This window comes from Ruegeria sp. HKCCA0370 (assembly GCF_013033705.1).
Classification (GTDB): domain Bacteria; phylum Pseudomonadota; class Alphaproteobacteria; order Rhodobacterales; family Rhodobacteraceae; genus Ruegeria.
Map to the genome: position 1 here is coordinate 224,867 of NZ_WQEP01000002.1, position 110,537 is coordinate 335,403.

General features: G+C 57.7%; 125 protein-coding genes, 1 tRNA gene and 1 pseudogene (2 of these 127 running past the window's edge). 64 read left to right on the plus strand and 63 right to left on the minus strand.

Features of this window, described 5'->3' with window-relative positions; genetic code table 11:
• Positions 1-112, plus strand: partial view of a copper resistance D family protein gene (locus GOW31_RS07340; RefSeq protein ID WP_254441656.1) — the end only. Its footprint begins 770 nt before the window's first position; only the last 112 of its 882 coding nucleotides appear in the window; the start codon falls outside the window, past its left edge; it ends in the stop codon at positions 110-112.
• 265 nt (positions 113-377) lie between these two features.
• Here GOW31_RS07340 and GOW31_RS07345 read toward each other — a convergent pair whose 3' ends face one another.
• The 4 genes from GOW31_RS07345 to GOW31_RS07360 are packed head-to-tail and all read right to left on the minus strand — an operon-like array spanning position 378 to position 4,602.
• Entirely contained in the window at positions 378-1,160 is a 783-nt protein-coding gene (locus GOW31_RS07345) for a dimethylarginine dimethylaminohydrolase family protein (RefSeq protein ID WP_171168999.1), read from the minus strand.
• 3 nt (positions 1,161-1,163) lie between these two features.
• A complete protein-coding gene (locus GOW31_RS07350) occupies positions 1,164-2,768 on the minus strand; it encodes a 5-guanidino-2-oxopentanoate decarboxylase (protein WP_171169000.1) in 1,605 nt (534 codons plus the stop codon).
• Positions 2,765-3,949: a pyridoxal phosphate-dependent aminotransferase gene (locus GOW31_RS07355; protein ID WP_171169001.1), complete on the minus strand. Its 1,185-nt coding sequence runs from the start codon at positions 3,947-3,949 to the stop codon at positions 2,765-2,767. Before GOW31_RS07355 ends, GOW31_RS07350 begins: the two co-directional genes overlap by 4 nt.
• On the minus strand, positions 3,946-4,602 hold the full coding sequence (locus tag GOW31_RS07360; RefSeq protein WP_217356636.1) for a TetR/AcrR family transcriptional regulator: 657 nt from the start codon (positions 4,600-4,602) through the stop codon (positions 3,946-3,948). The genes GOW31_RS07355 and GOW31_RS07360 overlap by 4 nt, the downstream gene beginning before the upstream one ends.
• Positions 4,603-4,679: 77 nt before the next feature.
• Between GOW31_RS07360 and GOW31_RS07365 the strand changes: the two genes are divergently transcribed.
• The 4 genes from GOW31_RS07365 to GOW31_RS07380 are packed head-to-tail and all read left to right on the plus strand — an operon-like array spanning position 4,680 to position 7,840.
• The gene (locus tag GOW31_RS07365) at positions 4,680-5,477 is read left to right on the plus strand and encodes an ABC transporter ATP-binding protein (RefSeq protein ID WP_171169002.1); all 798 of its coding nucleotides are present in this window, start codon (positions 4,680-4,682) and stop codon (positions 5,475-5,477) included.
• Positions 5,478-5,519: 42 nt separating this feature from the next.
• Positions 5,520-6,284 carry a transporter substrate-binding domain-containing protein gene (locus GOW31_RS07370; RefSeq protein WP_171169003.1) on the plus strand — a complete coding sequence of 255 codons (765 nt, stop codon included), beginning with the start codon at positions 5,520-5,522 and terminating at the stop codon, positions 6,282-6,284.
• A 9-nt stretch (positions 6,285-6,293) separates the two neighbouring features.
• Positions 6,294-7,046, plus strand: coding sequence for an ABC transporter permease (locus GOW31_RS07375; RefSeq protein ID WP_152459071.1), 753 nt, complete (start codon positions 6,294-6,296; stop codon positions 7,044-7,046).
• The gene (locus GOW31_RS07380; protein WP_171169005.1) at positions 7,043-7,840 is read left to right on the plus strand and encodes an ABC transporter permease; all 798 of its coding nucleotides are present in this window, start codon (positions 7,043-7,045) and stop codon (positions 7,838-7,840) included. The genes GOW31_RS07375 and GOW31_RS07380 overlap by 4 nt, the downstream gene beginning before the upstream one ends.
• 309 nt (positions 7,841-8,149) lie before the next feature.
• Here GOW31_RS07380 and GOW31_RS07385 read toward each other — a convergent pair whose 3' ends face one another.
• From GOW31_RS07385 to GOW31_RS07430, 10 genes are all read right to left on the minus strand, one after another.
• Positions 8,150-8,320 (minus strand): hypothetical protein, encoded by a 171-nt coding sequence (locus GOW31_RS07385; RefSeq protein WP_171169007.1) that lies wholly within the window; start codon positions 8,318-8,320, stop codon positions 8,150-8,152.
• 12 nt (positions 8,321-8,332) lie between these two features.
• Positions 8,333-9,088, minus strand: coding sequence for an ABC transporter ATP-binding protein (locus GOW31_RS07390; RefSeq protein WP_171118887.1), 756 nt, complete (start codon positions 9,086-9,088; stop codon positions 8,333-8,335).
• A gap of 9 nt (positions 9,089-9,097) precedes the next feature.
• The gene (locus GOW31_RS07395) at positions 9,098-9,853 is read right to left on the minus strand and encodes an ABC transporter ATP-binding protein (RefSeq protein WP_152459074.1); all 756 of its coding nucleotides are present in this window, start codon (positions 9,851-9,853) and stop codon (positions 9,098-9,100) included.
• Between the two features lie 10 nt (positions 9,854-9,863).
• The gene (locus tag GOW31_RS07400; RefSeq protein ID WP_171118889.1) at positions 9,864-11,069 is read right to left on the minus strand and encodes a branched-chain amino acid ABC transporter permease; all 1,206 of its coding nucleotides are present in this window, start codon (positions 11,067-11,069) and stop codon (positions 9,864-9,866) included.
• A 3-nt stretch (positions 11,070-11,072) separates the two neighbouring features.
• The gene (locus GOW31_RS07405; RefSeq protein ID WP_171118891.1) at positions 11,073-12,104 is read right to left on the minus strand and encodes a branched-chain amino acid ABC transporter permease; all 1,032 of its coding nucleotides are present in this window, start codon (positions 12,102-12,104) and stop codon (positions 11,073-11,075) included.
• A gap of 105 nt (positions 12,105-12,209) precedes the next feature.
• Positions 12,210-13,556, minus strand: coding sequence for a substrate-binding protein (locus tag GOW31_RS07410; RefSeq protein ID WP_152459077.1), 1,347 nt, complete (start codon positions 13,554-13,556; stop codon positions 12,210-12,212).
• A 569-nt stretch (positions 13,557-14,125) separates the two neighbouring features.
• Positions 14,126-15,112 (minus strand): zinc-dependent alcohol dehydrogenase family protein, encoded by a 987-nt coding sequence (locus GOW31_RS07415; RefSeq protein ID WP_171169009.1) that lies wholly within the window; start codon positions 15,110-15,112, stop codon positions 14,126-14,128.
• A 273-nt stretch (positions 15,113-15,385) separates the two neighbouring features.
• A complete protein-coding gene (locus GOW31_RS07420; RefSeq protein ID WP_171169011.1) occupies positions 15,386-17,179 on the minus strand; it encodes an alpha/beta hydrolase in 1,794 nt (597 codons plus the stop codon).
• Between the two features lie 186 nt (positions 17,180-17,365).
• Positions 17,366-17,743 (minus strand): nuclear transport factor 2 family protein, encoded by a 378-nt coding sequence (locus GOW31_RS07425; protein WP_171118898.1) that lies wholly within the window; start codon positions 17,741-17,743, stop codon positions 17,366-17,368.
• Positions 17,744-18,090: 347 nt separating this feature from the next.
• Entirely contained in the window at positions 18,091-19,260 is a 1,170-nt protein-coding gene (locus tag GOW31_RS07430) for a helix-turn-helix domain-containing protein (protein WP_171169013.1), read from the minus strand.
• Between the two features lie 78 nt (positions 19,261-19,338).
• Here GOW31_RS07430 and GOW31_RS07435 point away from each other — a divergent pair, with 78 nt between their 5' ends.
• The 4 genes from GOW31_RS07435 (at position 19,339) to GOW31_RS07450 (ending at position 21,827) form a co-directional block, all read left to right on the plus strand.
• Positions 19,339-20,997, plus strand: coding sequence for a sulfatase-like hydrolase/transferase (locus tag GOW31_RS07435; protein ID WP_171169016.1), 1,659 nt, complete (start codon positions 19,339-19,341; stop codon positions 20,995-20,997).
• 81 nt (positions 20,998-21,078) lie between these two features.
• Positions 21,079-21,309, plus strand: a complete 231-nt coding sequence (locus tag GOW31_RS07440) for a hypothetical protein (protein WP_171169018.1) — start codon at positions 21,079-21,081, stop codon at positions 21,307-21,309.
• Positions 21,222-21,446 carry a twin-arginine translocation signal domain-containing protein gene (locus GOW31_RS22240; RefSeq protein ID WP_371813725.1) on the plus strand — a complete coding sequence of 75 codons (225 nt, stop codon included), beginning with the start codon at positions 21,222-21,224 and terminating at the stop codon, positions 21,444-21,446. Before GOW31_RS07440 ends, GOW31_RS22240 begins: the two co-directional genes overlap by 88 nt.
• A gap of 3 nt (positions 21,447-21,449) precedes the next feature.
• Complete coding sequence (locus GOW31_RS07450) at positions 21,450-21,827, plus strand: hypothetical protein (RefSeq protein WP_171169020.1); 378 nt, start codon at positions 21,450-21,452, stop codon at positions 21,825-21,827.
• A 319-nt stretch (positions 21,828-22,146) separates the two neighbouring features.
• Here GOW31_RS07450 and GOW31_RS07455 read toward each other — a convergent pair whose 3' ends face one another.
• From GOW31_RS07455 to GOW31_RS07470, 4 genes are read right to left on the minus strand one after another with little or no spacing between them, the layout of a single operon-like run.
• Positions 22,147-22,995: an ABC transporter six-transmembrane domain-containing protein gene (locus GOW31_RS07455; protein ID WP_171169021.1), complete on the minus strand. Its 849-nt coding sequence runs from the start codon at positions 22,993-22,995 to the stop codon at positions 22,147-22,149.
• A gap of 6 nt (positions 22,996-23,001) precedes the next feature.
• The gene (locus tag GOW31_RS07460; RefSeq protein ID WP_171169022.1) at positions 23,002-23,421 is read right to left on the minus strand and encodes a DUF2141 domain-containing protein; all 420 of its coding nucleotides are present in this window, start codon (positions 23,419-23,421) and stop codon (positions 23,002-23,004) included.
• On the minus strand, positions 23,418-26,546 hold the full coding sequence (locus tag GOW31_RS07465) for an efflux RND transporter permease subunit (RefSeq protein WP_171169023.1): 3,129 nt from the start codon (positions 26,544-26,546) through the stop codon (positions 23,418-23,420). The genes GOW31_RS07460 and GOW31_RS07465 overlap by 4 nt, the downstream gene beginning before the upstream one ends.
• A gap of 3 nt (positions 26,547-26,549) precedes the next feature.
• Positions 26,550-27,698, minus strand: a complete 1,149-nt coding sequence (locus tag GOW31_RS07470) for an efflux RND transporter periplasmic adaptor subunit (RefSeq protein ID WP_171169024.1) — start codon at positions 27,696-27,698, stop codon at positions 26,550-26,552.
• A gap of 101 nt (positions 27,699-27,799) precedes the next feature.
• On the opposite strand from GOW31_RS07470, the gene GOW31_RS07475 reads away from it, so the two are divergent.
• The 10 genes from GOW31_RS07475 to ureG all read left to right on the plus strand — a co-directional run bounded on the left by GOW31_RS07475 (position 27,800) and on the right by ureG (position 34,200).
• Positions 27,800-28,417 (plus strand): TetR/AcrR family transcriptional regulator, encoded by a 618-nt coding sequence (locus GOW31_RS07475; RefSeq protein WP_171118914.1) that lies wholly within the window; start codon positions 27,800-27,802, stop codon positions 28,415-28,417.
• Positions 28,418-28,824: 407 nt separating this feature from the next.
• Complete coding sequence (locus tag GOW31_RS07480; RefSeq protein ID WP_371813732.1) at positions 28,825-29,562, plus strand: urease accessory protein UreD; 738 nt, start codon at positions 28,825-28,827, stop codon at positions 29,560-29,562.
• Between the two features lies 1 nt (position 29,563).
• Positions 29,564-29,866 (plus strand): urease subunit gamma, encoded by a 303-nt coding sequence (locus GOW31_RS07485; protein WP_058276342.1) that lies wholly within the window; start codon positions 29,564-29,566, stop codon positions 29,864-29,866.
• A gap of 18 nt (positions 29,867-29,884) precedes the next feature.
• Positions 29,885-30,046 (plus strand): hypothetical protein, encoded by a 162-nt coding sequence (locus GOW31_RS07490; RefSeq protein WP_171169025.1) that lies wholly within the window; start codon positions 29,885-29,887, stop codon positions 30,044-30,046.
• Positions 30,043-30,375 (plus strand): urease subunit beta, encoded by a 333-nt coding sequence (locus tag GOW31_RS07495; protein ID WP_171169026.1) that lies wholly within the window; start codon positions 30,043-30,045, stop codon positions 30,373-30,375. The genes GOW31_RS07490 and GOW31_RS07495 overlap by 4 nt, the downstream gene beginning before the upstream one ends.
• The gene (gene ureC / locus GOW31_RS07500) at positions 30,350-32,110 is read left to right on the plus strand and encodes an urease subunit alpha (RefSeq protein ID WP_171169027.1); all 1,761 of its coding nucleotides are present in this window, start codon (positions 30,350-30,352) and stop codon (positions 32,108-32,110) included. Before GOW31_RS07495 ends, ureC begins: the two co-directional genes overlap by 26 nt.
• Positions 32,111-32,231: 121 nt before the next feature.
• Positions 32,232-32,456: a DUF1127 domain-containing protein gene (locus GOW31_RS07505; protein WP_171169029.1), complete on the plus strand. Its 225-nt coding sequence runs from the start codon at positions 32,232-32,234 to the stop codon at positions 32,454-32,456.
• 28 nt (positions 32,457-32,484) lie between these two features.
• Positions 32,485-32,937: an urease accessory protein UreE gene (gene ureE / locus GOW31_RS07510; RefSeq protein ID WP_171169030.1), complete on the plus strand. Its 453-nt coding sequence runs from the start codon at positions 32,485-32,487 to the stop codon at positions 32,935-32,937.
• On the plus strand, positions 32,921-33,574 hold the full coding sequence (locus tag GOW31_RS07515; RefSeq protein ID WP_171169031.1) for an urease accessory protein UreF: 654 nt from the start codon (positions 32,921-32,923) through the stop codon (positions 33,572-33,574). The genes ureE and GOW31_RS07515 overlap by 17 nt, the downstream gene beginning before the upstream one ends.
• Positions 33,571-34,200, plus strand: a complete 630-nt coding sequence (ureG, locus tag GOW31_RS07520; RefSeq protein ID WP_171169032.1) for an urease accessory protein UreG — start codon at positions 33,571-33,573, stop codon at positions 34,198-34,200. The genes GOW31_RS07515 and ureG overlap by 4 nt, the downstream gene beginning before the upstream one ends.
• Before the next feature lie 284 nt (positions 34,201-34,484).
• On the opposite strand, the gene tcuB is transcribed toward ureG, so the two are convergent.
• The 3 genes from tcuB to GOW31_RS07535 are packed head-to-tail and all read right to left on the minus strand — an operon-like array spanning position 34,485 to position 37,640.
• Entirely contained in the window at positions 34,485-35,564 is a 1,080-nt protein-coding gene (gene tcuB, locus GOW31_RS07525) for a tricarballylate utilization 4Fe-4S protein TcuB (RefSeq protein WP_171169033.1), read from the minus strand.
• On the minus strand, positions 35,554-36,948 hold the full coding sequence (tcuA, locus tag GOW31_RS07530) for an FAD-dependent tricarballylate dehydrogenase TcuA (RefSeq protein WP_171169034.1): 1,395 nt from the start codon (positions 36,946-36,948) through the stop codon (positions 35,554-35,556). Before tcuA ends, tcuB begins: the two co-directional genes overlap by 11 nt.
• 11 nt (positions 36,949-36,959) lie before the next feature.
• On the minus strand, positions 36,960-37,640 hold the full coding sequence (locus GOW31_RS07535; RefSeq protein ID WP_152459099.1) for a GntR family transcriptional regulator: 681 nt from the start codon (positions 37,638-37,640) through the stop codon (positions 36,960-36,962).
• Positions 37,641-37,808: 168 nt separating this feature from the next.
• On the opposite strand from GOW31_RS07535, the gene GOW31_RS07540 reads away from it, so the two are divergent.
• Positions 37,809-38,783, plus strand: coding sequence for an AbrB family transcriptional regulator (locus tag GOW31_RS07540; RefSeq protein ID WP_254441657.1), 975 nt, complete (start codon positions 37,809-37,811; stop codon positions 38,781-38,783).
• On the opposite strand, the gene GOW31_RS07545 is transcribed toward GOW31_RS07540, so the two are convergent.
• From GOW31_RS07545 to GOW31_RS07565, 5 genes are all read right to left on the minus strand, one after another.
• Positions 38,752-39,732, minus strand: coding sequence for a D-2-hydroxyacid dehydrogenase family protein (locus tag GOW31_RS07545; RefSeq protein WP_171169036.1), 981 nt, complete (start codon positions 39,730-39,732; stop codon positions 38,752-38,754). The genes GOW31_RS07540 and GOW31_RS07545 overlap by 32 nt on opposite strands.
• A complete protein-coding gene (locus GOW31_RS07550) occupies positions 39,729-39,965 on the minus strand; it encodes a hypothetical protein (protein ID WP_171169037.1) in 237 nt (78 codons plus the stop codon). The genes GOW31_RS07545 and GOW31_RS07550 overlap by 4 nt, the downstream gene beginning before the upstream one ends.
• 51 nt (positions 39,966-40,016) lie before the next feature.
• The gene (locus tag GOW31_RS07555) at positions 40,017-41,105 is read right to left on the minus strand and encodes a 4-oxalomesaconate tautomerase (protein ID WP_171169039.1); all 1,089 of its coding nucleotides are present in this window, start codon (positions 41,103-41,105) and stop codon (positions 40,017-40,019) included.
• Positions 41,106-41,184: 79 nt separating this feature from the next.
• Positions 41,185-43,215, minus strand: a complete 2,031-nt coding sequence (locus GOW31_RS07560) for a tripartite tricarboxylate transporter permease (RefSeq protein WP_171169041.1) — start codon at positions 43,213-43,215, stop codon at positions 41,185-41,187.
• Between the two features lie 76 nt (positions 43,216-43,291).
• Entirely contained in the window at positions 43,292-44,380 is a 1,089-nt protein-coding gene (locus GOW31_RS07565) for a tricarboxylate transporter (RefSeq protein ID WP_171118945.1), read from the minus strand.
• Positions 44,381-44,519: 139 nt separating this feature from the next.
• Between GOW31_RS07565 and GOW31_RS07570 the strand changes: the two genes are divergently transcribed.
• The 6 genes from GOW31_RS07570 (at position 44,520) to GOW31_RS07595 (ending at position 50,296) form a co-directional block, all read left to right on the plus strand.
• Complete coding sequence (locus tag GOW31_RS07570) at positions 44,520-45,188, plus strand: response regulator transcription factor (protein WP_171118947.1); 669 nt, start codon at positions 44,520-44,522, stop codon at positions 45,186-45,188.
• Between the two features lie 53 nt (positions 45,189-45,241).
• Positions 45,242-46,552: a sensor histidine kinase gene (locus GOW31_RS07575; protein WP_371813726.1), complete on the plus strand. Its 1,311-nt coding sequence runs from the start codon at positions 45,242-45,244 to the stop codon at positions 46,550-46,552.
• 519 nt (positions 46,553-47,071) lie between these two features.
• Positions 47,072-47,953, plus strand: a complete 882-nt coding sequence (locus GOW31_RS07580; RefSeq protein WP_254441658.1) for an AraC family transcriptional regulator — start codon at positions 47,072-47,074, stop codon at positions 47,951-47,953.
• 113 nt (positions 47,954-48,066) lie between these two features.
• Complete coding sequence (locus GOW31_RS07585) at positions 48,067-49,020, plus strand: alpha/beta hydrolase (protein ID WP_171169045.1); 954 nt, start codon at positions 48,067-48,069, stop codon at positions 49,018-49,020.
• Between the two features lie 60 nt (positions 49,021-49,080).
• Positions 49,081-49,590 (plus strand): nuclear transport factor 2 family protein, encoded by a 510-nt coding sequence (locus tag GOW31_RS07590; RefSeq protein WP_171169048.1) that lies wholly within the window; start codon positions 49,081-49,083, stop codon positions 49,588-49,590.
• A 10-nt stretch (positions 49,591-49,600) separates the two neighbouring features.
• A complete protein-coding gene (locus tag GOW31_RS07595) occupies positions 49,601-50,296 on the plus strand; it encodes an SDR family oxidoreductase (RefSeq protein ID WP_171169050.1) in 696 nt (231 codons plus the stop codon).
• Between the two features lie 2 nt (positions 50,297-50,298).
• Here GOW31_RS07595 and GOW31_RS07600 read toward each other — a convergent pair whose 3' ends face one another.
• Positions 50,299-51,135 carry a LysR family transcriptional regulator gene (locus GOW31_RS07600; RefSeq protein WP_171169052.1) on the minus strand — a complete coding sequence of 279 codons (837 nt, stop codon included), beginning with the start codon at positions 51,133-51,135 and terminating at the stop codon, positions 50,299-50,301.
• A 91-nt stretch (positions 51,136-51,226) separates the two neighbouring features.
• Between GOW31_RS07600 and GOW31_RS07605 the strand changes: the two genes are divergently transcribed.
• The gene (locus GOW31_RS07605) at positions 51,227-52,222 is read left to right on the plus strand and encodes a zinc-binding dehydrogenase (RefSeq protein WP_171169054.1); all 996 of its coding nucleotides are present in this window, start codon (positions 51,227-51,229) and stop codon (positions 52,220-52,222) included.
• Positions 52,223-52,250: 28 nt separating this feature from the next.
• A complete protein-coding gene (locus GOW31_RS07610; protein WP_171169056.1) occupies positions 52,251-52,991 on the plus strand; it encodes an SDR family oxidoreductase in 741 nt (246 codons plus the stop codon).
• A 158-nt stretch (positions 52,992-53,149) separates the two neighbouring features.
• On the opposite strand, the pseudogene GOW31_RS07615 reads toward GOW31_RS07610, so the two are convergent.
• The 5 genes and pseudogenes from GOW31_RS07615 to GOW31_RS07635 all read right to left on the minus strand — a co-directional run bounded on the left by GOW31_RS07615 (position 53,150) and on the right by GOW31_RS07635 (position 58,807).
• Positions 53,150-53,941 (minus strand): annotated as a pseudogene (locus tag GOW31_RS07615) (IS5 family transposase).
• Positions 53,942-54,152: 211 nt separating this feature from the next.
• Positions 54,153-55,394, minus strand: coding sequence for a dipeptidase (locus tag GOW31_RS07620; protein WP_171169059.1), 1,242 nt, complete (start codon positions 55,392-55,394; stop codon positions 54,153-54,155).
• Positions 55,395-55,444: 50 nt separating this feature from the next.
• Entirely contained in the window at positions 55,445-56,623 is a 1,179-nt protein-coding gene (locus GOW31_RS07625; protein WP_171169061.1) for a carbohydrate porin, read from the minus strand.
• Positions 56,620-57,384: a DUF3299 domain-containing protein gene (locus tag GOW31_RS07630; RefSeq protein WP_171169063.1), complete on the minus strand. Its 765-nt coding sequence runs from the start codon at positions 57,382-57,384 to the stop codon at positions 56,620-56,622. The genes GOW31_RS07625 and GOW31_RS07630 overlap by 4 nt, the downstream gene beginning before the upstream one ends.
• A gap of 25 nt (positions 57,385-57,409) precedes the next feature.
• Positions 57,410-58,807 carry an amidohydrolase family protein gene (locus GOW31_RS07635; RefSeq protein ID WP_171169065.1) on the minus strand — a complete coding sequence of 466 codons (1,398 nt, stop codon included), beginning with the start codon at positions 58,805-58,807 and terminating at the stop codon, positions 57,410-57,412.
• 142 nt (positions 58,808-58,949) lie between these two features.
• Between GOW31_RS07635 and GOW31_RS07640 the strand changes: the two genes are divergently transcribed.
• Together GOW31_RS07640 and GOW31_RS07645 are read left to right on the plus strand one after the other, a co-directional pair.
• Positions 58,950-59,951 (plus strand): AraC family transcriptional regulator, encoded by a 1,002-nt coding sequence (locus GOW31_RS07640; protein ID WP_171169067.1) that lies wholly within the window; start codon positions 58,950-58,952, stop codon positions 59,949-59,951.
• Positions 59,952-60,486: 535 nt separating this feature from the next.
• Positions 60,487-61,485, plus strand: a complete 999-nt coding sequence (locus tag GOW31_RS07645) for a LacI family DNA-binding transcriptional regulator (RefSeq protein WP_171169069.1) — start codon at positions 60,487-60,489, stop codon at positions 61,483-61,485.
• Here the strand turns inward: GOW31_RS07645 and GOW31_RS07650 are convergent, their stop codons facing one another.
• Both GOW31_RS07650 and GOW31_RS07655 read right to left on the minus strand, forming a co-directional pair.
• Positions 61,486-62,619: a Gfo/Idh/MocA family protein gene (locus GOW31_RS07650; RefSeq protein ID WP_171118970.1), complete on the minus strand. Its 1,134-nt coding sequence runs from the start codon at positions 62,617-62,619 to the stop codon at positions 61,486-61,488.
• 37 nt (positions 62,620-62,656) lie between these two features.
• Entirely contained in the window at positions 62,657-63,760 is a 1,104-nt protein-coding gene (locus tag GOW31_RS07655) for a Gfo/Idh/MocA family protein (RefSeq protein WP_171169071.1), read from the minus strand.
• A gap of 123 nt (positions 63,761-63,883) precedes the next feature.
• Between GOW31_RS07655 and iolC the strand changes: the two genes are divergently transcribed.
• The 3 genes from iolC to GOW31_RS07670 are packed head-to-tail and all read left to right on the plus strand — an operon-like array spanning position 63,884 to position 66,534.
• Complete coding sequence (gene iolC, locus GOW31_RS07660) at positions 63,884-64,852, plus strand: 5-dehydro-2-deoxygluconokinase (protein WP_171169311.1); 969 nt, start codon at positions 63,884-63,886, stop codon at positions 64,850-64,852.
• Between the two features lie 9 nt (positions 64,853-64,861).
• Positions 64,862-65,698, plus strand: a complete 837-nt coding sequence (locus tag GOW31_RS07665) for a 5-deoxy-glucuronate isomerase (RefSeq protein WP_171118976.1) — start codon at positions 64,862-64,864, stop codon at positions 65,696-65,698.
• Positions 65,695-66,534 carry a class II fructose-bisphosphate aldolase gene (locus GOW31_RS07670; protein WP_171169073.1) on the plus strand — a complete coding sequence of 280 codons (840 nt, stop codon included), beginning with the start codon at positions 65,695-65,697 and terminating at the stop codon, positions 66,532-66,534. The genes GOW31_RS07665 and GOW31_RS07670 overlap by 4 nt, the downstream gene beginning before the upstream one ends.
• Positions 66,535-66,576: 42 nt before the next feature.
• Here GOW31_RS07670 and GOW31_RS07675 read toward each other — a convergent pair whose 3' ends face one another.
• The 13 genes from GOW31_RS07675 to GOW31_RS07735 form a co-directional block, all read right to left on the minus strand.
• Positions 66,577-66,993: a VOC family protein gene (locus tag GOW31_RS07675; RefSeq protein ID WP_171169313.1), complete on the minus strand. Its 417-nt coding sequence runs from the start codon at positions 66,991-66,993 to the stop codon at positions 66,577-66,579.
• 90 nt (positions 66,994-67,083) lie between these two features.
• Positions 67,084-67,842 carry an SDR family NAD(P)-dependent oxidoreductase gene (locus GOW31_RS07680; protein ID WP_171169075.1) on the minus strand — a complete coding sequence of 253 codons (759 nt, stop codon included), beginning with the start codon at positions 67,840-67,842 and terminating at the stop codon, positions 67,084-67,086.
• On the minus strand, positions 67,839-68,645 hold the full coding sequence (gene iolB / locus GOW31_RS07685; protein ID WP_171169076.1) for a 5-deoxy-glucuronate isomerase: 807 nt from the start codon (positions 68,643-68,645) through the stop codon (positions 67,839-67,841). The genes GOW31_RS07680 and iolB overlap by 4 nt, the downstream gene beginning before the upstream one ends.
• Before the next feature lie 48 nt (positions 68,646-68,693).
• A complete protein-coding gene (locus GOW31_RS07690) occupies positions 68,694-69,875 on the minus strand; it encodes a phytanoyl-CoA dioxygenase family protein (protein ID WP_171169077.1) in 1,182 nt (393 codons plus the stop codon).
• A gap of 49 nt (positions 69,876-69,924) precedes the next feature.
• Positions 69,925-70,824, minus strand: a complete 900-nt coding sequence (iolE, locus tag GOW31_RS07695; RefSeq protein WP_171169078.1) for a myo-inosose-2 dehydratase — start codon at positions 70,822-70,824, stop codon at positions 69,925-69,927.
• Positions 70,821-72,653, minus strand: coding sequence for a 3D-(3,5/4)-trihydroxycyclohexane-1,2-dione acylhydrolase (decyclizing) (iolD, locus tag GOW31_RS07700; protein WP_171169079.1), 1,833 nt, complete (start codon positions 72,651-72,653; stop codon positions 70,821-70,823). Before iolD ends, iolE begins: the two co-directional genes overlap by 4 nt.
• 152 nt (positions 72,654-72,805) lie before the next feature.
• Positions 72,806-73,627, minus strand: coding sequence for an ATP-binding cassette domain-containing protein (locus tag GOW31_RS07705; protein ID WP_152459131.1), 822 nt, complete (start codon positions 73,625-73,627; stop codon positions 72,806-72,808).
• A 1-nt stretch (position 73,628) separates the two neighbouring features.
• On the minus strand, positions 73,629-74,735 hold the full coding sequence (locus GOW31_RS07710; protein ID WP_171118992.1) for an ABC transporter permease: 1,107 nt from the start codon (positions 74,733-74,735) through the stop codon (positions 73,629-73,631).
• 69 nt (positions 74,736-74,804) lie between these two features.
• Entirely contained in the window at positions 74,805-75,725 is a 921-nt protein-coding gene (locus GOW31_RS07715; RefSeq protein WP_170347329.1) for a sugar ABC transporter substrate-binding protein, read from the minus strand.
• Between the two features lie 124 nt (positions 75,726-75,849).
• A complete protein-coding gene (gene iolG, locus GOW31_RS07720) occupies positions 75,850-76,863 on the minus strand; it encodes an inositol 2-dehydrogenase (RefSeq protein WP_171169080.1) in 1,014 nt (337 codons plus the stop codon).
• Between the two features lie 381 nt (positions 76,864-77,244).
• Positions 77,245-77,321 (minus strand) — tRNA-Arg (locus GOW31_RS07725).
• A 21-nt stretch (positions 77,322-77,342) separates the two neighbouring features.
• The gene (locus GOW31_RS07730) at positions 77,343-77,819 is read right to left on the minus strand and encodes a GNAT family N-acetyltransferase (protein WP_171169081.1); all 477 of its coding nucleotides are present in this window, start codon (positions 77,817-77,819) and stop codon (positions 77,343-77,345) included.
• Positions 77,820-78,131, minus strand: coding sequence for an ETC complex I subunit (locus GOW31_RS07735; protein ID WP_171169082.1), 312 nt, complete (start codon positions 78,129-78,131; stop codon positions 77,820-77,822).
• 157 nt (positions 78,132-78,288) lie between these two features.
• Between GOW31_RS07735 and GOW31_RS07740 the strand changes: the two genes are divergently transcribed.
• From GOW31_RS07740 to GOW31_RS07760, 5 genes are all read left to right on the plus strand, one after another.
• The gene (locus GOW31_RS07740) at positions 78,289-78,546 is read left to right on the plus strand and encodes a hypothetical protein (protein WP_171119001.1); all 258 of its coding nucleotides are present in this window, start codon (positions 78,289-78,291) and stop codon (positions 78,544-78,546) included.
• Between the two features lie 14 nt (positions 78,547-78,560).
• Positions 78,561-80,747 (plus strand): excinuclease ABC subunit UvrB, encoded by a 2,187-nt coding sequence (gene uvrB / locus GOW31_RS07745; RefSeq protein WP_254441659.1) that lies wholly within the window; start codon positions 78,561-78,563, stop codon positions 80,745-80,747.
• Between the two features lie 287 nt (positions 80,748-81,034).
• Positions 81,035-81,496, plus strand: a complete 462-nt coding sequence (locus GOW31_RS07750; RefSeq protein WP_171169085.1) for a hypothetical protein — start codon at positions 81,035-81,037, stop codon at positions 81,494-81,496.
• Between the two features lie 113 nt (positions 81,497-81,609).
• Positions 81,610-82,311, plus strand: a complete 702-nt coding sequence (locus tag GOW31_RS07755) for an ORF6N domain-containing protein (protein ID WP_171169087.1) — start codon at positions 81,610-81,612, stop codon at positions 82,309-82,311.
• 43 nt (positions 82,312-82,354) lie between these two features.
• The gene (locus tag GOW31_RS07760; protein WP_171169089.1) at positions 82,355-82,783 is read left to right on the plus strand and encodes a hypothetical protein; all 429 of its coding nucleotides are present in this window, start codon (positions 82,355-82,357) and stop codon (positions 82,781-82,783) included.
• A 5-nt stretch (positions 82,784-82,788) separates the two neighbouring features.
• Here the strand turns inward: GOW31_RS07760 and GOW31_RS07765 are convergent, their stop codons facing one another.
• Together GOW31_RS07765 and GOW31_RS07770 are read right to left on the minus strand one after the other, a co-directional pair.
• Positions 82,789-83,022 (minus strand): zf-TFIIB domain-containing protein, encoded by a 234-nt coding sequence (locus tag GOW31_RS07765; protein WP_171169092.1) that lies wholly within the window; start codon positions 83,020-83,022, stop codon positions 82,789-82,791.
• Positions 83,023-83,184: 162 nt separating this feature from the next.
• The gene (locus GOW31_RS07770) at positions 83,185-83,607 is read right to left on the minus strand and encodes an excalibur calcium-binding domain-containing protein (protein ID WP_171169094.1); all 423 of its coding nucleotides are present in this window, start codon (positions 83,605-83,607) and stop codon (positions 83,185-83,187) included.
• Positions 83,608-83,749: 142 nt separating this feature from the next.
• On the opposite strand from GOW31_RS07770, the gene GOW31_RS07775 reads away from it, so the two are divergent.
• Entirely contained in the window at positions 83,750-84,232 is a 483-nt protein-coding gene (locus GOW31_RS07775) for a pyridoxamine 5-phosphate oxidase (protein WP_171169096.1), read from the plus strand.
• A 3-nt stretch (positions 84,233-84,235) separates the two neighbouring features.
• Here the strand turns inward: GOW31_RS07775 and GOW31_RS07780 are convergent, their stop codons facing one another.
• From GOW31_RS07780 to GOW31_RS07800, 5 genes are all read right to left on the minus strand, one after another.
• Positions 84,236-84,643: a universal stress protein gene (locus tag GOW31_RS07780; RefSeq protein WP_170347318.1), complete on the minus strand. Its 408-nt coding sequence runs from the start codon at positions 84,641-84,643 to the stop codon at positions 84,236-84,238.
• A gap of 65 nt (positions 84,644-84,708) precedes the next feature.
• Positions 84,709-85,035 (minus strand): antibiotic biosynthesis monooxygenase, encoded by a 327-nt coding sequence (locus tag GOW31_RS07785; protein WP_152459145.1) that lies wholly within the window; start codon positions 85,033-85,035, stop codon positions 84,709-84,711.
• Between the two features lie 143 nt (positions 85,036-85,178).
• A complete protein-coding gene (locus GOW31_RS07790; protein WP_171169098.1) occupies positions 85,179-87,467 on the minus strand; it encodes a glycosyl hydrolase family 28-related protein in 2,289 nt (762 codons plus the stop codon).
• A gap of 138 nt (positions 87,468-87,605) precedes the next feature.
• Entirely contained in the window at positions 87,606-88,007 is a 402-nt protein-coding gene (locus tag GOW31_RS07795; protein WP_171169100.1) for a DUF4864 domain-containing protein, read from the minus strand.
• Positions 88,008-88,056: 49 nt separating this feature from the next.
• Positions 88,057-89,631 carry a lysine--tRNA ligase gene (locus GOW31_RS07800; protein WP_171169317.1) on the minus strand — a complete coding sequence of 525 codons (1,575 nt, stop codon included), beginning with the start codon at positions 89,629-89,631 and terminating at the stop codon, positions 88,057-88,059.
• A gap of 364 nt (positions 89,632-89,995) precedes the next feature.
• On the opposite strand from GOW31_RS07800, the gene GOW31_RS07805 reads away from it, so the two are divergent.
• The 3 genes from GOW31_RS07805 to GOW31_RS07815 all read left to right on the plus strand — a co-directional run bounded on the left by GOW31_RS07805 (position 89,996) and on the right by GOW31_RS07815 (position 91,603).
• Positions 89,996-90,721: a bifunctional 2-polyprenyl-6-hydroxyphenol methylase/3-demethylubiquinol 3-O-methyltransferase UbiG gene (locus tag GOW31_RS07805; RefSeq protein WP_171169109.1), complete on the plus strand. Its 726-nt coding sequence runs from the start codon at positions 89,996-89,998 to the stop codon at positions 90,719-90,721.
• A complete protein-coding gene (locus tag GOW31_RS07810; RefSeq protein ID WP_217356639.1) occupies positions 90,718-91,092 on the plus strand; it encodes an EamA family transporter in 375 nt (124 codons plus the stop codon). The genes GOW31_RS07805 and GOW31_RS07810 overlap by 4 nt, the downstream gene beginning before the upstream one ends.
• Positions 91,093-91,180: 88 nt before the next feature.
• Positions 91,181-91,603 (plus strand): tellurite resistance TerB family protein, encoded by a 423-nt coding sequence (locus GOW31_RS07815; RefSeq protein WP_171169321.1) that lies wholly within the window; start codon positions 91,181-91,183, stop codon positions 91,601-91,603.
• 19 nt (positions 91,604-91,622) lie between these two features.
• On the opposite strand, the gene dacB is transcribed toward GOW31_RS07815, so the two are convergent.
• The 3 genes from dacB to GOW31_RS07830 all read right to left on the minus strand — a co-directional run bounded on the left by dacB (position 91,623) and on the right by GOW31_RS07830 (position 94,291).
• Entirely contained in the window at positions 91,623-93,101 is a 1,479-nt protein-coding gene (dacB, locus tag GOW31_RS07820) for a D-alanyl-D-alanine carboxypeptidase/D-alanyl-D-alanine-endopeptidase (RefSeq protein ID WP_171169112.1), read from the minus strand.
• A gap of 66 nt (positions 93,102-93,167) precedes the next feature.
• Positions 93,168-93,788, minus strand: coding sequence for a nicotinate-nucleotide adenylyltransferase (locus GOW31_RS07825; protein ID WP_152459921.1), 621 nt, complete (start codon positions 93,786-93,788; stop codon positions 93,168-93,170).
• Between the two features lie 32 nt (positions 93,789-93,820).
• Entirely contained in the window at positions 93,821-94,291 is a 471-nt protein-coding gene (locus GOW31_RS07830) for an MOSC domain-containing protein (RefSeq protein WP_171169114.1), read from the minus strand.
• 136 nt (positions 94,292-94,427) lie between these two features.
• On the opposite strand from GOW31_RS07830, the gene ettA reads away from it, so the two are divergent.
• The 8 genes from ettA to GOW31_RS07870 all read left to right on the plus strand — a co-directional run bounded on the left by ettA (position 94,428) and on the right by GOW31_RS07870 (position 101,038).
• Positions 94,428-96,095 (plus strand): energy-dependent translational throttle protein EttA, encoded by a 1,668-nt coding sequence (gene ettA / locus GOW31_RS07835; protein ID WP_171169117.1) that lies wholly within the window; start codon positions 94,428-94,430, stop codon positions 96,093-96,095.
• A 133-nt stretch (positions 96,096-96,228) separates the two neighbouring features.
• Entirely contained in the window at positions 96,229-97,158 is a 930-nt protein-coding gene (locus GOW31_RS07840; RefSeq protein ID WP_171169119.1) for a hypothetical protein, read from the plus strand.
• A 380-nt stretch (positions 97,159-97,538) separates the two neighbouring features.
• Positions 97,539-98,381, plus strand: coding sequence for a 50S ribosomal protein L2 (gene rplB / locus GOW31_RS07845; RefSeq protein ID WP_008757664.1), 843 nt, complete (start codon positions 97,539-97,541; stop codon positions 98,379-98,381).
• Positions 98,382-98,384: 3 nt separating this feature from the next.
• On the plus strand, positions 98,385-98,663 hold the full coding sequence (gene rpsS / locus GOW31_RS07850) for a 30S ribosomal protein S19 (RefSeq protein ID WP_068348022.1): 279 nt from the start codon (positions 98,385-98,387) through the stop codon (positions 98,661-98,663).
• 3 nt (positions 98,664-98,666) lie between these two features.
• Complete coding sequence (gene rplV, locus GOW31_RS07855; RefSeq protein WP_039538267.1) at positions 98,667-99,047, plus strand: 50S ribosomal protein L22; 381 nt, start codon at positions 98,667-98,669, stop codon at positions 99,045-99,047.
• Positions 99,047-99,757, plus strand: a complete 711-nt coding sequence (rpsC, locus tag GOW31_RS07860; RefSeq protein ID WP_117872244.1) for a 30S ribosomal protein S3 — start codon at positions 99,047-99,049, stop codon at positions 99,755-99,757. Before rplV ends, rpsC begins: the two co-directional genes overlap by 1 nt.
• A gap of 12 nt (positions 99,758-99,769) precedes the next feature.
• On the plus strand, positions 99,770-100,183 hold the full coding sequence (gene rplP, locus GOW31_RS07865; protein ID WP_117872242.1) for a 50S ribosomal protein L16: 414 nt from the start codon (positions 99,770-99,772) through the stop codon (positions 100,181-100,183).
• A gap of 234 nt (positions 100,184-100,417) precedes the next feature.
• Positions 100,418-101,038, plus strand: coding sequence for a 2OG-Fe(II) oxygenase family protein (locus GOW31_RS07870; RefSeq protein WP_171169121.1), 621 nt, complete (start codon positions 100,418-100,420; stop codon positions 101,036-101,038).
• 77 nt (positions 101,039-101,115) lie between these two features.
• On the opposite strand, the gene GOW31_RS07875 is transcribed toward GOW31_RS07870, so the two are convergent.
• On the minus strand, positions 101,116-101,559 hold the full coding sequence (locus GOW31_RS07875) for a GFA family protein (protein ID WP_171169123.1): 444 nt from the start codon (positions 101,557-101,559) through the stop codon (positions 101,116-101,118).
• Positions 101,560-101,900: 341 nt separating this feature from the next.
• Here GOW31_RS07875 and rpmC point away from each other — a divergent pair, with 341 nt between their 5' ends.
• From rpmC to GOW31_RS07940, 13 genes are all read left to right on the plus strand, one after another.
• Positions 101,901-102,107 carry a 50S ribosomal protein L29 gene (rpmC, locus tag GOW31_RS07880; protein WP_093965352.1) on the plus strand — a complete coding sequence of 69 codons (207 nt, stop codon included), beginning with the start codon at positions 101,901-101,903 and terminating at the stop codon, positions 102,105-102,107.
• Between the two features lie 4 nt (positions 102,108-102,111).
• Complete coding sequence (gene rpsQ / locus GOW31_RS07885; protein WP_152459158.1) at positions 102,112-102,342, plus strand: 30S ribosomal protein S17; 231 nt, start codon at positions 102,112-102,114, stop codon at positions 102,340-102,342.
• Positions 102,343-102,417: 75 nt separating this feature from the next.
• Positions 102,418-102,786 carry a 50S ribosomal protein L14 gene (gene rplN, locus GOW31_RS07890; RefSeq protein WP_039523372.1) on the plus strand — a complete coding sequence of 123 codons (369 nt, stop codon included), beginning with the start codon at positions 102,418-102,420 and terminating at the stop codon, positions 102,784-102,786.
• A gap of 2 nt (positions 102,787-102,788) precedes the next feature.
• The gene (gene rplX / locus GOW31_RS07895; protein WP_152459159.1) at positions 102,789-103,100 is read left to right on the plus strand and encodes a 50S ribosomal protein L24; all 312 of its coding nucleotides are present in this window, start codon (positions 102,789-102,791) and stop codon (positions 103,098-103,100) included.
• On the plus strand, positions 103,093-103,653 hold the full coding sequence (gene rplE, locus GOW31_RS07900; protein ID WP_152459160.1) for a 50S ribosomal protein L5: 561 nt from the start codon (positions 103,093-103,095) through the stop codon (positions 103,651-103,653). Before rplX ends, rplE begins: the two co-directional genes overlap by 8 nt.
• 19 nt (positions 103,654-103,672) lie before the next feature.
• Positions 103,673-103,978 carry a 30S ribosomal protein S14 gene (gene rpsN, locus GOW31_RS07905; protein ID WP_010437098.1) on the plus strand — a complete coding sequence of 102 codons (306 nt, stop codon included), beginning with the start codon at positions 103,673-103,675 and terminating at the stop codon, positions 103,976-103,978.
• Positions 103,979-103,991: 13 nt separating this feature from the next.
• The gene (gene rpsH, locus GOW31_RS07910) at positions 103,992-104,384 is read left to right on the plus strand and encodes a 30S ribosomal protein S8 (RefSeq protein ID WP_068340741.1); all 393 of its coding nucleotides are present in this window, start codon (positions 103,992-103,994) and stop codon (positions 104,382-104,384) included.
• A gap of 11 nt (positions 104,385-104,395) precedes the next feature.
• Complete coding sequence (rplF, locus tag GOW31_RS07915) at positions 104,396-104,929, plus strand: 50S ribosomal protein L6 (RefSeq protein WP_152459161.1); 534 nt, start codon at positions 104,396-104,398, stop codon at positions 104,927-104,929.
• 11 nt (positions 104,930-104,940) lie between these two features.
• Positions 104,941-105,300 carry a 50S ribosomal protein L18 gene (gene rplR / locus GOW31_RS07920; RefSeq protein ID WP_152459162.1) on the plus strand — a complete coding sequence of 120 codons (360 nt, stop codon included), beginning with the start codon at positions 104,941-104,943 and terminating at the stop codon, positions 105,298-105,300.
• A 115-nt stretch (positions 105,301-105,415) separates the two neighbouring features.
• Complete coding sequence (rpsE, locus tag GOW31_RS07925) at positions 105,416-105,985, plus strand: 30S ribosomal protein S5 (protein WP_170419378.1); 570 nt, start codon at positions 105,416-105,418, stop codon at positions 105,983-105,985.
• A gap of 12 nt (positions 105,986-105,997) precedes the next feature.
• Positions 105,998-106,186: a 50S ribosomal protein L30 gene (rpmD, locus tag GOW31_RS07930; RefSeq protein ID WP_008757946.1), complete on the plus strand. Its 189-nt coding sequence runs from the start codon at positions 105,998-106,000 to the stop codon at positions 106,184-106,186.
• A 117-nt stretch (positions 106,187-106,303) separates the two neighbouring features.
• A complete protein-coding gene (locus GOW31_RS07935) occupies positions 106,304-106,687 on the plus strand; it encodes a hypothetical protein (protein ID WP_152459163.1) in 384 nt (127 codons plus the stop codon).
• Positions 106,688-107,047: 360 nt separating this feature from the next.
• Positions 107,048-107,209 carry a DUF1127 domain-containing protein gene (locus GOW31_RS07940; protein ID WP_224859333.1) on the plus strand — a complete coding sequence of 54 codons (162 nt, stop codon included), beginning with the start codon at positions 107,048-107,050 and terminating at the stop codon, positions 107,207-107,209.
• 215 nt (positions 107,210-107,424) lie between these two features.
• Here the strand turns inward: GOW31_RS07940 and GOW31_RS07945 are convergent, their stop codons facing one another.
• Both GOW31_RS07945 and GOW31_RS07950 read right to left on the minus strand, forming a co-directional pair.
• Positions 107,425-108,105 carry a hypothetical protein gene (locus tag GOW31_RS07945; RefSeq protein ID WP_171169125.1) on the minus strand — a complete coding sequence of 227 codons (681 nt, stop codon included), beginning with the start codon at positions 108,103-108,105 and terminating at the stop codon, positions 107,425-107,427.
• 38 nt (positions 108,106-108,143) lie between these two features.
• Entirely contained in the window at positions 108,144-108,725 is a 582-nt protein-coding gene (locus GOW31_RS07950) for a YceI family protein (protein ID WP_171169127.1), read from the minus strand.
• 101 nt (positions 108,726-108,826) lie between these two features.
• Here GOW31_RS07950 and GOW31_RS07955 point away from each other — a divergent pair, with 101 nt between their 5' ends.
• Positions 108,827-109,264, plus strand: a complete 438-nt coding sequence (locus GOW31_RS07955; protein WP_371813728.1) for a MarR family winged helix-turn-helix transcriptional regulator — start codon at positions 108,827-108,829, stop codon at positions 109,262-109,264.
• Between the two features lie 92 nt (positions 109,265-109,356).
• Here GOW31_RS07955 and GOW31_RS07960 read toward each other — a convergent pair whose 3' ends face one another.
• The 3 genes in view from GOW31_RS07960 to rplC are tightly spaced (each overlapping or abutting the next) and all read right to left on the minus strand, a layout consistent with a single transcriptional unit that may run on beyond the window.
• Positions 109,357-109,653: a 50S ribosomal protein L23 gene (locus GOW31_RS07960; protein ID WP_068348029.1), complete on the minus strand. Its 297-nt coding sequence runs from the start codon at positions 109,651-109,653 to the stop codon at positions 109,357-109,359.
• A complete protein-coding gene (gene rplD, locus GOW31_RS07965) occupies positions 109,650-110,267 on the minus strand; it encodes a 50S ribosomal protein L4 (RefSeq protein WP_152459169.1) in 618 nt (205 codons plus the stop codon). The genes GOW31_RS07960 and rplD overlap by 4 nt, the downstream gene beginning before the upstream one ends.
• Positions 110,264-110,537, minus strand: the end of a protein-coding gene (gene rplC / locus GOW31_RS07970) for a 50S ribosomal protein L3 (protein ID WP_152459170.1). It continues 452 nt past the right edge of the window; 274 of the gene's 726 nt are visible here — the last part of the coding sequence; its start codon lies beyond the right edge, outside the window; it ends in the stop codon at positions 110,264-110,266. Before rplC ends, rplD begins: the two co-directional genes overlap by 4 nt.

Sequence of the window (110,537 nt, forward strand, 5' to 3'; positions counted from 1 at the left end):
AGCGCAACGCCTCGCCCGCTCTATCGAGGTTGAGGCATTGATGGTGTTGGTGGTGCTGGCAACAACGGCAACACTCACGAGTGTTCTGACGCTTCCGAATTCGGGCCATTAGAGCGGGCCAGACACCGGTGCGCGCGCAGTGTGCAGCAATGGCAACAGCGGTGCACGATCCGATGCGAACAAGAAAGACAATCCCACTCAGGGCCCGCCGACCCTTGCCGCGGGGCCTAGCCATTGGGCTTTGGCAAACAGGGTTCAAACAGTGCCACCTGCGCGCCGGTCAACCGTAAGAAATCAAGCTTGTTCACCGCCTGTCTTTCGAACCATCAACACGCGACCTGCCGAATTCACTGGGGTCTGAACCCTGCAGCTGCCCCTCAAAACCTTAATGAAAGACAGGACATGCCACCATCAAGCTTTGCACAATCGGTATTGTCAATTTCAACGACCTCATAGCCTTCGCGGTCCAGCATCTCTGCGGTGCGTGGGAAACCAGCGGCCATCAGCACCAGATTGTTGAACCGGATCGCGTTTGCCGCCGCCTCCTCTCCGTCAGCAACATGCAGCACCCGGTAGCCTTCAAAGCAGCCCGAAGCGTCCAATCGCCGGGTCGCAAGAATTGTCTCGGCATCCATCAGAGAACAATCCGTTTTGAAGTGCAAAACGCCCTCGGGCGTGAACACTTCCCGCAGTTTGTGACCCCATTCCGAGGTGATTTTTGCCAGTTCCTCAACACCTTCCGCGTCAGTGCGGTCTGACCGGCCCACAAGAATTTCGCGGCCGGTTACAAGGATGTCTCCACCCTCGATGTGGCCGGGACCATTGATCTGTGTGACCGTTTCATAGCAGGCCCCCAGTGCCGGGGCGATCTCGGCCACTTCCCCCATTCGCGAAGGCGCGCCCGGCCGCATCAGCACAGCACCCTGCGGCAGGCACAGGGCCGTATCTTCCACAAACTGCGCGTCAGGGAACGCATCCAGGGGATCAAGCTCGATCACCTCGGCCCCGGTGCTTTTCAGCGCTGCCACGTATGCCCCATGCGCGGCCGTCATCCCATCGAAATCCGGGTTTCCGATATCTTCTGCGCGCAATCCGTCAGCGATGGTCGGTGCCGGGCGGCGAGTGATGGCGCGGGAAAACTCAAAAGTTGGGTCTGACATGCTTCAATCTCTCTGAGGTTCGAATTTTCGGGCGGTGACTTCGATCATCGCGGGCCCGCCCAGGGCGGCAGTTTCGCCTAACGCTTGCGCAATGGCCTGCGGCATATCGGGAACCCTGGTGTGTGGAATGCCAAAGGATCTGGCCGTTGCTGCAAAATCGGGGGGTGTGGGGTCACATCCAATGACCGTCACGCCTGCATCCTGCATCGATGTGGCGATTTCCCGGTACCCGTGATTGTTCCAGATCACGAACGTGACCGGCAGGTTTTCGTCTACTGCGGCCATTGCTTCCGGCATTGAAAACTGCGCCCCGCCATCGCCGACGATGCATATTACCCGCGCCGTTGGATCGGCAATCGACGCGCCGATGGCGGCGGGTATGCCATAGCCAAGCGCACCATACCCCGTTGCCGCATTGAACCAGCCGCCAGCCCGGTCGTGATCATAGTAAAGATTGCCGGCATAAATGGGCTGGGTGGAATCCCCGACCATCAGAGCATTCGGAGACGCCGAGCGCATCGCATTCAGTATCTCCACCTGTTGGCGATATTCCGGACCAATCTCCTGCCAGGCTGCATCGCGCGTTTTTTTGGCACGGTCCGCACCGTCGCTTTGCCGTGCCCTCTGCGGCAGGACCTTACACAGCGCTGGCAAAACCAAGCCGACGTCACCTTGAATGGCAATCGCTGCCTCATGCCGTGAAAGCTGATCGCTGCACCGATCAACCCGTATCAGGTTTGGCAGTTTCGCAAACTGACCGGTGGCATACATGTCATAATCGGTTGGCCCCAGCTCGGTTCCCAAGGCCAGAACGCAATCGGCGCTTTCCAACAATGCGCGCACCGCGTTCAGGCTGGGGCTGGCCGGTACGGTCAGAGCATGTCCGTGCATCAGGCCGCGCGCGTTGACGGTTTGCACAACCGGAGCATCCAGAGCTTCGGCCAGTGCCTGCAATCCCGCCTCGGCACGTTTCGCGCCGCCGCCCGCCAAAATGACGACTTTCTTTGCCTCAGCCAGTTGCCCTGAAGCCTGCCTGATCAATGCCGGGCTGACCGGAGGATCAGGGTCAGGCGTCTCGACTGCTGTTTCCTGATATTCCGCCGCTGCGACATCCAACGGAACCTCGATATGCGCCGGCCCGCGGCGACCATTGCTGAGGCCGTGAAAAACGCGGTCCAAAACCGGGGCCAGAGCACTGGGGCCGGTGACCTGTTCGGATACCAACGCAACCGTTTTCGCCAGCCCGATTTGGTCTGGCAATTCGTGCAGATGCCCCAAGCCCTTGCCAAGCGATCCGGTTTTGTTGACGCCGGACACCACCAGCATCGGTATTGAATCGGCCCGCGCCTGCGCCATCGGCGTCAGCGTATTGGTCAATCCGGGGCCGGTGATCACAAAGGCAACACCCGGTTTACCCGACACACGGGCATAGCCATCGGCCATGAAACCCGCCCCCTGTTCGTGTCTGGGCGTCACATGTCGTATGCCCGAAGCGGCAAGCCCTCGATACAGTTCCACCGTGTGAACGCCCGGAATTCCGAAGACGCAGGTCACATCCCGCTGGCGCAGCCCGGCAACCAGAGCTTCGCCAATTGTCATACCGCTCATGCGACCTCGCGTGATTTGCTGTTGGCGTGTTCGATGATACGGGAAACTGCGGTACCAAAATCCGTGTCATTGATCGTCAAAGCAACCCGCACCCAGTCCTTCAGGCTGTCACCAAAGGCAGATCCCGGCATGACGGCCACCCCGGCCTGAAGCAGATCCCAGGCATAGGCTTCGCCATCCAGCCCGGTGGCAGAGACATTGATGAGTGCGAACATTCCCGCCTCGGGCCGGTGAACTTTCAGATCCGTTTCGGCTTCAAGACGATCGGCCAACAGGGTCGCGCGACCAGAGAATCGGGCGGCCATACCGGGGGCAACCTCGGATCCGTCACGGATCGCCTTTTCGGTCATGTCCGCGATGAACGGTTGATTGCCAAAAAGCATGGTCTCGGAATAGGGCAGCAGCGCTTCGCAGAACGCGGCGGGCCCGACGCACCAGCCACTGCGGAATCCCGGAGCGGCATGAGACTTCGAGATGGATGATACGCCAATGACACGATCCGCCAGTTCCGGATCTGCCAATGGTGAAACAAATCGGGCACCGTCAAAGATCAGTTCTTCATAGACCTCGTCCGAGATGATCCACAAATCACGCGCAATCGCCAGCTGCCCGATCTCGGCAATGTCCGCGGCGGTCAGAATCGCGCCCGTCGGGTTATGCGGCGTTGTCAGAAGAATGGCGCGGCTGCGCGGAGTGATGCGGGCCGCGATATCTGCTGCCTGCATGCGAAACCCTTTCTCGGGCCGCAGCGGTACAGGTACCATCTCGGCCCCGGATGCACAAACAACACCTTCATAGGTCGCGTACATCGGATCGCCGACCAGAACTTCGTCGCCCGCCTCGGCGACCCCGGCCATGGCTGCGAACAGGGCGGTTTGCGTGCCGGGAAAGCACAGGAAATTCCCGGGCTCGAAAGCCCGCCCGCGAGAGGCAGAATAGCGCGCAGCCAGTGCGTCAAGCAGCCCTGCTTCACCGCGCCCGTTGGAGTACCCTGTCCGCTGCGCCCGCAATGATGCAACGGTGGCTTCGACCAGCGCGTCCGGCACCGGCACGTCCGGTTCTCCTATCGTCATTTCGACGATGTCCGCCCCGGCCTTGATCAGGTCGCGGGCTTTCAGATGTACGCCCCATTTGGCGCCACCCAAGCCCGCCAACCGTTCTGTCACCGATGTGGTCTTCATGACTGCTCCACCTCTTTGGTCAATGGAAACCCGACGATGGCGCTGACGGAATCCAAACCGATCCGCGCCAGCTGGCCTTCGCAAAACGCATCCGGAAGCGCGCCTCCTTCGAGCCACAGGCCGTCGATCACCGCGTTGCATGCGATGGCCAGTTGCATTGCCTCTGACGCATCAACCGAACGCCCGGTTTCCTGCAATGCCGCGACGATCAGCTTCTCGAGGTGATCCCGGAAATAGTCATAGGTTCGCTGGTGAATGCGCTGCATTTTCGGGTCATGCTGCACTTTGTTCAGGAAACCCGCCCACAACGCCACGGCACTTGGATCGACGATCGGCGGTCGTAGTGACGCGTCGACGAAGTTGGTCAACTTAGAAACCGCGCTTCCGGTTCCTGATGACGCCGCGGTCTGGTCCGTCAGCGTATTCATGTGGTGCTCATACGCCGCCTGAACCAGTTCGTCCTTGGATGAGAAATAGTGCCGGATCAAACCTTGGGTCACATTCGCGCGGGCTGCGATCTCGCGCACCGTGGCACCCCGAACGCCCATCTCGGCGATCAGGTCCAAAGTCGCCAGAATCAGCGCCTCGCGGCGAAACTCGGCAGACTCACGTTTGAATTTGCGGCTGTCGTCCTGCACGTCAGTGTCATCCATGGCATGGAGTTATTATACACTTGCATAATTGCGAGATTCGGGGCTTACTGCAAGCTGAAATCAGAAGATTCTTGGATATGGACACAGCCAAAGCAGTTGCACCCGCACCCGAAACAACCACGCCCGACGAAGCGATCAAGGTTGAAGATCTGCACAAATCCTTTGGCACGCTGGAGGTTTTGAAAGGCGTATCCCTGACCGCAAACAAGGGGGATGTTGTTGCCATTATCGGGGGGTCAGGCTCTGGAAAATCCACCATGCTGCGCTGCATCAATTTTCTGGAAACGCCGAGTTCCGGAAAGATAACCATCGGCGGTGAACTGGTTGAAATGCACACCGATGGCAGCCCTTCCAACCGCCGCCAGATCGAACGTATCCGCACGCGTCTGGCCATGGTTTTCCAGCAGTTCAATCTGTGGACACACCGCACGCTTCTGGAGAACGTGATCGAAGTGCCGGTGCATGTGCTCAAGGTGCCGAAGGCCCAGGCGATCGCACGGGCGCATGAATTGCTGACACGGGTGGGCCTTGGCGACAAGGCTGACACCTATCCAGCCTATCTTTCGGGTGGTCAGCAACAGCGCGCCGCCATTGCCCGGGCGCTTGCAGTCGATCCTTCGGTGATGCTTTTCGATGAACCCACATCAGCGCTTGATCCCGAGCTTGTTGGCGAAGTTCTGACCGTGATCCGCGATCTTGCCGCCGAAGGGCGCACAATGCTGCTTGTCACCCATGAAATGAAATTCGCACGCGAAGTCGCAGACCACGTTGTCTATCTCTTCGAGGGCCGCATCGAAGAGCAGGGCCCACCTGCCGAGGTCTTCGGAAACCCAAAATCAGAGCGCCTGAAGCAGTTCCTCAGCTCGGTCGCCTGAACCTAAAAAACAAAACAAAATGAACCAAAAGGGAGTATCAAAATGAACGTCAAGAAACTGCTCGTGTCCGGCCTTGCCGCCGCTGTCCTTTCGGCTGGTATCGCCAGTGCAGAAGAGGTCAAGATCGGCATCGCAGCCGAACCTTACCCGCCATTCGCGTCGCTGGACAGTTCAGGTAATTGGGTCGGCTGGGAAATCGATGTCATCAATGCGGTCTGCGCCGCTGCGGAACTTGACTGTGTCATCACGCCGGTCGCCTGGGATGGTATCATCCCGTCGCTGACCGGACAGCAGATCGACGCCATAATGGCGTCTATGTCGATCACCGAGGAGCGGCTGAAAACCATTGATTTCAGCGATCCTTACTACAACACACCTGCCGTCATCGTCGCGGACAAATCGATGGATATCGAAGCGACCCCCGAGTCGCTGGCCGGTAAGGTTGTCGGCGTTCAGGCGTCGACCATCCACCAGGCTTATGCGCAGGAATATTTCAAGGATTCCGAACTGAAGGTTTATCAAACTCAGGATGAGGCCAACCAGGACCTGTTCGCAGGTCGTATTGACGCCACTCAGGCCGACAGTATCGCCATGGCGGACTTCGTGAATTCGGATGCCGGGGCATGCTGTGAAATCAAAGGCGCCGTCGCAGATGATCCGGCCATCCTGGGCCGGGGCGTTGGTGCCGGTGTTCGCAAGGGCGACGATGACCTGCTTGCAGCGCTGAACAAAGGCATCGCGGCAATTCTTGCCGATGGAACGCACGAGAAGATCACTTCGAACTATTTCTCGGCCAGCATCTACTAAGCGGCTGCCGTGACCGGACTGTTGGAATCGCTTGGATTGGCGCAGAGCGCAGAGCTTCTGTCGCTGTCGCCACCGGGTTGGGGGGGCAATCTGCTGCGCGGATTGTCCCACTCATTGCAGATCGCTTTTGGTGCATATGCGCTCGGCCTCGTGATCGGATTGTTCGGAGCCTATGGCAAGCTTTACGGCGGGAAGGTCACGCGCGATCTTCTTGCCATCTACACGACCGTGATCCGGGCCGTGCCGGAACTGGTCCTGATCCTGATCCTGTATTACGTGGGATCTGACATCATCAACAAAATCTCTGCTGCAATGGGCGGAGGACGGGTAGAGGTCAATGGCGTCGCTGCGGGCATCTGGGTTCTGGGCGTCGTTCAGGGCGCATATGCAACCGAGATTCTACGCGGAGCCATACAGGCGGTTCCACCCGGACAGATCGAGGCCGCCAAATCCTACGGGATGCCCGCCTTCATGACCATGCGCCGCGTGACGATCCCTGCCATGATGAGCTTTGCCGTACCCGGTCTGGCCAACTTGTGGCTGATCGCCACCAAGGACACCGCCCTGCTCGCGGTCGTGGGATTCAACGAACTGACACTGGAAACCCGGCAGGCCGCCAGCAGCACACGCGCCTATTTCACCTTCTTTCTGGCGGCGGGTTTTCTCTATCTCATGGTCACCCTGTTTTCGGGCGCCATCTTCGCGCGGATCGAAAAATGGGCGCGTCGCGGTCAACCTTCTCTGAAAGGAGGTGGCAGATGATCGATCTCAGGTCCTTGATGCAACCCCATCGTATCGTGATGATGCTGATCTTTGCCGGGATCGTGATCTGGTGTGCCATGTCTTTGCGATGGGACTGGTTGCCAAAATACGCACCGCTTGCGTTGCACGGAATCTGGACCACGCTCTGGCTGCTTGTTGTCACCGTCGTTCTCGGATTTCTGCTGGCCGTACCACTCGGGTTGGCCCAGGCCGTTGGGCCCTGGTACCTTGCGGCTCCCGCCAAGGCGTTTTGCACCATCATTCGGGGCACACCCCTGCTTTTGCAGCTTTGGTTGCTGTATTATGGCCTCGGCTCATTGTTCCCTCAATTCCCCTGGATACGATCATCCGAGCTTTGGCCGTATCTGCGTCAGGCCTGGCCTTATGCGGTGCTGGCTTTGACGCTTTCTTATGCCGGCTATGAAGGTGAGGTCATGCGCGGAGCCTTCAAAGGCGTCGCAAAAGGTCAGCTGGAGGCCGCCAAATCGTTCGGCATGCCCAGGCTGACGATGTTCCGCCGCATCTGGTTGCCGCAGGCAATCCGCAACGTTCTGCCGACCCTGGGTGGTGAAACCATCCTCCAGTTAAAGGCTACGCCCTTGGTTGCCACGATTACGGTGGTGGATATCTATGCCGTGTCATCCCGGGTGCGGTCCGACACGTTCATCATCTACGAACCGCTCATCCTGTTGGCCGTATTCTACATTCTCGTTGCCGGTATTATTGCCCTGATGTTCCACTGGCTGGAAGTGAAGGTGCTGGGAACCGGACGCCGAAATGGGCCAGCCGGATAGTACAAGCCGGAAGTAAAGCGAGATCCACGGCCCCACTCCGGGCACAGATTTCGTCGGCGCGTTTTCAGGCCGATTGAAACCATGGGGCCACGATCAAGACGGTTGCCCGAAATGATTTAGGGAAGGTTCGGCTTGCAGGCCCCTGCGGCGAGGCACTGGCAGCCTAGGGCCAGAGCCTGACTTTCTTATCCATTGCACAACGACCTGGAACACCGTGCCGCAATCGTCTGGTCGGCGCAGTGGCGGATGTGGCGAAGCATTGCAAACTTGCCCCCTCGTCCTTTGGGGCGCGTTCCACGAGGCGCGCATTCAGCGCAGGCCCGACAGAACCTGTTGCCGCAAACCCGCATTCGGGTTTGAGCCAACGACCATCATTTTTTGGGGTGAAACACCTTTGATCGCGCGAATGGGCAGTATCTGCCCTGAACGCGGGTCATGGTGAGCCACGAACTGGTCATACCCATCGGGTCTGTTTGCCAATCAGAATAACGCTTAGATCGCCAGATACTCCTCACGAAGACCGGTGTCCTCAAGCACTTCTTTTGCCGTTCCGTCGAACACGATGGTACCGGTGTCAAGAATGATCGCGCGATCCGCCAGTTCCAAAGCGCGCACAGCGTTCTGTTCAACGATGATCGTGGTCATACCCTGCTGTTTGACATGTATGAGGGTTTTTTCGATTTCGTCGACGATAACAGGCGCCAAACCTTCATACGGCTCATCCAAAAGCAGCACCTTGATGTCCCTGGCAAGCGCTCTGGCGATTGACAGCATCTGCTGTTCGCCACCCGACAGTGTAATCCCTTCCTGCTTCCTGCGCTCACCGAGACGCGGAAACAGCTCGTAAAGCCGTTCAAGGGACCATCCGATCGGAGGCGCAATCTGTGCGAGTTGCAGGTTTTCTTCGACTGTCAGGCCGGGAATGATGCGTCTGTCTTCCGGTACAAGACCAAGGCCCACTGCCGCCGCTTCATAGCTTGTCATGTTGTGCAGCGGCTTGTGGTCCAACCAGATTTCGCCATGTCTAACTTCTGGATCTCCAACTCTCGCAATCGAACGCAGCGTCGAGGTTTTGCCCGCGCCGTTGCGTCCAAGAAGGGCAAGAATCTCGCCTTCATGTACGTTGAAGCTGACGCCCTGCACGATGTAGCTTTCTCCATAGTAGGAGTGCATATCCCAAACGGAAAGAAACGCAGGAGCGGTGCTGGCCAGATTGGCGTTTTTCGAAAAGTCAGGTTTCTCGTTCATAGCTTTTCCTTACGCAGCCTCGCCCAGATAGGCTTCGCGAACCTTGGGGTTTCCGCGGATGTTTTCAGGAGTATCTTCAACCAGGGGTGTCCCCTGGGCCAGAACAGTGATGCGTTCGGCAAGGCTGAAGACAACATGCATGTCATGCTCGATGATCGCGATGGTGATGTCGCGTTCTTCCTTGATCTGTTTCAGCAGGTCGATCGTGTTGTTGGTATCCGCCCGCGCCATCCCCGCCGTCGGTTCGTCCAGCAGCAACAGCCTCGGATTCTGGCTGAGGCACATGCCGATCTCGAGCCGGCGCTTGTCGCCGCGCGACAGCGAGGCCGCGTGCATCTCGCGCTTGTCGGCCATGTTCATCTCTTCCAGCATGGCTTCGGCCTGTTCAACAACAGCCTTTTCGTTGGCGATGGTCTCGTATGCATGCATCCGGAACGCGCCATCCCGCATGGCAAAGATCGGAATCAACATGTTCTCCATCACCGTCAATTCACCAAAAATCTCTGGTGTTTGAAACACTCGGCTTATGCCCATCTGGTTGATCTGGAAGGGTTCAAGCCCCAAGACCGATGCGTTGTCGAACAATACGGACCCGGTATCTGGCATGAGCTTGCCGACCAGACAATTCAGCAAGGTCGACTTGCCCGCACCATTAGGCCCGATGATTGCGTGAACCGAATTCTCCTCGACGCTGAGATTCACATCCGTGAGCGCCTTGAGGCCGCCGAAGCGCTTGCTGACGTCTTTGACTCTTAGAATTGCCATGGCTCGCCCCTTATTCCGCCGGTTCCGTTTTGCCCGACGTCGCGTCGTCGGATTTTGATTTCTTGCGCTTGAGCCGGTTCAGCAAACGCTGACCACCTTCGACAAGACCACCCGGCAAGTAGATAACGACAAGCATGAAAAGAATGCCCAGCGTCAGATGCCAGCCCTTGCCGATGAACGGATGGATCAAGAAAACCACCGCGTCCTCCAGCCCGTCAGGCAGGAATGCAAACCAGCTGTGCAACACGTTGTCGTTGATCTTCGAGAAGATGTTTTCGAAGTACTTGATGAAGCCCGCACCCAGCACCGGCCCGATCAGTGTGCCGGTGCCGCCCAGGATCGTCATCAGAACGACCTCGCCCGATGCGGTCCACTGCATACGTTCGGCACCTGCCAGCGGGTCCATTGCGGCCATCAGCCCACCAGCTAGGCCGGCATACATGCCAGAGATGACAAAAGCTGCCAGCGTGTAGGGTTTCGAGTTCAGGCCGGTATAGTTCATCCGCTGCTGGTTTGATTTGACGGCCCGCAGCATCATCCCGAAAGGTGAACGGAAAATTCGGATGGACAGATAGAATACCACCATCATGATCACCGCACACAGATAGTATCCCGCGTTGAAATCAAAGCTCCATGCGCCCACGTCCAGCGTGTAGGTTGCGCGCATCGGCAACCCGAACAGATGCGGCAGGTCCGGCGAGTTCGCCCCTTGCAGAATCTGCGGATCATCTGCGTAAACCTGCAATCCCGTTTCCCCGTTCGTCAGGTTGAATTTGGGGTTGGACAACACCGAATAAGCCAACGCAAAGCTCATCTGGGCGAAAGCCAGCGTGAGGATCGAAAAATAGATGCCCGACCGGCGCAGGCTGACGAACCCGATCAGCAATGAGAATACCCCGGCGACCACAACGCTGAGTGCGATGGCCGGGATGATGTTGTAACTCAGCAGCTTGAACATCCATACGGCGGAATAGGATCCAACGCCCAGAAAGGCCGCGTGTCCGAATGACAGGTATCCGGTAAGGCCGAACAGGATGTTGAAGCCGATGGCAAAGATGCCAAAGATGACAAAGCGCTGCATCAGATCCGGATAGCCCGCGTTGAACTGCGCCATGGCGCTGCCTTCCGGGAACGGATTCAGGATGAAGGGTGCCAGCATCGTAAGGATGCCGACGATGATCAGCAGGCTGGTATCTTTTTTGTTCAGTCCCAACATCGATTATTCCTCCATCACGCCTTTGCGTCCCATCAAACCGCGCGGGCGTGTGAGCAGCACAATAATGGCAACAAGGTAGATGATGATTTGGTTGATGCCCGGGATCGTCGTTGTGGCCCAGGTCGTAGAGGCGAAGCTTTCGAGAATGCCCAGCAGAAAGCCAGCCAGCACCGCGCCGGGAAGAGACCCCATGCCACCAACAACAACCACAACGAAGCTGAGGACCAGAAAATCCATCCCCATGTGATAGTTTGGTGGGTTGAGCGGCCCGTACATGACGCCCGCCAAACCGGCCACCGCGGCAGCGATCCCGAACATGATCGTAAAGCGCCGGTCGATGTTGATCCCCAGCAAGCCCACAGTTTCGCGATCCGCCATGCCGGCGCGCACAACCATGCCGAAGGTGGTGAATTGCAGGAATGAGAAGACAGCACCGATAATGGCAACTGCAAAGCCAAAATAGACGAGGCGCCAGATCGGGTAGATGATCGCGTTGGGATCAAACCCGATCATGGTGCCAAGATCGATAGAGCCACTCAGCGCGTCGGGCGGCGGGGTCTGGATGGGGTTGGCACCAAAGAAATACTTTACGATTTCCTGCAACACGATCGCCAGGCCGAACGTGACAAGGATCTGGTCCGCGTGGGGGCGTTTGTAGAAATGCTTGATAAGCCCGCGTTCCATCACATAGCCAACCGCCAGCATGATCGGGATCGCAAACAGGATTGCCAATGGAACGGACCAGTCGATGATCGTCGCCCCGAACTCCGGGCCGAACCATGCCTCGACATAAGGTGTTTCCACCTTCAGCGGGTTGCCAAGAAAGTCGGTTTGGCTCTCGTCGATGGTTACAAAGCTCAGGTTCATGAGCTTTTGCAAAGTGACGGCACAGAACGCACCGATCATGAACAGGGCCCCATGGGCAAAGTTCACAACGCCGAGCGTCCCAAAAATAAGCGTCAGCCCCAGCGCAATCAGCGCATAAGCCGACCCTTTGTCCAGACCGTTCAGAATTTGCAATAGGATGGCGTCCATTGGCCCACCTCAGGGTTGGTCAGTGTGAATTGAGTGGCACAACAGGATCAACCCTGCTGTAGATGTCTGGCCACCATTTTGGCGGCCAGACTTTGATACGCGGTCTTATGCGCCCGGGTTACACTCACCCAGTGCGCCACCGGCAAACATCGGATGCTCCGGATCGTATTCGACCTGCGCGCGTGGGGTGATCTCGACGATCTCCAGCGTGTCATAGGCGTTGGTCGGGTTCATGTTGCCACGCACGACCAGCACGTCCTTGAAGCACTGGTGATCCGCGCCGCGATACCAGGTCGGGCCGTTGCCCAGGCCGTCGAACTCGAAGTCTTCCAGCGCTTCAACAACACCACATGGGTTGAACGTACCGGCACGCTCGCAAGCATCAGCATATAGCAGAACCTGTGCATAGCAGGTTTGCGCCGAGTTGGACGGCGGCTTGCCGTATTTTTCGCCGAAGGATTTCACGAAGGCTTTGGTGCCTTCATCCTGCAACTGCCAGTTCCAGTTCATCGAACCCAGCACGCCCTTGATGTTCTCGCCAGCACCGGCGGCCATCAGTTCCGAATACAGCGGCACGACGATCTTGAAGTCCTTGCCGTTGGCGACTTTGTCGAGCAGGCCGAACTGAATCGCGTTGGTCAGCGAGTTCACCATGTTGCCGCCATAGTGGTTCAGAACCAGAACGTCCGCGCCCGAGTTCAGAACCGGAGTGATGTAGGACGAGAAGTCTGTTGACGCGAGTGGCGTCTTGACGGTGTTGACCGTTTCCCATCCCAGGGCTTCGGTCGAGGCGACGATCGACTCTTCCTGGGTCCAGCCCCAGTTGTAGTCCGCCGTCAGGTGATAGGCGCGGCGGTCATTGCCCATCTCGGCAGCCAGCACCGGCGCAAGCGCGGCGCCCGACATGTAGGCGTTGAAGAAATGGCGGAAACCATTGGCCTTCTTGTCCTTGCCGGTCGTGTCGTTGGCGTGGGTCAGACCCGCCATAAAGATCACACCCGCTTCCTGACACAGGCCCTGAACCGCAACGGCCACGCCTGAGGACGACCCGCCGTTGATCATGATCGCACCGTCTTTTTCGATCATCGACTTTGCGGACGCACGTGCGGCGTCTGACTTGGTCTGGGTGTCACCTGTGACGAACTCGACCTTCTTGCCGAGGATGCCATTGCCCTTCAGCGCCTTGGACGTGAAGGTGTTCAGGCAACCGCCGTCACCCTCTCCGTTCAGGTGTTCCACCGCCAGCTGTTGCGCCAGCAGCTCGTCATTACCCTCTTCCGCATACGGCCCGGTCTGGGGAACATTGAAGCCCAGGGTCACGGACCCTCCGGTTGGTTCGTTGGTGTAAGCGGCAGCCGACGAAGCCGTGAAGATCGTAGGCAGGGCCAGACCGGTACCTGCAACGGCACCAGACTTCAACACGCCGCGGCGTGTGACAGATTTGTTGGTCATTAATTCCTCCCATTTCCCTTTCTCTCGTCGTCTGGCTCCTCTTCCAGCAGACGAAAGCGCACTTATGTGCATTTCAATAATGGAAAGGCGGTGGAAAATTTCACAACAAATTACTGGATTTGAAACAAAATTTTGTAAACGTCTTGACGAAAATCAAGATCGGTTGAAAAGATTTTTCGTTTGCTTACATTTAAAAATATATTTTTCATATATTTAAATGTAAATATCGGTGACACATTTGTCAGGCATGACACCAATATTCGTTATCTGCGGCACCAAAAGCAGATTTGCAATACAAAGCCAGCATTTTCAGCACGCTGAATGGAAACAAGCTCTTCGCTCATCTGACGGTCCAGTTTGATTGTTGGCGCATGATCGCCCACTGGTTTGCCGGTATGATCGTGCCCGGCACGGGTGGGCGGCATCCCAGTGCGCCGAGCGGTCTTTCGTGCTCCGGTGTTCCGTCCGTTCCTCGATCAGGATCCGTTTGCCTAAGCCACCACCCTAATTTCGGATGCTGACGTCCGCTGTGACTTGTCAAGCCGGTGCGGGGCGAGACAGACCATTGGTCAGGGAACCAAAACCGCTGCCCCTTGCAATCGTCCGGCGCCCAGATCCGCGAGGGCTGTGTTGCCGTCTTTCAGTGAATATCTTTGGGTCCGTGTCTGGATGCCTGCGGCTTGAGCCATTGCAAAAAACTCCTCACCATCCTGACGCGTCAGGTTTGCGACAGACAGGATTTGACGTTCCCCCCAAAGATCGCTGTAGGGAAAGGAAGGAATATCGCTCATGTGAATTCCGCCGCAAACCACGCGGCCGCCCTTGCGGACAGATTGCAGCGCTTTGGGCACAAGGGCTCCGACAGGTGCGAATATGATTGCAGCATCCAGTTCCGCCGGTGGTCGTTCGTCGGACCCACCAGACCATACCGCGCCAAGGTCACGCGCAAAATCCTGCGCCTCGATATCGCCGGGCCGGGTCAGCGCATATACATTCCGGTCCTGCCAGACGGCCAGTTGTGCAAGGATATGCGCGGCAGCTCCGAAGCCATAAAAGCCGATATTCTTGGCATCCTGGGCCATTCGCAGACAGCGAAACCCGATAAGCCCGGCACATAACAACGGCGCCAGTGCAACCGGATCGGCAATCTCTGGCAGGGCAAAGACATACCGTGCATCCGCAAGGCAAGCTTCGGCAAATCCTCCGTTTCGCGTGTATCCCGTGAACACCGGCGCGTCACACAGGTTTTCCTGTGCGCGATGGCAATACGGACATTTCCCACAAGTGGACCCAAGCCAAGGCACGCCCACGCGCTGACCGGTTTCCAGCCCTGTTACGGCATCCCCCTTTCGAACGATCCGCCCAACGATTTCGTGGCCCGGAACCAGTGGAAGTTCAGGATGTTCGAGGTCACCATCGACGATGTGAAGATCCGTGCGGCAGACACCACAAGCCTCGATCTGGATCTCGATATCATGAGCGCCCGGCGCCGGAAGTTCGATGTCTTCCAGTTTCAGCGCGCGGCCGGCCTCGTTCAAAACCATTGCGCGGGTCATGGTCCAACTCTCCAGATACATCCGCCCGAAATCATCTGTTTATTGCCTCTTTTCGTTGCAAATTTCGGGCTCGGCCTTCGACAAAACCGTAAATGTGGCACTGGGTTCCGACGACCTGAACGATAGCACACCTGCGCCGCAGCAAGGCTTGATCCATCGCAAAGTCCCAGATCTGACCGAGCGACCAAAACCTCAACTGCACCTGAAGAGATTACGCAGGATGTCCAAAGGAGATCGACCGGGCACTGACGGGTCTGACCCTCGCCACCGGTTTCAGGTCTGATGAATGTAGCTGCCCGGCGCTTTGAGCAGGTTTTCAGCCCCCCTTCGTTTTCCGCCCATCGGCGGCGGCGCAGTTTCGCCCGATGAACGGTCTTTGATCCAATCCACCATCGCAGGCCACCAGGAACCTTGCTTTTCTTCGGCCGACTCAAACCACTCATCCGGCGAGGTATACAGCGCGTCCGCCGGCCTGTGGCCCAACCGATAGTGGCGGTGCTTGTGCCCCGGCTCGCTGAGGATACCGCCATTGTGACCACCGTTGGTCAGCACGAAGGTGAGATCTCCGTCGGTAAACAGCCGAATTTTATACACTGATCGCCACGGGGCAATGTGGTCGGATTCCGTTCCGACCACAAACATGGGTACGCGTATGTCCTTGAGCGCAACAACCCGACCTTCGACAGAAAAGCGCCCGGCGCTCAGCCGGTTTTCCAAGAACAGACCGCGCAAATATTCGGAATGCATTCGCGCCGGCATCCGGGTCGTGTCATTGTTCCAGACGGTCAGATCCGTAGGCAGGTCGTCTTCACCCAAAAAATAGCGGCGCACAGCCCGGGCATAGATCAGATCTTCGGCGCGGATTGTCGTGAAAGTTCGCGTCATCTGAGGGCGGTCAAGATAGCCCTGCAACCACATCAGATCTTCGACAAAAGCGACCTGGCTGTCATCGATAAACAGCAAAAGCTCACCGGCTTCGGCAAAATCAACCTGCGCCGCCATCAGCGTAACGCTTGCAAGCCGTTCATCGCCATCGCGTTGCATCACCGCCGCTGCAATCGCCAGAAGTGTGCCGCCGAGGCAATACCCATTGGCGTGAATCTTTTGACCCGGAACGATTTTCTCGATGGCCTCGATCGCGGCCATGACACCGTTCAGGCGATAATCCTCGAGGCTGAGATCCGCCTGATCAGCGGTGGGATTGACCCAGGAGATCATGAAAACGGTAAAGCCCTGCTCGACCAGATAACGCACCATGGAGTTTTCCGGAGAAAGGTCGAGCACATAGTATTTCATGATCCAGGCGGGCACGAAAAGGATCGGTTCCGCCTGTACGCGCTTGGTGTGTGGAGTGTATTGAATCAGCTCGAACAGCGCGTTGCGATAAACGACCCTGCCGGGGGTCGCGGCAATGTCTTTACCGATTTCATACCCCTGAGGGGCAGGTTCGTGCTGTTGCGTTATGGTATGGGCAACATCCTCAAGAAAGTGGGCGGCGCCCTCTATCAAATTGCGACCGCCGGTCTGGAACGTGCGATTGATGATTTCCGGGTTTGACCACGGAAAGTTCGAAGGAGAGACAAGATCAAGTGCTTGGCGAATCTGAAATTGCGCGCGTTCGGCGTCGCGGGGGGCGATGCCGGGCATTTCGTCCGTTGCGGCCTGCCACCAATCCTGTGCGCTCAGAAAAGCCTGCTGCCAAAGGGAAAACGGCGCCTTCTGCCAGCCGGGCGCATTGAAACGGTGATCCTGCTTACGTGGCTGAAAAGGCGGAGTGGCCTTCGCGCCGGTCGCCATCTCGCTGGCATAGACCCAGAGTTTGGCCGCATCGCGTGCCGCGCGTTCTGTCAGTTCAAGCTGGCGTCCGGGTGAACGACCCAGGTGCAGGGCCCAATCCATCCAGGTGGCCATTATCGAATGCGGGGAAACACCGGCGGTGGCACGGGCAAGGGCCGCGCGCGTTGCGCGGTCAAGTTTCTCATAGGGGTGTGGCGGGGCATTCTCGTCGGTATCTGCCGCACAAACCCCGGCCTCGGCAGACAGCTTGTCAGGTGAGAGTTCGGTCATCTGGGTTCTCCGATCCGGGCAGAGTGCTAAAATGCTGCAAGCTTTAATCCATCTGTCCACCAAGCCCCGGACCGACCAGTCAACCGCCCATTTTGATTGGACGTACTTGATTGCAGCGCCGGACCTGGCGAGGCTTCCTGAAATGGACGCAAGCGCTTGGGAACCCGTGTTGCCGGGCGCCGTTCGCTATTTTGGCAACATAAAGAACTCTTCGAGTACAATCTTGCCATCCTCAACGGAATAAATGGCAATCTCGCTAAGGTTCATTCTTTGTCCGGTGTCTTTCTGCACGACCTCGGCATTGAAACGCACGCCAAAGCGATTGGGCGGATGAACAAAAGGACCATCTGCCGTAAGCGTTTGGATTTCATGCGTTTTCAGCCAATCTTCCCGCTTTGCTTTGATGGCGTCGCGACCCTTTGTAATCCGAAATTGCCGCACCGGAGGCACAACCGCCTCTATGGACTGAGCGTTTTCCGCGTACATCTCGTCAACACTTGCCAAGCCATTGCGATCACGCATCGCCTGAACAAATGTCCGCCCAATTTCGACCAGTCTTTCCATGCAAGACCTCCTGATACACTCGTGACTGTATCTCGTCGGGCCGCATCCAACCTTGACAAAGATCAAAATGAGACGGTCCTGCAAAGATTGGCCACCGGGCTTGCTTCGGAACAGGTAGAACTGCACCTTGTAAATTTGGACGCAGCAAGTAGCCGCCATTCGTTGGGCAAGATGTGATCCTGCGGGTCTTGGCGCATCTCAACTCTGTACCGGACGACACCATACTGCTCGAAACTGGCAACAACCCTCCTGCCGATATGCGCTTGACGCCAGCTCAGGGCAGGAAGGTGCTGGCCCCTACCCCTGATAATTCCGGGTGTTGAAGAGCGCGAATTGGTACGGGAAACCTATTTCTGCACGCCCCTTGTTTCAGACGGCAGCTCTCGGAAAAACAGCCTGTAGTCGCGCGCGAACTGGCCCATATGCCAAAATCCGAGCCGGTTTGCAGCATCGGTTATCGTTCCGCTGAAAGACCCTGAAAGAAGGTCCTCGCGAACACGGTTCAACCTGAGACGCATATAATACGACTTGGGGCTTTGTCCGAACTGTTCCTTGAAAGCGCGATCCAGAGTTCGCCAAGACGCCCCGCTTTCTTTACAAATCTCTTCAATTGAAATCGGGTCTTCCAGATTGGCAACCATAAGATCGGTTGCGCGATCCAAGGCACGCCGCCTGGTGCCCGCCTGACTTCTGTCAAAATGCGCTTCGTCGTCGGTCAGGATAACCAGGGCTTCCAGCATCAGGGCTTGCTCAGCCGCCTCATACCACTGCGCATCAACACTGTTAAGAAGCCCGGCTACGCGACCCTCCAGGTTCGCCATGCTGGCCAAACCTGCTTTGGACCTCAGTCTGTGGGCGTCCGGGTTGTCGCGCGCCAGGTGAAATCCGCAGGACTCTGCAAAATTCTCCAATCTTTGGGTTTGGAAGGAAATGACATTTCCCGTGAAACCGGCCGTCGAAATACCGTCAAACCCATCACTGTCACCGAAGGACAGGAATGCGTTATCGGTTACGTCCTTTGCCTGCCATTTGTCGACCGCACCATTTGACGGAATCCCGAATGTCATCCAGCCCTTGGGCGAAACACCACGTTGATGAACGCGTTGGTTCATCGCGATGCTGAGAGCGGAGACCGATCGCCCTGAGCGCACCCTTATGGACGTCGACAATCGACCGGGATCGAGCTGTCGGAAGTCTATCTCCCACGGCGTGATTTCCCCGATTTTGTTGGGATGTTCGAAATTCAGCACGGCTGCGGGCGTCACCCCGCCCGATACGGAAAGGACACCCTTTTGCGAATTTGGCGAATTCTTGATGCGGTCCATTCCCAGAGCCTGACACTTTACCGGTAATGTAGCGAATTCGAACCGCAGGGAGTCAAGTGTCAGCAAAAACTCCAAACCTCGCCACCATGGGCCGACCACGGCTTCCTGAGGCTGATGCCCGATCAGAGCGCGTGGTGACGTTTCTAACGCCACCAGAACACCAGCGGTTATCTGAGCTGGCGCATCAGTCAAACCAATCTCTTTCAGCAAAATGTCGCGACCTGATTGTTCAGGCGATGAACTTCAGGAGCACCAAAGGGGGAACGAAGAATGACTAATGTTGTCCAAAGGACTGGCATCGCAGCCTGTTTGCTAGCAGCGCTGAGCACCACACAATCGGCCGCACAACAAGACGCGATTGTGCATGACGGTGAATTTGCGTTCCTGCGCGCCCAATTTGGCGAGCAATGGGATGCGCAGGACGTCGAGATTGAAGCGAGGCTGGCTGAACTTCGGGAAGCCAACGGCGGCAAACCCCCGAATTTCCTGTACATCCTCATCGATGACATCAGCTTTGGCCAGATGGGCGAACGCAAACTCAACTATGTGATGGGCATTGAAACCCCGAATATCAATGACTTTGCCAGCGAAGGCATGTCGTTGATGCGGATGTACACCGAGCCCTCATGCACGCCCACTCGTACGGCCATGCTGACTGGGCGCCACCCGATCCGGGCCGGCGTGGAAGAGGTGAAAGTGGCTTTGGTGGGGGAAGGGCTTCCTGCCAGCGAAGTGACGCTGCCGGAAATCCTGAAACAGGCGGGCTACAACACCTCGCATGTCGGCAAATGGCATCAAGGCGATATCGAAGAGGCCTATCCGCACAATCAGGGCTTTGACTGGGCGGCCTTCCCGCTGCATCAGCAGGTTCAGCTGAGCCTGATGACCCGCGAGGCGATGCAGGCGAACAACATGTTGGGGTACCACGCGTCGGGACAGAACAATGCCCTTCTGCTGGATGAGCGTTTCAAGCCCTATGGTTTGGTGACAGGTGTCGAAGCCGAGGCCGGAGGGCAAGCCCGCGAAGTCGAAATGGCCGCAGGTGAAGAATGGACCCAAGCCAAATACGAAGAGATGAACGAGCGCTACCAGATGCAGGCAATTGAACAGCTCGAGCGTGTCGCAGCCTTGGATGAGCCGTTTTTTCTGCAATACTGGCCGCTTTATCCGCTGAACTTTGTCTATCCCGATCAGGCGCTGTCACGTAACGGAGGCTTCCACGCGGACAAGTTGCAGCTTCTGGACGGTTGGATCGGCGACGTTCTCGACGCGCTGGAGAAGACCGGCGAGGCGGGCAACACCATCGTCATGATTATGGCCGACAACGGGTTGATGTACCATTACGAAGGAACATCCGGGCTGAACCAACTGATCTATCGCGGCGGCAAGACCCAACATCTCGAAGGGGGTGTGCGCACTGATGCATTCATTCGCTGGCCCGGTGTGATCGAGGCTGACAGCGCCGCCGGTGACATTTTTCATGTGTCGGATATCTACACGACGATGGCGCGTATCGCTGGCGCCACCGACTATATCCCGCGTGATCGGGTGATCGATGGGATCGATCAGACGGCCCTGCTGCTGGAAGGCGAAGGCAATGGGCGACGCGACTACGTTTATGTGTACGAGGGCCCGGTTCTTCGCTCGGTCGTGAAACAGGAGTTCAAGATGCACCTGCCTGCGCCGGGCGCGCCCGGAGCCGCCGCGCCAACGTACAACATCTATCGCGACCCGCGTGAACTGCATCCGCTGGTCGGGTATTCCCTCTGGGCCGGCGCATCGTTCCAGGACATGATCAAGCGACATCAGAAGATGATCGCCAAGTATCCGAACTCGGAAATCGGTAAAGACGTCCCCTACGGCGGCATCGAGAACCTGCGCCCCGAAAGCGAAAAAGCGCGGCAGGTCTTCATGAGCTGGCAAGAGTGAAGCCTTGATGGCGCGCGGAACCTGCCCGCGCGCCAACGACAACCTATGCAGTCAAGACAACACTGGGCCACTCCCCAATGCTTGGACAAGATCCCGCGTGGCACAAGCCAATGGAATGCCGAGGAAGGTGATGTTCTAAGGCAATCTTTGAACGCATCGGCGCCAGTGTTTGCCCCGATATTGTTCAACCCGGTAGCAACTGGCTTTTTAGGCTTTGACCCGATGTGGTTTTTTGCGGATCGTTTGACCGATGTGCCAACCGCATTCCAACCCAGCTGGACAAATCACCGTGCCCAAAAAACTCTGCTTTGATTACTGACTACCTTAGCCGCCGCGGCTTTTTGAAAGCCTCCATGAGCGTGGCCGCATCGCCTGCGATGCTGGGCGCTGCCTGGAACAACGTCACAACCAAGGTTGAGGCCCGACAGTCCGAACCGGGGCTTGAATGACCTTTGATCGGGTACTCCTCACAGTTCCGCTGCCGTCGAGGAGACGGGATCGAAATCAAGGTCAGCGCTTTCAACAAAGATATAGATCCGAACGCGGCCCGTATCACATCGCCCAGCATCGGCGCCACGGTGGCCGAGCAATACATCGTATCGCGTTATGACACGGTTTCGCAAACTGGTTGGGCGCAGCTGATCGAAGGCACAGATGACGAGTATACGGTCAAGGAATACCGCTACAGCTCGTCCCACATCGTTGTTGCCCCGAAAGGCAAGGGCGAGGCCTTCTGCGCGGGCACCATCTATTGGTTCCTATGTCTCAAGTGGAAGGACCGCACCCCTCAGCAAATCACGCATAACGTTCTCAGCCGTTTTACAGCCTGAACCTAAGCAATTGCAAATGGGCTGGCTTGGCTGATCCTTCCCTACCGGAAAGATCCCGCCGACGCTGTCTTGGCAAAGCTACAGCCTGTACGACATTCCATTCAACACTCTGACCTGCGCAGAGACACTGCCATTGTTTCGAAACCTGCTTTTCCCGCGATACAGGTCTCTGACAGTTTTGCCGCAAAGCAATCGCACAGGGTATTTGCCACAAAGAGCTGCCCTGCCGCATGCCGGAGGGTGGTTCAACGGCGGTCACTAGAAGACCAACACCTGATTGCAACACCTGTTCCACGCAACTTGCAGTTTGAAAATCTGATCATCCTCTCTGCAATCGGACCGTGATTTCGGACAGCCGGGACCAGGATTGGAACGTGATCGGCAAAGCAAGCGCGGCTTCAGCAAATTCCCATGAGTAGCTGACAATCGAAAAGATCATTCCGGGTGTCGCCTCCAGGTTTTGCGTCGCAAACCACAGGTTGAACAGGATCAGACCTATCAGCAGAACGAAGATCACACCGTACAGGTAAGCTTCGGTATCCGAGAGCTTCACTTCGAAACGACGCAGTTTCGTCAGGTGGACAAGCACCGGGCGGACGCGGCGTTGCTCCAGAATGCTGACCTGATGTTCCATCTGCTCATTCAGGGCCCGGTTCCATTGCCAGAACGTCGAATGAAACAGGGCGTAGATGCATATCATTCCCACAAGCACCCCGCAGGCTGACAGAGCCAGCACCGGCGAGAAGTAAAACAGCAATATTGCTGAGACGACGAACTGCATGATTCCTGAAATGGCCGAAGGCAGGATCTCTTCCAGAAAGTCGGCCAGTTCGCGCCCCATTCCGATCCGGGCGTTCAACGAAGAAATCGGCAGGTTTGAAAAACGCGCAGCAAGCGCCTTGCCCAGTTCGACGCGGATCGTTCCGTAGACGCGCGTATCGTATATCCGCCGGATCACGCCGATCAGCGTGAGGGCGACCATAAGAGCGCCCAGATGCACAAAGGGCTGAAACTGTCCGCTCAGCAATCCATCGATGGCAAAGCCGATAAACAGCGGGATTAGCACAGTCAGTGCTGTTTCCGACAGGATCAGAAACCATGTGATCCCGACACGCCACCGAAACACGCTCAGCAACGTGCCGATAGTCAGTTTTCTATTCCTCAGCATGCGGCATCACTGATCATAGTGGACACGAACGCGGACATAGCCCGGCCAGACCGAGGCGGCCTTGAAATCAGGCATGTCCTGAGGGTTCGGGGCGCCGGTTGAACCCAGCCCCTCCAAAAGCTTCGTCTCGGTCATGTTCAGGTCTTCGTCCTTGTTTTCGTCGTGAAACAGCAGCACCGCATAGGGGCCGGCGGTCAGGTCGGGAAACTCATGGCTGACGCTGCCTTTGCGGGACGGAACCTGGGCGTAGTCAATCGCGCTCTGGACATCCAAACCGTCAAAGGCGCGCGCGTCGTCGAACACAAGGATCACAATGTTTCCCTTGGCGTTGCGGATACCCTCCACAATCACGTTCAGACCATCAGAGGCGGCAGGCGTTGCAAGCGCCATCAGGGCGAATGCGGGGGCCAGAATGCTACGTGTCATAACTGTGTCCTTTCTCCGGAAGGGTGCGGCGGGACTGGCTTGAAGACGACAAGGACATCTTCGGCAATGGCGATCAGCACGGGCACCAGCAGCAGCATAAGGGCGGTGCCGAACAGTTCGCCAAAAGCCAGAGAAATGGCGGCAGGGATCAGATACTGCGCCTGTTCCGAGGTTTCCGTCAGCAAGGGCAGCAGGCCGATCACCGTCGTTGCGGTGGTCAGAAAGATCGCCTTGAAACGTCCGATGCCGGCGCTTTTCAGCGCCAGGTTCACGGGCTGACCTTCCTCGCGCGCCTGATTGTATCGGGTGATCATGACCAGACTGTCGTTCACGATCACGCCGGTCAGCGCCAGCATGCCGAAGAACGAAAACAGCGACAGCGACACATCCATGATCAGGTGCCCGACCGCAGCCGCGATAAAACCAAAGGGCACGATGGCCAGAATGACGAAAGGTTGCCAATAGCTTTTCAACGGCACGGCCATCAACACATAGATCAAAACGGCGGCCAGCAGCAGCGCACGTTTCAAGCCACCGCTGATATCGGCCATCTCTTCCAGTTCACCGGCGGGCAGAACTTTGACGCTCGGGTACTTTTCGCGGAGTTTCGGAACCAGCTGTTCGAACACCGCCTGACCAACCTCTTCGGGGGCAACACGGTCACGGTCGATGGACGCGGCCACGATGTTCATGCGCTTGCCATCGCGGCGATCGACGGTGCCAGAGGTGTAGGTGCCCTGGATTTCGGCAACCGTCTCAAGCGGCACCCAGGCACCGGATGCGCTGCGCAACTGGGTCTGCATCAGATCGGCGAGCGTATCGCGGTTTTCCCGCGCGTTCTGCACGACCACGCGGATTTCGGACCCGTCGCGCCGAACCTTGGTCACCTCGGCCCCGCCAAACCCATAACCAATCTGTCTGGCCAAAGCCTCGGCATTGAAGCCAAGGTGCCGCGCGTCCGGTCGCAGGCGGAGCTTCAGTTCGGGCTGGCCGCCCGCCAGCCCATCCCGAACATTCGCCACGCCCTCGATGTTCGACAAAAAGTCTTTCATCTCGGCGCTGGCCTGTTGCAGCAGGTCTTCGTCTTTGGACGCCAACCGGATGCGGAATCCTCCGGCGAGTGTTTCCGAACCGGTGAACTCCAGTTCGGTGGCGCCTTCGACCGCTCCGACCCGGTCGCGCCATTCGCGAACCACGGAAAGGATCGGAACATCCGGTCGTTCGGCCACCGGGATCATTTCAGCGTATATTTGCGCGTTTCCTGCGCCGTTGATGATGCTGAACACCGTCTGAACGGGCGGCGTGGCCATGCCCGCGCCCTCGGCAAGCTCGGCGTTCAGATCGTTCAACACAGTTTCGATCCGGTCCACGTTCGCGCGGGTCAGCGCAAAGGGCGCGCGGGCGTCCATTTCCAGGTTCATCGTGATGATCTGACCGGGCACTTCGGGAAAGAACACCGTTCTGACCTTGCCCTTGTACATCAGGCCAAGCCCCAGCGTCGCGGCGGCGACGAACAGGATCAGCACTGCATAGCGCTGCCGCACCGCGGCGACAAGCAAGGGCTGATAGATGCGATCCCGTACCCAGTCCAGGCCGCCCTGCGCAGTATCCTGTACGCGGCCCCAGAGGCGGGACAGCAGGTACCGGCGCTCTTGCCCCATCGAAACCTGCGCCAGATGGGCGGGCAGGATGAACTTGCTTTCGATGAGCGAAAAGACCAGCGTTAGGATCACGATCCCCGCGAACCCGGCCAGCACCTTGCCCAGCGGGTTGTCGATCAACAGCATCGGGAAAAACGCCGCGATTGTCGTCAGCACGCCGAAGACTGTTGCGACCGCCACGCGGTGCACGCCGCGTTCGGTGTCCTGGACCGGGTCCTTGCCCTTTCGACGTTCCTCGAAAACGCTTTCTCCGACCACAACGGCATCATCGACCAGAATGCCCAGGGCGATGATCAGACCGAAGGTAGTGACATCATTGAGCGAATAGTCCACCCATTTTGAACCCGAAACGGCTATGGCCCCCATGACCGAAACCGGAATGCCCATGGCGACCCAGAAGGCCAGGCGCACGTTCAGAAACACCGACAGCATCAAGTTCACAAGGATCAGCCCCTGCACCCCGTTGGACCGCAACAGCGCCAGCCGGTCCGAGATATAGCCGGCGCTGTCGCCCCAGACATCGACCTGAACCTGCGACGGCAACTGGCGGCTGAACTCATCCACCGTGCGGCGCACAACGTCACTGATCGTCAGCAGGTTCTCTTTCTGTCCGACCAGAACCTCCATCCCGACGGTTGGTTTGCCGTTCAGCCGAAACAGGTACTCGCCGTCCTGAAACCCGTCTTCGATCTTGGCGATATCACCCAAGGGCACAAAAGACCCGTCGTCACGTTCAATGATCGGCAGGGCCGCGTATTCAGGAGCGTATTTTGCGCGATCATCGGCCCGCAGATAGATCGTGCCGCCCTCGGTCCGCAAACGGCCTGCCTGAAATGTCACCGAGTTTTCCTCGATTGCGCGGGTCACATCCGCGACGGTCAGGCCATAGTGGCGCAGCAGCGCAGGGTCGATTTCGATGCGCAGTTCCCGCGGGATCAGACCCCAGATTTGAAGCCGGGACAATTCCGGTTGCGCCAGCAGCTCTTCCTTCAGGCGCTGCGCCAGGCTCTGCAATGTGGCCGGGTCCGTTTCGCCGTAAAGGTTCAGATACAGCGCCGGAAAATCGAAACCCGACGCTTCGATCACAGGGCGGCGCGCGGTATCGGGCAGATCGGTCAACCCATCGATGCGAATGCGGACCCGATCCAGAACGGCTTGCAGTTTCTGGCCACCCGCGCGGCGGACGGTCACGACACTCAGATCGTTTTGGGATTGCGAAGTCACACTGCGCACGCCCTCCAACCCTTCCAGCGCCTGCTCAACTTTGCGGGTCACCAATTCATCGACCTGTTCGGCAGTGGCGTCCGGGAACTCGATCGAAATCGTAACGCTTTCCGCAGGGATGCGAGGGAAGCCCTCGATCCGAATATTCAGCAGCGTCTGCACCCCAAGAAAGAGGATCAGCGCCATCATCAGATTGGCGGCGACAGGGTTGCGGATAAACCAGGATGTCAGCGTGTGCATGGCTCAACCCCCATCCGACAGCGGCGCGACGCGCTGACCCGGCAGAAACGAGGCCAAAGGTGTCTTGGCCACGCGCCATGGGCCGTTCCCGTCGGGGGCCTGTATCGTGACAGCACCTTCGCTGCGGAACAGGATGTTCGGGCTGAACCTCTGAAGGTGGTCGTTTTCATCCACAAGCCAAATGTATCCCGCACGCGTCAGGGCGCTTTCCGGCAGGGTCACGGTGTCAGCAATTCGTCGTCCGGGAATGTGCACCTTCAGAAAGTCTCCGGCGAGTATGCCGTCACCGGGGTTTGCGACATCCAAAAAGACGCGCACCTGTCGTGTGTCCTGATCCAGAAACCCGCCTCCACGCCGGACCCGAGCCTGCCCAAGGCTTTCGCCCGAGCGGTGCGTCAGGTCAGCAGCAACGCCAGAGATCGGATGATCAAACAGCGTCCAATCCGCTTGGCTGAACGCGGCAACCAGCTCGAATTGCCGGTTGTCCGACAGGTGTATCAGGGGATCGCCCGGGTTGACCGTCTGGCCAAGGCTGGCAAAGCGACGGGTGACAAAGCCTGAAAACGGGGCAACAACTTCTGCGTCCTTCAGGTCATTTCTCGCTGCATTCAGGCGAGCCTGCGCCGCTGCAACGGTTTTTTCGGCGACGCGCAATTGCGGCAGGTTCACGGCCAGTTCGTTTGGCGGTTCCACCCCATCCCGTTCGAACTGCCGTTTCGCGACGGTTACGTTGTTCTGCGCGCGCAACAGTGCAAGCTCTGCTCGCTCAAGCTCCATCTCGGCGGCTGCAACGGCGCTTTGATAAGGGGCATTTTCGATTGAAAACAAAGGGTCGCCCCCTTCCACCTGTGTCCCGGCCAAAGCACCGGCATGGACTGCGGTGATGCGCCCGGACACAGCAGATCGCAGCTCGGCATCCCAACGAGGCCGAACTTCGGCAAATGCAGAAACACGCGCCTGCACGGTTTCCGGAACAACAGTTACGACAGAGACGGTCGGTGGCGGAGGTGAGGTGTTTGCTGCCTGAACATCAACCGTATCTTCCGCGTCAAACAACAGGATGACGACCGCCACAAACAGCATCAGCGACAATCCAATCCAGAGCCATCGTCGGGCTGGTCTTCGCTGAGCTTCTGAGGTTTTGTCTGTCATTGTCCTGTTTTTCCTGAGCCGCCTGAACCATTGCGCCTTGTGGTGCACGATTGGATGTCATATACTATGAACGATCGTTCGTTCAATATGAAAAAGCAAAAATGTCTGAAGACACCAAAAAACCAGGGTCAGCCCGGGAAAAGGCTACAGCCAAGCGCCGCAACCAGATTTTGGAAGCCGCCGTCATGTGTTTTCTCGAGCGCGGCTATCATCAGACCGGCGTCCGCGATATCGCAGCGCGGGCGGGCGTCAGCCTTGGAAACCTCTACAACCATTTTCGCGGCAAGCATGATGTGCTTGTGGAAATCGCAATGCTCGAACGCCGCGAACTGGAGCCGTTTCTGAAAGTCCTGAATTCAAATGCACCCGCACCCAAAGTGTTGAAAAAGTTCATCCGGGCCTACGCCAACTATCTGGCTGCGCCGGAAAACGTCATCCTCACCTTGGAGATTTCGAGCGAAGCCGTTCGTCAACAGGATATCGCGCGACTGTTCGTCGAAAACCGAGCCAGACTGACGGAGGCGCTTGAAGAAGTAGTGAGACGCGGCGTGGAGGCAGGAGATCTGCGCGCTGTTCCGGATCCTCTACAGGCGTCGCAATTGGTGATAGAGGTTCTGGAAGGAAGCGCGTATCGCAGCGTTCTGTCGGAAACGCCCATGAGCAAAATCGCTGGAAGCATGGAGGATTTCATTCTGAGCTCTCTGCTGGCGCGTCGATGAAGCCTGTGTCACTTGTCTATTCGAGGCTGATGAAAGCCTGCGAACGGGAAGACGCACTGTGGCAATCGTGCGGATAGCTGAGTTCAGCTTTCCGCCCATCCTTCAGGAAAACGAAGCCTCCCCAAGTTACCTTTAACCCAATTTGGGAAATCGGCGAGATGCGCATATTTTTTCATCCAAGCCAATGGTTGCTGTCTAAAATTTAATCACATGATGTGAAATTAAGCAGATTCCGACGCTGCAGGTTAGTGTTCCGATACTTCAACAGAGAAACAGGTGGCAGCAAAACGAAGCGCTGTAGGTGCCCTATTACACAAGTTGCAACCATATTACCCGCGCACAGCGCAGTACCACCGCGCGCAGCAGGCACCGTCAGCTTAAGCACCAAGCAATTGGGCAACAGGACCGTGCTGAACAAGTTTCGCCAATCTGGGTCTTTCAAATGCCTATTCCCCAGAACCACGACACCTGAACTTGATGCGGTTCTGCTAAACTCGGCTGGCGGAGTGACAGGAGGAGATTCCTTTCGGTTTTCTTGCAAGGCAGCAAAAGGCACAGCGCTGACCTTGACAACGCAAGCTTGCGAGCGCGCTTACAAGGCCCCGCCCAAAGAATGGGGCCAGGTTACAAATCATTTGACGGTAGAGGCTGGAGCCCGGCTGAACTGGTTGCCACAAGAGACCATTCTGTACAATGGCAGTGCGTTAGACCGGCGCCTCAGGATCGACCTGTCACCGGATGCCGACATGCTGATGGTGGAACCGCTTGTTTTTGGACGCGTCGCCATGGGTGAAACGTTGACTGAAATCCGCTTGCGCGATCAGATCGAGATTTGGCGCGAAGGAACGCCGTTGTTTCTCGATGCGATTAGGTTCGCTGGAGATTGGCACACTCACTTGGCTAAGCGGCATATTGCAAACGGCGCAGGGGCGATGGCCCTGATCGTCTTAATGTCGAGTTCCGCCGAAGGTCATCTGGAACCTGTCAGGGAATTGCTACCGGACGCCGCCGGTGCAACCCTGATCCGGAAAGACCTATTGGTCATTCGCATTCTGGCGGACAACAGCTTTGCTCTGCGGCGAACGCTGATACCAGTTCTACGCCGACTGAACAAAGACACTTTGCCCCGATGCTGGATGCTCTGACATGAACCTGACCCCTCGAGAAAAAGACAAACTGCTGGTCGCCATGGCCGCCGAGGTCGCTCGAAAACGGCTGACCCGCGGCGTTAAGCTGAACCACCCCGAGGCTATCGCCTTGATCACCGATGCCGTGGTCGAAGGCGCGCGCGACGGCCGTTCGGTCGCCGACATGATGCAAGCCGGGGCTGAAGTAATCTCCCGGGACCAATGCATGGAAGGCGTGCCCGAGATGATCCACGAGGTGCAGGTCGAAGCCACTTTCCCGGATGGCACAAAACTTGTGACTGTCCACAACCCCATTCGCTAATTTCCAAAGGAGTCACCCATGATCCGCATGCTGTTTCCCGCTCTCATTCTGGCTGGTCCGGCCACGGCCCATTCGGATACCCATATTCACGCCCATGGCAGCGATTACACCGCGCTTGCAGTTGGGTTGGCTTTGATTGGGGTCATCGCCATAACTGTAATTTTGAAGCTGCCGAAATGATTCCGGGTGAGATTATACCTGCCGAAGGCTCACTGACGCTGAACGCGGGACGCAGTAGCCGTCTTGTTATTGTCGCCAATACCGGCGATCGACCAATACAGGTCGGCAGCCACTACCATTTTTCCGAAGCAAACTCGGCCCTGGATTTTGATCGGTATGCAGCTTTGGGTATGCGGCTGGACATCCCGGCGGGTACCGCGGTGCGATTTGAGCCAGGCCAAACTCGCGAAGTTATACTGGTGCCATTTGAAGGGCGCCGGCACATTTACGGTTTCAATATGCATATCATGGGGGCTCTGAAAGATGCCGGGCAAGATCAGTCGGTGTGACTATGCCTCCATGTTCGGCCCCACGGTCGGCGACAAAGTACGATTGGCAGATACCGATCTGATCATCGAGGTAGAAAAAGACCTTATCGTGGAGCGCGCAACAACTGCGCGTTTTAGTGAAACCGGCCACCGCGAAGATGTGTATGGTGAAGAGGTCAAGTTCGGTGGCGGCAAAGTCATTCGAGATGGGATGGGGCAGTCTCAGGCCACACGTGCCGAAGGTGCCGTGGACACTGTGATCACCAATGCTCTGATCGTGGATCACTCGGGTATCTACAAGGCGGATGTCGGTCTGAAGAACGGGCGCATCGCCAAGATCGGCAAAGCCGGAAATCCAGATACGCAACCCGGAGTAGACATCATCATCGGTCCCGGCACAGAAGCCATCGCGGGCGAAGGTCGCATCCTGACGGCTGGCGGGTTCGACAGCCATATTCACTTCATCTGCCCGCAACAGATCGAGGACGCGCTGCATTCTGGCCTGACGACCATGCTTGGCGGTGGCACCGGCCCGGCACATGGCACTCTGGCGACCACATGTACCCCGGGCCCGTGGCATATCGGCCGGATGTTGCAGGCGGCGGATGCTTTTCCTATGAATCTTGCTTTTGCAGGCAAGGGAAATGCTTCGCTTCCCGCTGCTTTGGAGGAACAGGTCAAAGCCGGGGCTTGTGCCCTGAAACTGCACGAGGACTGGGGTACGACCCCGGCGGCCATCGATTGCTGCCTTTCGGTCGCTGACGCGATGGACGTTCAGGTGATGATCCACACTGACACGCTCAACGAATCCGGGTTTGTTGAAAATACGGTTGCCGCGATAAAGGGTCGGACTATCCACGCTTTCCACACTGAAGGCGCGGGCGGCGGCCACGCACCAGATATCATCAAAATCTGCGGAGAGGACCATGTCCTGCCCTCCTCTACCAACCCCACGCGGCCTTTTACGATGAACACGGTCGAGGAACATCTGGACATGCTGATGGTCTGCCATCACCTCGACAAATCCATCCCCGAGGACGTGGCTTTTGCTGAAAGCCGCATCCGGCGTGAGACCATCGCGGCTGAAGATATCCTGCACGACATGGGCGCGTTCAGCATCATTGCGTCCGACAGTCAGGCTATGGGCCGCGTGGGCGAAGTGTTGATCCGGACGTGGCAAACCGCCGACAAAATGAAGAAACAGCGCGGGCGCCTTCCCGAGGAAACAGGCGAAAACGACAACCTGCGCGTCAGACGCTATATCGCCAAATACACGATCAACCCGGCCATTGCCCATGGCCTGAGCCACGAGATTGGCAGTATCGAAGAAGGCAAACGTGCCGATCTCGTTTTATGGAACCCTGCCTTTTTTGGTGTGAAACCCGAGATGGTTTTGCTGGGCGGTACGATTGCTTGTGCCCAAATGGGTGACCCAAACGCGTCGATCCCCACACCGCAACCAGTCTATAGCCGCCCGATGTTCGGAGCCTATGGCCGCTCGGTCGAGCATTCGGCAATCACATTTGTCTCTGAGGCCGCACAGGCCGACAGGATTGGCGATACACTGGGCTTGGCGAAGCAGACCGTCGCTGTCCAAAACACACGAGAGATTGGCAAACAGGATCTTTTGCTCAACAACGCGACGCCGCATGTCGAAGTTGATCCGGAAACCTATGAGGTCCGAGCAGACGGTGAATTGCTGACCTGCCAACCGGCCGAAGTGCTGCCGATGGCACAGCGATACTTTATGTTCTGACAAAAAATTATGCTGCATTGCACCGTGCGCAAGGCAGAAATGACCAAACACCCACTTCAACGTGAGGCCGATATGACAGATATTAATGCTCAAGGGAGGACCAACGTTTACGAGGGTCCAAATGGCACACTCAGCAACACAATCACACGCAGGCTTTTCGCTGCCCGGTCTGATCGCGTCCATCGGATCATCAATCTACGGGGCTCTGATCAGTGTGGCCCAAGCTCAATCGCGCGTGCGGCAAGTCGAATTCCTGCAATCGCTCAGCGACGAAGAGTTGAAAAAACGCGGCCTATCACGCGAACGGATCGTGCATCGGGTGTTTTCGGATTCGATCTGGCTCTGACCATTTCTGCTCCAGAGGAGGCGACGGTATGACCGCCCTGCTCTGCACCGCACACCGTTACTCGGATCACATGCACGACGATACTGCCGATTGTCTGTCGTTGACCTATGACGATCGGTTTTTGCGCCGAAAGGTTTTAACATGCGAAAGCGGCGAACAGATTCTGGTCGACCTGGCTCAGACAACCTCACTGGATCACGGTGGCGCGCTGATCCTGGACGATGGGCGCGCGATTGAAATCCAGGCCGCGCCCGAAGCCTTGCTGGAAGTCTCGGCTCCGGATCTGACACGTATCGCATGGCATATCGGCAATCGCCACACGCCCTGCCAGATCGAAAAGGATCGTCTGTTGATCCAGGTCGATCATGTGATCCGAGACATGCTTTTGAAAATCGGGGCCACAGTACGTGAGGTGCACGAACCGTTCACCCCTGAAGGCGGGGCCTACGGCCACGGCAGGACACATGGCCACGCCCACTGAAGCTGATATCCTGACGCTGACCCAGTGGTTGTCTCCGGCATATCCTGTGGGAGGCTTTGCATATTCTCATGGGCTGGAAGCCGCAATTGACGAGGGGGCGGTCGCCAGTTCACAAGACGCCAAAGCCTGGATTTCTGATGTGCTGGAACATGGGTCGGGATGGAATGACGCTCTGTTCGTAGTGTCCGCATACAACGCGCAGGATAGTGATGAGCTTATCAGCGTTGATACCAAGGCACGGGCGATCTGCGCATCATCGGAAAGAAAAATGGAAACCGAATTGCTGGGGCAGGCATTCGGGACCGTCACAGGAGATGTCTGGGATTTAGACATCCAACAGCTTTCCTATCCAGTGTCGGTGGGCTATGCCGCGCATCTGCAGGGCCTTCCCATACTGTTAACGACAAAGCTGTATCTACAAGCATTTGCAAGCAACTTGGTCGCGTGCGCAACGCGCCTTGTGCCGCTGGGGCAAACCGACGCTCAAAAACTGATCCGTAATTTGACACCGCTATGTGCTCGTATCGCTGAACAAGCGCAAATGGCAGGCTTGGACGAATTGAGTTCGACTGCGTTCCTGACGGACATCGCGTCGATGAAACACGAAACACAGTATTCAAGGATATTCCGAACATGAGCAGTATGAACGGCCCTCTTCGCGTCGGCATCGGTGGTCCGGTTGGAGCCGGAAAGACCACCTTGACGGCTGCCCTATCTGAAACGTTGCGCGATGTTTGTTCAGTGGGCGTTATCACCAATGATATTTACACTCAGGAAGACGCCGAGGCGCTGATGCGCTTGCAGGTCTTGCCAAGAGACAGGATCATCGGTGTCGAAACGGGGGGTTGCCCACATACAGCTATCCGTGAAGATGCATCGATAAACCTTGCAGCGGTCGCTGAAATGCGAAACCGGCATCCCGATCTTGACATCGTTCTGATCGAAAGTGGCGGCGACAACCTGTCGGCTACATTCAGTCCAGAACTCGCAGACCTTACAATCTATGTGATCGACGTCGCAGCAGGAGAGGAAATCCCGCGAAAAGGCGGACCGGCAATAACGAAATCCGACATCCTGGTCATAAACAAGACCGATCTGGCGCCGCATGTTGGCGCTTCACTGGAGGTCATGGATAGAGATGCAGCCAGAATGCGCAATGGACGGCCCTTTTTATTCACGTCCCTTCGTCACAAAAAAGGGGTCGGCGCAATTGTCGACCTTTTAGTGAAGAAGGGGGGGGTAATGATTCCAGAAAGAAATTAACGCTCAGAACGAAGATGCCAATCTGTCGACACCTGCCATCGGCTCTGCCGTTCAGAGGCACCTAATTCATAGATTTTTCGTCATTCTGTTTTCGATTGGCGCACAGATTTTACCACGCGCGACTCCAAGCTTTTCCATCAATTCCGCACCTTTCGTGGCGGTATCTTTCAGTGCCGCTGAGAAATACTCACGCGAACCCTTCGGGACGTTGGCTGCCACCCGCGACACCGCGTCCTCCGATAATAAATGCGTTTTCCTTCGCCTCACTCAGAAAATGCGGGCTGCTAGCGGACCACCGACACATCTCTTTTTCGTTGCGCATCCCTGACAAGGGCAGCAAGCCGATAGAAACCGTGCGCCATTTTTGTGTAAGGCGTAAGAAGGAAGAACGCGAGGACCGACCCCAGATGGACGGCAAGCAGCGCAGGCATTACTGCGGATGAACCGAAAGCGTAAAGAACAAGCCCGCTCAACGCTACAAACCCAAGCAGTAACATAAATCCGATTTCTCCGCCCCAAGCTGAAACATCGCCGAGATTGCGGTCTGACTTCTGTTTCAGCCGGACCATCATGTAGCAGCCAACAGTGAGCAAAACGCCCCCTGTGACTCCAAACAGCTTCGGCAATGACCAGAACCCGTAAGGTGCGTGCAGATCGAACCCGTAATGCATGATCGTCGCCACCGAAGTCGAAGCAAAACACAGCAGAAACCCGTACATGATCGCATGATGCACGTGGCGGCGGGCCTGGCTAAAACGGTCTTCGTCCTCGAAATTGCAACCCTCCCCGTGGCCAGCAGCCAGGTCCTGCATTTTGGCCGTTCGGCTTAGCGCGGCTTTCAAGTCGCCCGGTTGGATCGGCTTGCCTCCAACTGCGTGCCAATAACGCCGCAAGCTGAGGCCAATGCTGAACAACGGCAGCAGGAATGCCGGAGCAAAAATCACTACCATCGCGTTGTGAGAGAGGACAGAGTAGAAGCCTTCGCCTCCGGTCGAGCCGATCGCGCGAATGGCCCAAAAAATAAGCGCGAAGCCGACGACCAGAGCCAGAGCGATCGCCCCACCGTGGCTATGGAAGCAGCGCGCCAGAGGTTGCGGCCAGGCGAAGCTTTCCCAACTGTCGCGCCGGACCTCGGCCAGAGCCTTCGGCAGGTTGAGGTCGAACTCATGCGGCGCCGTGTATTGGCAGGCATAGTAACATCCTCTGCAGTTATGGCAGAGATTGGCCAATTGCGTGATATCGCCGTCCGAGAATGCGCGTTCAGCGTGAAGCGACGGAAAGACCGAGCAATAGCCTTCGCAATACCGGCAGGCATTGCAGATCTCAGCCTGACGGCGGGCTTCCTGTATCAGTTCAGTTCGCATAAGAAGCGGCCTCTCGTCCTGCAATGCGTCCGAAGACGGTTCCGATGGTCATGCCGAACCCGGCCAGATAACCCTGCCCCAAAATCGACCCAGCCATGGTTTCGCCTGCCGCCCAGAGGTTCTGGATTTTGCCGTTTGCCATTGAACATTGCGCAGATTCATCCACCTTGAGCCCCAGATAGGTGAAGGTCACACCGGTGCGCAGCGAGTAGCCATAGTAAGGAGGTTCGGTGATCGGGCGCGCCCAATTGGTTTTGGGTGGGGTCAGGCCGGTAGTTGAAACTCCGTCCAATTCTGTTGGATGAAAGCCACTTGTGTCACCGCAGGCGGCATTGAATTCTGCGACGGTCGTGGTCAGCTTATCGGCGGGCAGGCCCATCGCTTTGGCCAGTTCCTCGAGCGTGTCCGCCTTTAACGGCGGAAAAACCGACGGCATGAACAGGTTCAGCGATTTGGCATCAATGATCACATAGCCCACCTGATCCGGCTGGGCTGCGACCAGGCGACCCCAGATTGCGTAACGCTTTGGCCAGACGTCCTCGCCCTCGTCATAGAACCGCTCGGCATCTTTGTTGACAACAATTGAGAATGGAACGCAGTCCAGACGGGTGACGATGCCGCCATCGAATTTCGGAGCACGCCCGTCGACGGCAACGGCGTGGCATTGGGTCGGGTCTCCGACGCTCTCAACGCCTTGATCCAGAAGATCGGCCAGCACGACACCCCGGTTATAGGGTGTGCCACGGATCAGGAAGTTGCGTGCCGCAGGTCCCCACGCACGCGTCAGCCAATCGGTGTCAGCCTGAAAGCCGCCCGAAGCGACGATGACCGCTTTGGGTGTTATGCGATGGGATTGGCCTTCACAGGTAAACTCTACCCATTCAATCCGGTCTCCGTTCAATTCGAGATGCGTGACGGCGGCTTCGTACAGGACTTCGACGCCCAGCTTCGCTGCTGTCCGGTAATAGGCATTTACCAGCGATTTACCGCCGCCCATAAAGAACGCATTCGTCCGCGCCAGCGATAGCGTCCCCGACAAAGAGGGCTGGAACCGAACCCCGTGCTCCTCCATCCAGGGAAGACATTCCTCAGACGTGCGAATTGCGAGGCGCGCCAGATCTTTGTCGGTTTTGCCCCCGGTAACCTTGAGCAGATCTGACAGGTATTCGTCTTCGCTGTATTCCTCGACCAGCGGGCCTAAAGGGCTGGAATGCATGCAGCGAAAGTTTCGGGTGTGGCGCGAGTTTCCGCCACGATAGGGTTTGGGCGCCGTTTCAAGGATCAGAACGCGCGCGCCTGCTTCGGCGGCGGTCATCGCAGCGCACAAGGCGGCGTTACCTCCGCCAATCACAGCGATATCGTAGGCTTCCTTTTGGGTGGCCATGTGGTTTCCGCCTATTGAGTTTGGTCCGTTGTTCGGTCGCGCTCCTGCAAGGCGCGAATGCGCATGCGTTGTGCTGCGTGGATATGAGCGCGCATCTCATTTTCAGCCGCCGCGCCATCCCGGGCTTTCAAGGCGGCCATGATAAGGCGGTGTTCGGCTACTGCGGCCTCGGCTCGGTCGCCGTCCAGCAATTGCGACGGACCCAGGATCAGCAACGCCTTTTGTAAAGACAACATGGATTTAGCCAGAAACCGGTTTTTGGCCGCATCCAGAAGCGTCGCATGGAAAATCCGATTGATCCGCGCGGCCTCCGGACCGGTGCCTGCCTCGGCCAGCCGGTCATTCAGCACATCCAGCTCATCCAGTTCGACATCGGACGCCGCCCTTGCCGCCAGACGGGCCGCAGTTCCCTCGAGCACAGCGCGCATCTCATAGAGCTCCATCACTTCGGCGTAATCCAGGCTGCGTACCGTCGCGCCTTGACGGGGGATATGTGTTACCAAGCCATCCGCTTCCAGCTGTCGGATCGCTTCGCGCACAGGCGTGCGGCTAACTCCCAACCTCTCGGACAACTCTATTTCGCGCAGGCGTTCGCCGGGCGGCAGGCTACCTTCGCGAATCTCATCCAGCAGGCGCTGATAGGCGGAATTGCCTTGTGGGCCAGGCTGTAACGGGTCGTCCTGCAGGGTCATCACGCGCTCACTTGTGTTATTGCGTCCACTTGTATACATTTGGATACACACTAAGTCAACCGCACCGGAATCTACATTTTGTCCACCCAGATCAACGCACCCTCCTCAGCGAAAAAACGTGCAGTGACCTTCGCGCTTGCAGTGTTGGGCACCGGAGCATTCTGGTTAATGAATTTGCCCCTGCCCTTCCTGTTCGGCCCAATGAGCGCCTGTCTGATTGCAGCCCTGGCGCATGCGCCGATGGAGGGATTCGGGCAGGTCTCGGTGGCGGCGCGCACTATCCTGGGCGTTGCCGTGGGAGCATCGATCACTCCGGCCCTGTTTGCCGAATTGCCGAAAATGGCCGCGTCGATTGCGCTGGTGCCGTTCTTTATCCTGCTGATCGCACTGGTCGGAGTGCCATTCTTCCGCAAGGTTTGGGGCTTCGATACTACAACCGCTTTTTATGCGGCCATGCCCGGCGGGTTGCAGGACATGATCATCTTCGGATCCGAGGCGGGTGCCAATCCGCGCACGTTGTCGCTGATCCACGGCACACGCGTGCTGATCATAGTGACGTTAGCCCCGCTATTTCTGACTGTTTTCTATGGCGCTGAACTGACCAACCCAATCGGTGAACCCGCACACGCCCTGCCGGTTCACGAACTGGTCCTGATGGTGTTGGCCGCCTTTATCGGCTGGAAGGGCGGCGAGCGCATCGGTCTCTTCGGCGCGTCGATCCTGGGACCGATGATCCTGACAGCTGCTTTGTCCCTCGGGGACTTCATCCATACCCGCCCCCCGCGCGAGGCCATCCTGGCCGCGCAATTCTTCATCGGTTGCGGAATCGGAGTGAAGTTTGTCGGTGTCACCTGGGTGGAATTGCGCAAGGTCGTGGCGGCGGGTTGCGCCTATGTGGTTGTTCTGGCCGTGTTGGCTGCGGCCTTCACTGCTGTTGTCACCACGTTAGGGCTTGGCAAGCCGGTCGAGGCGTTTCTGGCCTTCGCGCCCGGCGGGCAGGCCGAGATGACAGTTCTGGCCATCGTTTCAGGCGCGGACCTGGGCTTTGTGATCACTCACCATCTGACAAGGATTGTGCTGGTGATCATCGGCGCGCCCATCGCCGCCAGTCTTATTCTGCGGTGGTCCAAACCTCGGGGTTGATCATGTGGATCGGCGCGCCGTCAGCGTACGCATTTACCTGATCGAAGATATCGGCAAATTGCAGGTCGAACTCATCCTCGGTCACAAAACCGATATGCGGCGTCGCGATCAGGTTGGGATGTGCCAGCAAAGGATCGGTCGCGTCAGTCAGTGGCTCGGAATCGAATACATCAATCGCGGCTTTGCCGGGGCGACCGGCGTTGAGCGCTTCAAGCAAAGCGCCCGGAGCAATCAGCCCGGCCCGTGAAGTGTTCACGAAGATCGCCCCGGGCTGCATCTGCGCAAAATCCGATGCGGTAATGATCGCACGCGTGTCCGGTTTCAGGCGCACATGGATCGAAACAACGTCACTATCGGCAAAAAACGCCTCGCGGCTCGGCGCGACCCTAGCGCCATCCGCTTGCGCACGCGACCGACCTTCATCGGACGACCACCAAACGACATTCATTCCGAACGCCTCGGCATAACCCGCAACCGCACGCGCGATACGGCCGTAACCATAGAGCCCCAATTGACGACCGCGTAGCGTCTTGCCTACCCCTGCCTGCCAGTGCCCTGCCTTGACCGAGGCCATCTGAGCGGGCAAATCCCGCATCCCAGCCATGATCAGCGCCCATGTGAGTTCCGCCGCAGCATAAGACGGCGTGCCGCTATGCATATTCGAACACAGTAAAACACCCTGATCTGTACAGGCCGGCACATCAACATGGGGATAGACGCTGCGCTGGCTGATCAGCTGCAAATTCGGCAACTTTTCCAGCAAGGCGCGAGTGACTTTGGTCCGCTCTCGGAACAGCACCAGCACTTGAGCCTCCTGCAAACGCTTGGCCAAGATGTCAAGATCCTCGACATGATCCGTCCACACCGTCACTTCATGATCGTTGAGCCTCTCAAAACATGGCAGCCCACGCAGCGTGTCGAACCAATCGTCCAGAATGTGTACTTTCATCGGCTTTCTATACTCTGCTCGGTGGTCAGTTTTCTGGGTGTCGGCACAAAATGCTGCACGTCAAGTGCTGCCAGCGCGTTTCGGACGCGTTCGCTTTGGTCCAACAGATGATTGAATTGCTCGTCGCATCCCGCGATTGGCGTGGGGTATTCGGCTATATCCCGCCGCAAGGCAGCTTGCGCCAACCGGAGCTCCTGACGCGCGATATCGAGGCATTCCGAGTAGTCGTCCATCGTAACCTCTCCTATTTGTATACAAAGGTATACCAATTTGAAAGTGCCTAATCAACTCCCTTTCCACACGGATTGTGGAACGTACACATGGCCGTCTGCCAACTTGCGCGCGGTACGAACCAAGCCTGCTGCGTTTACAGTGAACCCATTCTCAGTGGTGAAATCCACCAATACGTCGATCGTGCCCGAGGCATGTTCCAATATGACTTCAGCCGGGCTTGTCGTCGGGCGATCCAGCAAACCGTCCGCGACCGTGCCGGGCGTCAAAGCGCAGGACGCCATGCACTGCGCACCGGTAACCGCCATGGTCGGGTGGGTCTTCCACGGCATGAAATACCGCACCGCAAGCGTTCCGCCCACTTTCGCAGGAGCTACAAGGCCGAATTTGGGGGTCACGGATTTGGACACATCCCCCATCTCCATCCGTTCCCCGGCTTCGATCCGAACGGCTTCCATCCGGTCAAAAAAGGCGCGGTTGGCGTCGAGATCCTCGGCGCTTTCATAACCCGTAAGTCCGAAATCTGCGGCGCAGGCAATGGCCATTGGCATGGCGACGTCCATGCAAGTCAGTTCGATCCCCTGTACTGTGTCACGCAGGTTGCCGGTGGGCAGGAAAGCACCGGTTGCTGACCCAACCACCCCCATAAAACTCAGCTGCACCGGTGCAGACTGGCCGGGCACCCCGGCAATACCTGTATCACCCTCATAGGTCAGCCTTCCCCCGGGTGTCTGAATCCGGGCCACTACACGGGCCCCGGTGTTGACCGCCCGGATACGGATTTCGGTTTCATCGCCTTGGGGATCAAACAACCCCATTTCGATTGCAGCGGGGGCGACACCGGACAGGATGTTGCCGCAAGTTGGTTTGAAGTCGACCAACTTATCCTCGACCGCAACCTGCGCGAAGAAATAGTCGATATCGGCCCAGTCATCCTCGCTGACCGACAGCATCGCGACCTTGGTCGTGACCGCCGCGCCACCGCCGATACCATCAATGTTCAGCGATTGCCCGGCCCCGAGGGCAGCGATCAGCACTTTGGCCAAAGTGTCCAGATCCTCGGGCAGATCCGAGCGGCGGAAATACGGGCCCCGAGAGGTTCCGCCCCGCATGAATACATATGGGATTGCTGTTTGGGTCATCGGGTGCCCCCTGGCCAAGACTGAGTGGTGTTTCTTCTGCCCGGCCCGGTACACAGGCCGAGCGATGTCATCGGGCTGCTCATTTCAATGGCCAGGGCAAGCTGACCATGTCCTGTAACAGTCCAGGTGGGAAATCGCGGTTCAGAGCACCCGCCATCAGGCACATAAAGCCGATACCGCAGGCGGTCAGGATCAGCGCTATCTGCCAGCTGGCCCCCGCCCGAATGCGGAAAAACGCCATCAGGAAACCCAGCAATGCAAGGATGAACCCCACCACCCATGTCGCCGCGATGAGACCAGCGAACCAAGCCAGCGTGGACCACAATCCATGGGGGGCACTGGCGTCCTCACCCGCAATTTCCTTGTCCGCAAAGATCGCGTCGCCCTCGGGCCGCCGCATCATCTGGATCAGCAGGATCACGCAGCAGAACAAAGAGATACAGCCGATCACCAGGGGGATGATTTTGTCGGTCATGTTGTAGTCAGGGATCATGTTAGCATTGACCAAAGCCACGATCAGATAGGCCATGATCACCAGTAGAAAGACCAATGGCGCACGCTTTGTACCTGCCTGAACCTCACCCTCGGCCATGATCATCTTGGCTTGCCGGATGCCCAGAATAACCGAGGCAACCGTGACCACGATCAAGACAATGACGATGGGGCTGAAGACATATTCCATCCCTTCGCCAAAGCTCTTTCGGAAACGGAACGATGCAATCTGGAAGGCCTGATTGGTGAACTTTTCAACCGGGTTCGACAGAACAAAGCCGATCAGGAAAGCTGGGCGCGACCAGTCGAACCGTCGCAGGAAGATGCCGATCAAACCAATCACAAACAAGGCCAGCAGGTCTTCGAAGTTCTGACCGGATTGGAAGGCTGCAAAGCTGATCAACATGAACAGGAACGGCGCCAGATAGGTAAAGCGGATCGTGGTCAGCTTGGCGATCCCGCCCGAGGCCGCGATGCACAGGATGGTGCCTACCACGTTGGCCAGCGCCAACAGCCAGACGATCGAATAGGTGATGTCGAGATTGTCCTGAAGCATGCTCGGACCGACTTCGATATCCCCCGACCCCAGCAACGCAACCGCACCAATGAAGATTGCCATCGAGCCCGAGCCTGGAATTCCGAACAGAAGCGTCGGCACCAGACCGCCGCCTTCCTTAGCGTTGTTCGAGCTTTCCGGGCCGATGACCCCGCGCACTTCGCCTTTGCCGAAATTACTTTTGTCCTTGGTGGTTTGAACCGAATGACCATAAGCGATCCAGTCAACGACCGAACCGCCGAGGCCCGGAATGACGCCGACGACGACCCCGATGATCGAACAGCGGACCGACAGCCAGATATTCGCAAACCAGTCTTTGACGCCGTCCAGCCATCCAGCACCTATCGAGGCGCCTTTCGCAATCGACCGATCCTGCCGCAGCAGCGAGACGATTTCGGGCACCGCAAAAATACCCAAACCGACAATGACAAGTTTCAAGCCATCGGTAAGATAGGGAATGTCATAGGTCGCCATCCGAAGCGATCCACCGGCATCGGCCTCGCCAATTGTGCCGACCATCAGGCCTAATCCAGCGGCAGCGACGCCCTTCAGTGGGATGCGTCCTGCCAAAATGGCGACCATCGACAGGCCAAGAATGGTGATCATCAGCATCTCGGGCAGTCCAAAGGCCAGAACGATTGGGCGCGCGATCAGAATGAACATTGTCAGAAAGGTCGCGCCGACCAGCCCTCCGAACAGGGACGAGGAAAAGGCCGCCGACAGCGCCCGCGCGGCCTCGCCCTTTTTGGCCATGGGGAAGCCATCCAGCACTGTGGCCTGCGATGCCGAACTGCCGGGGATGCCCATCAGGACCGATGCGAAAGTGTCAGAGGTCGGAACCACCGCCACCATCCCGATCATCAGGGCCAGACCCAGGATCGGGTCCATGCCGAACATGAAAGGGAGCAAGAGCGACAGGCCGGCAATGCCTCCAAGCCCCGGGAAAACACCCACGGCCAGCCCCATAACGACGCCGAGCACGAGATAGCCCAGAACGATGGGTTGCAGGATCAGACCCCACGCATCACCAAGCGCAGGTAGAGCGGTGGCGAAAACCTCCATAGCGGCCGCCTTTCATAAATTGTCTTGTATGTAGAAAAGCGCGCGCCCTTCGTTGGGCGCGCGACGACGTGTCGGCTTAGTTCAACTCGACACCATAGGCTTCCTTCAGCCAGTTCAGGACATATTGCTTGGCATTGTCATCCACATTGGTCGCGGTTTGCAGCGCAGCTTTTGAGCCGTCGCCGACGAACACCGGATACTTGCCTACGCGTTTGGACGAAATGTCTGCAAAATCACCACGCTCGGTTACAGCTTGGAACGCCGCGGTGTAGGCATCGACGACCTCTTGTGGCGTGTCACCGGGCAAGAAGGCCAGTTTCTGAACCGGGAAGCCCGCCACGAAGAAGGCTTTCCATGCGTCCCATGCTTCACCGCTGGTTTCACAGCCATCGGTCGCCTCGCAGACCTCTTTGAAAGTCGGGATATCCGGGAAAGTCGGATCGCGCACGATGTTGCCGTCTGCATCCAAGGCACCCCATGTCATCATCGGCACGGCCTGACCAGCCTCGACCAGCGGCGCCGAACCGCCCAGATAGCCCGAGGAGGTTTGATAATCGATGTTGGCCTCTCCACGTTCGAACATCAGGCGTCCGTCTCCACGGCCTTTGATGCCAAAGACAGGCTCAACATTCATACCCAACATCTGCCACGCCAGCAGCGGGACCAGATCCAGCCGGGTCGCGCCCTGCGAGCCGTAGATGAAGTTGGTGTCTTTCAGCGCGTTTGCGGAGCCATCAAACTTTGCGCCATCCTCAGCGTTCAGATAGGCGACGCCACCGGTTCCCGATGCCATAACCGGAATCCAGTCGTTATATTCATAACGCACGCGCGGATCGTTCAGCAGATACGGGAATTGAGTTGAACCCGAGGTGCCGAACAGCAGCGTACCGTCATCATGGCTTTGCTCCTGAAACCAGTTCGCACCCTTGGTCGAACCCGCGCCCGGCATAAATTTCACCACCACGGTCGGTTGACCCGGCAGCGCCTCGGACAGAAGCGGCGCAAAGAAGTTGGCCCATTTGGCAGACCCGCCGGTTTCCGAGAACGGGATGACCCATTCAATGGTCTTGCCCGAGAAATCGACCTCGGCTGCGGCGGGTGCTGCGATACCGGCGGCGGCGATCAGCCCCACGACGGCGCGACGGGTGAAGTTGGAAATGGCCATTGGTTCCTCCCTGTTGACCAGACAACCACGTCGGCGCCCTCCGCGCCACCGTGATCGCAAATAGAACTGTGGGGTTGATTCCCCCTCCCATCTGGCAATCATGGAGCGCCAACCTTGCGCGAAACTTGCAGGAGCCCGAATGCGGATCGTCATCGTCGAGGATAATGAGACCCTCGCCAACGCCATTGCCTATCGCCTGCGGGATCGGGGCCATGCTGCTGATGTACTGACAGACGGCGATGCAGCCGATCTGTATCTAGAGCAGGAAGGCGCGGACCTGATCGTTCTGGACATCAACCTTCCGGGTCGGTCAGGGCTTGAAATCTTGCGGTCGTTGCGCAATCGGGGTGACAGCGCCCCGGTTATTCTGCTGACCGCGCGCACCGAGACCAGTGACCGAGTGTCTGGTCTGGATATGGGCGCTGACGACTACCTGGTCAAACCTTTCGAGATGGACGAGCTCGAGGCGCGCATCCGCGCCCTGTCTCGTCGCAAGCAACTGGATTACGGCTCGCAAGAGACCATCGGAGAACTGGAATTTGACCGCACCGCGCGGCAGGTCAGCGTAAAGGGACAGGTGCTTGACGTGCCACGCCGAGAAATGGCTGTGCTTGAATGCCTGCTGGAACGGCGCGGCAGAATTGTCCCCAAGGGCCAGCTGACTGACTATGTCTACGGCGTTGGTGCGGATGTCGAAGACTCTGCCGTTGAACCTCATGTATCGCGATTGCGCAAACGCCTTCAGAACCTTGGTATTAGGATCAAGACAGCCCGCGGTCTTGGGTATCTGCTTGAGGTGCAGAAGTGATCAGGCATGGTTCGCTCCGGCTTAGGCTGTTCATTCTGATCCTGACGCCCTTGGTGTTGCTCGCGATCCTGCTTGGATATTGGCGCTACACGGTCGCCCAGCAAACGGCGCAAGAGCTTTTTGACGACAGCCTGTTATCTGCTGGTCTGGCGATCTCGCGCGATGTGGCGGTGTCAGACGGCGATGCTTTATCGCCCACCACCCGCAGCTTAATCCGCGATGCATCGGGGGGAGAGATTTTTTACCACGTGACCGGACCCGGCGGTATCTACGTAACCGGTTACGCATATCCACCTGCCTCGGCAAACCCGACAAAACAGGACGTTTACCAACCCCAGTTTTTCGAAGCTGTCTATCGTAACGAGCCGGTGCGCGTATTGAAAATGACCGAACGGGTCACACTGGATAACCTTGTAGGAGATGCGACGGTCACCGCATGGCAACGCATCGCGGATCGCAACGCGTTTGCCAACGAATTGTCGATCCGAGCAGCTATACTGATGGGCATCCTAATGGCCACCCTTGGCTTTGTCGTCTGGTTCGGCGTTGCGCGCGGCCTACGACCGTTGCTGGACTTGCAGGACGCCATTGACCTGCGTTCGCCCGACGACCTCAGCAAGATAAAACGCCCGGTCCCGACCGAAGTCCGTGGCATTGTTCAGACCCTGAACCGGCTGTTCGGGCAGGTCGAAGACAGTATAAACGCCCATCAAGTGTTTATCTCAGAAGCCGCGCATCAACTGCGAAATCCAGCAGCCGCAGTCCAGTCCATGGCCGAGGCGCTGCGAGATGCAAAAACGGATGAAGACAGGGACAAACGCATTGTCGAGCTTGTGGCAGCAGCAAAGAACTCGGCTACTGTGGCGGAACAGCTGTTATCACTGGAACGGCTGCGGCAACCTACGCATCAGGATCAGATGGAAAAGATTGATTTCCGCTTGGTCGTTGAAGAAGCTTGTGCAGAGATGGGCGTACAAATTCTGGCAAATGGGATCGATTTTGAGGTCACGATGCCGGAGTCTGCAATCATGGTAACAGGGGATAAGATCTTTTTGACTGAGGCCATCAAAAACCTGCTGGACAATGCAGTTAAACATGGTGGCGCTAAGTTGAGCCGAATTTCAATTGTGCTGCTCTGTGACGGAGGAAGTGTCAAACTTACTGTGGCCGATGACGGAACTGGTCTTTCACCCGCCCAAAGCGAAGCAGCATTCAGTCGGTTTTCGCAGCTAAAGTACTCGGAGGGCAGCGGCCTTGGATTGTCAATTGTCTCAGCGGTGGCAAAACGCCATGGAGGAGTGGTTGAAATCAACCAAGTCGAAAAAGGAGCAAGCGTTACACTTGAGCTTCCCATAGCCCTGTAAGTCGTTTCCAGCATTTAGCGGCCCGAAACTCTTCAATATCAAAGGGTACTCTTTGCGGTTGCAGCGAACTGGTGCTTCGTTGCGCATTGCGGTTGTTTCCGGACTATGTTCCGAACGGCTGGCCTCGCAACCGTCGGCTAATTTTGCGCGTCATAACAAACCGCCAACGTCGATAAAACCGATGTTGGATCAAGCGATCTATGGTTGAGTTGTGGCCGTTCAGTGGAGGGCGTACGAGAGACTGCCTGGCGGAACAAAGCAAGCGCTCTTCTGAGACGCCTGTGTTCTGCTTTCCGACATAAAGCCGTTCCTGACGACCACTTGAGTCTCACACCCGTTTATTTCATGTATTTCCCCCGTCAGTGCAGATCAATGATGTCGCTTAGGCTGTTCAACGACCACATATAACGCCAGCAAGGTGTTTGATCCTGTACCAGTTGGCCCAACTTATCGAATGTTGTCCGCGATGCGGATACCTGCAAATCTATCTATGTTGCCAGCCGGAGCCATTCATTGCCTTTGAGATACGCTGATATCTATCCGTCAGAACCGCTGTTGAACAGCGATGCGATGCAGCGCCCTTCGGCGGCGGGTTTGATGTCAGTGCGGTATTTTCGGGCCGAACCTGATCGGATGCCCGAGGAAGTTTTTGCAGAACATCATGTCCTTCTGAACCTTCAGGAAAATGGGCATCGTGTTCAAAACTGGCGAGATGGGACACTGCGTGATTTCACCTTTCGCAAGGACGAAGTCATCGTGACCCCGGCAGGCATGCGGTCAGGTTGGCGGTGGTACGGACAGTCTGACGTGATCGTGATCACCTTGCATCCGGACAAAGTCCAGCGCTTTGCACAGTCGGAACTCGGTATGCTGTTGGCGCCGGAGCAGTTTCACGACCAGCCGCAGTTTTACGACCCTGACCTATGTGCTGCAGGCGTCATTTTGCGCGATGCGCTGGCAACGGACGATATGTCATCTGCGGTAATGTTCGAAGCCATGAGCCGGGTATTTCTGGTCAAGCTGCTGCAGAAATACGGCAAACGCCGCGCTGAAGAGGTCGAGCTGTCCGCGCGCTTTACCTCTCAGCACTATCAACGGGTGCTGGCCTACGTTCAGGACCGTTTGGATCAGACGATCACCGTCGATCAGATGGCGTCCGAGGCGGGCATGAGCCCCTCGCATTTCGCGCGGGTTTTCAAGGAGACGCTGGGCTCGACTCCCATGCAATATGTCATGGCCTACCGGGTCGAGCAGGCGATGAAGATGATGGAAGACCCGGCGCGCCCTCTGGGGGATATCGCCATGGCCTGTGGGTTCTCAGATCAGGCGCATTTCACGCACAGTTTCAAACAGGTAGTAGGGCAGACCCCCCGCGCATTTCGTGCGGCAAATGCTGTCTGAAGCAGAATCTTTCAAAAACGCGGCAGTCCGGTACAAGTATGCCTGCCGTCGACAGCGTATCTCAGGTGTCATCGGGCTTGTGCCCATCCAGAAAGACTTTGGGAGATATCGCTATGAACACCCTCGCTTTGAACACCGCCGCAGCACTTATGGCGTCGACGGCCGCCGTCGCGCAGGTTGAAACCCGCACCGTCACATTCGAGAACGAAGGCGCCACCCTGTCCGGCACGCTGTACCTGCCGGAAGAGCGCGGATCTGAACCACTGCCGACGGTCGTCGTGACCGGGGCCTGGACCTCGGTTCAGGAACAGATGCCCGCCAACTATGCCCGCGAGATGGCCGAGCGCGGCTTTGCTGCCTTCACCTTTGATTTCCGCGGTTGGGGCAAATCGGGCGATCTGCCGAAGAACGTGCGCTTCATCGAAAGCCCCGAGGCCAAGACATCGGACATCAAAGCTGCCCTCGCATTCGTCGCGACCCTGCCCGAAGTGGACGCCGATCACATCAACGGCCTGTGGATCTGCGCTTCGGCTGGCTACATGGTCGATGCGGTTTCCGGCAACCCGCTGGTTCAGCGGCTGGGCTTGGTTGCACCATGGTTGCAGAATGAAGAGATCGTCGAGGCGGTTTATGGCGGCGCAGACGGTGTTGCTGTGCTGATCGAGGTGTCCCACGCTGCCGAGGCCGCAGGGGGTCAGATCATTCCTGCCGCAGGCCCCGAAGGTGCCGAGGGCGTGCTGATGCCAATCGGCGGGTACTATTACGAGGCTGACCGTGGCGCGATCCCGGAATATGACAACAAGTGGAACAATGCGGGCTTGGAGGGCTGGCTGACCTATCACCCCGCCGACAATCCGCAGCGTTTGGACAAGCCACTGGCCATTGTGCACTCGGAAAGCGCGGCGATCCCACAAGGCGTACAGACCTTTCTTGCCGGTTTCGCAGGCGATGCGACCGCGCAATGGCTGGAGGATGTCACGCAGTTCGATTTCTACGACAACCCCGAGGATGTCACCCGCGCGGCCGATACCGTCGCTGACCACTTCCGCGCCGGTTCGAGCAACTAAGCCCTGTCTGGACACCGAGCAGTCGTTCGGCGTCCACCCTCATCTATTCGGAGCATCCCCATGCATAGAAAACTCACATCGACTCTTGCTGCCGTCTCCATGATCGGAACCGCAGCTTTCGCCGAACCACAGGCAGGCATCTCGACCGCAATCACCGATATCGCGGCAGGCGCAGACCGCCACGACTGGGCCCGCGTGCGCGACGCGTTTGCCGATACCGTCACGACGGATTACACCAGCCTCTGGGGCGGAGACCCGGTTACACAACCCGCTGATGAGCTTGTGGCGGGATGGTCCGCCTTTCTGCCCGGTTTCGACGCGACGCATCATATGGTGACCAATCACACGATCACCTCTCTGTCCGATACATCCGCCATGGCACAGGCTGATTTCACAGCAACCCATCGCCTTGATAAAGACTTGTGGGTGCTGGGTGGTCGCTATGACTATATCTTGGAGACATCAGACGACCGTTGGGTCGTTACTGCGATGACAATGACGGCACTTTGGGAAACCGGAGATCGTGGGCTTGTGGCTCTTGCCGGCCAGCGCGCTGCCGAGGCGAATTGAGGGAAGCAACATGACCAGTCAGCGCATCGCACTCGTGACGGGAGCCAATCGCGGCATTGGTAAAGAAGTGTCCCGGCAATTGGCCCGAGACCACGGGATGAAGGTTTTGATGGGTGCACGCGATCTGGCAAAAGGGCAGGCTGCTGCGGATGAAATCGGATATGCGGCGGAAGCCTTGGAATTGGATGTCTCAAGTCCGGACTCTGTCGCTGCCGCCTTCTTTTTGATGGTTGAACCTATCTACGGTCGTCTCGATGTTCTGGTGAACAATGCGGGTGTGGACTATGACACCGACCAACAGGTCCACCTCGCCGATCTGGATCGGGTTCGCCGCGCTTTTGATACGAACCTTTTCGGCCCTTGGGATACCACGATTGCGGCGGTGCCACTGTTGCAATGCGGCACGGATGCCCGGATCGTCAACGTCTCATCTGGCGCGGGGTCGCTGAACAGCATGTCCGCCGGCACACCCGGTTACGGCGTTTCCAAAGCGGCTTTGAACGCGCTAACCCTCAAGACCGCTGCCGCGTTGAAACCTCAGGGCATTCTCGTTAACGCCGTGTGCCCCGGTTGGGTCGCAACAGATATGGGCGGCGGAGGACGTCCGATTTCTGAGGGTGCCAAGGGCGTTGTCTGGGCCGCGACCTTGCCGAAAGGCGGCCCGACCGGAGGGTTCTTTCGCGACGGCGTTGCGATTGATTGGTAGGTTTATCCTGGCGCCATAAAATCAATCAGCTTCCTCACCCGCGCGGGCAAAAGGCGACGACTGGGATAGACTGCGAACATATCCCGCGTCAAAGGGATAGTGTCCGTGACCTCAAGCCGTTGCAGGTCTCCGTCCACCATATCCAAAGGCAGCATCGCGACACCCAGGTTGCGGCGGGCCGCCTGAGCAATGACATCAAGGTCCGTTAAACTGTGCGCGGTGTGCTTCAGTTGCAGAGTTTCCCCGCTCTCAAGCACCCAGGGCTGACCAGCTGTCAGGGCGGGCAAAGCAAGAAAGTCCGGTCTGTATATCGGCCCGTCCAACGCACGCTCCCGAATGAAGCCCTGTCCCGCACAAAAGCAATAGGGAACCGACCAGAGCCGTTTCGCGACAAGGCTGGAATCTGTCAACGGGCCGACCCGAAAGGCCAGGTCGATATTGTCGCGAAAGAAATCCAACATGATGTTGGTCGTGGTCACCTCAAGTGCCACATCCGGATTCTGCTCCGCAAAATCCAACAGCCGAGGGCCAATGGTCGTGCGCGCGGCCAACGGAGGCGCCGTGATGCGGATGCTCTGGCGTCTGGTATCGTCGGTAAAGCCCGCGATACCTTGTAGCGCCTCGATCGGGTTCTGACATCGGTCCAGAAGGCGGCGGCCCTCTTCTGTCAGGCGAACCTGGCGGGTTGTCCGCTCGAACAGTTTGGTGCCCAGATGGCCTTCCAACTCTGCAATCCTTCGGCTGACCCGGCTGAGGGGTATATCCAGGCGGTCCGCAGCCCTGGAAAAGCTGAGATGGTTGGCGACGACAGTAAACAGGGCAAGGTCGTTATAAATCATTATCCTATTTTTGGGATTATATCTTCCGATATCAACCATTATCATTCAATGACGTGACCTCTACCTTCTGCGCAACAGAAGGAGACAGCTCATGCCTTTCGCCATTGATATCACCCAGATCGGCAAACCGGACGTTTTGCGCAAGACCAACAGGGCGGCCCCGACCCCCGATGCCGGGGAAATCCTGATCCGCAACAAGGCCGGGGCGGTCAACTTCATCGACACGATCATCCGTCGCGGTGAGATGCCCGAGGGAATGATGCCCGATCTGCCTCATGTACCCGGTGTCGAGGGGGCCGGATTGGTCGAGGTGCTGGGTGAGAGGGTCGAAGGCTTCTCTGTCGGAGACCGAGTGGCGTGGATGGGGCCGATTGGTGCCGGTGGGTACGGGACCCATTCGGTGATCGCAGCGCCCTATGTCACCCGGCTGGCTGAAACGGCGGACTTCGAAACCGCGGCTGCTATCCCTGTCAACGGGATGACCGCCTATCACATGCTGGTCAATTTGGGTGGCGCAATGGCAGGCAAATCCGTGCTGGTTCACGCGGCAGCCGGGGGCGTAGGGACTATGGTCCTACAGATCGCGAAGCATCTGGGCATGACGGTGATCGCCTCGACCAGCACCGACAAGGTTGGGTATGCCAAAGATCAAGGTGCCGATCACGTCATTGATTATCGCACTGAGAACGTCACCGAGCGGGTGATGGAAATAACCGGCGGGCGCGGCGTGGACCTGACGCTGAACCCGGTTTCCGGAGAGTCTCTGAAATCAGATTTCGATGTGCTGGCGCCTCTGGGTACCGCAGTCCTGTTCGGATTTCTTGCCGGTCCGCCCGCAGGCAGTTTTGCCAAGGACTTGGCGAAGCACTTCCGGAAATCCGTCTCGGTCCGTGTCAGCGATATATACACCTATCTCGTCAATCGCCCCGATCAGTTTAGCGCGGATATGGCCACAGTGTTTGATCTGCTTGAGACGGGAATTCTGCGCCCGCAGGTCACCGCCCTGCCCATTGCCCAAGCCGCCGAGGCGCACCGCCGACTGGAAGCCGGTGAAACCACCGGCAAGCTGGTGCTGAGTATCGACTGATCAATCCAACAAAAAAGGAGCCATAGAAATGAGCACGGTTTTCGAAACCGCCCTGAAAGGCAAGCACATTGTCATTGTCGGCGGTAGCAGCGGTATGGGGAAGGCAACTGCAAAGATGGCCACCGCCCTCGGGGCAAAGATCACAATCGCAAGCCGCAGTGCTGCCAAGCTGCATGCGGCGGCAGACGAGATCGGCGGCGGGGTGCAGATCGCACAGGTCGATACAACCGATGAGACCGGCGTGAGATCATGGGCTGGTGTACTGGGCCCGGTGGATCACCTGGTGATCTCAGCCTCAAGCGCTGCGCATGGTGCGTTCGCCGATCTGCCCACAGACGATCTGCGTGCCATGTTCGAGGCCAAGTTTATCGGCCCCTATTTGGCTGCGCGCGAAGTGTTGCCTGTGTTGGTCAAAGGCGGCTCCATAACATTCTTTTCCGGTGTGCTCAGCCGCCGCCCATCCGCCGTGGCAACGGGCCTCGGCGCCGTAAATGCCGCGGTCGAGGCGTTGGCGAAGGGGTTGGCGCTGGAGCTGTCCGGACGGGCGCGGGTGAATTGCATCAGCCCCGGCATGGTCGCAACCGAAGCCTATGCCGCAATGTCGGAAGAGGCACGTGAAGGCATGTATGCGCAGGTTGGTGGCAGCCTGCCTGTGGGACGCGTCGGAGAGGCCGAGGACATCGCGCAAGCCGTGATCATGGCGATGACGAACAGGTTTTTAACCGGCTCCGTTCTGGATGTGGATGGCGGCCATCTTGTACGTGACTGACGCCTGACCCAAGTCTGGCGTTAAGAACACAGCCTGCCCAAAACAGCCTTTGGTCTGGCTTTGGTCAAAGCTGGCAAATCGTTTGAAGGCGGTGCGCAAGTTGGGCCGAACGCAAGCGCAGGCGCAATTTCTTAGGCTCCCGGCTCATTGAGTTACAGCTAAGACAGAACGGTTGCCGCGAGAGCGCTTGCTGAGAGGGAGATCTTCGGGCGTCTGTCATACCGAGTGGCGACACGGCACCAGTCCTTCAGGCGTCCGAACATGATTTCAATCCTATTTCGTCGTTTGTAGCGGCGCTTGTCCTACCGGGCAGGCTTGCCGCGTGATTTGCGGCCTGGGATGCACGGATTTAATCCCTTGTCTACTATGGCTTCTCTGAACCCGTCGGCATAGTATCCGCGATCTCCCAACAGCCAGTCAGCCGAAGGCAGACTGTTCATCAGAACCCTGGCGCCCGTGTAATCGCTCACTTGGCCAGCGGAGATAAAGAACCGAAGAAGGCGACCGACGCTGTCAGTGATGGCATGCAGTTTGGTGTTCATGCCGCCCTTGGTGCGACCGATCAGTCTTTCACGCCCCTTTTTTCAACCGCAGGCTGGAGGCCGTGCGGTGTGCTTTGAGGTAGGTTGCGTCCACTGCCCGTCAGGGCAATACGCAGCAATGTCCCGGGAGGGGATCATGAGGGTCTTGTGATCGGTTCCCTCCGCAGCGAGCCCCATCATGATCCGAGCGAACACACCCATATCGCTCCACCGCTTCCAACGGTTGTACAGCGTCTTTGGCGGCTCATATTCGCGAGACGCATCAGACCACCGCAACCCATTGCGCTTGATAAAAATAATCCCGCTCAGCAAACGTCGGTCATCCACTCGCGGCTTGCCATGGCTTTTCGGAAAGTAGGGCCGTAAACGCGCCATCTGTTCGTCAGTCAGCCAGAAAAGGTTGCTCATGATACACCTCTGAAACTCAGCAGCTTGAAGCACGCAGCCAAGGCGACGGCAACCAAATCAATGGGTCCTGACCTTAGAGTGCGCCCGTAAGGCATCGTTTTTAACAATCCGAAGGGAGTTCGAATCTCTCATCACCCACCAGCCTTTCCCCAAAAATTCCTGCGCTGTTCCGCATCCGGGGCCAATCATCATTGATGCCGGTCCTGAAAGTCTATCGCGAATAAAACCCTTCTCGCAGTTCCTGTCTGAGACGCAGACGCTCGGGGTATTCTTTCAGAAATTGTTCGGGGGGCTTGCCCTCCCAGACTTGCGCGTAAACCCGCATCTTGTTGCCGCCATAGATCTTTTCGAGGTCTTCATCGGAATACCCCCTTGCCCAGAGATCATCGGTGATTGCCGCAAGGATTTTGGCCAGCTCACCGTTGCCGGTCGCCCCTTTGTTGAACGCGTCGATCATGTAGCCGCCATCATCATACATGCTTGCGTTTGCAGTCGCGAACTGCACAACCAATTCGGTCGAGAACATGTCGTCGGTTGCGATCCCAACGTGGTCGACCCCAACAAGTTGGACATAGTAGTCGATCATGTCGGCGGCTTGCTTGGGTGAGATATCTTCAGGCCAAACGCCGTCCATCATCCATTCAGTGAATGTCGGAGACACATAGCCACCCGATTTGGCCGCACGCAGGGCCTCGTCATCGGGAATGGCCCGATAACACCCGCGTGGCGTCGCACCGGGTTCGTTTGCGTAAAGGCCGGCAGGAACCGAATGCGTGTAAACAAAAGGCACGCCGGGATAGTTTTCGTCCATGTAGTCCATGGCGTCGTTGGCCGTTTTGGAACCCGTGTGGCTCAGGTCCAGAAGGATGCCGAAACGCACCATTTCATCGATCACCGACTTGCCCCAAGGGGTCAGACCGATATCGCGCCCGTTATAGGCCGCCAACTGCCCCGACCCGGTGCGGAAGATATCGTTGTAGGCCAGGATCATACTCTTGATCCCCATATCCTTGAGCAACGCCATCTTCCTCAGGTCGCCATCCAGAATCGTCGCCGTCTGGCTGTTCCAGATGACCGCCGTCTTGCCTTGTAATTGGGCGGCTTCGATATCGCGGGTTTCATTCACGATCAGGTAATTCTCTGGCTGTTGCGCCATCGCCGACCGGAAGTGGTAGTGCTGATCAAGAAGGGTTTCAAAAGACATATCCGCTGCGGCCAGCGTCATCTCATGACCTGTTATTCCGTTGTCCCGAGCCCGCGCGAAGTAAGTGTGCAGCTGTTCGTCTTCAGTCCAGCCGGTGCCGTAGGGGCTGGCCAACATGCCAAGAACGATTGTGTCCTTCACAAACTGCTTCGCCTCATCCGACGCATCCCATGTCTTGCTTTCCTCGCTCGCGTGCAGCGCGGCACCGAATACGATTGCAATGGCGCTTGCGGCCAACAAAGTTTTCATGACTGAGCCTCCCAAATTGGCTTCGGGTGAATTGCTGCTTTCGAGCCGCATCAAAAAACGATCCGGGTTCGCAGGCTGAACAACGTGATACTATCCTGATTGGGGTTCAGCAGCGGATTGGAAATGAACTGCAGTGACGGCGTGATTTGCAGACCGGGTGAGATTGAAAAGCGATAGAATGCTTCCAGCGTTAACTGATCGCTATCGATGTTTCTTGCTTCGGCCCAGTTCAAACCCAAACCGGCCAGATCGGTGTTTCGACCGTAATAGCCCAGCCCGGCAGAAACCGAACGATCATACAGCGCTGCAGTGCCTTTCGACGCCCCTGCCCGAACGAACGGCATCCATTTGTTGTCGACAAACCAAGCCGCGGAAAACACGGCCCCATAATCTTCTGCACGGCTGCCATCGTCGGCCGCATCTGCATGCCAGAGGGTCAAATGGACATTGTCGAAATAGATGCGATCAAAGCCCGAAGTGTAACCAATCTCAAACGATTTGAAGAGATTGCCGTCGCTGAACACGTCAAGACTTGGATCAGACGGATCGGCGTTTGCGTCAGCAACGCTGGCAACGGCGTAGAAGTTTTCGCTCAGCTTTATCCCACCGGCAATGCCAATTCCCTGGTTGGGTGTGTTGATTGTCGGGTTGGTGTTGAACGACAGGTTTTGGAACCCGCTGTAGGGGCTGACCAATCCATAGATATCCACAAAGTCCGTCACATCAATCTGGCCGACTTGCAGCGTCCACGCGCCGTTCTCGGCCCTTTGGGTCCAGAACAGGTTGGTCAGCAACAAACCATTGTCGTTGAAGGCAGTCCCGGTGATCGACAATGCGCCTCCGTCCAGCCCAAGGAATTGCGGGGCAACATCGGTGTATCCGTGCCGATCTTCGATTTTGAATGTCAATGAACCCCGCTCGGTTGCCTGCCAACTGCCGTAGACGCGAGCGATTCCACTAGCGGCTTCACCAGCTCCCAAATCGGCGTTCGTGGATTGACCCAACGCCAGGTAATCCACGTTGAACCGAAATCCACCCTCAGCCAGCCGATCTTTCCACCGAAACCAACCCGGCGCGATGTTGCGCGGAAATTCGGAACGGTATTGCGGATCGGTCAGGCCATCGCCAGGTTTAAGCTCGGCCTCGACCGAAGAAGGCCCGGACAACCCCTGGGCAGACGCTGTACCCGCGCAGGCAATACTCAATGCGGCAACAAGGCGCCTTATCATTCCGACGCCTTTGCGCCGCCAGTTTTACGATTGCCAGCGGCTCGGGCGCGATCGGCTGCACGCTGCCGCCATTCCAGACCGTCGGCCTTGGTTTCCAGCGTTTCAACGCTGTCCGTCTCCAATTTGAAGGTTGCATTCATCGGCACAAGCCCATCCACGACCATCATGTTCTGAACCGAGGGTTCAATCGTCAGCCTACCTTTGAGCCGAACGGGTTCATGGAAGTAACTGGGGGCCCAGTCGCCGTTCAACCGCACCCGGATCATCTGATTGGGCGGAGGCGGGGGCATGTGGCTGCACATCCCGCGTTCTGGCACCAAATATGCAACCGCTCGCCCGTCCGGATCGTTCGGCGCGGGAATGGCAAAGCCTGTCAGCGTAACACTCTGGCCATCGAGTTGCGGATTTCCGTTTGTTCCTGCCTTTCTTCGCCGCTCTTTCACAGCCTCTCGCTGATCGAGCAGCCAGTCGACATCAACGCCACCCTCGGCCAAGGCGTCTTCAGTCTCGGTCAGAAGCTCTTGCCATTTCTGTCTTTCCTCAACGCTGCCGACATCCTGCTGCAACCTGCCGCGCAAGCGCACGACGAAGAGGACATCGTCAAACTGTTCAGGGCTCAGATCACGATAAGGGTCATCGAACACCTGCACCGACGGGTCCGGTAGGTCAGACCAGTCAAGCGTCGCATGGGGCGTTGCCATTGCGGTATGACCGCTCAGGACAAAGCCTGCGACAACTGCAGCGCGAAACCAAGGGAACATCAAATCTCTCCAACCGGTTTTGGGGTCAGTCCAGTGTGTTCTTGTATATCACACCGTCTTTCATAATCAGTCGGATCGTTTCCGGGCTTTCCGGCCTCGGGTCGGCGCCAAACCATTGATCCCCGGTTCCAACGACGGAAAAGTCTTCAAGTGGGTTTCCGTCGATCAGCAGGATGTCAGCATAGGCCCCTTCCTCGATCACACCCAGTTTCCCGGCCGTATACGGGTTCATGAAATCGCCGGAAAGTGCTGCGATCTCGCCACCGATCGAGGTCAATGTGACCATCGACTGGTAGGGGCCGAAGAACTCGTTGTTGAGATGCTTTTCATAGGCGATCTGGATGTTGCAGGCCTCGACCGAGCCGACGCAGTCCGTCTGGAAACCGCGCTTGACCGGGCACTCCTTCATGTTCGGGATGTAGTTCGCGAAAGTCGCCGAAGCGGAGATTGCCTTTGCAAGGCTCGTAGGTTGGTTCTTGACAGAAGGAATATCGAGCAATCCGGGATCGAAAGCGGTGAGGTTCGTGGTGATGTACGCCCCCATTTCATTCATTTTTTCAGCGATCTCACAATCGAACGAAAAGCCATGCTCGATCGACATCACTCCTGCGTTGAGTGCGTTCATGATGGCTTCCTTACGATAGGAATGCGCCATGACATAAGAGCCATATTCGTTGGCGACCTGCACGGCGGCTTCGATCTCATCTTTTGACCCCGCGAGCAGTTGCCAGGGGTCAAAGGCCGACACCACACCGCCCGACTGCATAAACTTAAGTTGCGTGGCACCCATCCGGAAGTTGTTGCGGCCATACAGGTAAATGTCGTCTACGCCGCTGACTTCCTGCGCCATGTTCAGACGGCTGAAGTTCGTATCGCTCCCCGGCGGGGCTGTAAAGTTTCCGAAATCGGCGTGACCGCCCCGCGTACCGATGAACGCCCCCGAAGCATAGTGGCGCGGTCCGACGATCTGGCCAGCGTCGATTGCGCGGCGCAAACCGCCATTGGCCCCACCTGCATCCCTGACCGTGGTGAAGCCCTGCATGAGATACATTTCCGCCATCAAGGCACCGTGAATGGCGAAATCTTCCCATGTCGTATTGGCTTCCATGGCGCCGAGGCTCGGACCCATCAGCATCAGGTGCGCGTGGTTCTCGATGAAGCCCGGCGTAAGTGTACGTCCACCGCCGTCGATCATCGTTGCGTTCGGCGCATCGATCGCCTCGGTTGAAACCGTTTTGATGAGGTTGCCTTCGACGAGCACGCTTGCGTTCTCGATGCGGGCTTCGTTAACGCCATCAAAGACGTGCACATTGGTAAACAGCGTTTGGGGTTCTTCTTGATCCTGAGCCAGCGCAGCCGCCGAAAAACCAACACTTGCCGCGACAATGACCGCCGGGCAAAGGGACATTCGCATATTGGTCATAGGGTCTCCCTTCATATTCACGTTTTGCCAAGTGTAGCCCAAAAACTCTTGGGCGGGTTGCCACTTTTGGACTAACATGTGCGAATGTGACCGCAAAAAAGGCCACTGAACGAAACCATTGGTTTAAAAAAGGGTGACGGACGTGCCACTCAGCTCCACTTCTGAAGCGCATAGCGAAGGCTTTATCCGCCTCGCGCTGGCCGCCCCGTTTCTGCAATATCTCACCGACCGCAGGATCAATCCGCAACCGGCCTTGGATCAGGTCGGCTTGAAGGCCGACCTGCTGTCCGACCCATCTGTCTATGTCCACTCGGAACTGGTCTATGGTCTGTTGAATGCCTTCTCAGAGTTGTCAGGGGATCGATACCTTGGCCTGAATGTAGGAGAGACATTTGACCTGCAAGGATGGCCGCCATTCGCCCGGTCACTGCAATCCTCGAACACTCTGTTCGAGTTTTTTGCCCGGTTCGTAAGGCTTGTTCCACAAGAGTCCAACGCCGTCCGGCACAGTCTTGTCGTGGAAGCAGACAAAGCGATCTATCGGATCGCGCGGCAACAAGAACCAACCGTTCCGCCCGTTCAGGTTACCGGGTTTGGAGCTGCCATCTATGTGCGCCTGTTGCAAAGCGTGGTCGGAAACGCGTGGGATCCGTCCCGGGTGCGATGGGAAAGCAGATATGTCCTTGGCTTGCCTCGCGGTTACAAAGGTATCGAAGTTGGCCTTGGAACCAACCCCGGAATGCAGATCAGTTTTCCTGTGGAATGGTTGTTTCTACACCATGCGGCAGAGGAGTCCGAAGCGCCGCCAGCCACGATTCGACACAATGAAGACGTCACCGTAGTGGCCGCTTTGCGGTCTGTCTTGCGTGGAAAACTGGATGAGTCAGAGCTGGGGCCGGAGGTTGTGGCCGGATTGCTGGGTATCCAGCCCGAGCGGTTCCTGAAAGCACTTCTGAAACATCAGACAACACTTCCCCGAGAGGTAAGGCGTCTGCGGGTCGATGTCGCCAAGGAGCACCTCAGAGAAAGCAAAATGACAGTTGCCGAGATCGGCCTCATGCTTGGCTATTCCGACAAGTCCCACTTTACTCGGTTTTTTCGAAGCCAGACCGGTGTGACGCCAACAAAATTCCGCCTTGGATAGCAACCGCGCTGCGAATGGGCGGGTTGGCGTTCCACTGCCTCTCTCATGTATGTCCACCAAGGGATGGCCATGATTTGCGCCACGTTCATGGATCAATACCAAAGGTTGAAAAAGCAATTGCCCGATGGCCCTTTTGGCAACGCATGCGCCGTCACGCATGCCTGTTGCGGCTCGATCGGATGTGATCTTGAAAGCGGCAGGAAAGGATATGCCCTTGAACCGTTCCGCGGTTTGTGCAACTTCGAATCGCTGACGGCACCGGGCGTCTCTGGGAACCTGTGCCCTTGGCGGCAGTGCAAGACGGCGCTTGGGTACATCTGCGGATTGGAAAATGCGCTTCGGTTACGCTGAAGATGTCAGGAGTTCGAGTGTCTCTTCACCCACCTTTTTACCTTCTGAATTTCGACGCTCAAATACGGTTGAATCGTCGTGGCGGTGTTGCAACCGGTTGCAAGTTCAGGTCGATGATGCATAATGCTGGGGCAATGCCAAACTTACCTGTTTTCCTGCCTCGCTGTTATCGGAGTCCCGCAGCGTGAGTGTGACCCTGAAAGACGTGGCCGCCTTGGCTGGCGTTTCACGGTCCGCCGTTTCGCGCACCTTTACCGAAGGTGCCTCGGTTTCCGCAAAAACGCGCAGCAAGGTTGAAAAGGCCGCCCGTGAGCTGGGCTACAGCCCCAATGCTCTGGCTTCGTCGCTGACGACCGGGCGCACCAAGCTGATCGGGTTGATTTCGAACAACTTTCACAACCCGATCTTTCTGGAAGTCTTCGACCAGTTTACACGCGCCTTACAGGAACGCGGCCTGCGCCCGCTGATCGTGAACCTGACGGACGAGACCGAGCCCGCCAATTCCGTACGCATGCTGCGGCAATACTCAGTGGATGCGGTGATCGTCGCCTCGTCGACCTTGCCGCCCAGCTTTGCCAAAGCGTTCCACGATGCGGGCGTACCGGTGGTGCACACGTTCGGCCGGTCTGCCACCTCGCCCGAGGTGCATGTGGTCGGGATCGACAATGTGGAATGTGGGCGCATGGCCGCGCGCGAGCTGGTCGCGCGGGGTTATGCCAGCGTGGGCTATCTGGGCGGGCCGCAGGATGCGACCTCGTCCCTGGACCGACAGCGGGGCTTTATCGAAGAAATGGCCAACCATGCGCAGATTCCGGTCAACCACTCCTTCGCCGGGGCTTATTCCTTCGAGGCCGGCCGGGCCGAGATGCTGCGCCTGCTGGCCGGTGACCCGGCGCAGGCCTATTTCTGCGGCGACGACATCCTGTCGATCGGGGCGTTGTCGGCGCTGGCTGATCACGGGCTGAAACCGGGCACCGATATCGGGATCATCGGCCTGAACGACATGGAAATGTCGCGCTGGGAATACATCAAACTGACCACCATCCATCAGCCGATCAAGCAGATCATCACCTCGTCCGTCGATCTGGTCGAAGAGATGCTGAAAACGCCCGACCGCTACCCCGAAGCGCGGATCTTCCCCTGCCGGGTGGTCGAGCGGGGCACGTTGCGGCCCCGCCCCTGATCAGCGGAACATCGGCGGGCGGGCCTCCTGCCAGGCACCATCTGCTTTGCCCGACGCAACAGCCGCGTGCACCGCTGCGATCGATCGCACGCCATCCGCTGCGTTGGGCAGGCCATCCCGGCTTTCACCGCGGATCGCATCCGCCAGATCGCAATAGATATTGGCAACGGCCAGCGGGAAGCCTTCGGGGTGCGCGATGGCGACCCGAGACAGGCGTTGCACTTCATCATGCAGCCCCCCCTCGCCCTTTTCGATGATCTGGGTGCGCCCTCCTACCGGGGTGTAGATCAACTGGTTGGGTTGCTCTGACGCCCAGCGCAACCCACCGGTTTCGCCAAAGACCTGTATGTCAAAGCCATGCTGGCGCCCGATCGCCACAGAAGATGTCCAAAGACGCCCGACCGTGCCGCCTTCCATACGGAAGTTGATCATTGCATCGTCTTCCAGTTCCCGGCTTGCGATCGTTGAGGCCAAATCAGCCGAAAGCGTCTTCACCTCGTCATCACAGATAAAACTGGCCATATGCAGGGCGTGGATACCGCAATCGGCGAACTGCCCGGAAACCCCTGCCATCGCAGGGTCATAGCGCCAGCGCACGCGCGGATTGTCCGCATCGGTGGCATCCCCATGATGGCCGTGGCTGAAATTGGTCACCACAAGACGCACCCGTCCGATCTCGCCCGAGCGCACCATAGCGCGGGCCTGCCGCACCATCGGATAGGCGGAATAGCAGTAGTTCACCGCGCAGATCTTTCCCGATGCTTCGGCGACGCGGACAATTTCCTCACCCTCTTCCACAGTCATGGTCATTGGTTTTTCACACAAGACATTGAAGCCCGCCTCAAGATAGGCCTTGGCGATCTCGAAATGTGTCGAATTCGGCGTGGCGATTGTCACCAGATCGATCCGGTCTTTACGGTCCTTCTCACCCGCCAGCATTTCTTGCCAGTCGCCATAGGCACGATCGGCGGCAACGCCCAATCGCTGCGCGTATTCCCGGCCCGCTTCGGGCCGGTGATCCAGCGCGCCAGCAGCAAATTCAAACAGCCCGTCAGCCTGTGCCCCCAAGCGGTGCGCGGGGCCAATCTGGCTGCCTTCACCACCACCGATCATGCCCCATCTCAACTTAGCCATGGTCATCGTCTCTCATATAACTTTTTTGTTTGAGCGATCAGAAATCGCGGATGTCTTTCCACTGCCGCTGCTCTGACGATGCCAAGGCGGCAGCAAGCACCCGGTTGACCTCATGCCCGTCGCGAAAGGTCGGCCAAGCGGCTTTTCCGGTGTGGATGGCCTGAAGAAAATCTTTGGCCTCGATAACGATCTGGTCCTGATAGCCTGTTCCGTGGCCCGGACCCTGGCAGAAGGGCTCGTAATCCGGATGCGCCGGGCCGGTCAGAATTTTTGTGAACCCACGGGACGCTTCGGGCCCTACCCGCTTATACAGCCAAAGCGCGTTCTGGTCCTCCTGATCGAACCGGATGGCGCCCTTTGTTCCCGATATTTCATAAGCATAGCCCATTTTTCGCCCCGTCGCGACGCGGCTGAAATACAGGTTGCCCATAACGCCATTTTCAAAACGGCACATCATCTGGGCATGGTCGTCATTTGTCACCTCACCACCCGGTCGGGTTTTGTGAACCGTTTCAACATCCGCCATCACCTGTGCGATCGGACCAACCAGCGCCAATGCACCGTTGACCATATGCGGTGCCAGATCTCCGATGGTGCCATTGGCCATGCCCGTCGTACGCCAGGAGGCAGGAGCGTGCGGGTCGGCATAGAAATCCTCGGTGTGCTCCCCCCGGAACCAGGTGATATCCCCGATTTCACCATTGGCAATAAGCTGGCGGGCGTATTGCGTCGCAGGTGTGCGAACATAGTTGAACCCCACCATGTTGACCGCGCCAGAAACTTCGGCAGCAGCAACCATGGCCAGACTGTCGTCAAGGGATGCGCCCAGTGGTTTTTCACACAAGACCGGTTTACCCAATTCAAACGCTGCTTCGGCAATCTGGCGATGTGTCGATTGAGGAGAGGCGATGACAATTGCCTCGACCCTGGGATCCTCAACCAATACCCGCCAATCATCGGTCGCTTTGTCAAACCCATAGGCTGTCCTGTAACGTTCGGCGCTTTCAGGGCTGGACGCACAAATGACCTCGAGCCGGGGTCGCAATGCCGTGTTGAACACCGCACCGACCGCTGACATAGCCACGGAATGGGCCTTGCCCATATAGCCGCCGCCGACGATTCCAATTCCGATTTCAGGCATCTGCAACGGCTCCGAACATATCATTTGCAACCGGTTGCAAAATCAGTATCGTGTGAATCGATTCAACGCAAGGTCCAAACTTTGCCGACCCATTCTGCCGGAGGACAAAACTTGAGCGCTTTGATGGATGGTATCAAAGGAAACCGCTTCGCCGTTCTGGGTCGCGCAGGCATGGACCTGTACGCTGACCCAATTGGCGTCAAAAGCGAGGATGCCAGCACGTTTCATGCCGACCTTGGTGGTTCTTCTGCCAATATTTGTGCCGGGCTGGTCAAGTTGGGCAGCGAGGCGTCGCTGATTACGTCCGTCTCGGACGATGCGATTGGGCGGTTCTGTCTGAACCGGTTGCGGCATTACGGTGTGGACACATCCTATATCCGCGTTCTGGGCGGCGAATACCGCATGTCTCTGGCCGTGTACGAAAGCCGGATCGACGACTTTCAGAATGTGATCTATCGCAACGGGGCCGTTGATTTCCAAGTCACCAAAGAGGATATGGACAGGGTCGATTATTCATCTTTTTCGGCAATCATCTCGGCTGGAACGGTCTTTGCGTCCGAACCGTCGCGCAGCGCCACATTCCGGGCCTTCGAGAACGCCCGAAGCGCAGGCCTGCCGATCATCTTCGACATCGATTACCGCCCATACAGCTGGCCCTCGGCCGAGGTGGCTGCCGAAGTTCTGTCGCGGGCTGGCGAAGCCAGCAACCTGATCGTCGGCAACGACGAAGAGTTCGGATTCATGGCCGGCGGCATCGAAAAGGGTTTTGCCAAAGCGCAGGAACTTGCCAAAAAGCCGGGTCGGATCGTCATCTACAAGATGGGCGAAAAAGGTGCTGTCACCTTTGTGGACGGGCAGGAGCTGCGAACCGGTATTTACCCGGTTACGGCTGTCAAACCCAACGGGGCCGGCGACAGTTTCATGGCCGGGCTGCTGGCCTCGATCGCGGCGGGGCACGATCTGAAAGACGCCGTCATGCGCGGTTCGGCCTGCGCGTCGATCGTGGTGTCGCATCCCGGTTGCGCACCCGCCATGCCAACGACACCAGAACTGGACGCGTTTCTCGCTTCGCATCCCGGCCCGACCACATAGGAGAGTACCATGCATATCGCGCCCTATGACAATCAGAACAAACCCATCGTAGACGCCGATGATCCAACGGTTCCGCTGAACTATTTCAACATCGTCAAACTGAAAAAGGGCGAGGCCTTCGAATACAAGGTCCCGGGTTACGAGACCTGCATCGTGCCCGCCACCGGCAGCGTCGACGTGGACGTCGAAGGCGTGCGCTTTGCCCATCTGGGCAACCGGGGCGAAGATGTCTGGGATGGCGAACCCGAAGGCGCCTATGTCCCGTCGGGGGCACGGGCGCAGATGGTCTGCGTTTCAGAGACGGCCGAGGTGTTCGTGGCAGGCGCAAAGTATGACAAGGTGCTGGATCCGTTCGACGTGCGCGAGCATGACCTGGTGCAATATGGCAGCGACGACACCAAGACCCATCGCAAGATCAAGCATATCCTGGGCCAGAAACAGCATGACAAGGTCGGCCGCCTGCTGGTCAGCGAGTTGTTCACCGTGGGTCAGGGCGGCTGGTCGGGCTTTCCCAGCCACAAGCACGACACCAACCGCCTGCCGGACGAGACCCGGCATGACGAAACCTACAATTTCCGCTTCAAACCCAACTGGGGCTCGGGCCTGCAGATGCTGCAGCGCGAGGACAACGAACCGGGCGATGCCTATCACATCGTCGATGGCTCCACGATCTGCATCGACAAGGGCTATCACCCCTGCTGCGTGCTGCCGGGATACGAGATGTATTACTTCACCATCCTCGGCGGGCTGACCCAGCGGTCGCTGGTGCAGTATTTCCAACCCACCCATGCCTATCAGATCGAAACGATCCCGGGCATCAAAGACATGATCGCCAAATTCAAATGACCCTCGCTACGCTCAAAGACGTCCTGCAACCGGCCTATGAACAGGGCTATGCCGTCGGCGGCCTGGTGACGCTGGGCTGGGAGGACATGCGCGCCTATGTCGCCGCCGCCGAGGCAGAGAACGCCCCGGTGATCCTGCAAGCCGGACCCAGCTGCCGCGAGCACACCCCGCTGCCGATCCTGGGCAAGATGTTCCGGTATCTGGCCGAAAACGCCTCGGTGCCCGTGGTGGCGCATCTGGATCACGGCTATACCTTCGAAGAGTGCAAGATCGCGCTGGACAGCGGGTTCACCTCGCTGATGTTCGACGGGTCGCGCAAGCCCTTGCAGCAGAACATCGATGAAACCGCCGCGATTGCCGAAATGGCCCATGCCGCTGGGATCTCGTGCGAGGGCGAGATCGGCTTCGTCGGGTATTCCGGCGGTGAAGGCTCAAACGGCACGGATCCCGAGGAAGCCGCGAAGTTTGCCCGCGACAGCGGCGTGGACGCGATGGCGATCTCGGTCGGAAACGTCCACCTTCAGCAGAACAAGGAAGGTGGTCTGGACGAGGACCGCATACGCCAGATCGACTCCATGACCGAGGTTCCACTGGTCATCCATGGCGGATCGGGTGTGCCGGTCGAACAGCGCGCGCGGCTGGCGCGTGAAACCACGATCTGCAAATTCAACATCGGGACCGAGCTGCGCATGGCCTTCGGCGCCGCGCTGCGCGAGGCCGTGAACCGTGACCCCGACCGGTTCGACCGGGTGACGATCCTGAAGGAAACCCACGATCCGGTCATGGCTGCCGCCCGCACCGTGATCCGCGCCTTTGGTGCGCCACCGCAGCGGTGACCGTCCCGGCCTGGGCCGTTCTAAAAAATGCGCTGGCGGGTCCTAGTCGTCGCGCCCCGGATCATTGGGATTGCTGGAAAACAGGGCGATCTTGTTGCCCTGTGGGTCCCGCAGATAGCCGATATAGAAACGCGGCCCGTACATGGCGCGAAAGCCCGGCTGGCCCTCGTCCGACCCGCCGGCCCGCAGCGCGGCGGCGTGCAGGTCGCGCACCTGCTGCTGATTGCGCGCCTCGAACGCGACCATCGCACCATTCCCGGCCGAGGCTGCGGCCCCGTCAAAAGGCGGTTTGACATAGAATTCCGGCAGAACCGGCCGCTGGTCCGGCGGCACCGGCAGGGCGAAACTCAGCCCTTCTGGGCCTTCCTCCAGCGCATAGCCGAGATCCGGCAGAAAGGCGCAATAGAACCGTTTTGCGCGCGCGATGTCGTCCGCGCCGACCGTGACATAGGCAATCATGCCGCATCTTCCCTTGCCGGGTGTCGATCCGTCAACCGGCACCAGCGCATCGGCGCAGGTCGATTCCGGACGGGGAAGACCCAATGGCCGTCAGATCGAGCCGCCCTCGACCATGAAATTCCCCGCGCTGCACATGGCCGCGTCATCCGAGGCCAGAAACAGCACCATCCGCGCCACATAGACCGGGTCGATCGGGTCGGGCAGGCATTGGCGGTCGATCTGTTTGGCCAGCGCCTCGGGCGTGACCCACAGGTCTTTCTGGCGCTGGGTCATGATCCAGCCGGGCACGACCGTGTTGACGCGGATACGATGATCGCCCAGCTCGCGCGCCATGGTGCGGGTCAGTCCATGCACAGCGGATTTGGCGGTGGCATAGGCAGGGAAACCCGCCCCGGCCTCCCACCACGAATTCGACCCGATATTGATGATCGAACCTGCACCCTTGGCGATCATTCCGGGTGCCGCCGACTGAATGGCAAAGAACATGTGGCGGATATTGGTCGCCATGCGCTCATCCCAATAGTCGGGCGTGACGTCACGCCAGTCGTGCCGGTCATCCCGGGCCGCGTTGTTTACCAGCACATCCGCGTCGCCCAGCTCTTCCACCAATTGCCCTATTGCGGCGTTCATCTCGTCAATGTTGCGCAGATCGCATTGGGCGAATGCATGCTCTCCGTCCAGCTCGGAAAGCAAAGCAAACCCGGCATCGGCGTTGAGGTCCAAAAACCCAACCTTTGCCCCCTGTTCGGCAAAAGCCCGAACGGTTTCCGCGCCAATTCCGCCGGCGCCTCCGGTGATGAAAACCGTCTTACCTGCAAGGCTTGGGTAATTGGCGAAAGTATGGCTCATCCGTCACGCTCCATGATCCATTCGACCTCGGGGGCCGGCACGAACCGCCATTTCCGCAGCGGTCCGGCCATAACGTTCAGATAGTACATCTCGAACCCATAGGGCGCACCGCAAGGGTGATGGCCACGCGGGACAGTGACAACGTCGCCATCGGATACCGCCATCGTCTCATCCAACTGGCCGTCATCGGTGTAAACCCGCTGGATCCCAAACCCGTTCGACGGGTTCAGGCGGTGGTAGTAGGTCTCTTCCAGATAGGTGATGCGGGGATAGTCATCCTCGTCGTGGCGGTGGCTGGGATAGGAGGACCAGTGGCCGTTCGGCGTGAACACCTCGGTCACCAGCAGGCTGTCTGCGTAGTCCTCATTCTCCATGGCGATATTGTTGATGTATCGCGTATTTACCCCTTTGCCGCGTTCGGTCAGGGTTATGCCATCAGGTCCAATCCGACGCGCCGTATGACCGCCCTTACCCGGCGCCGAACAGATGGCCACAACGCAGTCGGTTTCCGCCACGGCCTCCCACTCGGTTCCGTTGGGCAGATACAGGCAATGCGGCGGTGTTTTTTCGAATACACTCATCCGGTCACCCAGAACGCCCCAATCCTGCCTGGCCCCGGTGATCCGCGCCTTGCCTTCGACCATCACCAGAATGACTTCACGATCCGCGGTCACTTCGTTTGCGCGATCCCCGGCCTTTAGATGATAAAGCCCAAAGCCCACGTATTTCCATCCAGCGCTTGACGGAGTGATGTCATGTACCTTGCCGCAGGTTCCGACCGGTTTCTTCAGCAGGTCTGCCATTCTTGTTCTCCTTCTTGGGCGGCCCCCGAGTGCCCGCCTGTGTTGAATTCAGGCAGCTTGCCTTTGGTTCCGGGCCGATAGGGACTGGGCCAGCCGCGCCTCGGTCCATCCTTCCGCAACCGCGCGACGCAGAATATCTGCCTGGCTTTCCGGCGCATTGCCCCCGACCGGGGGGTCCGTGTCCAGATTGGTCGGGAAGGGATAGCCCTCTGCCGCGGCCGCTATGACTGCGTCCAGTTCTGCTACCGTCAGATCCCCCCGTTGTTTCAGAGCAATCAAAGATGGGAATACCGCCTCGGACATCGCCCGCCGATCCACCGACTCCATCGCGCGCCCGAAGGCGGATGAGATTTGCAGCAGGTTTGCCATGCGATTGATGTCGGCGCTACTGTTCGCGCCCGCCGCATGGAACAGCGCCGGATTGAAGAACACCGCGTCCCCCTTTTCCAATGGCAACTGGATACAGCTGTCTTCGAAATGCGCCCGGTGTGCTTCATCGTGGAACGCCAGATAGCCCGGCGGGTAGAGCTGCGAGAACGGCAACAACTTGGTCGGCCCGCTTTCCACCGGCATGTCACAATGCGCAACCGCCCCTTGCAGGGTCAGCGAGGCCGTCACCAGATGAGCCTGTGCGGGATACCTGGCCGCGCTTTCGGCGCTTTGAAACCCAAGGTGATAATCCCGATGCGCCTGTTGCGCCTTGCCACCGGGGCGCACCTGATTGATTTGCGCGGTAACCTGATAGTTTGGTCCCAACCACGCTTCACACGCTGCCGCAACCGCCGTGTTCCCGAAATAGAGCGCAAAGCCCTCGGGGTCGCGCAGGCATTGCTTTTGCAGCGCGTTCCACACCCGGTCATTCGCGCCCGAGGCGGCAAAGTGATCGCCTTCACCGGCGCCACCCTGGCGTTCTTCTTCGATGATTTCACGAAACACATCCGTCGCCCGATCAATGATCGACGTGTCGGGATACGCCCCTTTCAGGGCGATCACACCGGCGGATTTGCCCAGCACCCGGCCCCATTCCGCCAGCAAGGCCCTGCGCGTATCAGGCCGTTCCAAACCGGGGCTCAGTGCCTGCATATCATAGACGGGCACGTTCTTTTCGACCGAGGCAGCAAAAGGCACCGTCTCGGCGGAAAGAGTCTGAGAGGTCAACACCTTGAATTCATCCAGATCACAGGATTCCCGGTCGAAATAGCCGACGAAACCGAGTTCTTGATTCACCATGATCTTTCTCCTCTTTCATGGCTTCGGTGTTGCCCCGAAGGGCGGGTTGTTACGCTTTGATCTCCAATCCTGCCTGACCGCAGACTTCGACAATGTGGTCAAAGCCCTTCTTGGAGTACTCATAGGGCGGCGCCTTAACCGGGTCCTGCTCTGCCTCGACCACGATCCAGCCGTTGTAATCCATTGCTTTCAGTGCATCGGCCACGGCCTGAAAGTCGATGCAACCGCCACCCGGCACTGTGAACGCGCCCGCAATCACCGCATCCAGAAAACTGCGATCGTTCTCACGCGTGTCCTGTACGATTTCGGGGCGGATATCCTTGAAATGCACGTGATGCACCCGGTCGCCCCAACGGTTCAGCGTGGCCATCACATCGCCGCCACCAAACAGCAGATGGCCCGTATCGAAACACAGGCTCAATTCGGGGCCTGACCCCTCCATCAGCCAGTTCACCTCATCTTCGCTTTCGATGATCGTGCCCATGTGATGGTGATAGGCCATGGGCATGCCTTGATCTGCCATCCACTTGGCAAGTTCGGTCAGCTTGCCCGCATAGGCCAGAACCTCGTCCCGCGACAGTTTGGGGCGATCATTGACAGGCGTTCCGATCTGTCCCTGGACGGTATTGGAACATTCGGCATAGACGATGCACGGGCTGTTCAGCACAACGAATTGTTCGACCTGTTCACGCACCACGGCGATCTCGGCGTGCAGGTCGTTGACCAGCGTGCTGCCCGAGCACCACCCCCCACAGAGCGCGATGTCATTTGCGTCCAGATAGGCCCGCAACCCTTCGGTGTCGGCGGGCATCCTCTGGCCCCGTTCGACACCTGTATAACCGATCTCGCGCGCTTCTTTCAGCGCCTGCTCCATCGTGTAAGCTGCGGTCAGGTCCGGCAGATCGTCATTCTGCCAGGCAATCGGAGAGATGCCGATCTTCACGCTCATTTCGTGTTTCTTTCCTTGATGGCGGCTTCATAGGCCGCGCGCTTTTCATTCACTTCGGGGCGGGTGCTGACCTCGGGCACCGCCACTTCCCACCAGGTTCCGCCATATTCGGTCGATGGGTAGGGATCGGTGTCGATCACCACGACATAGGGGCCTTTGACCTCATCGCGTTTGGCCAGCGCGTCTTCAAGTTCGGCAATCGAACTGACCTTGACCGAAGTCGCCCCCATCGCCGCCGCATGGGCTGCGAAATCGATGGCTGATTTTGTCTCATGCACAGTGTGGTCGAGAAGGTTGTTGAACTCGGCCCCGCCTGTCCCCATTTGCAGACGGTTGATGCACCCAAACCCGCGGTTGTCCGTGACGACAACGGTGAACGAAATCCCCATCATCGCCGCCGTCGCCATTTCCGAGTTGGCCATCATATAAGTGCCATCACCGGTAAAGCAGATCACGTCGCGGTCGGGCTGGGCCATCTTGATGCCCATGGCACCGGCGATCTCATACCCCATGCAGCTGAAACCATATTCCATGTGATAGGCTCCGGGGAGTGGTGCCTTCCAAAGTTTGTGCAGCTCACCCGGCATCGTTCCAGCCGCGCACATCGCAACAGTGTTTTCATTGGCGGCCCGCTGCACGGCGCCGATCACCTGCATATCCGTGGGCAGTGCATTGCTGTCCGCAGGGGCATCCGTCAGCGCATCAACTTTGCCGAACCAATCAGATTTCAATGCCGCAGGCAGATCCGGCGCGCGATGGCCGCCCAGCGCTTCGCTGAGCTCATCCAGACCAACCCGAGCGTCGGCCTGTAACGGCATCGCTCCGTGCTTCTCGGCGTCATAGGCGGCGGTGTTCAAGCTGATCAACTCACGCTCGGGGTTCGCGAACAAACCCCATGACCCGGTGGTGAAGTCCTGAAACCGGGTGCCGACGCCCAGCACAAGATCCGCCTTTGCGCAAATGTCGTTGGCAGGTTCGCCCCCGGTCACACCAACAGGACCAAGGTTGAGCGGATGATCCCAGGCCAATGCGGACTTGCCGGCCTGTGTCTCGGCCACGGGGACATTGTGTGCCTCGGCAAAACGCTGCAACGTGGCGGTTGCGTCCGAATAATGCACACCTCCGCCGGCAACGATAACGGGACGCTTGGCGGCCTTGATCGCGGCAACGGCGCGCGCCAGTTCCCCCTCATCCGGGCGAATGCGGCGCTGATACCAGACGCGCGCCTCAAAGAAGCTTTCGGGATAGTCATATGCTTCGGCCTGCACATCCTGACAAAAGGCCAGCGTCGCCGGGCCGCAATCCGCCGGGTCCGTCATCGTGCGGAAGGCGCGCGGCAGAGCCGTCAGCAGATGTTCCGGGCGGGTGATGCGGTCGAAATACCGGCTGACCGGTCTGAAACAATCATTCGCACTGATGGTTCCATCCGAGAACACTTCGGGTTGCTGCAAAACCGGATCGGGGCCACGCGTCGCAAATACATCGCCAGGCAGCAACAAAACAGGCAGACGGTTCACGTGGGCCAGAGCAGCGGCCGTGACCATGTTGGTGGCCCCCGGTCCGATCGACGATGTCACCGCCATGGCGCGCCGCCGACCCAACTGCTTGGCATAAGCAATCGCGCTGTGTGCCATGGTCTGTTCGTTGTGACCGCGATAAGTGGGAAGACTGTCTTTCACCCCATGCAGCGCCTCGCCCAGACCTGCCACGTTGCCATGGCCGAAGATCGCCCAAACACCTGCGATGAACGGCTCTCCGGCCTCGTTCATCTGCGCCCCGAGATAGCGCACCAGAGCCTGCGCCGCGGTCAATCGGACTGTTTTGCTCATCATGATCCCTTTCAACTCGGATCCGCCATCGGCGGTCCGCGGGTTTTCTCATTTGCGAAGGTGTCAGGCCTTTTGCCAGAGCCTGAAATCAGAGTGGCGTCAGGTGCCACCGCCCGATGGATGCCCCCTTGGGGGCATCCGAGTGTTTTGCTTTAGACAGTACCGCCCAGCGATCCCTCAAGCTCGGCCATTTCCTGACCGCCGGCCATCAGGTCCTGCAACTCTTCGGGTGTGATTTCACCGCGTTTAGCAGTGCCCAGAGTTTTGCCGCGGTTCAATACGGTAAAACGATCACCCACCGCCAGCGCATGGCGCACGTTGTGGCTGATGAAAACCACGCCGACACCCTGGCTGCGCACCCGGTCGATCGTGGCAAGAACATTCGACGTCTGACGCACACCAAGCGCCGAGGTCGGTTCGTCGAGGATCAGGATCTTGGCGCCGAAATACACCGCCCGCGCGATGGCCACCGTCTGACGTTCGCCGCCGGACAATGTCCCAACCGCCTGATCCGGTGCGCGCAGATTGATGCCCATCTTGCGCATCTCTTCCATGCAGACTTCATTTGCATGATCCACATCGAACCGCTTGAGCAACCCTTTGCCCTTGGTGGGTTCGCGCCCCATGAAGAAATTGCGCGTCACGCTCATCAGTGGGATCATCGCAAGATCCTGAAACACGGTCGCGATGCCCGCTTCCATTGCATCGCGCGGCGTGTCGAAATGCAACGGCTGACCTTCGAACAAAATCTCGCCCTTGGTGGGTTTGTGCACCCCGGACATGGTCTTGATGAAGGTGGACTTACCCGCGCCGTTGTCGCCCAGCAGGCAATGGCATTCCCCGGGCTTGACGTCAAAGCTGACGCCAGCAAGTGCGATGATATTGCCAAAGTGCTTTTCGATGTCTTTCATCTGAACGATGGGCGCCTGGTCATCGACGGCATCGCCATGGTGGAACTTGGTGTCTTCGGTCATATCAGCGCTCCCCGGTTACGCGCTTGCGGATCGCGTTGTTGAACAGAACGGCAATCAACAGCATGGCACCCAGGAAGACCTGGAACCAATCCTGATCAAAGTCGGTATAGGTCAGTCCGATGACGACCATTCCAAAGATGATCGAGCCGAAGAAAGCCCCGATGGCCGAGCCGTATCCGCCGGTCAGCAGGCAGCCGCCGATCACCGCGGCAATGATCGCCTCGAATTCCTTCTGGAACCCCCGCCGCGCATCGGTCGAGCCCGCGTCCATGACGGTAATGATCGCCACAAGGGCGGCACAGCACGCCGTCAGCATGAACAGTGAAACCTTGACGCGGTTCACCGGAACACCCGAATTGGATGCAGCCGTGCTGTCTCCACCCGAGGCGAAAATCCAGTTCCCCACCGGGGTACGCAGCAGCACGTAGGTTGCCGCCAGTGTAATGACAATGAACCACAGGATTTCGACGGGAATTCCCGGGACCTTGGGCGCGCCGCTTTTGAATGTATCGATCATGCCGTTGGCGGCCAGCCATGCGAACAGGCTGCCGAATGCTTCGCCCGAAAAGAAGGGGGCCAGCCAGTCGTTTTCGACCGCGTCGCGCACACCGCGCAACTGGGTCGAACCGCCTGTCGCCATTTTCAGGCCCACCAGTGACAGGCCACGAAGGATGAACAGAAACGCCAGCGTTACAATGAACGAAGGCAGGCCCGAACGGATCACGATATTGCCGTTGACCGCACCGACACAGGCCGCAAATACGAATGTCATTGGGATGGCAAAGATCAGCGGCAGTTGCCAGGTCACGACGCAGACGCCGAAAAACAGCCCCGAAAACGCGACCATCGATCCGATCGACAGGTCGAACTCTCCACCGATCATCAGCAGTGCCGCACCGATCGCCAGGATACCCAACTGTGCCGCGGGGGTCATGAAGTTCATGACACCGGCCAGAGTGAACATCGATTCATCTGCGGTAATCGCAAAGAACACGAATACCAGAACCGCACCTGCAATGGCGCCCAGCTCGGGTCTTTTCATCAGTTTGGTCAGGAATGGTTCTTTCTTGACCCTTTCGTCCGACAGGACGGGCGCTGATTCACTCATGGTTTCCTCCCAATTCGGTGAGACCGGCGCGTTGGCGCCGATCCTGTTGTTTGTCGGATGGCGCCGAAATCAGCGGATACCCTGCGCGGACAGTTCGATGACCTGTGCGGCCTTGTCCTGAGTGATCAGGTTCGGACCCGAAGGCACGTCGCCGCCCGGCATCAGGCCGTATTTGGCGTGCAGACCCATGAAGTTCACCGACAGGTAGCCCTGAAGGTACTGCTGCTGGTCAATGGCAAAGGCCGCGTCACCATCCACGATTGACTGGAGGAAGTTGGCCGACAGGTCGAACGAGGCAACATTCAAATCCCGCCCCGAGGCTTTGGCCGCAGCAACCGAAGGCTCGCCGGCCGAGCTTGCGCCCAGCGCCATAACGGTATCGACGCTTTCGTCAGAGGCCAGAGCGGCAGCAACCTTGGACTCGATCTCGGACGGATCGTTCGAGGTCGGCAGAACGGTTACTTTACCGCCAAACCCCTCGGTGAAACCTTCGCAGCGCAGGTCAAGTGACACGTTGCCGACCTCGTGGTTGACACAGATCGCATTGGTTCCACCCATCGAGGCCAGCTTTTCACCAGCCGCCTTGCCCGCATCATATTCGTCCTGGCCTACATGCAGCAGAGCGCCCAGTTCCTTGGCCACTTCCGCGCCCGAGTTGATCGAGATCACCGGGATACCGGCGGCAACCGCACGTTCGATCGAGGGGCCAAGCGCATCCGCATCCGGGATCGAGACGATCAGCCCGTCAGGCTCCTGGTTCACGGCGGCGTCGATCAGCTGCGACATGGCCACCATGTCAAAGGTTTCAGGTGCACGATATTCCACGTTCACACCGACATCCTTTCCGGCTTGCTCAACACCGTTTTTCACGACGTTCCAGAATGCGTCATTGGCCTGGCCATGCGACACGACGACGATTTCCTGCGCAAATGCAGGTGTGGCCAAGGCCAGTGCCCCCGCAGCAAGCGCGCCTTTAACGAATTTCTTCATTTCAATTTCCTCCCAATGGTTCAGTCTGATCTTCTGTCGGGGTACCAGCCCCGATCATCCGGCTGTGCCGAATCTCAGTGGCTGCGGCGCTGGGCCGAGCTGATGTTAGTTTGAAGAATTTCGATCATTTTGCAACCGGTTTCAAAATTTCTTCCATCCGAACCGGTTTTCCTGCCCGCGCCGACAGGGTTGCGGCCTCGGCCATCGCCAGCGCTGCAACACCGTCCTTCAGCGTGACCGGAACTTCGGATCCACTTTCAACAGCGTCGACAAATGCGGCCCATTCCACGCGGTATGCAGGCATGTAGCGTTCCAGGAAGAAATAGGTAGGCTTGGCACCCACGACACCGTCCGCCGTTGACTTGACGACAGTGTTTTCCAGCATGTTCTGAGCCTGTAGCAACCCCTGGGAGCCCAGCAGTTCGACCCGCTGGTCATAGCCATAGGCCGCGCGCCGCGAATTCTTGATGACCGCGATGCGGCCATCCGCGTAAGTCATTGTAACTGCCGCTGTATCCACATCCCCCGCGGCGCCGATTTCAGCATCCACAAGCGAAGACCCAACCGCCGAGATTGTTTCGGGAACGTCCCCCATCAGGAAGTTCGCCATGTCAAAATCATGGATCATCATGTCCCGAAACAAGCCGCCAGACACCTTTACGTAGCTGACCGGTGGTGGCGCCGGGTCAAAAGATGTGATCGACAGGAGCTCTGCCTTGCCAATCTCACCCGCATCCAACCCCGCCTTCAAGGTCGCAAAATTGGGATCAAATCGCCGATTGAACCCTATCATGACCGGCTTGCCGCGTTCCGAGACCGAATTGAGACATTCCGTGGCGCGCTTCAGGTCCAAATCAACGGGCTTTTCACACAGAACGGCTTTTCCTGCACCTGTCGCTGCTTCAATCAGGTCAGAATGCGTATCTGTTGGAGTTGCAATCAGAACCGCGCCGATTTCCGGATCCGCAATGATCTCTTCGGAACTGCGCGCCTCGGCCGCATGATTGCTGGCAAGGCTGGCCGCGGCCTCGGGCAAGGCATCGGAAACAGCAATGAGTTTGCTGCCCGGATGCGATGCAATCGCCTGCGCATGAACACGCCCGATGCGCCCGGCACCCAACAATCCGACGTTCAACATACAGATCTCCCGAATCTTGTTGTTGCGCGCAACAATGATTCTATTTGCAACCGGTTGCAATATTTTTTTCACAACCTTGGCGCTTTTACGGCTCAGGCCCCAAATCATCCTGAAGAATTCGCGTTATGACCCCGGATCCCGATCTGCCAGCTGCAACTCACACGCTGAAATCCGCGCATTGGCCGTCCTACGGGAATCCCCCAATTTCGGAACATGGTGAATCAGGTTAATGTTTGGTTAAGGAACACACACTACCACTCTGTGACCCCTTAGAAGGGCTGGCATGACCCCCTCGTCCAGCCCTTCATACCTCACCCAACAACCGCGAAGAAACAGCCCGCATTGCGGCCTGACGTGTTCATCGAAATCGAAATTCGAGAATGGCGATCCCTGAAGGACTCGAACCCTCAACCTGCTGATTAGAAGTCAGCTGCTCTATCCAGTTGAGCTAAGGGACCGCTGCACCCTTCTTGCGGTTTTTACGAGCGGGGTTCAAGAGCCAAGCGCATGAATGCGCTGTTCGGATCGTCATTGTACCCAAAGATCGGTCCGCAATAGGAATAACCCAACGCTTCGTAAAGCTTGCGGGCGGCATCATACTCTGGAAGATGCTCTGCCCCGGTTTCCAAAACCAAAGCTTCGACGCCTTCTGCGCGCGCCAGATCGGCCAGATGAGCCATCATGAAACGCGCCAGTCCGCGCCCCCGTGCCTGTGCGAGGATATGCACCGATTTCACCTCGGCCGCGCCATCGGGCAACAGCTTCAAGGCGCCGCAGCCCAACGCCTGCTGATCGTCGTAAATCGCACAGAATCGAATACCCGGTCCGGCCAGTGATTCTGCGCTCATCGTATGGTTGCTTTCCGCAGGGCCGGCCGATTCGCTGTGGGCGAAATGAGCTTCCACAATCGGGCGCAACACGTCCGAGGTGGGGTCGGCCTCCCGAATTTCGATCATTCAGTGAGTCCAGGGCCCACGGCGGTCAGTGGCGAAGTTTTCTCCGTAACCGCGCGCGCGCAGGTTGGGTTTGCGCTTGTGCGGCTCGCTGACCTGCGCATCGATACCATTGTCCCTGGCATAATCCATCGCCTCTTTCTTGGTGTCGAATTTCAGGCGTATCTGGGTTTGCGTGTCTTTGGATGATGTCCAGCCCATCAGCGGATCAACCTCACGTGCCGAAGCGGGGGCATATTCCAGAACCCATTTGCGGGTCTTGGCCATCCCTGAAGTCATCGCATTCCTTGCAGGCTGGTAAATCCGTGCGCGCATGTCGCCTCTCCGTACTCACTTGGCTGGACCTGTTTATGCGTCAGAGTGCAGCCCGGGACAAGACAACAATTGTCGCGGATTGTCGAAGCAAGCCAATGACAGAAACTGTCATCTGGGCCAACTATGATCTTCGACAAATCAGCCGAAGGATAAGCAGATGATCCATAGTGAATGCATTCTGGGCGTCGACGCGAACCCCGGGAACAACCGGGCGATGCCCTCGACCGAAGCCCATACCGTAATCGCCGTCAAACCGATGGTGACGAAAGCTCTCGACGGCGAACTTGCCGCGTTGGCCGGCAAGGTTGGTTCGGATCACGATCCGGATGCGTATCTGCCCAGTGTTGAAACTTGGGGATTTGTACCGGATCAGCCCTTGCAGTTGGACAAAATAAGAACAAATGTAAGGGCCTGATCCGGAGCCTGCCCATGCCATACGCCCATTCCGACAAGACCCAAATGACAACCGAAGATGTTCGGGCCCGCCTGAAACTGGAAGGCGGCAAACGGTTTGTCATGCATACGGAGTTCGCCCCCGCAGGAGACCAGCCAACCGCGATCAAGGAACTTGCGGGCGGCATTCTGGATGGCGAGCGCGATCAGGTTCTGTTGGGGGCGACCGGTACGGGCAAAACCTTCACCATGGCCAAGGTGATCGAGGAAACCCAACGCCCCGCCATCATCCTGGCCCCCAACAAGACATTGGCGGCGCAGCTATATGGCGAGTTCAAAGGCTTCTTCCCGGAAAACGCGGTCGAATACTTCGTCTCCTACTACGACTACTACCAGCCAGAAGCCTATGTCGCGCGATCAGACACGTATATCGAGAAGGAATCGCAGATCAACGAACAGATCGACCGGATGCGCCACTCGGCCACGCGGGCGCTGCTGGAACGAGACGACGTGATAATCGTGGCCTCGGTCTCGTGCATCTATGGCATCGGCTCGGTCGAGACCTACGGGGCGATGACGCAGGATCTGAAGGTCGGACACGAATACGACCAGCGGCAGGTGATGGCCGATCTGGTGGCCCAGCAATACCGCCGCAACGATCAGGCATTTCAGCGCGGGTCATTCCGGGTGCGGGGCGACAGCCTTGAAATCTGGCCCGCCCACCTTGAGGATCGCGCCTGGAAATTCTCGTTCTTCGGTGAGGAACTGGAAAGCATCACCGAATTCGACCCGCTGACCGGCGAGCGCGCCGCGACAATGGAACAGGTGCGCGTCTATGCGAACTCGCACTATGTCACGCCGAAACCGACGATGCAGCAGGCCATCATCGGCATCAAAAAGGAACTGCGCCAGCGGCTGGATCAGCTGGTGGGCGAGGGCAAGCTGCTCGAGGCGCAGCGGCTGGAACAGCGCACCAATTTCGATCTGGAGATGCTCGAGGCCACCGGCGTCTGCAACGGGATCGAGAACTACTCGCGCTATCTGACCGGCCGCGCGCCGGGCGAGCCGCCCCCGACCCTGTTCGAATTCATCCCCGACAACGCCATCGTCTTCGCCGACGAAAGCCACGTCTCGGTGCCGCAGATCGGCGGCATGTATCGGGGCGACTATCGGCGGAAATTCACGCTGGCTGAACACGGCTTCCGCCTGCCGTCCTGCATGGACAACCGCCCCCTCAAATTCGAGGAATGGGACGCCATGCGCCCGCAATCCATTTTCGTCAGCGCCACCCCGGCAAAGTGGGAGATCGAACAGACCGGCGGCGTCTTCACCGAACAGGTGATCCGCCCAACGGGCCTTTTGGACCCCGAGGTCGAAATCCGCCCCGTCGAGATGCAGGTCGACGACCTGCTGGACGAGGTGCGCAAGGTCGCGGCCAATGGCTTCCGCACGCTGGTCACCACGCTGACCAAACGCATGGCCGAGGACCTGACCGAATACCTGCACGAACAGGGCATCAAGGTCCGCTACATGCATTCCGACATCGACACGCTGGAACGGATCGAGATCCTGCGCGACCTGCGGCTGGGCGCATTCGACGTGCTGGTCGGCATCAACCTGCTGCGCGAAGGGCTCGACATCCCAGAATGCGGGCTGGTCGCCATTCTGGACGCGGATAAAGAGGGCTTCCTGCGCTCGGAAACCTCACTGGTTCAGACCATAGGCCGCGCCGCGCGGAACGCCGACGGGCGGGTGATCATGTATGCCGACAAGGTCACCGGTTCGATGGAGCGCGCCCTGAACGAAACCAACCGCCGCCGCGCCAAGCAACTCGCCTATAACGAGGAACACGGCATCACCCCTGCAACGGTGAAGAAGAATGTCGAGGACGTTCTGGCCGGTCTCTACCAAGGCGACGTCGACATGAACCGCGTCACCGCCACCATCGACAAACCGATGCACGGCGCCAATCTCGAGGCTCATCTGGACGGGTTGCGCGACAAGATGCGCAAAGCCGCCGAGAACCTGGAATTCGAAGAAGCCGCCAACATCCGGGATGAGATCAAACGTCTGGAAGCGGTCGATCTGGCCGTCGCCGACGACCCGATGGCGCGTCAATGGGCGGTCGAGAAGGCCTCGGAAGACGCGGTGAAATCGCGCGGGCGGTCAACGGCTGGACGGCCGGGGCAGCGGGGTGGGAATGTGAAGAGGCGGAAACGGTAGAGCTTTACTTTCCAAAATTGAACTTGAAAGGCGTTTCATGAAATCAAACTATTCGCGGCAGATATCTCTTATGTGCCCGACTTGCGGCTCTAGAGACTTTTCTTTTGACAACGGAGTTCCTGAGGAAAGCCGAAGTTATGTCTGCACTGGGTGTGAGTTGGAGTTTTCATACCAAGAGATTTACGATAGTAATCAAGAGATTATATCGCGAGCGATCGACGAAACTAAGCGCGAAATAATGTCTGATGTGAAGAAGAAATTTAAACGTATGTTCAAATAGGCTCTAAATGGAAGTATCGGATATTATTGCCGGATTGGCTCTATTAGTCTCCGCATCTGCCTTGATTGTAACCCTGAGATCCTTCAAATCTCAAAGCCGTTTAACTGATCGGGAGATCGAGTTAGTGCGCATTCAAATCCAACAAGCGCACGGTGAAGCCAAGCGAGAGAAAACTGCTTCAGTGTCTGCCCGACTAAACCGAATTGATAGAACAAATTGGCGCCTGCGTGTTTTCAACACGGGACCAGCAACTGCTCGCAACGTTCGTCTATTGCTGGATGACCAGAACCATATTATCGAAGAAAGCTTCGCGAATGATAAGTTTCCAATGAATAAGCTTGAAAAGGGTCAAAGTGTGGACTTAGCCGCTATGGTTCACATGCAAACCCCTCCTAAGGAGTGGCTACGTATCGCTTGGGAAGACCCTTCGGGAGAAGTCAAAGAAAACCGTGTGGAAATTACGATCTAGCAAGCGTCGGATGGATGTTCACACCCATTTTTGATGGCACACACTTCACCCTTGCACCCCACCTCCCCCTCCTCCACGTTTGAAATCACAAATTGTGATTCCAAACGGTTGCCATGACGAACACCTTGCCCAGCACGCACGAAGTCCAAAGCGCCATTCACCGGGTGCGCGGCACCCGTGTGGTGCTGGCCGAGGATCTGGCGCGGTTCTACGGCAAATCCGTCAGCGCCTTCAATCAGGCCGTCTCGCGCAACAAGGACCTGTTCGAGGGCTACTGCTTTCAGCTGACCGACGCCGAGGTCGCCGATTTGATATCACGGAATGTGATTTCAAAGCCCAAAGGCCGCGGCGGGCGGCGGGTCAATCCGTGGGTCTATACCGATTACGGCGTGGCCATCGCCTCGACCCTTTTCAAGGACCCGCGCGCCATCAAGATCACCCGCATGATCACCGAGGCGTTCGTTGACGGCGCCAACGCCGTGACCGAAACCCCGCGCAGCGCGCCCGAGGTCCTGCCGCCCGAAGGCACCCCCGCCCCGCTGCTGCCCAATGGCGATCAGTTGCGGGCGCTGGCCGAAAACATCCTCGATTCCGGGCAGCAGAGCTTGGTCGATTACATCGCCAACCCCACCACCAAGCGCCAGCAGGCGGTGGCGGTGATCATGAAGACCCTGGCCGAAACCGCAGGCGAAGAGGTGCGTACCCAGCACGAGCGTCTGCGCCTGCGCATCGCCGAACGGTTGGCCGCCGGCGATTATGCCGATGATGACGACCGCAAGGGGTTGCTGGACCTGCTGAATGCAATGAAAGGCTGAGGCAGCCCTTGCCCCGGACCTTTCGGCCGCTAGACTCCGGGACGTGCGCGTTGTCTTGTTATCACTGATCCTCGGCACACCCGCCGCCGCGTGGGAAGCAACGGTGGGCCAGATCTGCACCCTGTCACACATGACGGACACGGCAGAGATATTCCTGACCTATGACCCGGCAAAACCGCTCTATACCCTGTCCGTTACCCGCAAGACCGAAGGTTGGACCAACACCCCATGGTTCGCGATGCGGTTCGAGGGGCCGAACCCCATCGAAATCGCCACTCCGCATCATGTTCTGTCCGACGGTGCATCGATGCTGACAGTCACCGATACCGGATTTGGAAACGTGCTGGACGGGCTGGAATACAACCGAACCGCCTATGCGTTTACGCAGGACAGGGTGAGTGAATTTCCCTTGGACGGTGCAGCGCCCCAGGTTCGCATTTTCCGCGAATGTGCCGGGGCTCAGCTGTCCTGACCGGGTCAGAAATCGAACAGATCTTCCAGAAAACCGCCACGTTTCTTTTTCTTGCGATAGCCGTGATCCGCCCGGTCATCGTAACCGGGCTGTGGCGGAGAATACGCTGTTGACCGCTCGATGATCTTGTCCAGTTCGCCCCGATCCAGCCAGACACCTCGGCATTGCGGACAATAGTCGATTTCAACCCCGTTTCTGTCCGTGATGACCAGTTGAGTTCCGTCAATCGGGCATTGCATCATACGATCTCCTGTTTTGCCGTCTAATCTATATGAGATGGGGTTGATCCGCTGCATTGCCATCCCTCTGTGACATGACGCCCGTTCGCTTGGGTCAAGCGGGATGACACAGGCAACTGGCCCCGGCCCAAGAAGATTTTCTGGACTTCGCGATTACAACCGTCAGGGGCGCACGAACTTGGCCGTTCCAAGAGACCGCTGTTGCGGTTCGGGACTGTTGTGAACTTGCGGCGCAGTTGCCCGGGGCGGGCTGGCAGCGCCACAGGCGACCCCGTCGCCATCCGGGTCATTGCGCTTGTGATAACCCGCCTGCCCCTCGTAAAACGGCCCCACTCCCAGCGACTGCGTTGCATCACAACCTGCCAATGCGATCAGGTGGATCACCGCCTCTTCCCGCTCAAATTCGGACAGGCGCAGAAAAACACCCGTGGCGATCAGCACGGTGGTCAGCGGCAACAACAGAACCATGACCAGTATGCGTAGCGGAGACAGCGCATGCCTGCGCGTCGCCTCTGCGCGCCGGTGTCGTCTGGACGGCAGCGGCTTCGGATCAGGCGTATCCTGCGAGGGTTTTTTGAACAGCATTGCCTGATCTGTAACGTCGATTTGTGGCAAAGCCGAGGCAATCCCATAACGCTGAGGTAAAACAAATGGCGCAATCCATTTCAGGCACTTAAGATGACAGGGAACCGTCATCTGCCCGTTTTTTTGCTGCCGAACCGATATCGTGACCCTATCCGATCCTTATCACACGCCCGACGCAGCGGCGCGCTTGCAAGCACAGGACCTTCTCTTTCAGGCCAAATTTGCCGCACTGGCCTTTCTGCGCCCTGACACCGGGTTGCCGTCTGTCTCGCGGATCGCGCTGGCCACGGATGAAGCAGGTTGCCCTGTCTCTCTGATTTCAACCCTTGCGGAACACACGTGCGCGCTGAGCACTTGCCCCAACTGCGCCCTTCTGATCGGAGAGCCCGCAGACAAGGGCGACCCGCTGACCCATCCGCGCCTGACATTGCACGTGATCGCTCAGCCAGTTCACCGGGACATGGCAGGCTATGGTGACTTGCGCGACCGGTACTTGGCGCGACGGCCCAAAGCGAAACTCTATATCGATTTCGCCGATTTCGGACTGGTCCGGTTCGCCATTCAGGACGGCCTTTTGAACGCCGGATTTGGCAAGGCCTATCGCCTTACCGCACAGGATTTCTAGCCATCAGCGGACCACATGCACGGCACATCCCGCATGACGAACGACATGAGACGCGGTAGAGCCCAGAAGCAGGTCCTGCATCCCCGGCCGGTGGGACGCAATTATGATCAGATCGGGCTTGTTCGCCTCGGCCCAATCCAGAATGGTCCGGCCGGAATGTCCCTCGATCACCAAACCCTTGGCATTCGGCAGCTGCGATGCCAGTTCATCCAGTTCTGTCTGAATCGCCTTACGCGCCTCTGTCAGATATTCGGACGGCATATACGAGATTGCATAGTTGGGAATATGCTCGACCACATGCAACAATGTCACCTGCGCGTCTGGCGTGGCCAGAATCCGGGCCAGCTTCAAAGGCCCGGATGTATCTCTTTCAGCATCGAACGAGATGGGGACCAGAATGTTGTGATACATGATGTGAGCCTCCAATTTTGCAGGCTAACTTTGAAACAGATATGAATTGCAGGCTTTGATTCAGGTCAGGAACTGCCGAATGTCTCAGCGACGTCATACATGACCGGCTCAAAGCTTTTGCAGAGTTCGTTGATCTTGCGGTTGCGATCGCGCATCTCCGGCGTGCGCAGCATGGCAAGGAAATCTTCGCGGCGTTCCCATTGCGAATAGTTTGCTATTCGGGTTTGTGCGTCATTGACGTGCAGCCCGGCGGAAACGAAACCTGGCTGCTTCGAAATGAACTCGGCATAGGCATCCGTCAGAGCTTCCAGAAGGTCCTGGCAGGTGCCAGGCGTCATTTCAAAGGTCGTGATAACTGTTTGAACACTGGCGTTTTTGGCGATTTTCAGCATCGGGATTCTCCACTTTCTGTCCCAAGCCTAACACATGAAAATGAAACGTAGCCTATTTCCTGCCGACCTTGCAAACCGGGTCAGTCATTTACGGTCAGATCAGAGTGAAATGGCCACCCTTTTCGGGGTGGCCAGACAGCCTTTTAACGTTCCATGCGCATCAGAACCGAGGCCGTACCTTTCACATGCTCTGGCCAACGCAACAGAAAAATGTCGCCTGTCGCCCCCTGTTCGACCTCAACATGAGGCGCACTGAAGACATGGTTGTTGAACACCCCTGAAAGCACACCGATCGTCGCAACCCCATCGCAGCCTCGTGCCTTGCCGTCGAAAGGCAACTGCCCGTTTGCCGAAACAGGCCAAAGATTGGACACCGAGTGCTGCGTATAGCGAACCCTCAACGGGTTTGCGGATTTCCTGGTTACGCCATGATACGTATTGTTCTGGAAAGTCACGTTCGTGTGCCTGTCTTTGTTCAAGTCGGCGAAGGTTGTATCTACACGTTCCGCTCGAAAGATCCCACCGTTCGTGGCACGAAACTTGTTGCCGGTCACGACCAGGCCATTGAGAAAATGCCCGGGCCCATAGGGGCGAATGACGATGAAACTAAACCAGGACGGGGCCTGACTGGAATAAAAGATGTTGTCCGTGATGCTCATCGCACTGAACGAAAAGCCACTCGTATAGGTCGGCGACGGGTCGCGTTCATTCGTCCATTCGATGAAACAGTTGTCGACATAATTCTCGGCGATAGTGGAGCTGTTGTAGGTGCCGATCATGATCAAACCGGCCGTACGCACACCTTGCGGGATGCTATCGCCCTGAAAGACATGGTTGCCCAGAACCATGTTGTTGTCGCCCCCCAGAACGGCGAAATGTCTGAAACGCACCGCTCGGTTGTGGCGCAGCTTCACATCGTTTGAATTGGTATTCAACGCAATGGAATACCGGTCCGTTACGACAAGGGATTCTTCTGCTGACAGGAACTGGCAATTGTCGATCAGCATGCCCTTGCACCCCGTTCCGGTCGACGTGATCCCCCGGTCTTTCGGGCGGCTGACAAAACAGTCGTTTAACGAAAATGTACTGCCGGCGGCCGCCAAACGAATTCCGCTGCATCGGCTGTTGCATTGAAATTCGATCTGCTCCATGCCGAATTTTCGAAGCGTGCTGAAGCCGCTGAAATCCAGCAGGTACTTGAAGGAATAGAATGTGAAAGACTGGGTCCCCGACGCCCCAACAAGAGGCGCGCTCAGCGTGATCTCACCTGCACCGACATTCTTTGACCGTACATAGATTTCGCGCCCGACGCCGCTGCCGGCAACGTAGGACCCGACGGGAATGTTGGCGACATTCGCGACATTGGTCAGACGCGTTTTGTCGGACGGGTCATAGGTCGCAGTCGAGGTGAACGTTTCCGTATCCCACGCCGAACTGCTTTTGACGTCAAACTGACCATTCCGGATCACGCGACGGGTTGAAAAACCACTCTGCTTGTTGGGAACCGCTGCTGCCATATCGATCGGCGCGGTGACGGAAATCTTGCGACCACCCAAATCCAGCGAGTCATGATCCGAATTGTTCAGAAGGGCCTGAAACGCTTTTTTGAATGCCAGTTCTTCGTCTCCGAAAGCCGAAATGTAAGCCGGCAGATGGAAATCCTTTGTCAGCAACAGCATCTTGTCATCCGGCATGGTAACTGTGCCTTCCAAGTCCATTTCGGACGTCATACTGGTGTTTTCGGCCAGATGATAAGTCCCTTGCGGAACGTAAACCCGACGGCCACCCGCCGCCTGGTCGGCCGCTTCAAACGCAGCCGAATCGTCCGTCACACCGTCGCCGATGGCCCCGTAGTCGCGCACATCCACAACACTGATCATCTCACGCAGGAAGACACCGGTGACATCCGTGATCTCCAGATCGTCGACGCGCACCAGCGCCCCATTCGCGCCCTCAATATCCAGACCGAAATGGCCATACAGGGCGGCCAGCCCCCAGGGCATGTCCACGCCGGGGCGCTTGCCGGTTCCGACAATCGCCGTTACTTCATGCACGCTTCCATAGCCCGACAGCTGTGTTGCAGGCCCCTGCTCCACGACACCTGCCACATGCGTGTCACCTGCGCCCCCGGCCCAGGCCGCTATGCGCACCGACGGTAAAGGACCGCTGATCGCCTTGACCCGCGCTTTGATCTGCAAATAGCAACCGGGCAAAATCGGTGTCTGGCCCATATATCGAAGCTGTTGGGTAGTTTGAACTTTCAGGATCTCCAGACAGCCACCAAAATCGGCATCCGCAGGCACAAAAACCCCGGTGCCGGATCCACCATATGTGGGCGAGCCCGGCGTTCCGTCCCCCGCAGACCATACGGTCAGGCCATTCGCGAATTGAGGCGGCATGAAGACGATGCCGTCAGTGATTGCCTTGTTCATTGAAAACCCTTTCTAAATCGCGCCGCGCCAATCTGGCGACGCGTCCAAACCCCGTGTCCAGGTCCGCCCCGAACGCGTCAGTCTGAATACCGAAAGAGAGTTAACCACGGCTCATCTCACCGTGACGGTGGTGTTGCCTCAGGCCGCGGGGTCCGCGTTGCCCAACAATTGGACGCCGTTGATTTTCCAACCGCCTTCCAGAGGGATCATCTGATAGTCCAGTATGTGCACACGCCCGTTTGCATCCGTGATCATCACCTTCTGCCACAAGGCTCCTGCAACTTCACGCAATTCCAGAAAACGTATGTCGGCTGGACGCCAGACCATAGGATATCCATTGCGCACCATCTGTCCGAAATTGTCGGGGGTCTGAAAAAGGCGCTGGATGCTGGGGCTGGCAAAGGTGAAGGCCGTGGCAAAATCATCCGCCTTGAAGGCCTGTATCTGCGCCGAAATGTTTGCTTCGATCTCTGCGTTTTGCGCAAATGCGCCCGACCCCAGCCCGACACTCAGGGATACAGCAAGCAAAAATCGACGCATGGGGCCACCTCCTGCAAAAAAGAGTAGCCCCATACGGGATCAGGTCAAATCAGGCCAGCTCTCCGGCCAAAGCCTTGTCGATCAGGGCAATTGTTTCAGGCACACCGTACAGCGCGATAAAGCCGCCAAAACGCGGGCCCTGCGATGCACCCAGAAGCACTTCGTACAACGCGGTGAACCAACCGCGCATGGGGTCGAACCTCTCACGCCCGATGGAATAGACCACCGATTGCAGCGCCTCGTCCTCGGCCGGGCCATCATAAGCTTCAAGCGCGGCTTTCAGCGCTTCCAGCGCCTCACGCTCCTGATCCGTGGGTGCGCGGTGTTTGCGCGTTGGTTTGACGAAATCGTTGAAGTAGCGAACCGCAAAGCCCGCAGCCTGATCCAGATCGGGATGGCTTTCAGCTGTTGCTTCCGGCGCATAGCGGCGAATAAAGCCCCACAGCGTCTCCTTGTCTTCCGCGCCCGAGACCGACGCTAGGTTCAGCAACATCGCAAACGGTACGATCAGGGTCGATTCGGGAACGTCGCCACCGTGAATGTGCCAGACCGGATTGTTCAGCTGAGCTTTCAGGTCCTGCCCCGGATAGGCGCGCAACTGTTGATGATATTCGTCATAAGCCTTCGGGATCACGTCAAAGTGCATCCGCTTGGCTGTTTTGGGCTTTTGATACATGAAATACGCCAGGCTTTCGGTCGGCGCGTAGGTCAGCCATTCGTCGATCGACACGCCATTGCCGGACGATTTCGAGATCTTCTGGCCATTCTCATCCAGGAACAGTTCATAGGAAAAATGCTCGGGCGCGCGGCCGCCCAATGCACGGCAGATCGCGTCATAGATCTTTTCGTTGGTAGCATGTTCCTTGCCGTACATCTCGAAATCGACACCCAGCGCTGCCCAGCGCGCCCCGAAATCAGGCTTCCATTGCAATTTCACGTTGCCGCCAGTGACGGGCACGGTCCATTCCTTGCCGTCCTCGTCATCGAATGTGACGGTATAGGTCTCTGCACACACTTTCTTCATAGGCACATACAGAACCCGCCCGGTTTCCGGATGGATCGGCAGGAAAATCGAATAGGTCTGTTGGCGCTCTTCCCGCAGGCTTTTGAGCATGATGGCCATCACGTCATCATACTTGTCGACCGCGCGCTTCAGGATCTCGTCGAACTGGCCTGACCGATAGAAATCGCGTGCAGAATAGAACTCATAGTCGAATCCGAAGGTATCGAGGAACCGGCGCAACATCGCGTTGTTGTGCTCGCCGAAGCTGGGGTATTCGCCAAATGGATCGGGAACCGAAGTCAACGGGCGCTGCAAATGTTCTTCAAGCGCCTCCGGGTTGGGCACGTTGCTAGGCACTTTGCGCATCCCGTCCAGATCGTCCGAAAAACAGATCAGCTTGGTCGGTATGTCCGAAAGCGCCTCGAACGCGCGCTTAACCATCGTGGTCCGCGCGACCTCGCCGAATGTTCCGATATGCGGCAAGCCAGACGGGCCGTAACCGGTTTCGAACAGCACATACCCCTTTTCCGGAGCGCCCTTCTGATAGCGTTTGAGCAACCGGCGCGCCTCTTCAAAAGGCCAGGCCTTGGACGACATCGCGGTTTCACGCAGTTCAGACATTTCAATGTGCTCCATCGGGGAAAGTGTCGCGGTCACCCCATGCAACCGGACCGGCCCCTCCTATTGTGCCAGTGCAGCATGAGTCAATAAAGCAGTGGCGCAATTCGCGACACACTGCGCCAAAAAACAGTCGCCCTCGGGCAGGTAGGGAAACGTTCCTTGGCCCGCAAACACTCTGCCCGGGATATCTGCGCTGCATTTTCACCGGCCAGCCTTGCTCAGGCCACATTGGTGGGCCGATTGTTCACCCGAAACAAAAAAGACACGCGCGCGGGCGCAAACTTGACCTGGTTGTTTCGCACGCTCACCGAGCAGTGTTAGACAAAGGCGACACGGGGGGGGTCCCCGGACCAGAGGAAACGGGATGCGACGCGAAACCACCAACCGTATACGCTTTGTACTCGAAGATATCGTGCCGCCTATCCTGCGTGACAGCGCCGCGTTTCATTGGCTGGCATGCAGGGTTTGGGGCGACCATATCACGCGCCTTGCCGAATTCCGTGAACGCGCAACCTATCTGACGGATGACGAATACGAAAAGCTCTACCGCGATCATCCGCGCGTGCATCAGGGCACCGACAATTCCGAAGCCTGCATCAAGCGGATTGCCACGGATATCGTCGGGCAGAGCATCTGCGATATCGGCTGCGGCACCGGAGTTCTTTTGCAACGCATAAAGGCCGCCCGGCCCGACATCACGCAACTGAAAGGGGTGGATTTCGTCGTCGATGATGCGGCTGCCATCGACAATATCGACTATGTTGCAGCTCGGATCGAAGAACTGCCGTTTGAAGACAACAGCTTTGACACCGTAATCTGTACCCACGTGATCGAGCATCTTCTGGAATACCGTCAAGCAATCGCTGAACTGCGTCGTGTCGCGCGAAAACGCGTCATTATCGTCGTCCCGCGTGAACGCGAAAGCAGGTACACCTTCAATCCGCATTTCAACTTTTTCCCCTACACCCACAGCTTTCTGCGCGCGGTGTATCCCAGCCCGGACATCCATGTCTGCGAAGATCTGGGGCGCGACATCTACTATTGCGAAGACCGCCCCGAGGAAAAACCGGAACCGGAGCACCAAGGATGACTCCGCCCGCCCCAACGACACTGGTCTGGGCTGGTTTGCTGTTCACACCAGTTATGATCTCGGCCGGGCAAATTCTGTTCAAACTGGCGGGAAACCGGATTGATGTGCGCGAAGCCACCGGATTGGCGGGCCTCATCCAGACGCTGTTCGATCCTTTCCTTTTGACAGCCTTTGCCATCTATGGCTCGGCTACGGTGCTGTGGGTGTATGTCCTGCGGTATTTGACTCTGTCCCAGGCCTACCCTTTTATGGCCCTCAGTTTCGTTCTTGTGCCACTGGCCTCGCACGTCTTCTTCGGCGAAACACTTGGGCTGCGCTACTGGCTGGGGGCCGCGCTTTTGATTTCGGGAATGATGGTCATGAATACCTGATCGCGCGGGATGGATGAAACAAGGTGTTGAACCTGACCCGCTGCGCTCATATCGTGCGTCCTCGAACGACCCCAATCAGGACCATCCCATGACCGAGCAAGTGCCCCACCCGATGTCCCCGCAGGATTGCCTTGTGGCGATCATGGTTGCAGTCTCGGCCTCTGACGAAAACATCCGAACCGCCGAGCTGGTCAAGATCGAGGTTGCCGTGAACATGCTGCCGGTCTTTGCCGGGTATGACATCGATCGGACCCGTCATGTATCACAGATTGTTTTTGACCTGTTCGAACAGGAAGACGGTTTGGATGCGCTGTTTGGCCTGATCCGCGAAAACCTGCCCGAGCGTCTGAACGAAACGGCCTATGCGCTGGCTTGCGATGTTGCAGCCGCCGACGGTTCGCTGGCTGAAACGGAACTGCGCCTGCTGGAAGAAATCCGGTACGAGCTGAATATCGACCGTCTGCATGCCGCCGCAATCGAACGCGGGGCACGCGCGCGCCACACGGTCTGATCTTGGCAATCTGCGAGTTTTAGCTTCCGTAGAGCGAACCCCAACGTTCCAGCAAGGCCCGTTGCAGTTTCCGCGACCTGCGGTTCCAGCTGCGTGCGCCTTCAGGCCGTTCGCGTTGTGCGCGAGGAATCTTGGCGCGATGGGCCACGTCCGCCGTAAAAATGGCAAAGGCCAGATCGACCCCGTCCGCCGTTGTCAGGAAACCGCCCAACCCGGATACGAAGTTCAATGTGCCTGTCTTGGCATCGACCTTGATCGGGTGGTTCTTGACCGGCCGCCCATTTCGATCCGTCAAGGCAAAAGGCTTCATCAATGGGCGCAATACGCCCATTTTCCGGGCCGCGACAAGGGCCGCAACCAGATCCGCCGGCACCATACGCGAGGTATCGCCAAGACCGGAATGATCGACCATCGCGATCCCGTTCACGCCAAAGCTCTGAGACGCCCAACGGTTCATCTCGGCCGCCGACTCCGCCAGGTTGCGCGGGTCAACGCTCCGCGCTTTGGTTGCGGCCAGTCCGACCATCTCGGCCGTCAGGTTCGTCGAGTATTTCAGCATCCCCTGCAAAATACTGTTCAATGGATCGCTGCGATGCACCACAAGGTCGACGCCTTTTGGCGCCTCTCGTGTCACTTGCACCCGATTCAAAACGATTCCATTGGATCGGGCCAAAGTACGAAACACATCACCCGCGTACAATGCGGGTTTGCGCACAGGCAGCCAGCGCGCCCCGCCATTGCCCAGCGCGCCCTTGGCCACGGTCCAGCGGTCCTGCCGCGCACTTGGCTGATAGGTATAGATAGGCAAGCTGCGGTTCTCGACCCGCATGGCTGCCACATCCACTGCCGGCACATATCGTGCGCTGCGTGCATCCATGGTCACATCGTAACCCTTACCGGCACGCTTCCACTCGAAATGGACCCGATTGAAATTCAACGATATCCCGCTTACCGCCGGGCTGTACCCCACATGATCCGGCTGACCGGGATCAATGCTGAACACGAAGGGCAGCGCCCCGTCATAGACCTTGAAGGCTCCTCGAACCTCGGTGATTCCGGCTTCGCGCAGGTTGGCCGCCATCGTGGCCAGTGCATCCGTATCCAACAGCGGGTCACCCCCGCCTGCCAGTATCAGATCGCCACGCAGAATCCCGTTTTCAATTGGCCCATCTGCGATCAAACGGGTTTCGAACCGGTGGTCGGGTCCCAGAACGTCCAGCGCGTAAAGCGCGGTCATCGCCTTGCCGACACTGGCCGGGGGCAAGCCCGCACCTTCACCAAATACCTCCAGCGGCTTTCCGGTCGCCACATCCGCGACGGCGAAAACAACTTCGCCCGTCAACCCTGCGGCTGCAACCAAACGCTCGGCGCCACTCAACAGCGCCGCACGCGCGCGCGGCCTGAGCGAGACCAGCGGCGCCTGCGCCAGACCAGCTGCCGGGATCAGAGACGCCCCCAATCCTCCCAGAAACACACGACGTGAAAAACGACCAGCCATAGTTGGAATAAAATCCCACAGATCAAATGCGCGCAACCACTCGCTGCGATTATGCGTCGGGCAAGGCTATTCCGGCAACACTTCCGCGCGCCATTCGCCGCGCGTCCGAATTTCCGTGGAACTGACATCAACCATCGGCACATTCACGAAACACCAGGCCGGAGCTTGCGCCCGCCCCAAAAGATGCCGCGCCTGCCCGTCGATCCTGTACTTGGCATAGACCCGCGCCGCCCTGGACATCCGGGCAGATATCCGGTCGCCGGGCCGTGCGACCACACCGACAGGGACACTGTCCATGATCCCTCGCCAATCTTTCCAACGGTGAAATTGCGCCAGATTGTCCGCCCCCATCAGCCAGACAAATCGCACCTGTGGATACAATCGCTGCAACGCTGTCAGAGTATCCGCAGTCGCGCGTGTACCTGTCAGCGCCTCGATGTCCGTCACCTCGACACGCGGATGCTGCATCACATTCCGCGCTGCCGCCATTCGCCTGTCCATGGGCGCGGGCCCGCGTTCCTTCAACGGATTGCCCGGCGATACCAGCCACCAAACCCGATCCAGCCCGAACGCCTTCATCGCCTCAAGCGTGACGTGCACATGGCCCTGATGCGGTGGATCAAACGACCCGCCGAACAGACCGACGACCTGTCCAGGTCGCGCATAGGGTATGCCGTACCGCTCCATACCCTGCTGATGTTCAGAACTGCGAGGCGTTGTCAATCAACAGGTTGCACCACATCACCCAGCTGAACCCGCCCGGGTCGCACGACTTCGGCGCACCATCCTCCGTGCCCACGCACGGAGGAATAGCCACCCTTGCCCAGCGCTTCTTCCATCCGGCTGCACGGCGCACAAATCACGGTGAGGCGCAAAATTGCCTCGCCCACCTGCACCTCGCGCCCTTTGAGCGCCGTCAGATTGATCCCCGAAACCACAAGGTTGCGCCGCGGGATTTCAGGCGCAACCGGCCCCTGCCCCAGATATGACCCAATCGCCGCCAGATGCTCCTGCTGGATCAGAGTCACCGCCCGCTTGCCAACGCAGGCGCGGTCACTGATCAGACCGGCCTCGGTAATCACGGATTCCTCGAGTGACACCATCTCGGCCCGGCGCTCTGGTCGCGCTCCGATCCAAGTCACGCAACCGGGCTGCGCCCAACCCGCAATCAATTCGGCCAGTTCCGACATAACTCCCCCATTTACAACGCACCCACACTATGCCGCCCGACCCAAAGACGAGATTCACAATACCACCAGCTTGCCCCGCCCGTCCCGCTCGGATATCCAGCGTTTCAACCAAATTTCCCGACCCAGAGGACGCGACATGGCCGCCTATCAATATGTCTACCACATGCAGGGTGTCACCAAGACCTATCCCGGTGGCAAGAAGTGCTTTGAAAACATCCACCTCAGCTTTCTGCCTGGCGTGAAAATCGGTGTCGTCGGCGTCAACGGCGCCGGTAAATCGACGCTGATGAAGATCATGGCCGGCCTCGACACCGACTTCACCGGCGAGGCATGGGCCGCCGAGGGCGCCAAGGTCGGCTATCTGCCGCAGGAACCGCAACTGGATGAATCCCTGACCGTTCGCGAAAACGTCATGCTGGGCGTGGCCGGGAAAAAGGCCAAGGTCGACCGATTCAACGAGATCGCGATGGAGATCGCCGAGAACTACTCGGACGAACTGATGGAGGAAATGACCACCCTTCAGGACGCGATCGACGCGGAAAACCTGTGGGATCTGGACAGCCAGATCGATGTCTCGATGGAGGCGCTGCGCTGCCCGCCGGACGACGCCGACATCGCCAACCTCTCGGGCGGTGAAAAACGCCGCGTGGCGCTGTGCAAGCTGCTGCTGGAAGCGCCCGACATGCTGCTCCTGGACGAACCGACCAACCACCTGGACGCGGAAACCATCGCCTGGCTGCAACAGCACTTGATCGACTACAAAGGCACCATCCTGATCGTCACCCACGACCGTTATTTCCTGGATGACATCACCGGCTGGATTCTCGAGTTGGACCGCGGTCGTGGCATTCCGTACGAAGGCAACTACTCTTCGTGGCTGGAACAAAAGGCCAAGCGGCTTGAGCAAGAGGCCCGCGAAGACAAATCCAAGCAGAAGACGCTTCAGCGCGAACTGGAATGGATGCGTCAGGGTCAAAAGGCGCGTCAGGCCAAATCCAAAGCCCGGATCAACGCCTATAACGAGTTGGCGGAACAGTCCGAACGCGAAAAGCTGACCCGCGCCCAGATCGTCATCCCCAACGGCCCGCGCCTTGGCAGCAAGGTGATCGAGGTCAATGGGCTGGCCAAGCACATGGGCGACAAGCAACTGATCGAAAATCTCTCGTTCAGCCTGCCGCCCGGTGGCATCGTCGGCGTGATCGGACCCAACGGCGCCGGTAAGTCGACCCTGTTCAAAATGCTCACCGGCCATGAAAAGCCCGATGCCGGTACGATCGAATACGGCGACACGGTGCAGCTGTCCTATGTCGATCAGTCGCGCGACGACCTCAACGACAACGACACCGTCTGGGAGGCGATCACCGGCGGCGCCGAGATCATCCAGCTGGGCGACGCGCAGGTCAATTCCCGCGCCTATTGCTCGTCCTTTAACTTCAAGGGCGGCGACCAGCAGAAAAAGGTCTCTCTGCTGTCAGGCGGTGAGCGTAACCGCGTCCACATGGCCCGCCTGCTGAAAGAGGGCGGCAACGTCCTGCTGCTGGACGAACCGACCAACGATCTGGACGTCGAAACCCTGCGCGCGCTGGAAGATGCGCTTGTCGATTTCGCCGGCTGCGCCGTGGTGATCTCGCACGATCGTTTCTTCCTCGACCGGATCTGTACGCACATCCTGGCCTTTGAAGGTGATGCCCATGTGGAATGGTTCGAGGGCAACTTCGAGGACTACGAAGAGGACAAAAAGCGCCGTTTGGGACCGGATGCGCTGGAGCCCAAGCGGTTGAAGCACAAAAAGTTTGCGCGGTAGACGCCCCAGAGAAATAAATTGATGACCAATACAGGCCGCTCTTGGAATACCAAGCGGCCTGTTTTTTTACCGTTATTCTCAAAGCCAGGCAAATTTGATACTCTAATTGCAATTCCTTTGTTTGAGTATTGTTATGGCAGAACCCATCACCGCACTTGCTGCACCCCTGATGCCATTTCTGGACTATCTGCGGCCAAACAAATCACCCTATGTGCTGGTATCTGTCGCAATTCTGACGTGCTTGCTGTTACCTCAGAACAACCTGTTTGAGAGCCCATTTGGATGGATGTACCATATTCCAATTTACTGCGTGATTGCCTGTACGGTCGTGCTGTCCTTTTTGTACCGCCCACCCGAGGTTGTACGGCACAACGCCAAAGCATCCGGGCACTTGGCCACGACGACAAACCTGACCGAGGTGTCCGATGACAGCATGGTCGACATGGATCATCAGCTAAAGTTCTCTCGGTCGTTCTGTCTAATATGCGGGCTCGTTTCTCTCTACATTTTGTTCAAGTCCGAAAGCAGACCATTTTTCGAAATATTCACCGTGCTTTATTTTGTTATCGTTTTTCATATTGCGGTGTTCATGGGTTATCTTCTGTTTCGATCCCTGCGAGAAGAAAGCATAAACAAATTTGCGGTTTTTCAGATTGGTTTCATTACAGGAATAAGCCTACTCGGAACCGCACTGTCTTACGACCAAATCAACAAGAATGATTATTCCATTCTGTCGAATTGCACTCAAAACTCGCTGCTCATTCTGGACAACAACGAAAATATCGCAAGGTTCGAGGAAGAAAGGGGAATATTTCTGGACGGAATGCCTATTCCACCAGAAGACCAAGGCTTTCCCCCAGCCGAGACGGCATATACCAAATGCGATACACCGGAAACGGTCGTTTTTTCCGGTTACTTGTATGAGATTGACCCCAAGGACATCACCAAAAGAATCGATTGGAAAGCAACAAACACCATTATCTTCGCGATAGCCTGGCTTGCATTTATGTTGTTTTGGGTTCTTCGTTTGAAGAAATTCATTCGCGTGGTGTTCGTAGATTAAAAGGCGAAGAGGGATAACTTTCCAACCAATCTCTCGCAACGCTCAGGGCTGAAAACCTTTGGATGAACGCAACGGCGCGGCCTTCTTCGCCGACTGAAACCATCGCAAGATACCTGACAAAATCGACAAATGCTGATACAAGCGGCAAAACCACGTCAAAATTACGTGCGGTTTTCACGGCCACAGAAGAAGTTTGACACTCTCTCTTGTCACCCGGCCCCAACACTGCTAAACGCACCCAATCTTGCGGCCTCGGATTCGTTCCGGGGCCTTAGATATTTTGAACCGGGGACCTTCGGGGCCCTATACCCTTGGCACCTACGGGGGCCTCTCACATAGCGGGGAACCCCCTCGCACTTGCTAAACGGAAGACAGAAAGCATGGCACTCAAGTCGTACAAGCCGACGACGCCGGGCCAGCGCGGGCTGGTGCTGATCGACCGTTCGGAGCTTTGGAAAGGACGTCCGGTCAAGTCTCTCACTGAGGGTTTGACCAAATCGGGCGGCCGGAACAACACCGGACGGATCACTTCACGCCGCCGCGGCGGTGGCGCAAAGCGTCTCTACCGGATCGTTGACTTCAAACGGAACAAATTTGATGTCGCGGCAACCGTCGAGCGGATCGAATACGACCCGAACCGGACCGCATTCATCGCACTGGTAAAATACGAAGACGGCGAGCAGGCCTATATCCTGGCTCCGCAGCGTCTGGCTGTTGGTGACAAAGTCGTGGCATCTGCCAAGGCCGACATCAAGCCGGGCAACGCAATGCCGTTCTCGGGCATGCCCATTGGTACCATCGTCCACAATATCGAGATGAAGCCTGGCAAAGGCGGTCAGATCGCACGTGCGGCCGGTACTTACGCTCAGTTCGTTGGTCGCGATGGCGGCTACGCTCAGATCCGTCTGAGCTCGGGCGAGCTGCGCATGGTCCGTCAGGAATGCATGGCCACCGTTGGTGCCGTGTCCAACCCCGACAACTCGAACCAGAACCTCGGTAAAGCCGGTCGTATGCGCCACAAAGGCGTTCGTCCGTCGGTTCGTGGTGTTGCAATGAACCCGATCGATCACCCGCACGGTGGTGGTGAAGGTCGTACCTCGGGTGGCCGTACACCGGTTACACCGTGGGGTAAGGACACCAAGGGTAAGCGTACCCGCAACAAGAACAAAGCGTCCCAGAAGCTGATCATCCGCTCGCGGCACGCCAAGAAGAAGGGACGTTAATCTATGTCTCGCTCTGTTTGGAAGGGTCCTTTCGTCGATGCTTATGTGCTGAAAAAAGCCGAAGCAGCGCGCGAGTCGGGCCGCAACGAAGTCATCAAGATCTGGTCGCGTCGTTCCACCATTCTGCCCCAATTCGTGGGTCTGACCTTTGGTGTGTACAATGGCCAGAAGCATATCCCGGTAAACGTCACGGAAGACATGATTGGTCAGAAGTTCGGTGAATACTCGCCAACTCGTACCTACTATGGTCACGCCGCAGACAAAAAAGCGAAGCGGAAGTAAGTCATGGGCAAGGAAAAGAACCCCCGCCGCGTGGCTGAAAACGAAGCAATGGCGAAAACTCGCATGCTTCGCACCAGCCCGCAGAAACTGAACCTGGTTGCGCAAATGATCCGCGGCAAGAAAGTCGAGAAGGCTCTGACCGACCTGACTTTCTCGAACAAGCGTGTCGCGCAGGACGTCAAGAAGTGCCTGCAGTCCGCAATCGCGAATGCCGAAAACAACCACAACCTGGACGTTGACGAACTGATCGTCGCCGAAGCTTGGGTTGGCAAGAACCTGGTCATGAAGCGCGGTCGCCCGCGTGCCCGTGGCCGTTTCGGCAAGATCATGAAGCCGTTCTCGGAGATCACCATCAAGGTGCGTCAAGTTGAGGAGCAAGCCTAATGGGACATAAAGTCAATCCGATCGGCATGCGCCTTCAGGTCAACCGCACCTGGGACAGCCGCTGGTACGCTGACACCAAGGATTACGGTGATCTTCTGCTGGAAGACATCAAGATCCGTGAGTTCATTCAGAAAGAGTGCAAGCAGGCCGGTGTTGCACGTGTGATCATCGAACGTCCGCACAAGAAGTGCCGCGTAACGATCCACACCGCACGTCCGGGTGTCATTATCGGCAAGAAAGGTGCAGACATCGAAGTTCTGCGCAAAAAGCTTGCTGGTATGACCGACAGCGAACTGCACCTGAACATCGTCGAAGTGCGCAAGCCCGAGCTTGACGCGCAGCTGGTTGCCGAGTCGATCGCTCAGCAGCTGGAACGTCGTGTTTCGTTCCGTCGCGCAATGAAGCGCTCGGTTCAGAACGCCATGCGCATGGGCGCCCTGGGTATCCGGGTGAACGTCGCTGGCCGTCTGGGCGGCGCCGAAATCGCACGGACCGAATGGTATCGCGAAGGCCGCGTGCCTCTGCATACCCTGCGTGCCGACATCGATTACGCACATGCCGAAGCGATGACTCCTTACGGGATCATCGGGATCAAGGTCTGGATCTTCAAAGGTGAGATCATGGAGCACGATCCGCAGGCACGTGACCGTAAAGCACAGGAACTCCAGGACGGCCCTGCACCTCGTGGTGCTGGTGGCGGTCGTCGCTAAGGAGGGAAAGATATGCTTCAACCAAAGCGTACTAAATTCCGCAAGATGCACAAAGGCCGGATCAAGGGCGAAGCCAAGGGCGGCTCTGATCTGAACTTTGGCACCTACGGTCTGAAAGCCCTGCAACCCGAGCGCGTCACCGCACGTCAGATCGAAGCTGCACGTCGTGCCATGACCCGTCACATGAAACGTCAGGGTCGTGTCTGGATCCGTATCTTCCCCGACACTCCGGTCACTGCAAAGCCGATCGAAGTTCGTATGGGTAAAGGTAAGGGTTCGGTGGACCGCTGGGTTTGCAAGGTCAAGCCCGGCCGCGTGATGTTCGAGATCGACGGCGTCAATGACGACATCGCCCGCGAGGCCCTGCGCCTTGCCGCGATGAAGCTGCCGATCAAGACCCGCGTCGTGGTTCGCGAAGACTGGTAAGCGATCCGGGGGTTTCCCCGCTCGTGACAAAATTGACCCCCGTCGGGAAACCGGCGGGGGTTATCATTTGGGGGCGCTGCCCCCGCCGCGGCAAGCCGCGACTCCCCCGGGATATTTAGCGCCAGATGAAGCAGGGGATCCGGATTTCATCTGGCAAAAAATATCCTGGAGCGCGAGGCAGAGCCTCGCAAATGAGCCATCGCAATCGCGATGAAGCTGGGTTAAGAGGGCGCTATGGCACAGATTGAATCACTCTTCGTAACCCGTCTTTATCGCGCAGCCCTGTCCGAGCTCGGTCCCGCGATCGATGCGGAAGAGTTGGAAAACTCCTGCCTTGTCATCGCCGAGGATGACGAGGCCGGGCAGGAGTGGTGTGAGGAAAACGGCTATCCCGGCTACACCAGCTATGCCTCGCTGACCGATCTGCCCTGGCGTTTCCCGATCTTCGCCGATCTGGTCACTGCACTGGACCAGCATGTCGCAGCCTTTGCCAAGGATCTGGAGTTTGATCTGGGAGAGGGCGAGCTGAAGCTGGAAGACCTGTGGATCAACATTCTGCCCGAGGGCGGGATGCACTCCAGCCACCTGCACCCGCACAGTGTGATCTCGGGCACGACGTATGTAGCGATGCCCGAAGGGGCGAGCGCGCTGAAACTGGAGGACCCCCGTTCAGGCCGCATGATGGCCGCGCCGACGCGCCTGAAAGGCGGGCGGCGGGATTTGCAGCCATTCATCTACATGAAACCGCAGGTGGGGGATGTCCTGCTTTGGGAAAGCTGGCTTCGCCACGAGGTCCCGATGAACATGGCCGAGGAAGAGCGGATATCTGTCAGTTTTAACTATCGGTGGGACTGAACGCTCCCACCGAATAACGGCATCTTGAATGCAGGCGAACACCGTTAGCACTCCGCCCAGAATGAACGAAAGCCCTGTCAGGCGGCAGGTGAAGGCCAAGAAAATTCTGGACGGAACGCTTCATATACCGGTCGTCCGTCATCAGGCTTGGGGTACCCTTTGCTGTCATCGTAAAACGCGTGGTAAGTCGCTGCAGGAAACTTGCTGTCATCATACCCCATCACGTTGGGTACAGCCACGCGTATGCGTTTTTGCTTATCATCCAGCATCAGCGCGGCCCCGCACTCAGAACAGGTGCAAAGCTCTAAAGGGCCATCGGGATTGTTGGCGTTGAATGGTTGACGGTTCATCTTATCTTCGGGGCCTGCTGACAGGTCTGTGTAGTTAAAGAACGCAACATGGGTTGTGTGCTGTCCGGTCACGGACTTACAGACATCACAGTGGCATTCATGGTTGTCTATCGGTTCTGCCGTCGCGACTATCTTGACGTGTTCACATCCTCCTGAATAAGGGCTGGTCATTTTCTTACCTCCTCTGTGAACTTCAAACCTTTGTGGGCCTGTTCTATTGGGCGCCGAACGCGGCCCGTTGGCAATACAGACCTTGGCCTGAGTTTGGATGAGGAATACTTCGCGGAAGTTTCGTGATTGGTAACCCGTTCGGCGACCGAGAGCATCCAATTCCCTCGCCTTAAAGAAGACGTCAAACTTTCCCTTGCCCCCCACTCCCTAAACCCTTATACGGCGTCATCCTGCGTGTCCCCCGGCTGAGTCGGGGGATTCGCATGTCTATCATTCATCCACCAGGTCCAAGGTGACCCGTGTACGGGGCCTTCTGGTGTTTTGAGCAAAGGAAAAAGGCGATGAACGCCCAAGAACTGCGTGAAAAGACCCCGGACCAGCTCCGCGAGGAACTGGCCAACCTGAAGAAAGAAAGCTTTAACCTGCGCTTTCAACAGGCAACCGGTCAGCTGGAAAACACAGCCGGCATCAAAGCGGCCCGCCGCAATGCTGCCCGCGTCAAAACCATTCTGAACGAAAAGGCCGCTGCTGCGGCATCGGAGGAGTAATCCCATGCCCAAGCGTATCCTGTCCGGAGTAGTAACCAGCGACGCCAACGAGCAGACCGTGACTGTTTCGGTTGAACGCCGTTTCAAGCACCCGCTGCTGCACAAGACCGTTCGTAAGTCCAAGAAATACCGGGCTCATGACGAAAAGAACGCCTTCAAGGTCGGCGACACTGTACGCATCATCGAATGCGCGCCGAAATCGAAGACGAAACGTTGGGAGGTTCTGGAGGCGTAAGCCCCCAGAATTTTCCATTTGTCGAAACCCTGGGGGAACTAACAAGACCAGCCCCCACAGGTCGGGAGAAACCACATGATCCAGATGCAGACCAATCTGGATGTCGCTGACAACTCCGGCGCTCGCCGAGTTCAGTGCATCAAGGTCCTGGGTGGTTCCAAGCGTAAATACGCCTCCGTCGGCGACATCATTGTCGTCTCGGTGAAGGAAGCCATCCCGCGCGGTCGCGTGAAGAAAGGTGACGTCCGCAAGGCCGTCGTCGTACGCACCGCCAAGGAAGTCCGTCGCGAAGACGGCACCGCGATCCGTTTCGATCGCAACGCCGCCGTCATCCTGAACAACAACAACGAGCCGATCGGTACCCGTATCTTTGGCCCCGTTGTTCGTGAACTGCGCGGCAAGAACTTCATGAAAATCATCTCGCTGGCTCCGGAGGTGCTGTAATCATGGCTGCTAAACTCCGCAAAGGCGACAAGGTCGTCGTGCTGGCCGGCAAGGACAAGGGCAAAGAGGGCACCATTTCCTCGGTTGACCCCAAAGCCGGAAAAGCTGTTGTTGATGGCATCAACATCGCCATCCGTCACACCCGCCAGTCGCAGAACTCGCAAGGTGGTCGTCTGCCTCAGGCAAACCCGATCGACCTGTCGAACCTGGCACTGCTGGACAAGAACGGCAAAGCGACCCGCGTTGGCTTCCGCATGGAAGGTGACAAGAAGGTCCGCTTCGCCAAGACCACAGGGGACGTAATCGATGCTTGATAACGCAACCTACACCCCGCGTCTGAAAACTCAGTACGTTGAAACCATCCGTGCCGCTCTGAAAGAAGAGTTCGGTTACAAGAACGACATGCAGCTGCCCAAGCTGGAGAAGATCGTTCTGAACATCGGCTGTGGTGCCGAGGCCGTCAAAGACTCGAAGAAAGCGAAAGCTGCGGTCGAGGATCTGACTGCGATTGCCGGTCAAAAGGCCGTTGCAACCAAGGCGAAGAAGTCGATCGCGGGCTTCCGCGTCCGTGAGGACATGCCGCTGGGCGCAAAAGTGACCCTGCGTGGTGACCGGATGTACGAATTCCTGGATCGTCTGATCACCATCGCGCTGCCGCGCGTTCGTGACTTCCGCGGTGTAAAGCCTTCTTTCGATGGTCAGGGCAACTTTGCCATGGGCATGAAAGAGCACATCGTTTTCCCGGAAATCGATTTCGACAAGGTCGACGAGGTCTGGGGCATGGATATCGTAATTGCCACCACAGCGAAAACCGACGCTGAAGCAAAGGCACTGTTGAAAGCGTTCAACATGCCGTTCAACGCATAAGCGCCGGGAGGATTGAGACATGGCTAAAAAAGCAATGATCGAACGCGAAAAGAAGCGCGAACGCCTGGTGGCCAAATATGCCGCAAAGCGTGCCGAGCTGAAAGAAATCGCGAATGACGAGAGCAAGCCGATGGAAGAGCGCTTCAAGGCGCGCCTGAAACTGGCGAAGCTGCCGCGCAACAGCTCGGCCACTCGTCTGCACAACCGCTGTCAGCTGACAGGTCGTCCCCACGCTTACTATCGTAAGCTGAAGGTCAGCCGTATCGCGCTGCGCGAGCTGGGTTCTGCTGGTCAGATCCCCGGCATGGTGAAATCGAGCTGGTAAGGGAGACATAGATATGAATGATCCTATCGGCGATATGCTCACCCGTATCCGCAACGCGCAAATGCGCGGCAAGTCCACCGTTTCCACCCCGGCTTCTAAGCTGCGCGGTTGGGTTCTGGACGTGCTGGCGGACGAAGGCTACATCCGTGGCTATGAAAAAACGACCGGTGAAAACGGTCATCCGGCCATCGAAATCAGCCTGAAATACTACGAAGGCACCCCTGTCATTCGCGAACTGAAGCGGGTCTCGAAGCCCGGCCGTCGCGTATACATGGGCGTCAATGACATCCCGCAGGTCCGTCAGGGTCTGGGTGTGTCGATTGTCAGCACTCCGAAAGGTGTGATGTCGGACGCAAACGCTCGCTCCAACAATGTTGGCGGCGAAGTGCTCTGCACCGTCTTCTAAGGAGGTCTGCAATGTCTCGTATTGGTAAAAAACCGGTCGAGCTGCCCAGCGGCGTTACCGCCACTGTGTCGGGTCAGACCATCGAAGTGAAAGGTCCGAAAGGCACCCGCAGCTTTACCGCCACCGACGACGTAACGCTGTCGGTTGAAGACAACGTGGTCAAGATCGACCCCCGCGGCATGTCCAAACGCGCTCGTCAGCAATGGGGCATGAGCCGCACCATGGTTGCCAACCTGGTAACCGGTGTGACAACCGGCTTCAAAAAAGAGCTGGAGATCCAGGGTGTTGGTTACCGGGCTCAGATGCAGGGCAACACCCTGAAGCTGAACCTGGGCTACAGCCACGATGTTGATTTCACTGCTCCGGAAGGTGTCACCATCACCGCCCCGAAGCAGACCGAGATCGTTGTGGAAGGTATCGACCAGCAGCTGGTGGGCGAAACCGCGGCGAAAATCCGCGAGTGGCGCCGCCCCGAGCCTTACAAAGGCAAAGGCATCCGCTACAAGGGCGAGTTCATCTTCCGCAAGGAAGGCAAGAAGAAGTAAGGACGAACACAATGGCAAACAGCAAAAGAACCCTGTTTCTGAAGCGCCGCCTGCGCGTTCGGAACAAACTTCGCAAGGTCAACGCGGGTCGTCCGCGTCTGTCCGTACACCGTTCGAACAAGAACATCTCTGTTCAGTTGATCGACGACGTACGTGGCGTGACCCTGGCCTCGGCCTCGACCCTGGAAAAGGATCTAGGCGTTGTTGGCAAAAACAACATCGATGCGGCGACCAAAGTCGGCGCGGCCATTGCAGAGCGTGCCAAGAAGGCAGGCGTCGAAGAGGCCTATTTCGATCGTGGTGGCTTCCTGTTCCACGGCAAGGTGAAGGCTCTGGCCGACGCTGCGCGTGAAGGTGGTCTGAAGATCTAAGACCTGCGGGCGGGTTTCGATCCGCCCCGATGATCCGGGGGCCTCGGCAACAGTCGGGGCTCACTTGGATTGAAGAAACGGCGCCGTATGCGCCACATGAGAAAAGGGATGCCAAATGGCAGAACGTGAAAACCGTCGGGGCCGTGGCCGCGACCGTGAGGAAGCACCGGAATTTGCAGATCGTCTGGTTGCGATCAACCGCGTGTCGAAAACCGTAAAAGGTGGTAAGCGCTTTGGCTTCGCCGCTCTGGTGGTTGTCGGCGATCAGAAAGGCCGCGTGGGCTTTGGCAAGGGTAAAGCGAAAGAAGTACCCGAGGCCATCCGCAAGGCGACCGAACAAGCCAAGCGTCAGATGATCCGCGTGCAACTGCGCGAAGGTCGGACCCTGCACCACGACATCGAGGGCCGTCACGGCGCCGGTAAAGTGGTTATGCGCACCGCACCTGAAGGTACCGGTATCATCGCCGGTGGTCCGATGCGTGCCGTGTTCGAAATGCTGGGCGTAAAGGACGTTGTGTCCAAGTCGCTGGGCTCGCAGAACCCGTACAACATGATCCGTGCTACCATCAACGGCCTGCAGAAAGAGCAAAGCCCGCGTTCGGTTGCACAGCGTCGTGGCAAAAAGGTTGCCGACATCCTGCCCAAGCGGGACGAAGCACCGGCTGCTGCTGAAGCAGAAGCATAAGGAGAGCGACCCATGGCAAAAACCATCGTCGTCAAGCAAATCGGTTCCCCGATCCGTCGCCCCGCTGAACAGCGCGCTACCTTGATCGGTCTGGGCCTGAACAAGATGCACAAAACCCGTGAACTGGAAGACACTCCTTCGGTCCGCGGCATGGTCAACAAGATCCCGCATCTGGTTGAGATCATCGAAGAACGCGGCTAATCGCTAAATCTTCGCAGAGTTCGAAACGCCCCTGATATTTTTCAGGGGCGTTTTTTCTTGCGTTTAACTGCGTCTGACGTATCGTTTTGATCCATTTTGATTAAAGAGTGAGAAAAGATGAAACTGTTCCTATCCGCGCTTTGCGCGACGGCCATTGGTGTCTCAGCGCACGCAGCCTGCCCTAACAAGGCTCCAAAACTTTCGAAAAGCTATTTCTCAGACGGCGACCAGAAAGTGAATGCAGCCTGGCTCCAAAACAACCTTGCGGGACGCAAAGTCGTTTACACTGGCAAAGACACAGAAACATATTTTTCCGACGGAACCTATTCCTACAAAAGGGATGGCCAAACATGGAAAGCAAACTCATACAAATTCTATGACAACGGGATGCGTTGCATTGGATATCAAAACCCTCGGTTTGATCTTTACGTCGTGAACAACGGCAAACTGATTCTGGTTAATGAACAAAAAGAGCGATACGAGGGGAAGATTAGGAAATAGTCGGTTTTTAGGGCATTTCGTACAGCTTTATCGCAAGGCGTTAGCACTGCCACACGGCCTGCGTTCAATAGGAGAAGCGCCCTTACGGCAGTTTCTGAGTGCTTCTGACGCAAGTACATAATATTCCGAATGTCTTGCGCGATCCGTATTGCGTTGGGATCAACCTTTGTCATACCGAAAACGCATAGCGGCTAGACCGAAACCTGTATTGTTAGCGATAACTATTAGCCCTATCTCAGCCTTGTCCAAACAAGGAACACAAAAGGTAACGTCAGGGAATTCGCCCTGATTTGAGAAAGGAACACAGAAATGACAACCGCAACACTGACAAATACCGGCTTCAACTTCGGCACCCGGATCATGGACATGATCGAACGGATCAAAACCGCACGCAAACGGGCCGCTGAATATCAGCGCACATACCGCGAACTGCAAAGCCTGACCAACCGCGAACTGGATGACATCGGCATCCGCCGCTGCGACATCGCAGATATTGCGCACAAACATGTTTACTGCTCTTAATCGCGGATAATCCGCAGCAAGACACAAAGGCGCCGAATGGCGCCTTTTTTTGTATCACGCGTTGGCTCACAGCACGACCAGTAGACGCGTAACAGCAGGATAGGCCCACTGAAGATCACAATGCCGCTGTACGGAGCTAAAATCCGGCTCTACGGCGCTTTCCAACCGTGGGCTCCCGCAACATACGTTTCCCTGACCCCTGGCCTTCTGACGCCCTACCCCAAAGACCGCCTGCGGCAGAGTGGTTCAGACTCCACTGCAATCCGCTGTTTGAGCTTGATATGGCCGAGAACTTCTCGAAACGCACGGTGCTTGGGTTTGCCTTCCAGATAATCCGCCAGCTTTAGCAGATTGATTGGGTGCTTTTTAACAAGCGCTTCGATCCGCTGCACGGCGTCGTCCAGCACATAGTGATCGATGAACTGGCAAGCCACCTGCGTCGGGGTCAGCAGGCAATAATCCTGAGCGCGCTTGTCTGTGTAGCGCGTAATGTCAAAGGGCGACGCGCCGAGGGCGTGGAACTTTGGAATATGTACACGCATGTCGGCTTTCACGTGCTCCAGTACCGTGCCGGAAATCTGTCGAAACCCCAGCGGACCAAGCTTGGTGACAACATGCTTACGCATCGCCGGAGAGATCATGTCCACATCCGCCCGATCGTATTTCAGATCATCGAATACCGACAAGAGCCCCAGCTTTTCATCGGCTATCTGGAAATACGGCTCACCGTTAAACGCGCGCATCTTCGCCAGCACCTGCTCACGTTCAGCCGTTGGATCAGAGACGAAAGCGACCTCGTCGGTTTGAACTGCCGAGGTCGCGAAACCACCTAGCAAGCGTCGTAGCAATGTGTGCTGCTTATTTCCATGCTGCGGTGTGTTCTTTGAGTCAGCCATAGCATTCAATGTAGCGCCAGCGGGCTGACTTACCATTCTTACCCGTCAGCCTTCATCTCGGTGTCGATGAGGATGGTGATCGGCCCGGTTGAGAATGGTCCGACGCCAAACTCCGTGTGGTCAATCTCAGCTTCGGCCGAGAACGCCACCCAGTCGCCTTGATAGTATTCAATGGCACCGCCCAGCGGATGCGGGCCTTGGTGAGTCAGCGTGGCGTTCAGGGTCACGGGTTTGGTTACTCCATGAATGGTCAGGTCGCCGGTCACATCCGCCGTGGTGTCGCCCGTCCGTTCAATTCCCGTACTGGCGAAAGTGATTTCCGGATAGGTTTCGACCTCGAGAAAATCCGCCGACTTAAGGTGATCGTCCAAAGGCCCAAACCCCGAGGACAGGCTGTTTGTGTCGATCGTCACGTTCAGTGTCGATGCCTCGACATCATCCGCGTTCAGATCCAGCACACCTTCGACTTTGGTGAATTCGCCATGCTGGGTGGACACCCCTGCATGGCTCCAGCTGAACCGGACTTCTGTATGCCCCTGGTCAGTCTTGTAGGTCTGCGCATAGACAGGTGCCACGGCAACGGTCAGGGCGGCGGCAGCAATCATAGAGTTAAAGCTCATGGCCGAGTTCCTTTCATCCGGTAGGGGCTGGATATTAGTTGAATTTTCATCTAATTGAACGCGCAACAAACCGCAATCGGAATCAAGGAGAACACGAAGTTGTGAAGAGTGATCTGCCAACATCGCTGGAAACCGACATCTGGGTTGCAATGAACCGGACGACACGGCTCATCCAGTTTGAAATCAGTGCCGCCCTGAAAGACGCTGGCCTGCCGCCTTTGAAATGGTACGACATCCTTTGGTCCCTCGAGCGGCACGGTGGTCAACTGCGCCCCTACGAGCTGGCGCAGGACACCATATTCGAGCAATCAAACCTGTCCCATTTGAGCAGGCGCCTGGTTGCAGAAGGACTGATCACATTTGTGTCCTTTGACGGTGACCGGCGGGGTAAAGTCCTGAAGATCACCGACAAGGGGAAAGAGCTGCGAAAACGTATGTGGGAAATCTACGGCCCCTTGCTGCACGAAAAGATGCGCGCCTTTGGCAAGTCGGATGACTGGCAGGCCTTCATCGAAACCGCGCGCAAGCAAGCTGAATAGGAAGCCGCTAAGGGCGCAGAGTACACAGTCTGTGCCAAACAAAAAAACCCCCGCTCGCGCGGGGGTTCTGATTTTCTAAACAACGGGTCCGATCAGAGACCGGTGGTCACGTCGATGGTGTTACCCTCTTCCAGGGTCACATAGGCCTTCTTGACGTCTTTCCGCTTGCCCAACTGGCCGCGGAACCGCTTGACCTTGCCTTTGGTCACGGTGGTGTTCACCGCTTTGACCTTCACACCAAACAGTGCCTCAACGGCCTCTTTGATCTGCGGCTTGTTGCTGTCGATCGCCACTTCAAAGACAACCGCGCCGTTTTCGGACGCCATGGTCGACTTTTCAGTGATGATCGGCTTGCGGATCACGTCGTAGTGTTCTGCCTTCGCGCTCATTTCAGACGAGCCTCCAGTGCTTCGACAGCCGCTTTGGTGAGCACCAGGGTGTCACGCTTGAGGATGTCATAAACGTTTGCACCCATCGACGGCAGGATATCCAGACCTTCGATGTTGCGCGACGCCTTCAGGAAACCTTCGTTCACGGTCGCACCGTCGATGACCAGAGCGCGTTTCCAGCCCAGGTTTGCAACCTGTTTGGCCAGAGCGGCGGTCTTGCCTTCGGCTTCGGCGCTCTCGATCACAACCAGTTCACCTGCTTTGGCTTTTGCCGACAGAGCGTGGCGCAGGCCAAGCTTGCGGAACTTCTTCGGCAGGTCGTGGCCATGCGAACGAGGAGTCGGGCCCTTGTAGATACCACCCTTGCGGAAGATCGGCGCGTTGCGGTCACCATGGCGTGCGCCACCGGTGCCCTTCTGGCGATAGATCTTCTTGGTCGAGTAGCTGGTTTCCGAGCGGGTCTTGACCTTGTGGGTGCCGGCCTGCGCGTTGTTGCGCTGCCAACGGACCACACGGTGCAGGATGTCCGCACGCGGCTCGAGACCGAACAGATCGGCGTTCAGCTCGATGTCGCCGGCTTTGCCGCCGTCCAGTTTGATTACATCAAGTTTCATGCTTCACCACCTTCCGCGGGAGCTTCTTCCGCAGGTGCATCAGATGCAGCCGATTTCACAGCAGCCGGGAAAGGCAGGCCTTCCGGTGCTTTCTTCTTCACGGCGTCTTTGACGGTGACCCAGCCCGATTTCGGTCCGGGAACGGCGCCTTTGATGAAGACCAGACCACGCTCGGCGTCGGTTTTGACGACTTCCAGGTTCTGGGTCGTTACACGGGCAGCACCCATGTGACCGGCCATCTTCTTGCCTTTGAACACCTTGCCCGGGTCC

Bases quoted from the DNA above. Each gene is read 5' to 3' on its own strand.
- GOW31_RS07345 (WP_171168999.1), bottom strand. From the start codon at position 1,160: ATGTCAGACCCAACTTTTGAGTTTTCCCGCGCCATCACTCGCCGCCCG.
- GOW31_RS07350 (WP_171169000.1), bottom strand. From the start codon at position 2,768: ATGAGCGGTATGACAATTGGCGAAGCTCTGGTTGCCGGGCTGCGCCAG.
- GOW31_RS07355 (WP_171169001.1), bottom strand. From the start codon at position 3,949: ATGAAGACCACATCGGTGACAGAACGGTTGGCGGGCTTGGGTGGCGCC.
- GOW31_RS07360 (WP_217356636.1), bottom strand. From the start codon at position 4,602: ATGGATGACACTGACGTGCAGGACGACAGCCGCAAATTCAAACGTGAG.
- GOW31_RS07365 (WP_171169002.1), top strand. From the start codon at position 4,680: ATGGACACAGCCAAAGCAGTTGCACCCGCACCCGAAACAACCACGCCC.
- GOW31_RS07370 (WP_171169003.1), top strand. From the start codon at position 5,520: ATGAACGTCAAGAAACTGCTCGTGTCCGGCCTTGCCGCCGCTGTCCTT.
- GOW31_RS07380 (WP_171169005.1), top strand. From the start codon at position 7,043: ATGATCGATCTCAGGTCCTTGATGCAACCCCATCGTATCGTGATGATG.
- GOW31_RS07390 (WP_171118887.1), bottom strand. From the start codon at position 9,088: ATGAACGAGAAACCTGACTTTTCGAAAAACGCCAATCTGGCCAGCACC.
- GOW31_RS07395 (WP_152459074.1), bottom strand. From the start codon at position 9,853: ATGGCAATTCTAAGAGTCAAAGACGTCAGCAAGCGCTTCGGCGGCCTC.
- GOW31_RS07400 (WP_171118889.1), bottom strand. From the start codon at position 11,069: ATGTTGGGACTGAACAAAAAAGATACCAGCCTGCTGATCATCGTCGGC.
- GOW31_RS07405 (WP_171118891.1), bottom strand. From the start codon at position 12,104: ATGGACGCCATCCTATTGCAAATTCTGAACGGTCTGGACAAAGGGTCG.
- GOW31_RS07410 (WP_152459077.1), bottom strand. From the start codon at position 13,556: ATGACCAACAAATCTGTCACACGCCGCGGCGTGTTGAAGTCTGGTGCC.
- GOW31_RS07415 (WP_171169009.1), bottom strand. From the start codon at position 15,112: ATGACCCGCGCAATGGTTTTGAACGAGGCCGGCCGCGCGCTGAAACTG.
- GOW31_RS07420 (WP_171169011.1), bottom strand. From the start codon at position 17,179: ATGACCGAACTCTCACCTGACAAGCTGTCTGCCGAGGCCGGGGTTTGT.
- GOW31_RS07425 (WP_171118898.1), bottom strand. From the start codon at position 17,743: ATGGAAAGACTGGTCGAAATTGGGCGGACATTTGTTCAGGCGATGCGT.
- GOW31_RS07435 (WP_171169016.1), top strand. From the start codon at position 19,339: ATGACTAATGTTGTCCAAAGGACTGGCATCGCAGCCTGTTTGCTAGCA.
- GOW31_RS07455 (WP_171169021.1), bottom strand. From the start codon at position 22,995: ATGCTGAGGAATAGAAAACTGACTATCGGCACGTTGCTGAGCGTGTTT.
- GOW31_RS07460 (WP_171169022.1), bottom strand. From the start codon at position 23,421: ATGACACGTAGCATTCTGGCCCCCGCATTCGCCCTGATGGCGCTTGCA.
- GOW31_RS07465 (WP_171169023.1), bottom strand. From the start codon at position 26,546: ATGCACACGCTGACATCCTGGTTTATCCGCAACCCTGTCGCCGCCAAT.
- GOW31_RS07470 (WP_171169024.1), bottom strand. From the start codon at position 27,698: ATGACAGACAAAACCTCAGAAGCTCAGCGAAGACCAGCCCGACGATGG.
- GOW31_RS07475 (WP_171118914.1), top strand. From the start codon at position 27,800: ATGTCTGAAGACACCAAAAAACCAGGGTCAGCCCGGGAAAAGGCTACA.
- GOW31_RS07485 (WP_058276342.1), top strand. From the start codon at position 29,564: ATGAACCTGACCCCTCGAGAAAAAGACAAACTGCTGGTCGCCATGGCC.
- GOW31_RS07490 (WP_171169025.1), top strand. From the start codon at position 29,885: ATGATCCGCATGCTGTTTCCCGCTCTCATTCTGGCTGGTCCGGCCACG.
- GOW31_RS07495 (WP_171169026.1), top strand. From the start codon at position 30,043: ATGATTCCGGGTGAGATTATACCTGCCGAAGGCTCACTGACGCTGAAC.
- ureC (WP_171169027.1), top strand. From the start codon at position 30,350: ATGCCGGGCAAGATCAGTCGGTGTGACTATGCCTCCATGTTCGGCCCC.
- GOW31_RS07505 (WP_171169029.1), top strand. From the start codon at position 32,232: ATGGCACACTCAGCAACACAATCACACGCAGGCTTTTCGCTGCCCGGT.
- ureE (WP_171169030.1), top strand. From the start codon at position 32,485: ATGACCGCCCTGCTCTGCACCGCACACCGTTACTCGGATCACATGCAC.
- GOW31_RS07515 (WP_171169031.1), top strand. From the start codon at position 32,921: ATGGCCACGCCCACTGAAGCTGATATCCTGACGCTGACCCAGTGGTTG.
- ureG (WP_171169032.1), top strand. From the start codon at position 33,571: ATGAGCAGTATGAACGGCCCTCTTCGCGTCGGCATCGGTGGTCCGGTT.
- tcuB (WP_171169033.1), bottom strand. From the start codon at position 35,564: ATGCGAACTGAACTGATACAGGAAGCCCGCCGTCAGGCTGAGATCTGC.
- tcuA (WP_171169034.1), bottom strand. From the start codon at position 36,948: ATGGCCACCCAAAAGGAAGCCTACGATATCGCTGTGATTGGCGGAGGT.
- GOW31_RS07535 (WP_152459099.1), bottom strand. From the start codon at position 37,640: ATGACCCTGCAGGACGACCCGTTACAGCCTGGCCCACAAGGCAATTCC.
- GOW31_RS07540 (WP_254441657.1), top strand. From the start codon at position 37,809: ATGAATTTGCCCCTGCCCTTCCTGTTCGGCCCAATGAGCGCCTGTCTG.
- GOW31_RS07545 (WP_171169036.1), bottom strand. From the start codon at position 39,732: ATGAAAGTACACATTCTGGACGATTGGTTCGACACGCTGCGTGGGCTG.
- GOW31_RS07550 (WP_171169037.1), bottom strand. From the start codon at position 39,965: ATGGACGACTACTCGGAATGCCTCGATATCGCGCGTCAGGAGCTCCGG.
- GOW31_RS07555 (WP_171169039.1), bottom strand. From the start codon at position 41,105: ATGACCCAAACAGCAATCCCATATGTATTCATGCGGGGCGGAACCTCT.
- GOW31_RS07560 (WP_171169041.1), bottom strand. From the start codon at position 43,215: ATGGAGGTTTTCGCCACCGCTCTACCTGCGCTTGGTGATGCGTGGGGT.
- GOW31_RS07565 (WP_171118945.1), bottom strand. From the start codon at position 44,380: ATGGCCATTTCCAACTTCACCCGTCGCGCCGTCGTGGGGCTGATCGCC.
- GOW31_RS07570 (WP_171118947.1), top strand. From the start codon at position 44,520: ATGCGGATCGTCATCGTCGAGGATAATGAGACCCTCGCCAACGCCATT.
- GOW31_RS07585 (WP_171169045.1), top strand. From the start codon at position 48,067: ATGAACACCCTCGCTTTGAACACCGCCGCAGCACTTATGGCGTCGACG.
- GOW31_RS07590 (WP_171169048.1), top strand. From the start codon at position 49,081: ATGCATAGAAAACTCACATCGACTCTTGCTGCCGTCTCCATGATCGGA.
- GOW31_RS07595 (WP_171169050.1), top strand. From the start codon at position 49,601: ATGACCAGTCAGCGCATCGCACTCGTGACGGGAGCCAATCGCGGCATT.
- GOW31_RS07600 (WP_171169052.1), bottom strand. From the start codon at position 51,135: ATGATTTATAACGACCTTGCCCTGTTTACTGTCGTCGCCAACCATCTC.
- GOW31_RS07605 (WP_171169054.1), top strand. From the start codon at position 51,227: ATGCCTTTCGCCATTGATATCACCCAGATCGGCAAACCGGACGTTTTG.
- GOW31_RS07610 (WP_171169056.1), top strand. From the start codon at position 52,251: ATGAGCACGGTTTTCGAAACCGCCCTGAAAGGCAAGCACATTGTCATT.
- GOW31_RS07620 (WP_171169059.1), bottom strand. From the start codon at position 55,394: ATGAAAACTTTGTTGGCCGCAAGCGCCATTGCAATCGTATTCGGTGCC.
- GOW31_RS07625 (WP_171169061.1), bottom strand. From the start codon at position 56,623: ATGATAAGGCGCCTTGTTGCCGCATTGAGTATTGCCTGCGCGGGTACA.
- GOW31_RS07630 (WP_171169063.1), bottom strand. From the start codon at position 57,384: ATGTTCCCTTGGTTTCGCGCTGCAGTTGTCGCAGGCTTTGTCCTGAGC.
- GOW31_RS07635 (WP_171169065.1), bottom strand. From the start codon at position 58,807: ATGACCAATATGCGAATGTCCCTTTGCCCGGCGGTCATTGTCGCGGCA.
- GOW31_RS07650 (WP_171118970.1), bottom strand. From the start codon at position 62,619: ATGGCTAAGTTGAGATGGGGCATGATCGGTGGTGGTGAAGGCAGCCAG.
- GOW31_RS07655 (WP_171169071.1), bottom strand. From the start codon at position 63,760: ATGCCTGAAATCGGAATTGGAATCGTCGGCGGCGGCTATATGGGCAAG.
- iolC (WP_171169311.1), top strand. From the start codon at position 63,884: ATGGATGGTATCAAAGGAAACCGCTTCGCCGTTCTGGGTCGCGCAGGC.
- GOW31_RS07665 (WP_171118976.1), top strand. From the start codon at position 64,862: ATGCATATCGCGCCCTATGACAATCAGAACAAACCCATCGTAGACGCC.
- GOW31_RS07670 (WP_171169073.1), top strand. From the start codon at position 65,695: ATGACCCTCGCTACGCTCAAAGACGTCCTGCAACCGGCCTATGAACAG.
- GOW31_RS07675 (WP_171169313.1), bottom strand. From the start codon at position 66,993: ATGATTGCCTATGTCACGGTCGGCGCGGACGACATCGCGCGCGCAAAA.
- GOW31_RS07680 (WP_171169075.1), bottom strand. From the start codon at position 67,842: ATGAGCCATACTTTCGCCAATTACCCAAGCCTTGCAGGTAAGACGGTT.
- iolB (WP_171169076.1), bottom strand. From the start codon at position 68,645: ATGGCAGACCTGCTGAAGAAACCGGTCGGAACCTGCGGCAAGGTACAT.
- GOW31_RS07690 (WP_171169077.1), bottom strand. From the start codon at position 69,875: ATGGTGAATCAAGAACTCGGTTTCGTCGGCTATTTCGACCGGGAATCC.
- iolE (WP_171169078.1), bottom strand. From the start codon at position 70,824: ATGAGCGTGAAGATCGGCATCTCTCCGATTGCCTGGCAGAATGACGAT.
- iolD (WP_171169079.1), bottom strand. From the start codon at position 72,653: ATGAGCAAAACAGTCCGATTGACCGCGGCGCAGGCTCTGGTGCGCTAT.
- GOW31_RS07705 (WP_152459131.1), bottom strand. From the start codon at position 73,627: ATGACCGAAGACACCAAGTTCCACCATGGCGATGCCGTCGATGACCAG.
- GOW31_RS07710 (WP_171118992.1), bottom strand. From the start codon at position 74,735: ATGAGTGAATCAGCGCCCGTCCTGTCGGACGAAAGGGTCAAGAAAGAA.
- GOW31_RS07715 (WP_170347329.1), bottom strand. From the start codon at position 75,725: ATGAAGAAATTCGTTAAAGGCGCGCTTGCTGCGGGGGCACTGGCCTTG.
- iolG (WP_171169080.1), bottom strand. From the start codon at position 76,863: ATGTTGAACGTCGGATTGTTGGGTGCCGGGCGCATCGGGCGTGTTCAT.
- GOW31_RS07730 (WP_171169081.1), bottom strand. From the start codon at position 77,819: ATGATCGAAATTCGGGAGGCCGACCCCACCTCGGACGTGTTGCGCCCG.
- GOW31_RS07735 (WP_171169082.1), bottom strand. From the start codon at position 78,131: ATGCGCGCACGGATTTACCAGCCTGCAAGGAATGCGATGACTTCAGGG.
- GOW31_RS07740 (WP_171119001.1), top strand. From the start codon at position 78,289: ATGATCCATAGTGAATGCATTCTGGGCGTCGACGCGAACCCCGGGAAC.
- uvrB (WP_254441659.1), top strand. From the start codon at position 78,561: ATGCCATACGCCCATTCCGACAAGACCCAAATGACAACCGAAGATGTT.
- GOW31_RS07750 (WP_171169085.1), top strand. From the start codon at position 81,035: ATGGAAGTATCGGATATTATTGCCGGATTGGCTCTATTAGTCTCCGCA.
- GOW31_RS07755 (WP_171169087.1), top strand. From the start codon at position 81,610: ATGACGAACACCTTGCCCAGCACGCACGAAGTCCAAAGCGCCATTCAC.
- GOW31_RS07765 (WP_171169092.1), bottom strand. From the start codon at position 83,022: ATGCAATGCCCGATTGACGGAACTCAACTGGTCATCACGGACAGAAAC.
- GOW31_RS07770 (WP_171169094.1), bottom strand. From the start codon at position 83,607: ATGCTGTTCAAAAAACCCTCGCAGGATACGCCTGATCCGAAGCCGCTG.
- GOW31_RS07780 (WP_170347318.1), bottom strand. From the start codon at position 84,643: ATGTATCACAACATTCTGGTCCCCATCTCGTTCGATGCTGAAAGAGAT.
- GOW31_RS07785 (WP_152459145.1), bottom strand. From the start codon at position 85,035: ATGCTGAAAATCGCCAAAAACGCCAGTGTTCAAACAGTTATCACGACC.
- GOW31_RS07790 (WP_171169098.1), bottom strand. From the start codon at position 87,467: ATGAACAAGGCAATCACTGACGGCATCGTCTTCATGCCGCCTCAATTC.
- GOW31_RS07795 (WP_171169100.1), bottom strand. From the start codon at position 88,007: ATGCGTCGATTTTTGCTTGCTGTATCCCTGAGTGTCGGGCTGGGGTCG.
- GOW31_RS07800 (WP_171169317.1), bottom strand. From the start codon at position 89,631: ATGTCTGAACTGCGTGAAACCGCGATGTCGTCCAAGGCCTGGCCTTTT.
- GOW31_RS07805 (WP_171169109.1), top strand. From the start codon at position 89,996: ATGCGACGCGAAACCACCAACCGTATACGCTTTGTACTCGAAGATATC.
- GOW31_RS07810 (WP_217356639.1), top strand. From the start codon at position 90,718: ATGACTCCGCCCGCCCCAACGACACTGGTCTGGGCTGGTTTGCTGTTC.
- GOW31_RS07815 (WP_171169321.1), top strand. From the start codon at position 91,181: ATGACCGAGCAAGTGCCCCACCCGATGTCCCCGCAGGATTGCCTTGTG.
- dacB (WP_171169112.1), bottom strand. From the start codon at position 93,101: ATGGCTGGTCGTTTTTCACGTCGTGTGTTTCTGGGAGGATTGGGGGCG.
- GOW31_RS07825 (WP_152459921.1), bottom strand. From the start codon at position 93,788: ATGGAGCGGTACGGCATACCCTATGCGCGACCTGGACAGGTCGTCGGT.
- GOW31_RS07830 (WP_171169114.1), bottom strand. From the start codon at position 94,291: ATGTCGGAACTGGCCGAATTGATTGCGGGTTGGGCGCAGCCCGGTTGC.
- ettA (WP_171169117.1), top strand. From the start codon at position 94,428: ATGGCCGCCTATCAATATGTCTACCACATGCAGGGTGTCACCAAGACC.
- GOW31_RS07840 (WP_171169119.1), top strand. From the start codon at position 96,229: ATGGCAGAACCCATCACCGCACTTGCTGCACCCCTGATGCCATTTCTG.
- rplB (WP_008757664.1), top strand. From the start codon at position 97,539: ATGGCACTCAAGTCGTACAAGCCGACGACGCCGGGCCAGCGCGGGCTG.
- rpsS (WP_068348022.1), top strand. From the start codon at position 98,385: ATGTCTCGCTCTGTTTGGAAGGGTCCTTTCGTCGATGCTTATGTGCTG.
- rplV (WP_039538267.1), top strand. From the start codon at position 98,667: ATGGGCAAGGAAAAGAACCCCCGCCGCGTGGCTGAAAACGAAGCAATG.
- rpsC (WP_117872244.1), top strand. From the start codon at position 99,047: ATGGGACATAAAGTCAATCCGATCGGCATGCGCCTTCAGGTCAACCGC.
- rplP (WP_117872242.1), top strand. From the start codon at position 99,770: ATGCTTCAACCAAAGCGTACTAAATTCCGCAAGATGCACAAAGGCCGG.
- GOW31_RS07870 (WP_171169121.1), top strand. From the start codon at position 100,418: ATGGCACAGATTGAATCACTCTTCGTAACCCGTCTTTATCGCGCAGCC.
- GOW31_RS07875 (WP_171169123.1), bottom strand. From the start codon at position 101,559: ATGACCAGCCCTTATTCAGGAGGATGTGAACACGTCAAGATAGTCGCG.
- rpmC (WP_093965352.1), top strand. From the start codon at position 101,901: ATGAACGCCCAAGAACTGCGTGAAAAGACCCCGGACCAGCTCCGCGAG.
- rpsQ (WP_152459158.1), top strand. From the start codon at position 102,112: ATGCCCAAGCGTATCCTGTCCGGAGTAGTAACCAGCGACGCCAACGAG.
- rplN (WP_039523372.1), top strand. From the start codon at position 102,418: ATGATCCAGATGCAGACCAATCTGGATGTCGCTGACAACTCCGGCGCT.
- rplX (WP_152459159.1), top strand. From the start codon at position 102,789: ATGGCTGCTAAACTCCGCAAAGGCGACAAGGTCGTCGTGCTGGCCGGC.
- rplE (WP_152459160.1), top strand. From the start codon at position 103,093: ATGCTTGATAACGCAACCTACACCCCGCGTCTGAAAACTCAGTACGTT.
- rpsN (WP_010437098.1), top strand. From the start codon at position 103,673: ATGGCTAAAAAAGCAATGATCGAACGCGAAAAGAAGCGCGAACGCCTG.
- rpsH (WP_068340741.1), top strand. From the start codon at position 103,992: ATGAATGATCCTATCGGCGATATGCTCACCCGTATCCGCAACGCGCAA.
- rplF (WP_152459161.1), top strand. From the start codon at position 104,396: ATGTCTCGTATTGGTAAAAAACCGGTCGAGCTGCCCAGCGGCGTTACC.
- rplR (WP_152459162.1), top strand. From the start codon at position 104,941: ATGGCAAACAGCAAAAGAACCCTGTTTCTGAAGCGCCGCCTGCGCGTT.
- rpsE (WP_170419378.1), top strand. From the start codon at position 105,416: ATGGCAGAACGTGAAAACCGTCGGGGCCGTGGCCGCGACCGTGAGGAA.
- rpmD (WP_008757946.1), top strand. From the start codon at position 105,998: ATGGCAAAAACCATCGTCGTCAAGCAAATCGGTTCCCCGATCCGTCGC.
- GOW31_RS07935 (WP_152459163.1), top strand. From the start codon at position 106,304: ATGAAACTGTTCCTATCCGCGCTTTGCGCGACGGCCATTGGTGTCTCA.
- GOW31_RS07940 (WP_224859333.1), top strand. From the start codon at position 107,048: ATGGACATGATCGAACGGATCAAAACCGCACGCAAACGGGCCGCTGAA.
- GOW31_RS07945 (WP_171169125.1), bottom strand. From the start codon at position 108,105: ATGGCTGACTCAAAGAACACACCGCAGCATGGAAATAAGCAGCACACA.
- GOW31_RS07950 (WP_171169127.1), bottom strand. From the start codon at position 108,725: ATGAGCTTTAACTCTATGATTGCTGCCGCCGCCCTGACCGTTGCCGTG.
- GOW31_RS07960 (WP_068348029.1), bottom strand. From the start codon at position 109,653: ATGAGCGCGAAGGCAGAACACTACGACGTGATCCGCAAGCCGATCATC.
- rplD (WP_152459169.1), bottom strand. From the start codon at position 110,267: ATGAAACTTGATGTAATCAAACTGGACGGCGGCAAAGCCGGCGACATC.